Source organism: Magnetospirillum sp., from assembly GCA_027532905.1.
Taxonomy (GTDB): Bacteria; Pseudomonadota; Alphaproteobacteria; order CACIAM-22H2; family CACIAM-22H2; genus Tagaea.
Map to the genome: position 1 here is coordinate 1 of JAPZUA010000001.1, position 113,580 is coordinate 113,580.

Here is a 113,580-nt window from a genome sequence, read left to right on the forward strand (position 1 = left end):
AACTACAACGGCACCAACCTGCTCTCGGCAGGCTCGACGGCCAAGACGTTCCTGGCCGACACCAATGCGACCGTGCTCACCTTGAGCGCGCAGTCGTCGGTCGATGCGGCGTTCAACACGTTCGCCACGACCGCCAACATCGTCGCGACGGCGTCGGACGCGGCCGCAGGCCTCACCAGCCTGTCGACCTTCCAGCAGGCGGTCGCCACCTCGCTCGGCGCCAACGCGTCGGAAACGCGCTCGCTCACGCTGCAGTCGAGCTTCGTGAACGCGATCGTGGACGCAACGACGACCGGCCTCGGCGCCATCGTCGACGCGGACATCGGCAAGGCTTCGGCTTCGGTGCAGGCGCTGCAGGTTCGCCAGCAGCTCGGCATCCAGTCGCTGTCGATCGCCAACCAGCAGCCCTCGGTTCTGTTGGGGCTGTTCCGCTAACATCCCGCGTCTTCGGACGCGCTCTCGCCAAACGCATCGCGGGGACGGTCTTCGGACCGTCCCCGTTTTCTTTTTGGCCTCACCTTAAATTGTTTTCAATTTTGAATGAAGCGGCACTCCTAAACAGAGTGGCGCTCCAAGCTGCATTGAGTTATCCATTCTTTATTGTAAAATTTTAACTTAACTTATGTAAAATAAACTTTTTTATCAGATATATCAAATACTTGCGAAACCATTAAGAACACGTATAGTTAATCTGCAATCCGTTTATGGCGTGGAGACGCCACTGTCAGCCGCTGGGCAAAAACCAACGTTTGGCAACATAAACGCGAAGTTTCGACAGAAGTCGAAACGATCAACCAGAAAGGGACCTCAAAATGTCGAACTCCGTAAACACGAATATCGGCGCCTATACGGCCCTGGCTTCGTTGCGCACGACGCAAAACGCGCTCAACGTCGCATCCAAGCAGGTCCAGACGGGCTATCGCGTTGCCGACGCGGCCGACGACGCGTCGACCTTCTCGGTGGCGCAAGGCATTCGCGGCAACCTGCAAGCCTACGGCGCCATCCAAGCATCGCTTGCCAGCGGTGTCGGCATCGGCACGGTGACGCAGGCGGCGCTGACGAACATCTCGAACCTGATCGGCAACCTGCAAGCCAAGATCACGCAGCTCGCCGACGGGTCGATCAGCGCCAACCAGCGTTCGATCTACACGGCCGACTTCAACGCGCTTACAGCCCAGGTTGCAAACTTCATCAGCCAGGCAAGCTACAACGGCACGAATCTGCTCTCCGCCGGTTCGACAGCCAAGACATTCCTTGCCGACACCAATGCAACAGTGCTCACGGTCACTTCGCAATCGACCGTCGATGCGGCCTTCAACACGTTCGCGGCGACGGCCAACATCGTCGCCACCGCTTCGGATGCAGCGGCAGGCCTCAGCAGCCTGTCGACCTTCCAGCAGGCAGTGGCAACGTCGCTCGGTGCCAATGCTGCCGAAACGCGCACGCTCACGCTGCAGTCGAGCTTCGTGAACGCGATCGTGGACGCAACGACGACCGGTCTCGGCGCCATCGTCGACGCCGACATCGGCAAAGCATCGGCCGTCGTGCAGGCACAGCAGGTTCGCCAGCAGCTCGGCATCCAGTCGCTGTCGATCGCCAACCAGCAGCCTTCGGTTCTGCTGGGGCTGTTCCGCTAGTTCGCAAATAAGTCTCCCGTCGCAGACGGGGCAAAAAGCCGGCCAAGGGCCCCGCACGTCGCGGGGCCCTTTGTCTTGATGACGGAACAAAATGCGCTCTGCCGCAAAATTTTCTGCGGTACCACAGCGGTGACGCCGCAGCGTCAGGTCTGTATACTGCCGCGTAAGGAAATGTACGGAAATTCGAGGCGCGGACGTGATCGACAATTGTCCAGGCATAAAGCAGCGGCGGCACGCCGCCAGAGAAGCGAACGCCGAAGCGCAGAGCCCCGAATTGGCGGTCGGCTGAAATTGATGGCGGATCGACACCCACTGCTCGTCCAGCAGCTGCAGGAAATCGCGCGCGACGGCGCAATAAACGTCGAGCGGCTTTGCGAGATCGTCAGCCAAACTTACCGCGGTCTCGAGCAAGCGAGCACGCAAACGCGCGCGCCAGGCGAACCGCACCTCGCGGATTTTGCCGAGCTATCGTCCGATTGGTTCTGGGAAACCGATGCGTCCCACCGCCATACGTTTCTGTCGGACGGCATCCGCCGCATCGGTATCGAGCCCGCCTCACAGATCGGCAAGTCGCGCTGGGACATGTTCGACGCAGAATGGACGCGCGACCCGGCTTTCGGCGCGCATATCGAGGCCGTCGACCGGCAAGAACCCTTCGCGGACCTCGTTTTCCGTCTGAAAGCCCCTGGCGTGGCCGGCTGCTGGATTTCGATCTCGGGCAAACCGCGCTATGCGGCCGACGGCGCGTTCGAAGGCTATCGCGGCACGGCGCGCGAGATCGGCTCGCAGATCGAGGCTGACCGCCAGTTGCGCCTGTCCGTCGTGGCCCAGACGGGTCTGCTCGAGGAACTCGAGAAGACCCGCGAACGCCTCGAACTGGCGCTCGAAACGGCTGCCATGGGCTGGTGGGACTTCGACACGCGCAGCGGCGAACAATACTGGTCGCCGCGCGCGCGCCAAATCTGGGGCGTAGGCCCCGAGGCAGAACCCAATTTCGAGAATTTCGGCGCCGCCCTCCATCCCGACGACCGCGCCAAACACGGCGATTTGCTGGCCAGTCCCAAATCGGTCGGCCGACGACTCTACAGAGTCGGGCTCCCGGACGGCGAGACACGCTATGTGCGCGAGGATTTTCGCATCGATCGGCGTGCCGACGGCACGATCGAGCGGATCTTCGCGACCGTGCTCGACCTCACCGATATCGAGACGCTGCGTACCGCTGCCGAGCGCGCCAAAGTCGCCGCCGAAAAAGCGAACGTCGCCAAATCGCGTTTTCTTGCAACCATGAGCCACGAAATCCGCACGCCGATGAACGGCGTGCTCGGCATGGTCGAATTGCTGGCCGGCACGCCGCTCGATGCGCGCCAACGCAGCTATGTCGAAGTTGCAAGCCGATCAGCCAGCGAACTGCTCGGCATCATCGACGCGATTCTCGACTATTCGCGCCTCGAAGCGGGCGACATGGCGATCGAAAACGTGCCCTTCGACCCGGCCGAAATCCTGAAACAGACTGTCGCCCTGTTGGCGGTCGCGGCCGAAAGCAAGGGGCTTGCCGTCAGCGTCGCGGTGGCCCCCGATCTGCCCGCACCGCTGGCAGGCGATCCCACGCGCTTCCGCCAGGTGCTGCTCAATCTCATCGGCAACGCCGTGAAGTTCACCCAGCGCGGCCGCATCGATCTGCGGCTCGATGCCGAGGCGCCCGCAAATGCGAACCCGACACTAGTCGTCTCGGTTGCCGACACCGGCATCGGCATTGCGCAAGAAGCACTCGAACATTTGTTCGACCGGTTCAACCAGGCCGATGCCTCGATCGCGCGCCGCTTCGGCGGGTCGGGATTGGGGCTCGCAATCTCGCGCGAGTTGGCACAGCTGATGGGCGGCGACATCGTCGTGCGATCGACGCTGGGACGCGGCTCGGTGTTCGAACTGCGCTTGCCGCTTATCGTCGCAGTCCCCGAAGCGCTGCCGATTGCGGACGCTCCCGGCGCCGTGCGGGAGACCTTCCGCGAACTCGACGTACTCGTCGCCGAAGACAACGAAGTCAACCGCATCGTCGTCGGCGAATTGCTGATGCGCATGGGCCATCGCTGCACGTTCGCGCGCGACGGCGCCGAAGCGATAGCACTGGCGCGAACAAAACGTTTCGACGTCGTGCTGATGGACGCGCAAATGCCGGAGATCGACGGGATCGAAGCAACGCGCTGGATCCGCACGCTTCCAGCGCCCTACAACACCGTACCGATCGTCGCCCAGACCGCAAACGCCATGCGCGGCGACCGCGAAAAATACCTCGAAGCCGGCATGAACGACTATATCGCCAAGCCGATCCGCAGCGCGGAATTGGCTGCAGCACTGCAACGCGCGACGGGTGCGGCGTCCAAGCCCACGCACGCGCGTCCCGCAGCAAGCGCGCCGGCAAGTTCGACCGCACGCAAGGGCCTAGCCGGGATCGCTGCCGAGCTTCGCGGCGCGACGGAAAGCAGCTGATCCATGGCCGATGCAGTCGCCTACAACCCGTCGGAACTGCGAATTCTCGTCGTCGACGACAATCAACAAATGCGTTCGATCCTCAAGTCGATGCTGAACGGGTTCGGCGTGACCCAAATCGTGCCTGCAGTCGATGGGGCAGACGCGCTCGACAAACTCGCGGCCCAGACGTTCGACGTCGCGATCTGCGACTGGCTGATGTCACCGATGGACGGGATATCCTTCGTCCAGGAAGTGCGCAAACACCCGGTCGCGGTACTGCGCGCCCTGCCGATCCTAATGCTGACCGCGCAGAAGGAAATGCGCAACGTGCTCGATGCGCGCAGTGCCGGCGTCGATGCCTACGTCGTGAAGCCCGTCAGCGCCTCGCTGCTCTGGGCGCGGCTCGAGACCGTTATCCAGCGCGCCAAGCACGTTTCGCCCGCCGAACCGCGCGCTGCCGCCAAGGCCATCGTGGCCGCGACGAGCAGCCTGTCGCATCTGGCCGACGCCTATCGCGACGTGCTGCGACTGGATTGCGACGATCTGGCGCGCGGCATGGGTCTGCTGCTAACCAGCGACTGGGACAATCGCGACATCTGGAATGCGATGTTCAAAAAAGCGCACGACCTCAAAGGCCAAGCGGGATCGTTCGACTATACGCTCGCGACCGACCTTGCCGAAGTACTTTGCGAGTTGCTGCGCCCGATCCGCCAGGAGTTTTCGCGTCGCAATCTGCGCGCGGCCGAACTCAAGACCGTGCTGCAGGCCAATATCGGCGCCCTGCAGCTGATCGCGCGCGAAAACATGATCGGCGACGGCGGTGCCGAAGGCCGTGAGTTGCTCGACCAGATGGACACGAAACGCTACCGGCTTCTGTCTGCTTGGGGCATCGAGCAATGAGCGAAGAAGCGGCCCTTACGGATGCAGCGATCGCCGGCGATTTTGGTCCGCTCGAACGCCATCTCGAATCGCACGGCTTCGAAAATCTTCTGCTGCGCTGGGCGCCCGACCCGGCCAAGCTCAACGTGCCCGAACTCGCCTTCCTGCACGGCTATTGGCTCCGCTTGCCGAAGGCAGGTTCGCTTGGGCGCTACGATGCGATCGATCCGCTCGAAATGCGCCCGGCACTCGGCAACGTCATGCTGCTCGAAGCCGACGAAGCGGCCGACGACTATCGCTATCGTCTCTACGGTTCGCGGATTGCCGAGCGCGCCGGCTTCGATCTTACCGGCAAGTTCACCCGCGACGTGCCGACCCATCCGGCGCTTGGGCTGCTCTTTCGCGTCTGCTATCGCGCATGCGCGCAGCGCAAGATACCGCTTTTCACGCGCCACGTGCCGCCCGCAAGCGTCGGCGTACTCTATTGGACGCGTCTTATTCTGCCGCTGGCCGACGATATGGGGGCGGCACGCCATTTCCTGGTCGGCAACGTTCCCGGCAAGGGCCATCCGGCGTAGCGTCGCATATTCTACAAAATCCATTTGTCTATCGAGCGCGCCGCGTATCGCGCCAACGCGCACCGTGACGGCGGAGTCTGCTAGGATCGCGCATTCTCAAGCGCAATTACCGGAGGCACAATGTATCGGACCATTGCCGTTTGGACCGCGATCGCGGCGATTTCTGCAAGCCCCCTGGCCGCACAAGTTCAGAGCGAGAAGGCCACATATCGCGTGCAGCGGATCGCCGAGGGGCTCGAGAACCCATGGGCGCTCGCACTGCTGCCCGACGGCCGCTTACTCGTGACCGAGCGCCCCGGCCGCTTGCGCGTGGTCGAAAACGGCGCGCTGCAGCCGAACCCGCTGGCGGGCGTGCCTGAGGTGTGGGCGCGCGGCCAGGGCGGCCTGTTCGATCTCGCTTTGCATCCGGATTTCGCCACGAACCGCCTGCTCTATTTCAGCTACGCAGCACCCGTCGGCAGCGGCGCTTTGACTCGTCTAGCGCGCGCGCGCCTGGGGGCAGCCGGCCTCGAAAATGTCGAGACCCTGTTCGAATCGTCCCCGGCGGTTTCGTCGGCGCGGCATTTCGGCGGCCGCATCGTGTTCGGGCGCGACGGCAAGGTCTATCTCACCACCGGCGATCGCGCCGAAGACATGCGCTCGCAGGACGGCCGCGATCTCAACGGCAAGCTCGTGCGCCTGGAGCCCGACGGCAAAGTCCCAGCCGACAATCCCTATCTTGGCCGCAGCGACATGCGGCCCGAAATCTTCGCGCTCGGCCTGCGTAACACCCAGGGTTTGGCGCTCGACGCAAACGGCGCCATCTGGGGGGCCGACCATGGCGCCCAGGGCGGCGACGAACTCAATAGCCTCGTGCGCGGCCAGAATTACGGCTGGCCAATCATTACCCACAGCCGCAATTACGGCTCCGGCACGCAGATCGGCGAAGCCACCACGCGCCCCGGCTATGCCGATCCGCGCGTGATCTGGACGCCGTCGATCGCCCCCTCGGGTCTTTCGATCTATGCCGGTGCGGCATTCCCGGGCTGGCAGGGCTCGATGCTCGTCGGCGCCTTGCGCGGCCAGGGGCTCTACCGCATCGAATTGCAAGCGGATGGCAGCCATCGTCAGGAACGCCTGCTGGCAGAGCTTGGGGCGCGCATCCGCGACGTGCGGGTCGATCCGCAAGGGCGGGTTTATGTGCTGACCGACGCGCGCAACGGCATCCTCGCCCGCCTCGATCCGGGCTGAGCCCCGCCCCGTTCCAGCGCGCCCCCGCAGACAGGCTTGCCGAGCGACCCGAGATACTTTAGACTTAAAATATCTCCGTCGTGAGGCTGCCTCGATGCAACGCCCGTCTGCCGCACAGCCAGCAGCGTTTTTGGTCGGCCGTCACGCCCTCGTGACGGGCGCTTCGCGCGGCATCGGCGCGGCGATCGCACGCTGTTTGGCCGCACACGGCGCCCACGTCACACTCGTCGCGCGCAACGCCGATCCGCTTGCCGCCCTTGCCGACGAAATCGCCGGCGACGCGCTGGCTTGCGACGTGACCGATGCGGCGGCTCTTGCGCGCATGTTTGACCAAGCAGTCGCGCGCCAACCCGTCGACATCCTCGTCAACAATGCCGGCGGGGCGACGAGCGCGCGTTTTGCCGACACGAACGCCGAACTCTGGGCGCAAGCGCTGGCACTCAATCTGACGGCCGCCTTCGACGCGACCAAACTCGCCGTTCCGGCCATGGAAGCGCGCGGCTGGGGCCGCGTCGTGAATGTCGCCTCGACGGCCGGGCTCAAAGGCTATCCGTTCGTTTCTGCATATGTCGCCGCCAAACACGGGCTGGTCGGACTCACGCGCGCCCTCGGGCTCGAACTCGCGCGCACCGGCGTCACCGTCAACGCCGTATGCCCCGGCTTCACCGACACGCCGATGCTGGCCCAAGCCGCCGCCGATGTCGCAGCCCGCACCGGCGGCGACGCCGCGCGCATCAAAGACAAATACGCCGCCACCAATCCGATGGGCCGACTGATCGCACCCGACGAGGTGGCGGCTGCCGTCGCATATCTGTGCTCGCCTGCGGCCGCTGCCGTGACCGGCACGGCCCTCACCGTCGCAGGCGGCGAAATATGAGCCTCGCAGCCGAACGCACAGGCGACCGCGAACAGGGGCACGAGAATTCGCAGCATCTGCAGCTGCGCGCCTGGCTGCGGCTCCTCACCTGCGCCAATCTGGTCGAGCGGCGCGTGCGCGCCAATCTGCGTGAAAGCTTCGACATCACGCTACCGCGCTTCGACGTCCTGTCGCAATTGTCGCGCGCCCAGAGCCAAGGCAACGAAGACGGGCTCACGATGGGCGAGCTGTCGCAGCGCATGATGGTGTCGGCCGGCAATGTAACGGGCTTGGTCGAAGGCCTCGTCGCAGACCGTCTGATCGTGCGCGTGGCGCAGGCCAACGACCGCCGCTCGGCGCGCGTCAAACTCACACCCAAGGGCTTACGCGCGTTCGAGGCGATGTTGGGCCCGCACGAAAGCTGGATCGATGCGGCGTTCTCGAGCCTCGACGAGGGCGATCTCAAGCGCCTGCTAGCCTTGCTCGCCAAACTCAAGATTTCAGCCGCCGGAGCCACGCCATGAGCTTCAAAAACTTCGACGCCCACGCCTATCGCGCGACGCACTTTCTTTGGGCGGTCGAAGGCAAAGTCGCGACTGTGACACTGAACCGACCCGAGCGTAAAAATCCGCTGACTTTCGAAAGCTATGCCGAATTGCGCGACCTGTTCGTTAGCCTCGTCGATTGCCGCGAGATAAAGGCCGTCGTGATCACGGGTGCCGGCGACAATTTCTGTTCGGGCGGCGACGTGCACGAAATCATCGGCCCGCTCGTCGGCATGGAAATGCCCGACCTGCTGCGCTTCACGCGGCTGACGGGCGATCTCGTTCGCGCAATCCGCACCTGTCCGCAAACAGTCGTCGCTGCGATCGACGGCGTGTGTGCGGGTGCCGGTGCAGCCATCGCCATGGCGGCGGACCTGCGCTTCGGCACCGAGCGTGCGAAGGTCGCTTATCTGTTCGTGCGCGTCGGATTGGCGGGCTGCGACATGGGTGCTTGCAGCATCCTGCCGCGCATCATCGGCCAGGGGCGGGCAGCCGAACTCCTCTATACCGGGCGCAGCCTCGCAGGCCCCGAGGGCGAACGCTGGGGTTTTTTCAATCGCCTCTGCGCGCCCGAAACGCTGCTGGCGGAAGCACACGCCTTTGCCAAAGACCTCGCCGACGGCCCGACCTTTGCACACGCGATGACCAAGACGGCACTCGACCATCAATGGAACATGAGCGTGTCGCAAGCCATCGAAGCCGAAGCGCAAGCGCAAGCAATCTGCATGCAGACTGAAGATTTCGCGCGCGCCTATCGCGCGTTCGCCGCCAAACAAAAACCCGTCTTCGAGGGCAATTGATGGCGGACCGCTCGTACCTCGTCTGGCCGTTTTTCGATGAGCGCCACCGCGCACTTGCCGCAAGGTTGGACGCGTTCGGGCGCCATGTCGTAGAGCCGCGCGCTTCCGACCATGGCGATGCCGACGCGCTTACCAAAGAATTCGCACGCATGTTGGCGACGGCCGGTCTCCTCGACGTTGCGGTCCCGGCTGAAAAACACGATGTGCGCAGCCTGTGCTTGGCCCGCGAGCATCTCGCCTATCACTCCGGTCTCGCCGATTTTGCATTCGCCATGCAAGGCCTCGGTACGGGGCCGATCCTGCTGTTCGGCACGGACGCGCAGAAGGCAACCTATCTGCCCGCCGTGCGCGCAGGCGAAAATCTCGCGGCCTTTGCATTGTCGGAGCCGGAGGGCGGTTCGGACGTCTCGGCCCTGCGGCTCCAGGCGACACGCAGCGGCAACGGCTATGTGCTCGACGGGCGCAAGACCTGGATCTCGAACGGCGGCATTGCCGGACACTATGTCGTGTTCGCGCGCACGGGCGAGGCGCCGGGTGCCAAGGGGCTGTCGGCGTTTGTCGTCGATGCGGACCAGCGAGGGCTTGCGATCGAAGCGCGCATCGAGACGATCGCACCGCATCCGCTTGCCACGCTACGCTTCGACAAGGCGTTTGTGCCCGCCGATGCGATGCTCGGGCAGCCCGGCGACGGCTTCAAGATCGCGATGGCAACGCTCGACATCTTCCGCTCGACCGTGGCGGCCGCCGCCCTCGGTTTTGCGCGCCGCGCCCTCGACGAGGCTTTGGCCTACACGCGTACGCGCGAAGCCTTCGGCAGCAAGCTTGCCGACTTCCAACTCACGCAAGCCGCCCTTGCCGACATGGCAACCGAGATCGATGCAGCAGCCCTGCTCGTCTACCGCGCCGCTTGGACCAAGGACGTGCAAGGTGTGCGCGTCACGCGCGAAGCCTCGATGGCCAAGCTCTACGCGACCGAGATGGCGCAACGTGCGGCCGACCGCGCCGTGCAATTGCACGGCGGCCAGGGCGTGGTCGCAGGCAACGTCGTCGAGCGGCTGTATCGCGAGGTGCGGGCCCTTCGCATCTACGAAGGGACGAGCGAGATCCAGAAACTCGTGATCGCTAGCCAGACATTGGCCGCCTTCGCGGCGGAGAAAGGCGCATGAAGCTGCTCGAACCCTTGCGCGTCGGCACCATGACGCTGCCCAACCGCGTGCTCGTCCCCGCCATGGTTACGCGCCTGTCCGGCGAAGATGGCTATGTAAACGAAGGCATCGTCGAGCGCTATGTGCGTTACGCAAAGGGCCATGTCGGGCTCATCGTGGTCGAAGCCATGGCCGTGCACGAGGCGAAGTCGGGGCCGCTCTTGCGCCTGTCGCGCGACGAGTTTGTGCCAGGCCATCGCGATCTTGTGGCGCGCGTGCACGATGCGGGCCCGTCCAAGATCGTGCCGCAGATCATCCATTTCATGAAAGTGGCGCGCTCGGGCTGGCGCCAGACGATCGACCAGCTGTCGCTTCAAGAAATCGACGCGATTGTCGATGCGTTCGCCGCCGCTGCGGGCCGTGCGCGCGAAGCGGGCTACGACGGCGTGGAACTCCACTCGGCGCACGCCTACACGCTGTCCTCGTTCCTGTCGCGGCGCAACATGCGGCGCGACGAATATGACGGGCGCACGCTCGAAGGCCGCTTGCGCCTGTTTGGCCGCGTGATGGCGCGCGTGCGCGAGACGGTCGGCAAGGACTGGCCTGTCGGCGTGCGTTTCCTCGCCGAAGAAGCGATAAAAGACGGCTACGCACTTCCCGACAGCCAACGCATTGCGCTGCGGATGGCGCAGCTTGGCGTCGACTACATCTCGCTGTCGGTCGGCGGCAAGTTCGAAGACGCGGTCCACAAAGAAGGTTCGCCGCTATATCCCTACACGGGCTATTCGGGCGACCGTTGTATGCCGGGCGAAGCCTACCCGCCCTTGCCGCATGCGCATCTGGCCGCCGGCATCAAAGCCTTCATCAACAAACACGGCTACGATATCCCGGTCGCCTCGGTCGGCAAGATCAGCGATCCCGCCGACGCCGAGCGTCTGCTCGCAACCGGCCAGGCCGACATGATCGGCATGGCGCGCCAATTGCTGGCAGATCCGGACTGGGTCAAGAAAGTGGCCGACGGCCGCAGCGACGCGATTCTGCGCTGCATCTACTGCAACGTTTGCAAACAGCTCGACGAAAATTTCAAACTCGTGAGCTGCTTCCTGTGGCCCAAGGGCTTGACGCAAGCGCCCGTCGACGATCCCACGCGCGAAGCGCCGCAATGGCCGACCGAAGGGGCCACACTCACAGCGACAGTCGAAAACGGCGTGGTGCGGCTGGCCTGGAAGAAGGCGCTCGGCAAAATCGCGGGCTACGACATCCATCGCGCCGAAGCGGGCGGCGAAACGGCCATCGTCGAGGCAGTCAAGAGCACCAAACATGCCGACAAGCTCGTCTTGGGCGGCCTTGCCTACAGCTATTACGTGACCGCCTACGACGAAAACGGCCGCCACAGCGCGCCGTCGAACGTCGTCGCCGTCGATCCTGCCCTCCCCCATTTCGAAATCGCCGGACCCGCCCATGTCTGAGCCGCTTCGCCTGTCGCCCTCTGCCCATCTCGACGATTTCGCGCGCCGCAATCTGCCGCCACAATCGGCATGGCCCGAAATGTTTTTTGCGTTGCCGGAGCTTTACTACCCGCCCCGTCTCAACGCGGCGGTCGAGTTGCTCGACGCGGCCGTTGCACGCGGCTGGGGCGGGCGCGCCTGCATCCGCTTCGGTACGCACGTGTGGAGCTATGCCGATCTGCTCGCGCACGCCAACCGCATCGCGCGCGTGCTCGTCGAAGATTGCGGCCTCAAGCCCGGCAATCGCGTGCTGTTGCGCAGTGCCAACAACCCGATGATGGTTGCGTGCTGGTTTGCGGTTTTGAAAGCAGGCGGCATTGCCGTCGCCACGATGCCGCTGCTGCGCGCCAAGGAGCTGACTTACATCCTGCAGAAGGCCGAAATCGCGCTCGCTCTGTGCGACGTGCGCTTGGCCGACGAGATGGAGAAAGCCAAAGCGGCCGCCCCCATCTGCCGCGATATCGTCTATTTCAACGGCGATGCGTCGGACGGGCTCGAAAAGTGTGCGGCGGCAAAGCCCGCTTTGTTCGACAATTGCCCGACAGCCGCCGACGACGTGGCGCTGATCGCCTTCACGTCGGGCACCACGGGCCCGGCCAAGGGCACGATGCATTTCCATCGCGACGTGATGGCGATCTGCGACGCGTTTCCGCGCTACGTGCTGAAACCCACGCCGGACGACATCTTCACGGGCTCGCCGCCGCTTGCCTTCACGTTCGGGCTTGGCGGCCTTGTAACGTTCCCGATGCGCTTCGGCGCTTCGACGTTGCTGGCCGAGCGCGCCTCGCCCGACGCCGTGCCGCAGATCGTGTCGGACGGCAAGGCGACGATCCTGTTCACCGCACCCACCGCCTATCGCGCGATCGCCGACAATGCCGACGCCAAAGCATTCGCCACGTTGCGCCGCGGCGTATCGGCGGGCGAGCATCTGCCCAAAGCCACGTTTGAATCCTGGGAGCGTTTCTGCGGCGTGCGGCTCATCGACGGGCTCGGAGCCACCGAGATGCTGCATATCTTCGTGGCGGCCGCCCCTGAAGACATGATCGCGGGCGCCACAGGCCGCGCCATTCCGGGTTATGCCGCCTGCATCCTCGGCGAAGACGGCACGCCCTTGCCGCCCGGCGAGGTTGGGCGCTTAGCCGTGCGCGGTCCCACCGGCTGCCGCTATCTGGCCGACCCCGAGCGCCAGGCCAAATACGTGCAGAACGGCTGGAACCTCACGGGCGATGCCTACAAAATGGATGAGCGCGGCTATTTCTGGTACCAGGCACGCACCGACGACATGATCGTAACGGCCGGATACAATGTGTCGGGCCCCGAGGTCGAAAGCGTGCTGATCGAACACCCGAAGGTGCGCGAATGTGCGGTCGTGGGCGTGGCCGACACAGAACGCGGCACGATCGTCAAAGCCTTCGTCGTGCTGCGCGACGCCAATCAAGCCGATGCGGCGACGGTCAAAGAACTGCAGGACCACGTAAAAGCGACCATCGCCCCCTACAAATATCCGCGCGCCATCGAATTCCTCGAAACATTGCCGCGCACCGAAACCGGCAAAGTGCAGCGCTTCCGCCTGCGCGAACCTGCGAAAGCCTGACCTTGCCGCCAAACAGTCCGCCTGCGAAACTCCGCTCATAACCAAAAACAGGGAGCCTCGACATGAAATACAAAACACTCTTCGCCGCCCTGGCCCTGACGGCTTCGGCCGCGCTGGTCCAGCCGGCGAGCGCCCAGCAAGGCGTCAAGATCGGCCTCATCACGACGCAGTCCGGCCCCAATGCCGGCCTTGGCCGCGACATGGTCGACGGCTTCAACCTCGCCATTCGCCACGCGGGCGGGCGGTTGGGTGGTGTGCCGACCGAACTCATCGTCGGCGACGACCAGTTCCGTCCCGATGCCGGCAAGGCGCTGGCCGAACGCATGGTCCAGCGCGACCGCGTCGACATCGTGACGGGCGTCATCTTCTCGAACATCATGCTCGCCCTGTCGGACACGGTCCTCAAGGATCGCCGCGGCGTGTTTCTGGTGTCGGGCAATGCGGGTCCGTCGGAACTCGCGGGCAAGGACTGCAACCCGAACTTCTTCTCGGCCTCGTGGCAGAACGACAATACGCACGAAGCCATGGGCCAGCACATGACGAACGCCGGCATCAAGCGCGCCTACATCATGGCGCCGAACTATCCGGCCGGCCGCGACGCGCTCGCGGGCTTCAAGCGCTTCTTCAAGGGCGAAGTGGTGGCCGAAGTCTACACGCAGCTCGGCCAGACCGACTATGCGGCCGAACTCGCGGCCCTGCGCGCCGCACGGCCCGAAGCCACCTACATCTTCTATCCGGGCGGCATGGGTGTGGCTTACATCCGCCAATACGCGCAGCTCGGCCTCATGCAGCAGATCCCGCTGTTTGCGCCGTCGTTCTCGGCCGACCAGACGATTCTGCCCGGCGTAGGCGATGCCGCCATCGGCATGTTCTCGTCGACCTTCTGGTCCGAAAGCCTCGGCAACCCGGCCAACGAGAAGTTCGTCGCCGATTTCGAAGCGGCCTACAACCGCATCCCGAGCCCCTATGCGGCCCAGAGCTACGACGCGGCAATGATGATCGACGCCGCCCTCAAGGCGACCGGCGGCAGCCTTGCCAACAAGGACGCGTTCCGCAACGCGCTGCGCACCGCCAACTTCCAGTCCGTGCGCGGCCCCTTCAAGTTCAACACCAACCACTTCCCGATCCAGAACTACTACCTGACGCAGATCGGCAAGGACGAGAGGGGCCGCCTCGTGAACCAGATGCGCGGCATCATCTTCTCGGGCCATGCCGACGCCTATGTCGGCCAGTGCAAGATGAAGTGAGCTAAACGCCGCCCCTCGCCGTTCCAAAGACGGCGAGGGGCGCTTCTTTTCCGGAACGATTGCGCCTTGTCCCTTCTTCTTTTCCTCGAACAGACGCTCAACGGCCTGCAACTGGGCGTGACGCTGTTTTTGATGGCCGCCGGCCTTACGCTGGTATTCGGCATCATGAACATGGTCAATCTGGCGCACGGCTCGCTCTACATGATCGGTGCCTTTTTCGCCGCAAGCTTTACGCAATGGACGGGCAGCTTCTTCCTCGCATTGCCGCTCGCGATCCTGTCGACGTTCGTCGTCGGCGTGCTGGTCGAAGCGATTGCGCTGCGCACCCTTTATGCGCGCGACCATCTCGACCAGGTGCTCGCCACGTTCGGCCTCATACTTTTTTTCAACGAGCTCACCAAAATCGTCTGGGGCCCCATCTCGATTTTCATGGACGTGCCGCCGTTGCTGGCAGGCCGCGTCGAACTCATCGCGGGCGCACCCTACCCGGTCTATCGCCTGGCCGTGCTCGGCGTCGGGCTTGCGGTCGCACTCGGCCTCTGGTGGCTGATCGCGCGCACGCGCCTGGGCATGCTGATCCGCGCGGGCGCCTCGAACCGCGAAATGGTCGGCGCTTTGGGCGTGGATATCAGCCGGCTCTACATGCTCGTGTTCGGCCTCGGGGCGGCACTGGCGGCACTTGCCGGTGCGATGGCAGGTCCCATCTACGTCGTCGAGATCGGCATGGGCGACGCGATGCTGATCAAAACCTTCGTCGTGATCGTGATCGGCGGCATCGGCTCGATCCGGGGTGCGTTTGTGGCAGCCGTGATCGTCGGCCTCGTCGATACGTTCGGGCGGATCGTTCCCGCCCAGCTTGGCCTGCCGACCGCGATCGCTGAAATGGCGATCTACATTCTGATGGCCTTCGTGCTGTTCTTCAAACCCACCGGCCTGTTTGCGGCACGCGCATGACTGCTTTTAAGCTCGACCGCCGGACTTGGTTTGTAATCGTGCTGCTGGCCGCCCTCGCGGCGCTGCCGCTCGTCGCGATCGCGACCGACAGCGACTACCAGATCGCGCAGTTCCGCCGCATTCTGATCTTCGCGATCGCGGCGGTGAGCCTCGATCTCATTTTGGGTTATGGCGGCATGGTCAGCCTCGGCCATGCGGCGTTTTTCGGCGTCGGCGCCTATGTCGTCGCCATCTTGAACTGGCATGCCGCGCGCGAAGTGCCGCTGTTCGGCATGATGCTCGGCACGCACAATGTGCTGGTCACCTGGACGGCGGCGGTCGTGCTGTCGGGGGCACTTGCGTGCCTGATCGGGCTCGTGAGCCTGCGCACCACGGGCATTTATTTCATCATGATCACGCTCGCCTTCGCGCAGATGGTCTATTTCTTCTTTGTAAGCCTGCGCGCCTATGGCGGCGACGACGGGCTGCGCTTCCCCGGCGACACCGTCGTTCTGGGCTTCATCGAAACCGAAAACGACGTGGCATTCTACTATCTCGTCTTCGCCATTTTGTGCGCCGTACTCTACGCAACGCGACGCCTCGTCAATTCGCGCTTCGGGCTCGTCGTGCAAGGTTGCCGCGAAAACGAACGCCGCATGAAAGCGCTCGGCTTCGCCACGTTCCGCTACAAGCTTGCCTGCTTCGCTTTGGCGGGCGCACTCGCAGGGCTTGCGGGTGCGCTGTTCGCCGCCAACGAAAGCTATATCAGCCCGTCGATCATGCATTGGACGCGCTCGGGCGATTTGATCGTGATGGTGGTGCTGGGCGGCATGGGCACGCTGGTCGGGCCCGTGGTGGGTGCGATCGCGTTCCTGTTCCTCGAAAAGACGCTGCCCGACTACACGGAGCACTGGATGGTCGTCTTCGGTCCGATCCTGCTGCTGCTCGTGCTATTCGCGCGCCGCGGCATCTTCGGCTGGTTCCTGCCCAAGGAGGATCGCCATGGCGGCGGCCACTGAGCAGGGGACCACCGATACGCTGCTAGCCGTCGACGGGCTCGTGAAGCGCTTCGGCGGCTTGCTTGCGACCGACAACGTTTCGCTCGGCATTCGCGAAGGCGAAATCCACGCGATCATCGGCCCCAACGGAGCCGGCAAAACCACGCTGATTGCCCAGCTCGCGGGCGAGATTCTGCCCAATGCCGGATCCATCCGTTTTGCAGGATCCGATGTGACAGGCCTCACTGTCGATGCGCGCGCACGCCTCGGCATTGCGCGCTCCTACCAGATCACGCAGATCTTCAAAGGCTTCACCGCACTCGACAATGTCGCCATGGCCGTCCAGGCGCAGGACGGCCACTCGTTCCGCGCATGGGCGCCGGCTCGCGCGGACGAAACTTTGCGCAAACCTGCTACAGCGATCCTCGAGCGCGTCGGACTCGGTACCCGCAGCGACGTGCGTGCGGTCAACCTTGCGCACGGCGAACAGCGCCAGCTCGAAATCGCAATGGCGCTCGCCACGCGCCCGCGCCTGCTGCTGCTCGACGAACCGATGGCCGGCATGGGCAAGGACGAGTCCGAGCGTATGACGGCTCTGCTCGCCAAACTCAAAGGCGAAGAAACGATCCTGCTGATCGAACACGACATGGACGTCGTGTTCGCGCTTGCCGACCGCATCAGCGTGCTGGTCTACGGCCGCGTGATCGCGACCGGCAAGCCCGACGAAATCCGCGCCAACCCGGACGTGCGCGCAGCCTATTTGGGCGACGGCGATGCTTGAACTCGAAGCCATCGAAACCAGCTACGGCGCGAGCCAGGTTTTGTTCGGCGTCGGCTTCAAGGTCGATGCGGGCGAGGTCGTAACGTTGCTGGGCCGCAACGGCATGGGCAAGACCACGACCGTGCGCTCAATCATGGGCCTCGTAAAGCCGCAGGCCGGCCGCGTGCGCTTCGACGGCGGCGAACTCACGGGCCAGCCCGCCTACCGTGTGGCGCAAGCCGGAATCGGCTTGGTGCCCGAAGGCCGCCAGATTTTCCCCAATCTCACGGTGCGCGAAAATCTCGTGGCGACAGCGCGCAGCGCTGGCCGTACTGGCTGGACGCTCGACAAGGTACACGGCTATTTCCCGCGCTTGGCCGAGCGGGCGGGCAACATGGGCAATCAATTGTCGGGCGGCGAGCAGCAGATGCTCGCGATCGGCCGCGCTTTGATGACAAACCCGAAATTGCTCATTCTCGACGAGGCGACCGAAGGTCTTGCCCCGCTTGTGCGCCAAGATATCTGGCGCTGCTTGGCCGCCCTCAAAGCCGAGGGCCAAGCCATCCTGGTCATCGACAAGAATCTCGAATCGCTGCTCAAACTCGCGGACCGCCATGTCGTGATCGAAAAAGGCCGCATCGTTTGGCAGGGCTCGTCGGCTGCCTTGGCGCAGGAACCGGCGATCCAACATCGCTATTTGGGCGTGTGACGAACCGGCCCGAATTCGGGCCGCAAACGACTTGTCATAATCCGGGGCTTGACCGCCGGAGTCCGATTCCCGCATGATTCTCAAGTCGATAGTCCGGCCGATTCGGGACCTCTTGGCAACCCGGTTGACCGGATAGGGTGGGCGGCCCAATTCGCCCTTCCGGCCCCCGATACGACATCCGCGCGGGATCGCGGACCGGGCGCCGCTACGAAAGGAGGTGATCCAGTGCGCTTAGGATCGTTCAATTCCGGCTTCGGGCCGGGGCTTGCCGTGACCGCTTTGGAGAAATTCGAAGCTGGCCGCGTGCGGACGACGAACCAATCGATCGCCTCCGACGTGGCGTAAAGGGTCACTCCCTATACGGCATTCGATCCATCCCCCGCTGGGTCCCGCCCAGCGGGGGTTTCGTTTTGTGCTAGTCTCAAATCCATGACCGCATCGCAACCGCCTGCCACCGAATTGCTGCACGACACGCCCGAACCGGGCGTTCTGCGCCTTACCCTCAATCGGCCGACGGCGCGCAACGCGCTGAACACCGCCCTCTTGGGTACGGTCGCCGACGCACTCGACGCGGCCAGCACCGATCCGGCCGTACATGCCGTGGTATTGACCGGCGGGCCTGCGATTTTCGCGGCCGGCGCCGACATCAAGGAACTCGCCACCCGCGACACCGCCGGTGCCCTCGACGATGTCCGGGTCGGCCATTGGCAGCGCATAAGGCGGTTTCCCAAACCCATTGTCGCGGCCGTCAACGGCTTGGCCCTTGGCGGCGGCTGCGAACTCGCAATGAGTGCCGACATAATCGTGGCCGGAATGGGTGCAAAATTCGGCCAGCCTGAGATCAATCTCGGCCTCGTACCCGGTGCCGGCGGCACGCAGATCCTCGCACGCCTTGCCGGGCCGCAGATTGCCATGAAGCTCGTACTGGCGGGCGAAACGATCGACGCCACGGAAGCCAAACAATGCGGCCTGGTGGCCGAGACGGTCGCCGACGAGACATGCCAAACGCGGGCCGTCGCCCTTGCCGCCAAGATCGCGGCCAAGCCCGCCCTGGCCGTGCGGCTTGGCAAGGAACTTGTGCGTGCCGCTCGCGACGTGCCGCTCGAACAGGGCCTGCTGTTCGAGCGCAAAGCCTTCGCCGCCCTGATCGCTACAGCCGATTTCCGCGAAGGAGTTGCGGCCTTCCTCGAAAAACGCCCGGCGAAGTTCGCCGGAAAATAACGCTTAGCGGCGCACGGGGCTGCGTGCGGGCAGCGGCTGGCGCCGGTCCATCTCGATCAGCAAGCGCCGTGCGCGCTCGGCGTCGCTCGGCTGGAAGCCGAGAGCTATGCGAGCCGCCGCACTGCGCGCGCGCTCGAAATTATCGCCCTCGAGGATGCGCCCGGCGCGCGCGGCGTGGGCATAAGCAAGGGCCAGATCGCGCGCGACACCCGCCCCCTGCTCGTGCATCAAGGCAAGATTGAGCATGGCGTGGCCGTGGCCTTGCGCCGCAGCGCGCGAAAACCAGTCGGCGGCAATCGCTGCATCGCGCGGCACGCCCTCGCCTGCACGGTAGAGATGCCCCATCGAGAATTGGGCCTCCGCGTGTCCTGCTTCGGCCAATCCCAACCAAGCAAACCAAGCGGCCGCATGGTCGCCCTCAAGATAGGCGTTAAGGCCGGTCTCGTAGGTCGCGGCCGGCGAAGATGCTGTCGGCGCTTGCGCACCGGCAGCGACCGAAACGACAAGCAGAAAAACCGCCAGAAGACGCGCACCCATCTGGTTCCTCCGCGCGCGAGAGAGATCGCGCGCGAGATGCCGGACTAAGGGCCGACCTTGGCTCGCCGCGTTTACGCGCCCTGCCCGATCATCGACAGAAATTCGCGCCGCGTCGATGAATTGTTTCGGAACACGCCGAGCATGCGCGATGTAACCATCGATACGCCGGTCTTGTGCACGCCGCGCGTGGTCATGCACTGATGCTGCGCTTGGATCACGACGGCGACGCCCTTGGGCGCCAGCACATCTTGGATCGCATTGGCGATTTGGGCCGTGAGCTTTTCCTGGATCTGCAGGCGCTTGGCATAGGCATCCACCACGCGCGCCAGCTTGGAAATGCCGACGACGCGCTTGTTCGGCAGATAGGCGACATGCGCCTTGCCGACGATCGGCACCATGTGGTGCTCGCAATGGCTTTCGAAGCCGATGTCGCGCAGCACGACCATTTCGTCGTATCCGTCGGTTTCTTCGAACGTGCGCTGCAAGAGCTCAAGAGGGTCGATCTCATAGCCCTGGAAAAACTCTTCGTAGGCGCGCACGACGCGTGCCGGCGTGTCGATCAGTCCCTCGCGCGATACGTCGTCGCCGGTCCAGCGCAGCAATGTGCGGACGGCTGCCTCGGCTTCGGCGCGCGTCGGCCGGTCACTGGTGCTGCCTGCACTTTGGGGCTGTACGGCATCGACGAAACTGTCCATCGCAACAATCCTTCCACGCTTGGCGGCCCGATAAACCGCCCAACCAACTTCGTGCGATTTTCGTTGATTTCAAGCGGTGCAGGATTTATGTGCCAAGATATTGAAAAAAAAACGTATTTTCAAAAGAAACAGGCCGACCCCGCACTTTGCGAAGTCGGCCCGCCAAATGCGGCAGAAGCGGAAACCGGCTTAGATGCCGATCGGCCCGCCGCCGTTTTTGCTCACCATGACCACGGACGGACGCGGCGGCACGTTGGCCTGGAAGTCGGGCCAACGGGTCGGCACTTCGTCGTAGGTCGGCAGCTTGCCGAACGGCGCATAGTCGCGCGCACCGTCCGTACCCGGATGCTGCACGGCAATGGTCATCGCCTGCGTATCCGAGGTGAAGTTCATACCGCAGATTTCGGCCCCAACCGGAACACGGAAGAACATCTTCGACGTGCCTCGCAGCGGACCTTCGGTCTCCATCGACCACACGCCGTCGGCTGTCCCCGAAGCGGCCTTCCAGGCCGTACCCTGGTCGGTACCGACCCAAAGGCGGCCACGCGGATCGACGGCCATGTTGTCGGGACATGCAAACCAGCCATTTTTGCTGGTGGCCGGATTGTACATGGCATTCACGGCCGGATTGGCTGGGTTGCCGCAACGCACGAGAATTTCCCAGCGGAAGCGCGTGGCAGTCTGGTCGTTGTTCGCGTAGGTGAACTCGATCAGATGGCCCCAGTTGTTTTCCGCACGCGGGTTGGACGGATCGATCTGGGCAGCCGTGCGGTTCGCGTTGTTGGTCAGCGCCAGATAGACCTTGCCCGTACGCGCATTGGCTTCGAAGTCTTCGGGGCGGTCCATCTTGGTCGCACCGACGACGTCGGCAGCCCGGCGCGATTCGATCAGCACGTCGGCCTGGCTGTTGAAGCCGTTAGCCGCCGTGAGCGGACCCTGGCCTTGCACGAGCGGCAGCCACTCGCCCGAACCGTCGGCATTGAACTTGGCGACGTAGAGCGTGCCTTCGTCGAGCAGGTTCATGTTGGCCTGGCGGTTGTTGCGGTCGAAGCGGCCGGCCGTGACGAACTTGAACGCGTACTCGAAGCGCTCGTCGTCGCCCGAATAGACGACCACGCGGCCGTTCGGAGCAACGATCGTCTCGGCACCCTCATGCTTGCTGCGGCCCAAGGCCGTGCGCTTTACCGGCACGGAGTTCGGATCGTACGGATCGACTTCGACGATCCAGCCGAAACGGTTCGGCTCGTTCGGCTCCTTGCCGACATTGAAACGGTCGTAGTGCGTGCCCCAAGCGTACCAGCCCGACGGCACGCCGTAGCGGCGGTGGTTGGCAGTTTCGGCGTGGCCTGCGGGAAGCGTGCCGTTGAAATAGCCGTGGAAATTCTCCTCGGCCATCAGATAGGTGCCCCACGGCGACATCCCGCCGGCACAGTTGTTGATGGTCCCCATCACCGCACGGCCCGTCGTGTCGGCCGACGTCTTCAGACGGTCGTGGCCTGCGGCAGGACCTGAAATGCGCATCGGCGTCATGGCCGTGATGCGGCGGTTCATTTGGCCGCCGCGCACGTAACTCCACTTGCCATTCGAGCCCTTGCGGATCTCGACGATCGAGCCGCCATGGGCCGCCATTTCGACGTCGCAGATTTCCTTCGTCATCTTCGACATGTCGGGGCGACCGTTGGCTTGCATCACGCCGCGGAACATGAGCTCGGGGCTCGTGTATTCGTGGTTCACGCACATCAGCGCCTGGGTGGCCGTGTTGCCGCCCATCGGCAGCGGGGCCAAGCCCACATAGTCGCAATTGTAGCCAAACTGCGTGAGCTGCTTGGCGCCCGTCTGGTTGGCCGGATCGAAATCGGCCGCGATCGTGAACAACGGATCGCCCCAACGGATCAGAATGTCGGCCGTATAGCCGGGAGCGACGTGATGCTTCTCGTCGACGCCATGTTCGATCTCGGTGAAACTGAAGCTCGGCTTCGCGGCAGTCTGCGCTGCCGCACCGTCGGTCGAGCCGGCATAGGCGGCGATCGCGGTCGTCGCGAGCAGCCCGCCCATCAGATCGCGGCGCCCGAGGCGGGCGGCAATCACGTCGCCGATCGTTGTGTTGGCCGTCGGGTTCGACGGAATGTCTTCGGAGACTTCATAGAGTTCGCCCATCGTCATCCCGGCATATTCCGGGCGCGCGGCGAGGGTTGCGTAATCCTTCGAATTCATTGGGGAGGCCTCCAAGAGGGGAATCAGGACCCCGCTTGGATACCAACACCACATTGCAGAAAGATTACAGCCTTCGTGAATTTCTCGTTCACATCTTCGCGGCGACGTAAAACAGACCGGCCATACCAACGGCGGCGGCCGGCATGATCCAGAAGCCCGCGTCGCCGCGCCCCTTGTTGCGCAGATTGAACACGTGGCGCACGCTTGCCCCCACGCAGGCGATGCCCGCGAGCAGCGCCCAGTTCCATTCGTGGCCCCAGGTGCTGCCGTAGTTCTTCGACAGCATGATGAAGACGATCGGCAGCGTGAAGTAGTTGTTGTGCAGCGAGCGGAATTTTGCCTGGTTGGCGAAGCGATATTGCGGCGTGCGCCCCTCGCGCGTGGCGTCGACAAGCTCGCGTTGGTTCGGAATAATGATCAGCCACACATTGGCGGTCATGATCGTGCCGATGACCGCGCCCACGTGGATATAGGCAGCGTGCGGCGCCATCACGCGCGTGAGCAGATAGGCAAGCAGCACGAAGCCAAGGAAAGTCGCGACCGTCGCGGCGAACGAGTTGCCTTCCGCCCAGGTGGTTTTCCACATCTGATCGTAAAGGATCCAGCACAGCGCGATAACGCCGAGCGAAAAAGCAGCCGCCCCCAGCGTGCCGAATTGCGCGAAAGACGGATGCGTGAGGAACGACCCGCCCGAGCCCACATAGTAGACAAGCGACAGCAGCAGCACACCCGAGATCCAGGTGAAAGCCGCTTCCCATTTGAACCAATGCAGCTCGGCAGGCAGCGTGGGCGGGGCGACGGCGAATTTCTCGACGCGGTAGAAGCCGCCGCCATGCACGAGCCAGGTCTCGCCCTCGATACGGTCGCGCGGCACCTCGGGTGCGCGGAACTTCGATTCGAGCCAGTTGAAATAGAACGACGAGCCGATCCACGCGATGCCCGTGATCACATGGGTCCAGCGCACGATCATATCGAGCCATTCCGGCAGCAACTGCAGCATTCTGTTTGGTTCCTCTTAGGAGCCGCGATACGTGGAGTAGCTCCACGGGCTGACCAGCAGCGGCACGTGATAGTTCCCGTCCGCCTCGGCAAGCCCGACTGGAATCGGCACGATGTCGAGGAAAGCCGGATCAGGCAGGACGACGCCAAGCTCGCGAAAATAGGCGCCGATATGGAAGCGCAACTCGTAGCGTCCCGGCTTGAAGGAGTCAGGCCCCATCAACAGCTTGTCCGTGCGTCCGTCTTTGTTGGTGCGAAAATCCGCTACAAGGACAGTCGCCTCGCTCGAAATGCGCCATAATTCGATTTGTACGCCGGCGGCTGGTTTGCCGTGCATGGTGTCGAGAATATGGGTCGAAAGCTTAGCCATCGCTGATTCCGTCGGAGCTGCTGAATCGAATTCGCTGCAGCGCACAATAGATGCTCAATCTTGCATCGACAAGAGCAGCCAAAAATGCTGAATTTATTTGCAGTTCGTCTTTTTAATGTGCAAATCGACAGTCGAAAGCGAAGTAGCAAGGCGCACGATGGGCGGCACGAAGCTTGCCTAACATAAGCAGATTTTCGAACCGCGCGTAACACAGCAGGCTGGAGGCTCGATCTCGTGGCAGACATTGCGGCAAACAACATTGGCGCCAAGGACTTTGTCGATATCGATCGCGTGAGCCTCGTCTATCGCACCAAGGACGGCGACACGCTCGCCCTCAAAGACGCCGACGTGAAGATCGCCAAGGGCGAATTCGTGTCGGTGGTCGGCCCCTCGGGCTGTGGCAAATCGACCCTGCTGAAGCTCGTCTCCGGCCTCTATACCGCGACCACGGGCAACGTCATCGTCGGCGGCACGGAAGTGACCGGGCCGCTCAAGATTTGCGGCATGGCCTTCCAGAATTCGATCATGCTGCCGTGGCGCACGCTGATCGACAACGTGCTGCTGCCGCTCGAAATCGTCGAACCGCATGCCCGAACCTTTCGGCGCGACCGCGACAAGCACGTAGCCGCAGCCAAGGAACTTCTCGCGACCGTCGGCTTGTCGGGCTTCGAAGAGAAGTTTCCGTGGCAATTGTCGGGCGGCATGCAGCAGCGCGGCTCGCTGTGCCGCGCGCTGATTCACAGCCCCGAATTGCTGCTGCTCGACGAGCCCTTCGCAGCGCTCGACGCGTTCACGCGCGAAGAACTGTGGGACGTCGTCCAAGCGCTTTGGATCAAGAAGCGCCCGACCGTAATGCTGATCACGCACGATCTGCGCGAGGCCGTGTATCTCTCGGACCGCGTTTTCATGATGAGTGCGCGCCCCGGGCGCATCATCTCGACCAATCCTGTGGATTTCGCGCGCCCCCGTACGCCCGAAGACGCATTCAAACCCGAATTCGTGGACATCGTGCACCGGTTGCGCGACGAAATCTCGGCCGTTCGCGCCAAGAAATAGGCCTGCGACAGCGCCGCCTGGCGTGACCCAGCCGGTCCGCAGCACGTCCGCGTACATCGAAAGTTCATGATACTCCGGCAAACTTTTGCCGTTTTCGGCGCTTTTTGCGATGATACCGGACAATCGCGTCGCAATGGCGCTAGAGTCGGGCGATCGGCGATGGGTCGCGCGGGCAAGCGCAATCCGATGCCGAAATCGAAAACAGGCAGAACGGCGATGAAGCGGGCAGCGGAATAATGAGAACGATGCGGGTCGAGGTTGCGCTTGACGCGCTTGCCGAACGCGTGGCCGACCCCGTCGTGCGGCTGGCGCGCGACGGGCGCATCTTGTTCGCCAATGCGGCCTTTGCGCGCGATTTCGGGCCGGCGCCGACGAATGTCATGGAACTCGCCGCCAACGGTGCCAACAGCGAAGCCCTCGTCGCAACGATCCTCGCCGGCACCGAAGCCGAGTTGCCGTTGACGGATGCCTCGGGCCGGCTGTGCATGGTTACGATCGACGCGATGCTCTCGGGCGACGACGGGCATATGGTGGTGCTGCGCCCGCAGCACCCGGAAGCCTTGCGCGCCGGCGACGTGTTTCTCGCGACCGCAAGCCACGAACTGCGCACGCCGCTCAACGCGATCCTGGGCTTTGCCCAGATGCTCGAGGAGGGGTTGGCGGGTCCGATGACCGACCGCCAGCGCGAATACGCGGCCTCCATCCGGGCCGGCGGCACGCTGTTGATGGGCATTGTCGAAGATCTGCTCGAAGCCGCCCAAGACGACGGCGTGGGCGAGCGCATGGCCGACAGCGCTTTCGACCTTGCAGCGCTCGCGCGCGCGCAGCGCGATTTGATGCGCGCCGAAGCCCAAGCGCGCCGCATCGAGATTGCCAGCGCCCTGCCCGATGCCCCCGTCCCCATGCGCGGCGACGCGCGCAAGCTCGCCAAAGCCGTGCTCGATCTGCTCGCCAATGCGATCCGCTTCTCCCCCATCGGCGGCACGGTCACGATCGGCATCGGCGAAAGCACCAGGGGCGGCATCGCACTCTGGGTCGGCGACCAGGGCCCCGGCATTCCGCCCACCGACAAACGCGGCCTCGGCGCACCGCAGATCAATTCCGACAATGCCTATATGCAGCGCACGCCGGGTGCGGGCATGAGCCTTGCCATCGTGCGCCATTACGTCGAACTGCATGGCGGACAGCTCGAATTGGGGGCTGGCCCCGGTGGCGGTGCCGCTGTGACGATCCGACTGCCCGCCGACCGGCGCTTGAGTGCGGCCGAAATGCGCCGCTTCGAAAAGGCCTAACGCATATTCTCGAGCTTCGCCGTAAGCTCGGCGATCTTGGCGTCGCGCTCGGCCAACGCTGCGGCCACGTCGTCGGCCGGAATCATCATTGGGATATGCTGCGGGCAGTTGCTGTCCCACGCGGCGACGCGAAACAGCAAAGCGCGCTCCGGTGTCGCTTTGTAGCCTTGCGGCATCAGGCTTTGGAGCAATACCGCGTCCCCCTCGATAGCCTCGAGCGTGCCCCAGATTTTCACACGCCGACGATGCACGTAGTCCATCACGAAAAGATGCGCTTTGGGATTGTCGGCGAGATTGCCGAGCGTGATGTATTGCCGGTTGCCGCTATAGTCGGCAAAGCCCAGCGTGTGCGCATCGAGCGTGCGGATGAAGCCGGCGGGCCCGCCGCGATGCTGGATGTAGGGCTGGCCGTCGGCATTGACCGTCGCAAGATAGGCGGTGCGCTGCTCGGCGAGGAAGGCAGCGAGGTCGGCCGTGACTTCCGTCTGCCAGCCGCCCGCCTCCTCCATGCGCCGATAGGCCGCGCGCGATCCCTTCTGCTGCTGGATTGACTTTACGGAAGGCGTAAAGGCGATGTCGCTTGAGATCATGGCGCGGCCCTCGGACGGAACGGTTAAGCGGCGATGCTGGGCTTGACGGCCGGGAAATCGACCGGCGTTGCCGCAACTTCGTTGACGTAGTTGGTGAGCGTATTGAGCGCGACATTCGCCACGATCTCGAGGATCGCGGCATTGTCGAAGCCTGCGCCACGCACCGCCGCCAAATCGCCTTCGCCCACATGGCCGCGCGCTTCGACGATCTTTTTGGCGAACACGAGGGCCGCGTCGGTCTTGGCGTCCGAAGCATGGCCGGCGCGTGCTTTGGCAATATCGTCTGCGCCGATCTTGGCCATGTTGGCGGCAATGTAGCTGTGCGCGGCCAGGCAGTAGCCGCAGCCATTCGCTTCGGCGACCGTCAGCGCGATCGCCTCGCGGGTTTTGAGGTCGAGCGTGCCGGCACCGAGCGCGCCAGAAAAGCCGAGATAGCCGTCCAAAGCGGCCGGGGCATTGGCAAGAACGCGAAACAGGTTGGGCACCGAGCCAAATTTGCCGTTCACGGCCTTGAGGCTGGCTTGGGCAGCTGCAGGCGAGGCTTCGATTGAGGCGGTTGGCGCAATACGCGACATGGGGTCTTCTCCGATGGGTTTGCAGCAGGTCCGATACCCGCCGACACCCAGACAATGCGCTCTTGCCGTTTATGTGATAATATAGTCATTGTGACGTAGTTAATTGCAAAGGGTGCAATAATATGGATCGCTTCGAAGATCTCTCCGCTTTTGTCGCGGTGGCCGAACTCAAAAGCTTTGCGGCCGCCGCACGCCGGCTCGGCGTATCGGCATCGGCCGCAACGCGCGCAGTGGCCGCACTCGAAACGCGCCTCGGCGTGCGGCTGCTGCAACGCACGACGCGCTCGGTCACGCCGACGGACGCGGGCGAACGCTATCTGGCGCGCGCGCGCAGCGTGCTTGCCGACCTTGCCGAGGCCGACGACATGGCGCGCGCCGAGCGCGACGAACCTTCGGGCCGCCTGTCCGCGACGGCGCCGGCGATGTTCGGCCGGCTGCATGTGGGCCCGTTGATGTGCAGCTTTCTCGAACGCCATCGCAACGCGACCGGCGAATTGCACTTGTCCGACCGCATGGTAAATCTCGTCGAAGACGGCATCGACCTAGCCGTGCGCATCGGCACGCTCGCGGATTCGAGTTTCGTAGTCCGCAAGCTCGGCAGCACGCGGCGCGTCGTCGTTGCGGCACCCGCCTATCTTGCGGGACACGGTACGCCGCAAACGCCTGCCGACCTCGCCCAGCATCGCCTTGTGCGTTTCTCCGCACTCGGCGGCGCCAATGAATGGCGCTTTTCCGAGGGCGGGCGCGAGAAGCGGCTGGCGATCGTGCCGCGCTACACGACCAACAGTGCCGATGCCGCCCTCTGGCATGCCGAGCGCGGCGGCGGGTTGACGATGGTGCTTGCCTATCAGGCGGCTGAGGCCGTGCGGGCGGGCCGCCTTCGCATCGTGCTCGCAGACTGCGAACCGCCACCGCTGCCGATCCAGATCGTCTATCCTGCGAGCCCGTACGTGCCCTCGAAAGTGCGCGCCTTCATCGATCTCGCGCGCGAAACCGTCGATTGGAACTTCGTCGATTTTTGATCAGGAATCGGCGAGTGCTTGCAGGCAGTCGGCCAGCACGCGCGCACCGGCTGCAAGATCGCCGGGGCTTGCGGCTTCCGCCTCGTTGTGGCTGATGCCGCGCGCGCAAGGCACGAAGATCATGCCGGCCGGCCCCAGCGGCGCCACATGCATCGCGTCGTGCCCTGCACCGGACGGCATGTCCATATGCGGCAAGCCCAGTTGGACCGTCGCATCGCGCACGAGATCGACGATCTTGGCGTCGAAAACCGTCGGCTCGACATGCACGACCTTCTCGACCTTGGCCGCGCAAGGGCCAACGCTCGCCTGCACGACCTTGTCGATCGCGTCGCCGAGCCTGGTCAGAACCGCACTCTCGGGATGGCGGAAATCGATCGTGAAATGCACCTGGCCCGGCACCGTATTGGGCGAACCGGGCCGGCATTCGAAACGGCCGACCGTGAAGCGCACGATGTCGGCCGGATCGTGCATGTGCCGCTCCAGCGCCTGGATTGCGGCGACCGCACTTTTGAGCGCGTCTTTGCGCACGCGCAGCGGCGTGGTGCCCGCATGCGCTTCCTCGCCGAAAATGTCGATCGTGTAGCGTTGCGAGCCTTGGATGCCGGTCACAACGCCGATCGTCTTTGATTCTGCCTCCAGGCGCGGACCTTGCTCGATATGCGTCTCGATGTAGGCATGGAAGCGTCGGTCGAATTCGCCGACTGTGCGGCACGGAGCCGCAGCAAGCGTCTGGGCCAACGCATCGGCGAGTTTCACGCCGGCGCGATCTTCGACCGCCAGCATGCGCTCAAGATCGTAGTGACCGGCCCAAACGGCGGAGCCCATCGCACCAGGCTGGAAGCGGCTGCCCTCCTCGTTCATCCAGGCGACGACGCCGACGGGTCGCTTGGTGCGAATACCGGCATCGTCGAGCGCTTCGAGCGCTTCGAAACCTGCCAGCACGCCGTACATGCCATCGTACTTGCCGCCCGTAGGCTGGCTGTCCATGTGCGAGCCGGTCAGCACCGGAGCGGCGTCGTTTTCGGTGCCGGCACGGCGCACATGCAGATTGCCGATCGGATCGCTGAACACGTCGTAACCGCGCGCTTGCGCCCATTGCCCCAGAAGCAGACGGGCGGCCGCATCCTCCGGCGAAAGGGCCTGGCGATTGACCCCGCCTTTGGGCAAGCCGCCGAGACGGGCCATGTCGACATGGCGCTGCCACAGGCGGGTTTCGTCGATTTTGTCAGACGCGCGCATTGCTGCTCCGTTCCAGATGCCGAACCTCTTCCATGCCCTGACGCGCCTGCGGATGCAAGCGTGCGCGCATTGCTACGCCGCCGCGCGCGGGCGCGGCTTGAGTCCGCCTTTTTGGCAGATGAAATCGGCGATTTCGGCGACGGCCTTGCCGGCCTTGATCTGCGCGAAAATGAACGGGCGGTCACCGCGCATTTTGCGCGCATCGCGGTCCATCACCTCAAGCGACGCGCCCACATAAGGCGCCAGATCGATCTTGTTGATGATCAGCAGATCCGAGCGCGTGATGCCGGGCCCGCCTTTGCGCGGGATCTTGTCGCCGGCCGACACGTCGATCACGTAGAGCGTAATGTCGGCAAGCTCCGGCGAGAATGTGGCCGCCAGATTGTCGCCGCCGCTTTCGACGAACAGCAATTCGAGCCCGGGGAATTTGGCGGTCATCTCGGCGCAAGCGGCCAGATTCATCGAGGCGTCCTCGCGAATGGCCGTGTGCGGGCAGCCGCCGGTTTCCACGCCCATGATGCGCGACGGATCGAGCGCGCCCGAGCGCGTGAGGAACTGCGCGTCTTCTTTGGTGTAGATGTCGTTGGTGATGGCGGCTACGTCGAGCACGTCGCGCAAGTGCTTGCACAGCGCATCGACCAATGCCGTCTTGCCCGAGCCGACCGGCCCGCCGATACCGACGCGAAGGGGTCCTGTCATGATCTGAACAACCTCGAATATTGGGTTTCATGGCGAAAGGAGAGCGCGTCGAGCGCAGGAGCCGCTGTTCCTGCGTCCTCGAGCATGCGCGTTTGGGCGGCTGCGGCGGCCTTGGCAACCGCGGGCTCGACGGCCGCGAGAACGCGCTGGCCGTCGGTTTGGCCAAGCGGGATGGCGCGAACCGCCGCCGACACGAGATTGGCCGCGAATGCGTGCAGATAGGCTGCCAACGCAGACGTCGCATCGATTTTGGCGATTGCCGCGGCGCACGCGACAGCGACCGGATAGGCGGGGCGGATTTCGGCCGCAGCAAGCCGTTCGCGCCAGACCGTGATCTCGACGGGCCAGGCATCGCCGATCGCGCGCATGAAGCTTTCGCCCTGCTGGATCGACTCAAGCGCCAATTCGCCGGTCCCGCGCATTGCGGCCGCCCATTCGGCGACTTCGAGAAAGGACGCATCATCTCCGTCCGCCACAGCCCGATGCGCGCACACGAAAAAAACGCCATCGGCGCGCGGACTGCCCTGCTCGAGCAGGTCTTCGATCCACGCTTGAAGCGAGATGCGGTCGGCAACGAGCCCTTCGTCGATCGCCGCTTCGAGCGCGTGGCTATAGGCGAAGGCACCGACCGGAAAAGACGGCGACAGCCACGCCAGCAGCTTCAGCAAGCCGTCAGCTGCCATGGGCGTGGCTCGCGTAAGCGCCGGGCTCGGGATCGAACGGGGCTTCGTGCGCGCGCACCGTCGCACCGAGCCCTGTGGCCATCTCGGCGATCACATGGTCGGCGGCAAGCCGTAGCGTGCCGCCGGCTAGGATCTGTACGGCCAAATGCCGGTTGCCGACATGCCAAGCAAGCCGCGCCAAGTGGCTCGCGTCCGCGCATGCGATGTCGATGACGGATTCGGGGGCAGCACGCACTTCGACATAGCGTCCGTCGTCGAGGGCAAGCCCATCGCCCTGTTTGAGATGCGTCGCGTGAACGAGATCGAGCAGGAATTCGAATCCCTCGTCGGCGCGCATCGTCAGGCGGCGGCGATGGCGCGCGTCGGAGGCGAGCGTGACATGGCCCGCCTTGCGCGCCGTATCCCAAGTCCCCGCCGGTTCGACCGCCAAAGCGCGCATCAGAACAAGAAGTAGCGCTGGGCCAGCGGCAGCGAGGTCGCGGGCTCGCACGTGATGCGCTTGCCGTCGGCGCGCACCTCGTAGGTCTCGGGATCGACCTCGACCTCGGGCGTGGCGTCGTTGTGGCGCATGTTCTTCTTGCCGATCTTGCGCGTGTTGGAAACCGGCAGAACATGGCGGCCGAGACCGAGCTTGCGGCCGATATCGTCGTCGTGCGCGAGTTTCGAAACGAAGGTTAGGTTCGACGACGCCAGCGCCTTGCCGAACGAGGCGAACATCGGCCGGTAATGCACGGGCTGCGGCGTCGGGATCGAGGCGTTGGGATCGCCCATGGGGGCAGCCGCGATCGAACCGCATTTGAGGATCATTTCGGGTTTGGCACCGAAGAACGCGGGTTGCCAGATCACGAGATCGGCGTATTTGCCCTTCTCGACCGAACCCACATAGCGCGAAATACCCTGCGCGATGGCCGGATTGATCGTGTATTTGGCGAGATAGCGCTTGGCGCGCTGGTTGTCGTTGTCGCCGGTTTCGCCTTCGAGACGGCCGCGCTGCTGCTTCATCTTGTGCGCCGTCTGCCAGGTGCGCGTGATCACCTCGCCGATGCGGCCCATGGCTTGGCTGTCCGAACTCATCATCGAGATCGCACCCAGATCGTGCAGAATGTCTTCGGCCGCGATGGTTTCGCGCCGGATGCGGCTTTCGGCAAAGGCAACGTCTTCGGGGATGCGCGGATCGAGATGGTGGCACACCATCAGCATGTCGAGATGCTCGTCGATCGTGTTGACAGTGAAGGGCCGCGTGGGATTGGTCGAGGACGGCAGCACGTTGGGCAGCCCCACGACCTTGATGATGTCCGGCGCATGGCCCCCGCCCGCACCTTCCGTGTGGAAGGCGTGGATCGTGCGGCCCTTGAACGCGGCGATCGTGTCTTCGACGAAGCCGCTTTCGTTGAGCGTGTCGGTGTGGATCGCGACTTGGATGTCGTATTTCTCAGCGAGTTTCAGGCACGCGTCGATGGCGTTGGGCGTGGTGCCCCAATCTTCGTGCAGCTTCATGCCGCACGCACCTGCGCGCACCATCTCCACCATCGGCGCTTGCGCCGAGGCGTTGCCCTTGCCGAAAAACCCGAGATTGATCGGCAGGCCTTCGGCCGCTTCGAGCATGCGATGCATGTGCCACGGCCCCGGCGTGCAGGTCGTGGCCGAAGTACCGGCCGCTGGCCCCGTGCCGCCGCCGAGCATCGTTGTGATGCCCGAATAGAGCGCGTCTTCGACCTGCTGCGGGCAGATGAAATGGATGTGCGAGTCGATGCCGCCGGCCGTAACGATGCGCCCCTCGCCCGCAATCACTTCGGTGCCGGGGCCAATCACGATATCCACGCCGGGCTGGATATCCGGATTTCCGGCCTTGCCGAGAGCCGCGATCTTGCCGTCCTTGAGACCGATGTCGCATTTGACGATGCCCCACCAATCGAGCACCACGGCATTCGTGATGACGGTGTCGACGGCTCCTTCGCGGCGGCTGCGCTGGCTCTGCCCCATGCCGTCGCGGATGACCTTGCCGCCGCCGAACTTCACTTCCTCGCCGTAGGTCGTAAGATCCTTCTCGACCTCGATCACGAGATCGGTATCGGCCAGGCGAATACGATCGCCCGTCGTGGGGCCGTACATGCCGGCATAGGCGGCGCGCGAAATCCGGAACGACATGCTATTTCCCCCGCTTCTTGGATTTGCTGCGCACAAGCGGACCGTTCACGGCACCGCGGAACCCGTGAACGATGCGCGCGCCCGCATAGGCCACGAGGGCCACTTCGCGCGTTTGCCCGGGTTCGAAGCGCACGGCCGTACCGGCCGGAATGTCGAGGCGCATGCCGTAGGCGGCTTGGCGGTCGAACTGCAAAGCGGGATTGGTTTCGAAGAAATGGTAGTGCGAGCCGACCTGAATTGGGCGGTCGCCCGAATTCGCGACTTTCATCGCGACCGACGGGCGCCCTGCATTGAGTTCGATCTCGCCGGACGCCACCAGAATCTCACCGGGTTTCATGGGGCCTCCGTCAACGGATCGGGTTGTGGACGGTGACAAGCTTGGTGCCGTCGGGGAAGGTCGCCTCGACCTGGATTTCGTGGATCATTTCGGCGATCCCCTCCATCACCTGCTCGCGCGTCACGACCTTGCCGCCGTCGCGCATGAGATCGGCGACGCTGCGCCCGTCGCGCGCACCCTCGACGACGAAATCGGCGATCAGCGCCACCGCCTCGGGATGGTTGAGCTTCACGCCGCGCTCCAATCGCCGGCGTGCCACCTGCGCCGCCATGGCGACCAGCAGCTTGTCCTTTTCGCGCGGACTGAGATTCATCGCATTCCCCCTTCACGTTCCGTCCGAAATTCTAGCATCACACGTGCCAAAGGCGAGACAGCCGTTGCGGCAAGCCGAACAGTCGCGCGCGCAGCGCCCCCCACAGCGCCACATAGCGCGCGCGCAAGGCGGCGATATCGGCGTCGAGCAGGCGAACGACCAGCAAATCGCCGACCAAACCGCAAGATACACCGGGCTGATCGCGAGCGGTCGCAAGGGCTGCTGCAGGATCGGCGCAGAGGCACACGAGCGTCGCCACGGCCCGCGCACCGCCGAACAAAGCCGGTCGGTCGAGTAGCGCGTCGTCGACGGGGTCGGCGATCAGCGCATCGGCCCACAGCAATCGCCCGTCCCGCCGGATCTGCCAGCGGTCAAAAAGCGCTCCGCCTGTCATCGTCTCGCCGCGCGCGCGGCGACCAAATACGACGATCTCGCCGCCCAAGAACTGCGCTGCCGGCGCCAAATCGACCGACAAACGGCGCGAAAGCCGCGCTTGGTCGAACAGGATCGTCTCCTGCGGAAACCATTCGAGCCTGCCGCCCGCACCGACCGTCAAGCGGTTCGCGACATTGGCCACAGGCCCCCAGCTGCGATAGATCTTCTCAGCCGCCTGCCCCACGACCAATGCAGATGCCCCCGGGCCGACTTCGATCGTTGTTTGCAGTTCGTCGCCGCCGACCACGCCGCCGCCGGTATTGACCAACACGACAACGGGCTGCGGTTCTTCAAGCGGTGCCGGAAACAGCAATTTGAGCGGATCGCGCTGCTCGAGATCGCGCAATCTTGTCGCACCGTCGGTCCCGCGAAGGAACGAAGCAAGACAACGCCCCGAAACCTTGGGACGCCCCAGCCCGATCATGCTATGCCCTTCGTCCATTCCAACAGCTTAGGGGGTTGCCGATGACCGAACAATCGTGTCGCGATCTGCGCGTGCTCGTGACTGCCGGTGCGGCCGGCATCGGCCGCGAAATTGCGGACGCCTTTGCCGGCGTCGGCGCCCGCGTTGCGGTTTGCGACATCGACGAGGCAGCCCTTGCCCGTTTTCGCGCCGAATTGCCCGGCCACGAAGCGTTCGAATGTGACGTTTCCGACGAGGACGACGTCGACGATCTGTTCGACGACGTGATCGATACGCTGGGCGGGCTCGACGTGCTCGTCAACAATGCCGGCATTGCGGGCCCGACCGGCCCGGTCGAATCCCTGTCGCCCGACGATTGGCGGCATACAATGGAAATCAACATCGACGGCCAATTTTTGTGCGTGCGGCGCGCCGTACCGCTGCTGCGCGCGGCCGGTGGCGGCAGCATCATCAACATGTCGTCGGCGGCAGGGCGTTTCGGCTTTCCGCATCGCACGCCCTATGCCGCCAGCAAATGGGCCGTGATCGGCTTCACCAAGAGCCTCGCGATCGAACTCGGGCCCGACAATATCCGGGTCAACGCCATCTTGCCCGGTGCGGTCGACGGGCCGCGTATCCGCCGCGTCATTCAGGCCAAAGCCGCTTCGACCGGCGTTGCGGTCGAAGAGCTCGAGCGGATCTACACGCAACAAGCCTCGCTCGGCCGCATGGTCGATCCGCAGGACATCGCGCGCATGGCGCTGTTTTTGGCGGGTTCGGGCGGGCGCAATATTTCGGGCCAAGCGCTCGCGATCGACGGCGACACGCAAGCGCTGGTCTGAACGACCGGCTATTTCTTGGCGCCTTCGCCGACCTTGGCGACGTCGTGCACAAGCGCCAGCGCGGCGGGGGCTGCCGCTTCGGCCGCACTCGCATCGTCGAGGCGCTGCAGATGGCCGTCGACCTGCGCTTCGGGTTCGACGGTCAGCGTTTCGTAGCGAATGTCGCCGGTGACGCGCGCCGTGCGGCCGAGTTCGACCGCACTGGCGCGGATTGGCCCCACGACCCTGCCCAATACCCGAACGCGCTTGGCCGTGACCTCGCCGCGCACTTCCCCGGTGACGCCGATCGTCAGCGAATAGGTGTGCAGCGCGCCCTCGACGGTGCCGTCGAGCTGGATATCGCCGTCGCAGGCAATGTTGCCCTTGACCGAGAAACCCTGCGCGATGATCGAGGGCACGTTCGAACTAGTCGCTTTGGCAGGCCGCGCTTCGGCGACCGGTTTGCTATTCGATTTTCCGAACATGGCGGGCTGCCTCCAAAAAGCGGACGGGATCGACGGCGCGGCCATCGACGAGAACTTCGTAGTGAACGTGCGGCCCCGTGCTGCGGCCGGTTGAGCCGAGCAGGCCGACCGTTTGCCGCCGCTCCACGCGCTGGCCGACGCGCACGTCGATCCGCGTCAGATGACCATAGCGCGTCGAAAGACCGAATTCATGCTGGATTTCGACCATATTGCCGTACTCGCCGCTCCAACCGGCGGTAACCACGCGCCCCGGTGCTGTCGCCAGAACCGGCGTGCGCGGCGGTGCTTGCAGATCGATGCCGCTATGCATGGCGAGTTGCCCGTTGAAGGGGTCGCGCCGCATCCCGAACGGGCTCATGACGGCAAAATCGTCGAGCGGCGCATGGACCGGCAGGCCGCGCAACGCCGTCCGCAAATCGCGCAGGCGCTCGAGATCGGAGCCCAGCGAGGCGAGTTTGAGGCTGGCGTTCGGCAGGGATTCGTCGCCGACCGCGTTTACGAATGGACCGCCCGCGTTGGCCACGCGTGCGGCGACCACGCGATCCGGCTGCAGGCCCGTACCGCGCAAGATGCGCATGATTTCGTCGATCTGCGCCTTGGTCGAGCCGGCGATTTCGCTCAGTGCCGCATCCTGCGCCTTGGCGGCGTCCTGGTTTGCCGCGCGCACGCCGTTGAGAGAGCCAACGACCGTGCGGTGCTCCATCGCCAAACGCCGCGCCTCGACCGCCAAGCGGCCGCGCTCGGCCATCGCTTCGATGCGCAACCGCTCGATCACTGCCGCACGTTCAGCCGCACTGGCGGCATCCGGAACTCGGGCCCCCAGGCGCGTTTCGACTTGCTGCAGCCGCTCCATCAATCCTGTGTGGGTCGCAAGCGCGCGTTCGCGCTCGCTCTCCGCAGTTGCAAGGCCGCGCTCGATTTCGACCATTCGCGCACTCAGCATGTTGCGCTGCTCGATCAGGCTTGCGACTGTTTCGGCGGCTTCGGCACGGCCGCGCTCGGTCGCGCGCACCAAGGCTTGCCCCAACTCCTCCATCCGCGCGCGATGGTCTTCCTGCAAACGCGCCACATCGAGACTGCGCGTCTCGATTTCGATCAACGCGGCACGATAGGCGCTCGAAGCGGCAACGCCACCGACGATCGCCACCAGAACCGCCGCAGCGACAGATTGCTGGGCGAAGCTCGAAATCCGAACGAGGCGCACAGCGCCGTCGGACCGCAACAGCACTTCGCGCGGGCGGAAAAGACGCGCCATGCGCGCGCGCAATCTCGCATTCCATCCACGTTGAGAACCGTTAAACAGCATACATTCGATCCGCACCTTAAACACGAAGCGGCGATGATGCCGATTCAGCAGGCGCGGTTCAAGCAAGGTTTCGCAATTTTCGTCCAAAAATGAGGCACGAAATTGAGGCGATTTGATCACTTGAAAAGCAGGTCGCAAGCACATGATTCTGAATGATTCCAGAGGCGCGAAAGGCATGTGCCTGTGGATAAGCTGCAAGACTTTCGGGTTACAATTTCACGCGCGTCGTCCCGATGCGGCTTGCCGACCACGCCACACACGCAATGCACACGATCATGAGGGTCGCCAGCGCGTTAATCTGCGGCGACAGACCAAGACGCACGCTCGCATAGATCAGCATCGGCAACGTCGTCGCGCCTGGGCCCGAAACGAAACTCGCGACCACCAGATCGTCGAGCGAGAGCGTGAATGCAAGCAGCCAGCCCGCCGCGACGGCCGGCGCCAGCAGCGGCAGCGTCACGCGAACAAATGCGCGCCACGGTTTTGCACCCAAATCGCGCGCCGCCTCCTCGAGGGCGGGATCGATGCCGCGCAGCCGTGCTTCGACGATGACGGCCACGAATGCCGAGCCGTAGCACGCATGGGCAAAGGCGATCACAAGGAAACCGCGTTCGGCGGGCCACCCGACCAGACTGTCGAGCGTGGCAAACGCCATCAGCATCGCCAATCCCAGTATGACTTCGGGCAACACCATGGGGGCAAGCAGCAGCAAGGCAAACAAGGCGCGGCCGGGGAAACGACCGAGGCGGCCAAGAACGTAGCCCGCCAAGGTGCCGATCGTCGCCGCGAGACTCGCCGACGCGGCCGCAACGGCGAAACTGAGGCCGGCCGCTTCGAGCATGCGGACATTGCCGAACAATTCGCCGTACCATTTAGTCGAGAAGCCCGCCCAAACCGTGACCAAGCGGCTCTCGTTGAAGCTGAACGCCGCCATGATAACGATCGGCAAATACAGAAACGCAAAACCCGCTGCGAGCATCGTCGGAAGCGTCGCGGCGGTCGGACGGCGCATCATCGCGTGGCCGAACGCAGCCGGTCGAACAGCAGCAACGGCACGGCCAGCAAAGCCGCAAGCGTCGTCGCCAACGCGCAGGCCATCGGCCAATCGCGGTTCTGGAAAAACTCGAACCACAGAACACGGCCGATCATCGGAGAGTCCGGCCCGCCAAGCAGATCGGGGATAACGAATTCGCCGCTCGCAGGGATAAACACTAGCAGCGCCCCTGCCGCCACACCCGGCAGCGACAGCGGAAACGTCACGCGCCAAAAGGCGCGCCGAGGCCCTGCCCCGAGATCGTGGGCCGCCTCGAGCAAGCTTGCATCGAGTTTCTCGAGCGTGGCGTAGAGCGGCAGGACCATAAACGGCAGATAGGCGTAGACGATGCCAAGGTGCACCGCAAACTCGTTGGCGATCAATTGCAGCGGCGCCTCGATCAGCCCGAATTCGGCCAGAACCGTATTGACGAGGCCGGTCGGGCGCAGCAACCCCATCCACGCATAGACGCGGATCAGAAACGACGTCCAGAACGGCAGCATGACGAGGAACAGCAGCAAAGCGCGGTGCTGCGGGCGCGCACGCACGATCGCCAAAGCCATCGGATAGCCGACCAAAAGGCATATCAAGGTCGAAGTGCCGGCGATGCGCGCGGCATTGGCAAGCGCGCCCCAATAGAGATCGTCCGAGAGAAGCAGGCGATAACTGGCAAGCGAAAAGCCCCACTCGAACGGCGGGGCCCCTTGCGTGGCCTCGCCGAAACCGATCGCCACGATCAGCGCAAACGGCATTGCGATCGCCGCCAGAAGCCATGCGTAGACCGGAACGATGAAAACGGCGCGGTTCATTGCGGCAGATAGCGCTCGGCGTCGGGCGGCCAACCGAACGCGACCTCGACACCGTTGTCGGGCACCGGCGCTTGGCCGGGTTGGCTCACGATCACGCGGCCGAGCGCACTGTCGAGAAACACCAAGCGCCGCTCGCCGAGATAGGCGCATTCGCGCACGCGGCCCCTATGCGGGCCGTGACCCAGCGCCATGCGCTCCGGCCGCACGGCCGTGAAGCCGTGCCCGCCCGGCCCCGCAAACAGGTTTATGCGCCCGACAAACTCGGCCACGAATCGCGTCGCCGGGCGTTCGTAGAGCTCGCTTGGAGCTGCGATCTGCACGATGCGGCCGGCCTCCATCACGCCGATCCGGTCGGAGATCGCCATCGCCTCGTCCTGGTCGTGGGTGACGAAGACGAACGCGATGCCCAAACGCGCCTGAAGCTCGACAAGCTCGAGCCGCGTTTCTTCGCGCAGTTTGGCGTCGAGCGCCGACAGGGGTTCGTCGAGGAGCAGCACTTTGGGATGTCGCGCAAGTGCGCGCGCGATCGCCACGCGCTGGCGCTGGCCGCCGGAAAGGGCCGCAGGCTTTCGCGCTGCGAACCCGCCAAGGCGCACAAGCTCGAGCATCTCATCGACACGCTTGGCGCGCGCGCGCTTGTCCATCGGCAATGTTTCGAGCCCGAACCCGACATTGGCCGCGACGGTCAAGTGCGGAAACAATGCGTAGTTTTGGAATACCGTGTTGACGGGGCGCTCCCATGCGGGCATCGCCGTCACTTCCACGCCGTCGAGCCAGATGCGGCCCGCATCGGGCTGCTCGAATCCGCCGATGCAGCGCAGCAAGCTCGTCTTGCCGCAACCCGAGGGGCCGAGCAGGCAGAATATCTCGCCGGCCGCGATCTCAAGGTCGATTCCGGCGACCGCCGAAACCGTCCCGTAGCGCTTGGCGATGCCTTCGAGCCGGATCACGAACGCAGGCCCTACCGCCCCGTCGTCACGCGCGTCCAAGCGCGCGTGCGCAGCCGCTCGTAGTCGCGGGCTGCAGGCGTGACGGTGTAGAGTTTTGCGCGGATTTCGGGCGGAACGAACACGGTCGGATCGTCGCGCAAGTCCGGCCGTACCAAGGCGCGCGCCGCCGGCACGGCCGTCGGGTAGCCAACCGCGTCGCTGTTGAGGGCGGCGATCTCCGGGCGCAGCATGAAATCGACGAAACGATGCGCTGCATCGACATTGCGCGCATCGGCCGGGATCGCCCATACGTCGTGCGACAGCAATGCGCCCTCCTGCGGCACTGCGAACTCGATCCGCACATTGGCGCGCTTGCTTTCGGCGGCTCTTGCGGCTGCCTGCTTGATGTCGCCCGAATAGCCGAAAGCCAAGCACGCGTCGCCGTTGGCGAGATCGTTGATGTATTCCGACCCGTGCCATTTGCGCACGAACGGGCGAATGCGCATCAACGCTTCGGTCGCGCGCGTCAGATGTTCGGGCTCCTTGGAGTCCGGCGGCAGGCCGAGATACGCAAGGGCCGCCGGGAACACGTCCGTCGGCGAATCCAACACCACGATGCCGCAGGCTTGGAACCGGCGCGCAACGTCCGGATCGAAAATCATTCGCAGCGAGAAGACCGGCGCATCGGCCATAATGCGCGCAACCCGTTCGGCGTTGTAGCCGATGCCGGTCATGCTCGACATGTGCGGCACAGCGAAGCGATTGCCGGGATCGGCGCGCTCGAGTTCGCGCATCACCTGCGGATCGAGATTGGCGAAATTCGGCAGCTTCGCGCGGTCGAATTCGCGATAGAGCCGTGCGGGCAGCTGCTGCGCCAGAAACGGCGAAGCGGTTGGCACGACGAGATCGTAGCCCGAGCGGCCCGCGCGCAGTTTGGCGTCGAGCGTCTCGTTCGAATCGTAGGTGTCGTAGCGCACGCGTATGCCGGTCTCGCGCTGGAAACGCTCGATCGCCTGCGGCGAAACGTAGTCGTTCCAATTGTAGATATTGAGTACGGCTTGCGCTTGCGCCGGACCGCCCGCCAGGCCGAAAAGCACCGCCATTGCCGCCAAAAAACGTCCTGCCATCGCACCCACTCCGGATCGCCAGATTTGTGCAAGATTAGAGCCTCGTCGGCCCCTTCCCTGTCAATCGTCGGGACAAGGCCGACGTAGAAATTTGGCCTCGCATTCGCTACTTTTGTTATCGTTGCAATGTCCGGGCCTGGGCCGAATTGGCTTCGAGTCGCGGGCGCTTTGTCCCACGCAGGTTTTCATGACTCTCAGTCTCGACATTGCCAGTCTGCGCGCGGCCTATGCGGCCGGCCGCACGCCGCAAGAGGTGATCGGCGAAATCTACGACCGGATCGCGGCACGCACCGGCGACAAGACATGGATCCATCTCGTGCCGCGCGCGCAAGCGCTGGCCGCAGCAGCAGCGCTCAAGCATATCCCGCGCGATGCACCGCTCTGGGGCATTCCGTTTGCGATCAAGGACAATATCGACTTGGCGGGCGCTCCGACGACGGCAGCCTGCCCGGACTTCAGCTACGTGCCGGCCGAATCCGCTGTCGTCGTCGCGAAACTGGTTTCGGCGGGCGCGATCGCGATCGGCAAGACTAACCTCGACCAGTTCGCGACAGGCCTTGTCGGCGTGCGCTCGCCCTATGGCGTGCCGGAAAATCCGTTCGACAAGCGTTATATTCCGGGGGGCTCGTCGTCGGGTTCGGCTGTGGCAGTCGCGGCGGGCCTCGTGTCGTTTGCGCTCGGCACGGACACGGCGGGCTCGGGCCGCGTTCCGGCCGGATTCAACAACCTTGTCGGCTTGAAGCCGACGAAGGGGCTATTCTCCACGCGCGGCCTCGTGCCCGCCTGTCGCACGCTCGACGTCATTTCGATTTTCGCCCTCACGGTCGAAGATGCGCGTATTGCAGGCCAAGTCGCCGCCGCCTTCGATGCCGAAGATCCCTATTCGCGCGAGGCGGCGGCACCTTCCGTGCTCGACCGGCAAAAAGCACCTGCGGCGTTTCGCTTCGGCGTGCCGCAGGGCGCGGCTCTCGCGTTTTTCGGCGACGCGCAAGCCAAAGCGGTCTTTGCCGACGCGTGCGCGCGGCTCAAAAAACTCGGCGGCATCGAAGTTCCGTTCGATTTTTCGGCACTCAAAGAAACGGCCTCCCTGCTGTACGACGGTCCTTGGGTCGCCGAACGTTATGCCGCGATCGAATCCTACATGCGCGAAAAGCCGGAAGCCCTGCATCCGACTACGCGCGCCGTGATTGCCAATGCCACCCGCTTCGACGCTGTGGCAACATTCAAAGCACTCTACCGTCTTGAAGCGCTGAAGCGTCGAGCTGCAGCTCTGTGGCGGGATTTCGACGTGATCGCCGTACCGACAAGCGGGACGATCTTCACGCTCGAGCAGCTTGCGGCAGAGCCGGTGCGCCACAATACCGAGCTTGGCTACTACACAAATTTCGTCAATCTGCTCGACATGTCGGCACTCGCCGTTCCGGCCGCCATGCGCGCCGACGGCTTGCCAAGCGGCGTCACGCTGATCGGTCCCGCCTTCGCCGACGGCAAGCTTGCAGCCCTTGGTGCGGCCTTCCATCGCGACACGGGCCTGCCGATGGGGGCGACCGGCGTGCCGCAGCCCGCAGTAGAGGCCGCCGCACCTGCGAAAGACGCTGGCGAAACCGTACGGCTCGCGGTCGTCGGCGCGCATCTGACGGGCATGCCGCTCAACAGCCAGCTTACGCATCGCAGCGCCAAACTCGTGCGCGTTGCTGCGACCGCAAAGAGCTATCGGCTCTACTCCCTTGCCAACACAACCCCGCCCAAGCCCGGTTTGGTGCGCGTCGATCGCGCGGGCGAAGCCATCGCCCTCGAGATCTGGGAAATGTCGCTGGCTGCGTTCGGCAGCTTCGTGGCCGAGGTACCGGCGCCGATGGCGATCGGCACGCTCGAGCTCGACGACGGCACATGGTGCAAGGGTTTTGTGTGCGAGCCGGGCGCCCTGGCCGACGCGGAGGACATCACCGCGCATCGCGGCTGGCGCGCCTATCTGCAACATCGCAATGCACAACGCGCGGCCCAGCAATGAATCTCGACGCCTATACCCGCCACGAACGCGTCCACATCCTTGGCGTCGAAGACGGGCGGCTGCGCGGCACCGTGTTTTCGGCCAAAGACAATTTCGACGTCGCCGGCAAGCGCACGGGTGCCGGCAATCCAACCTGGCTGCAGACCCACAACAAGGCCACGCGCAGCGCACCCGCCCTGCAGCTGCTGATCGATGCCGGCGCCACGTTGCTCGGCAAAACAACGATGGACGAGATCGCCTACGGCCTCACCGGACGCAACGCGCACTACGGCACGCCGCTCAATCCGGCCGCCCCCGAGCGCGTGCCCGGCGGTTCGTCGTCGGGTTCCGCGTCGGCCGTTGCCGGGCGTGCTTGCGACTTCGCACTGGGTACCGACACGGGCGGCTCGGTCCGCGTGCCGGCGAGCTATTGCGGCCTCTTCGGCGTGCGGCCCACGCACGGGGCAATCCCTATCGAAGGCGTGGTGCCGCTTGCACCCAGCTTCGACACGGTCGGCTGGTTCGCGCGCGACGCCGATCTGCTCGAGCGCGTCGGCCGCGCCCTGCTCGATGCCAAAACGCCCCCGCCCGAGCCCACACGTCTGCTTGTGGCAAGCGACACCATGCGCCTCATCGATCCAGCCGTGCATGCGGCTCTATTGCCCTGGATCGGACGGGCAAAGTCGTTCTTCGAAGAGACGGCCGACATCGACGTCGCGGGCGCGGACCTGTCCGCGTGGTCGGACACGTTCCGCATGCTGTCGGGTGCGGAAGCTTGGGCGTGCCATGGCGAGTGGATCGAACAAGTCGAACCGCGCCTGGCACCCGACGTCGCCGCCCGCTTCAAATTCGCAAAATCGATAGACGCTGCGACCGTTGCCGCCCACCAGAAGCGGCGTGCGGAAATCTGCACGCACATGGATGCGCTGCTCGCACCGGGCACTATTCTGTGCATGCCCACGGCCGCAACGCCCGCCCCTTTGCGCGACGCCGACGAAGCGACGTTCGATCGGGTGCGCCAGCGCACTCTGCTGCTCACCTGCATTGCCGGACTCGTGGGCTTGCCGCAAATCTCGCTGCCCGCTGGCTTTGCCGACGATGCGCCCGTCGGCATCTCCTTCCTCGCCGCGCGCGGGCAAGACACGATGCTGCTCAATTTCGTCAAACTTCTGACCATTCCCCACGCCGCGGAGCCGGACGACGATGCCAAAAGCCAAGCCTAAAGCGCGCACCCCCGTCTACGACCGCGATCTCGTCGGCTACGGGCGCAATCCGCCGCATGCGGCGTGGCCCAACAAGGCGCGCATCGCGGTTTCGTTCGTCGTGAACTATGAGGAAGGCGGCGAACGCACGATTCTGCACGGCGACAAGGAATCGGAAGTCTTTCTGCACGAGGTCGTGGGCTTGACGCCGCGCCCGCGCAAGCGCGACGAGTCGGTCGAGAGCGTTTACGAATATGGCAGCCGTGCGGGTTTCTGGCGCATCCTGCGCGAATTCGAGCGTCGTCAACTTCCCTTCACGTCGTGGGCCGTCGGCATGGCGCTGCTGCGCCATCCGGACGCCGCACGCGCCATGGTCGAAGGCGGCCACGAGGTGGCAAGCCATGGCTGGCGCTGGATCGACTACCAGAACATGCCGATCGCCGAGGAGCGCAAGCACTTCAAACTCGCGATCGACGCGATCAAGAAGACGACGGGTGCCGCCCCCGTCGGCTGGTACACCGGCCGCCTGTCGCCCAACACGCGCCGCCTCGCGGTCGAGCACGGCATGCTCTACGACGGCGACGCCTACAACGACGACCTGCCCTACTGGACGAATGTCGCGGGCAAGGGCCATCTCGTGGTGCCCTACACGCTCGACGTCAACGACATGAAGTTCGGTACGGCGCAAGGCTTCAACACCGGCGACGATTGGTTCGCCTATGCGCGCGACGCATTCGACACGCTCTACGCCGAGGGCGACGAGACGCCCAAGATGATGTCGATCGGCCTGCATCTGCGGCTGATCGGCCGGCCCGGCCGCATGCGTGCCCTGCAGCGTTTCATGGATCACATCGCCAAACACGACCGCGTTTGGGTCTGCCGGCGCATGGACATCGCGCGCCACTGGATCAAGACGCACCCGTACAAGGGCTGAAGGCTCGTGGCCGAATTCGCCGTCTATTCGCGCTTCGTCGTAACGCTGCTCGCCATCCTGACGCCGTTTGCGGCGATCCCGGTGTTCCTGGCGCTGACGGCGGGCCAAGACCAGGCGTTTCGCAAGCGCACGGCCGACATGGCAGCCACCACCGTGTTTGCCGTGCTCGTCGTTTCGGCCGTCACGGGCGATCTCTTGTTGCGCGTGATGGGGACGAGCCTCGACGCGTTTCGCGTCGGCGGCGGCATCGTTCTGTTCACGATGAGTCTGTCGATGCTGAATGCCAAAGTCTCGGCCGTGCAGCAAACGCAAGAAGAAGCCGACGAGGCTGGCGGCAAGTCCGTGCTCGGCGTCGTGCCGATCGGGATTCCGCTGCTGGTCGGACCCGGTTCGATTTCCTCGACCATCATCGAAACCAAGCGCTCGCCCGAGCTTGCGCATCTCGCCCTCGTGATCGGCTGCATTGCGCTGGTCTGCGTGGCGGTCTGGGGCACGCTGCGCCTGGCCGATCCGATCGGCAAGCGACTGGGCCGCACCGGCCTCAACATCCTCAACCGCATTTTCGGGTTGCTGCTGGCGGCCATCGCCGTGCAGATCATTTCGGCCGGCTTGATCGGTCTCTTCCCTGTGCTCGCGGGCTTGCCCGTCTAGCGCAAAAGGTTAAGCTGCCCCGTCTTTCGCTCTGCCGTCGATGGAGTATCCAATGGCGACGCCCCGGCCCTATACGACACAAAATTTTATTGTCCAGAAACCGCAGGCGGGAACCGCAATCGGCGGCGTGATCTCGGGCCAAGCGCGCGCGGCGATGGAGGTGGGTGCGCAAGTGCTGCAGAACGGCGGCAACGCGGTCGACGCCGCCGTATCGGCCGCCTTCGCGTTGGCAGCAGTCGAGCCGTGGAACAGCGGTCTTGGCGGTATCGGGTATCTCTCGTACCGCGACGCGGCGACCGGCAAGACCCAGATCGTCGATTTCGGACCGCTTGCACCGGCCGGGCTCGATCCGTCCCATTTCCCGCTGACGGGACGCAAAGCGGGCGACTTGTTCGGCTGGCCCGAAGTCTTCGACAACCGCAATGTCCACGGGCCCCTCTCCGTCGCGATCCCGGGCCAAGTCGACGGATTGGCGCTCGCCCTCGAAAAATTCGGCACGATCCCGTGGGAGACAGCGCTCGAACCGGCCGTGCGCTTGGCTGAGCGCGGCCTGCCGGTCGATTTCTGGACCACGCTCAAAATCGCCAATGCCGCACCCGAGATCGCGCGCTATCCGAGCACGGCCGACATCTATCTCGACGACGGCTTGCCACCCAGCCGCGAAACCGGCACGAATGTGCCCTTCCTGCCGATGGGCGAATTGGCATCAACGCTGCGGCGCCTGCAGCTCAAAGGCCCACGCGATTTTTACGACGGCGTCTTGGCGGCCGACATCGCCGACGATCTGCAGCGCTTGGGCGGCGTCCTCACGCGCGACGATCTTGCGGGCTATCGCGCCCGCATCGTCGAACCCACTTTGTACACGTATCGCAGCGCCGAGGTCGCGGCAGGCCCTGTCGGTACGGCGGGCCCGACGCTGGCGCGCGTGCTCGACCTGCTCTCGCCGCAGCTCTTCCGCCCGTTCGGCGCCGATGCGGCAAGCTTCGTGGCCTATGCCGAGGCCTTGCGCCAAGCCTATGCCGAGCGGCTGGCAGATACGCCTGCGGGAACGGGGCCGGTCACGAGCACCACGCATCTCAACGTCGTCGACCGTGCCGGCAATATGGTGGCACTCACGCAGACGCTGCTTTCCTCGTTCGGGAGCCGCCTCGTGCTGCCGCGCACGGGTATCTTGCTCAACAACGGCGTCATGTGGTTCGACCCGCGACCGGGGCGCGCCAATTCGCTTGCCCCTGGAAAGCGGCCGCTCACCAACATGTGCCCGACGATCGTATCGCGCGGCGGGCGCGCCTGGTTTGCGCTCGGCGCGTCAGGCGGGCGGCGCATCCTGCCGGCCGTGGCGCAGATCCTGTCATTTGTGATCGACCACGGCATGACGCTCGAAGAAGCGTTCCACACGCCGCGCATCGACGTGTCGGGCAACCCGCATGTCGACTACGATCCGAGGCTGGCCTTCGACGTGCGCCGCGCTCTTGCCGAGCGCTACGAATTGCGCGCGAGCGAGCACACGATTTCGCCGTCAAACTATGCTTGCCCGTCGGCCGTGATGCTCGATCCATCGACGGGCGCGCGCACCGGCATGGCCGACGTGATGAGCCCGTGGTCGATCGCCCTCGTCGCATGAGGCCCGCCATGGACCAAGATCGTCTCTGGAAAACGCTGGCCTCGCGCGAGGTCTACAAGGCCGAGCCCTGGGTACGCGTGCTCGACGAAACGCTCGAATTGCCGAACGGCAAGATCGTGCCGAGCTACCATCGCATTCTGCTGCCCGACTATTCGATGGTCTTCCCCATCCTCGAAGACGGTCGCGTGCTGATGATCCGCAGCTATCGCCAGGGCCCTGGCGCGATCGTGCTGGGCTTTCCGGGCGGCGGCATCGATGCGGGCGAAACGCCGGAGGCCGCGGCGCAGCGCGAACTGCGCGAGGAAACCGGCTACGCGGCGGAACGCTTTGTATCGCTCGGGGCAGGCCTCACCGGCGCAAATGTGCGCGGCGCCAAATGCCACATGTACATGGCATTGGGTTGCCGCAAAGTCGTCGAACCCAATTCGGGCGACCTTGAGGAACAGGAATTGCTAAGCCTGTCGCGCGACGAATTGGCGGCCTATTTGCAAGAGAACCGGTTCGTCATTCTGGCCTACGCGGCGATCGCCGCGCGCGCCCTGTTGGAGTGGAAAGACCGATGAAACCGCGCAATCCGCTTGGCACTTCGTCCGCAAATCTCTGGCGCGCCGACGCCAGATCCGTCGATACCGTCCGCCCGCCGGTTAAGCCGCGGCCGCTGACCTTCGATGCGATGCCGCAGAAACTGACGATCGATCTGGCGCGCACCGCCATCATCGTGATCGACATGCAGAACGATTTCTGCCACCCCGACGGTTGGCTTGCGCATATCGGCGTCGATGTCGCACCTGCGCGCAAACCAATCGCACCTTTGGCGAAGTTGCTGCCGCGCTTGCGCCGCGCGGCTGTACCCGTCGTTTGGGTCAATTGGGGCAATCGGCCCGACCGGCTCAATCTCAGCCCCTCGCTCGAGCATGTCTACAAGCCGACCGGCAAAGGAATCGGCCTCGGCGACCGGCTGCCCAAACGCAAGGCCAATGTCCTCGAGAAGGACAGCTGGGCCGCTGCCGTCGTCGATGAGCTTGCGCCAAAAACCGGCGACATACGCATCGACAAATTCCGCATGTCGGGCTTTTGGGATACGCCGCTCGACTCCATTCTGCGCAATCTTCGCGTCGACACGCTGCTGTTCGGCGGCGTCAATGCCGACCAGTGCGTTTTGTGCACGCTGCAGGATGCCAATTTTCTCGGCTACGATTGCGTCATGCTCGAGGATTGCAGTGCCACGACCAGCCCCGGCTTTTGCTGGGATGCGACGCTCTACAATGTACGCCAATGTTTCGGCTTCACGACACCGAGCAAGGCGTTGCTCAAAGGGCTCGGACGATGACGCCACTTGTCTTCAAAAACATTGCCGATTGCGCGGCCTATCGGATTGCGCCCGGTGACAGCAACTATTTCGCGCTGATTTTCGATCCGGCGGGCGAAGGGGCCGATCTTGTCGCCGTCGTCGAAATCTTTGCACCCGGCGGCAAAACGCCGCCCAATTCGCACAGTCGCGCACACGAAATGTTTTTCGTGCTCGAAGGAACCGGGCGCGCCCTGTGCGGAGCCAAGGTGCAGCCCGTCAAAAAGGGCGACGCGATGTTGCTTCGACCGGGGGCCGAGCATGTCGTGGAGAATACCGGTCCCGGCAAGCTCTATACTTTGACGGTCATGGTGCCGAACCAGGATTTCGCAGAGCTCATTCGCAACGGTACGCGCGTCGAACTCGATGCCGAAGATCGCCGCGTGATTTGCGGCGCCTGACGGGTTCGGAGCGCTACTGGACGGCCTGCCCGTCGGCCACGCGCTTGACGATGCTTAAGCCCACGAACGACAGCAGCGACAACGCGGCACACAGGAGCAATGGTGCCACCGGACCGCCGGCTTCGAGAATCGCGGCCAGCACGAAGGGGGCTGTCGCAAACACCAGATTGAGCGGCAGATTCATGCGGCCCATCAGACCCGCATAACCTTCGCGGCCAAACACGACGAGCGGGGCAATAATGCGCACGACGGTGTTCGCACCCGCCCCCAGACCGAAACCCACGACCGTTACCGCCAGCATCACGAACGACCCACCGACCAGCCACGGCAAAGCGCAGCTTGCCGCGATCAAGGCTTGGCTGAAAAGACCGATCTTGAGAATCGGAAAGCGCAGCCCAAACAGAATATCGAGCAGTCGCGAGGCCATCTGCGCAGGCCCAAGCACAGCACCGACCGCCACCGCCAAAGACAGCGGCAAACCGTAGGCCGTTCCGATCGCGACCAGTTGCAGCGGCAGCCCCCAGGTGACGAACCCAATGCAGGAAAACGACAGCGCCATCGCCCAGAAGGCGGCCCGACGTGCGCCAGGTGCGCGAATGCCGGCGGATGCCGCAGGCGCATTGGGCGCGCTGTCTGCGGATGGCGGCTGCGGTGCGATCATCGCGTGGAGCGGCAAGCACAGCAGTATCTGGCACGCCGCAAACAGAACGCAGATCGCGCGCCAACCGATCTGCGGCTCGAGCCACGCCATCAGCGGCAAGAACACGACCGTCGTGCCGCCGCCGAGCAGCGTCATGGCGCCAACGGCCCGCCGCGCCGAACCCGGGATCAACCATGCCGCCGCCACAAACGGGATCGGCGTCAACGCCATCGGCATCGCAAGCCCCAACAGCATCCAACAGACGGCATACCCGATCGGACCGGTCGACAGCCCGAGCCCGAACAAAGCAAGCGCAAGCAATAGTGACCCAGCCATCAACAGCGAATGCGGACCGTGCCGATCAGCGAATCGCCCGTAGACGGGACCAACAAAGGCGCCAACGACCAGCATGATGGTGACGCCGGCGAACGCAAAGCTGACCGACATGTCGAGATCGCGCGCCATCTGGGCGCCCAACATTGCGGGCAGAAAGTAGGTCGATCCCCAGCCGACGATTTGGGTCGCCGCAAGCGCCAAAATGGCGTGCCGACCTTGCAAAACGATCATCGCGTAACGAGGGGCCGTTGATCGATCCGGCGAACAAGACATTTCGACATTGTCGTTCACCTTAGCGTGCCTGCAGCTTCGACATCAAAGCAAAGCGTTGCTGCAGCGCACGCGCTTGCTCGGACACGGGCGCGACCCCTACAGTAAACCATGCGATTCGCTGCAAAACCGATTGCCCAGGACACGCGATGACGAATGCGGCCGTGCAACCGACGCCCTTCGGTCGGGCTTGGATCCGGCCGGTCATTGCCGAAGTCGACGGGCGCGTCACCGGCGGGCTTTTCGTGTCGAGCAAGGCCGGGCGCGGCAAACCGGCCCTCGTCGTTATTCCAGGCTCGTTCCGACCGGCGCAGATGCTGCTGCCCGCAGCACGCCTTCTGTGCGACGACTACGACATTCTGATCGTCGATATGCCCGGCTTCGGCGCGAGCCCGATCTACGAACCGGCCAGCATCGGTTCGTTTGCCGGACGCGCGGCGGATCTGCTGCGCAGCGTACTGGGCGAACGCGAGACGATTCTGCTCGGCGAGTCGATCGGCGCCATCGTTGCGATGGCCCTCGCACCCGCTCTCGACAGCCGCTTGCGTGCGGCCGTCTATCTCGACCCGCCGGTCTCCGCGACCTCCCTCAGATCTGCACGCGACTATCTGCGGCGCGGGACCGCAGGGGTTGCGATGGACGAATTCTTCACGGGCTATGTCGAGGGGCCTGGGATGCTCGGCGACGGCAACGCGCAGGGCTATTGGCCAATGCTTGCGGCAGCCGCGACGCACGCACCGACCCTGATCATGTCGGGCGGCCGTGCTGCATGGCTCGGCGCGGTGTCGCCCGGTGCGCTCTTCACGCCCGACGACGAGACGAAGGCACGCGCACTGCAGATCGATACTTTGGCCGTGCAGCGTATCCCCACGGCAGGCCACCTGCTCTATCAGGAAAATCCCGGCGAGTGCGCCACGGCCACCGTGCGCTTCCTGCGCGCTGCCCTATCGGGCCTGCGCCATCTGGCGGGCCAGCTTGTTGCAGCACCAAGCGACACAAGCGTTCGCGACGCGCTGCTTGCGGCCCTCGGCGGTTTCGATCCCGCGAGCTTGCTGTCGCATCGCGATGCTCTGCTGGCCGTCGTTCGCGCGCGGCCCGACGACGTGCAGCTGATGAATGCGATCTTGCGCACCGTCTACAAGCTGCTCGATACGGAAGGGCTTGGGACGATGCGCTATGTGGCGGCGCACGCAACCGAAGAAAACACGAAGCTGTGGACCTGCCTGCACACGGCCGTTTCGCTGTCGTGCCTCGGCGATCCGGACGGCGCGCTCGACACACTGCGCACCTTCTCATTCGGCGCCGATATGCCGACGCGCGTGGCCGGCCTCATCCTGATCATCGAGCTCTATTCCGAGCACGCGACGGATTCGAGCGTTGCACGCGCCAAAGAAGCCCAACTGGCCGTGCTGCGCCGGCATCTGCCGAAGCCCTTGGTGCAGCCTGCGGTGCGACGCGCAAGTGCTGTACCGCGCATCGGCATGGCCAGCGGGTCGTTCGGCATGCGCAACTATATGAGCCTGCTGCTGCCTTTCCTGCGCGAAGCCGCGAAACTGCCGCTGTCGATCGAATTGCTGCCGCTCGTCGCGGGCGATCTCGAGATCGTGCGCAAGGCCTTGCCGGCCGAAACGCCGATCCGCGACATCGAAGAGATCACGATCGCGAACGTCGATTCCCCCGACGCTTGGCATCGCATGAACCAGACGCTTGCCGATCTCGACTACGATCTGCTGATCGATCTCGACGAATCCTTGGTGCCATATTTGCCGGCCTGCGTCGTCGGGCGCCCTGGCGCCAAGCAAGCGACATGGTTCAACATGTCGGGCCCTAGCCACGATCCGTGCTTCGACGCTGCGATTGGGCCTGACAGCATCTATCCGCTGTCGCTCGATGCCGAGTTTCCGGGCAAGGTCGCACGCTTGCCGGGCGACCTTTACGTGTTCGAGCCGGAAGTCTGGGTCGAACATGGTCTTGCATTGCCCGAGGCCGGGCCGCCGCCTTCGCTCCGCAACGGCTACACGACGTTCGGCTCGCTCTCGCATCTCTACAAAATTACGCAGCCTTGCATCGCCTTGTGGGCCAAGGTCCTGCACGCGATGCCGGACGCAAAGCTCTATCTCGGCAACGGCGACCTTTTGGAGATGCATGTAGTCGACCACGTCCGCAACAGTTTTCGTGAATGCGGCATCGCGCCCGAGCGCCTGATCTTCGCCTACCATTTCGGCTGGCCGCGCTATCTTGCGGGCTACCAGAATATCGACGTGGTGCTCGGCACGTTTCCGGTCGCCGGCGGTACGACCCTGTTCGAGGCCGCACATATGGGCATGCCCACATTGAGCCGCGTGGGTGCGACGAGCCTTGGCCGCATCGGCCGATGGCTCGAGGCGGCAACCGGCCGTGCGGGCATTGCGCACGACAGCGACGAATCTTTTGTTGCCGAGGCCGTGCGCCTTGCCCATGCGGTCGAGGAAAGAGCGGCCTTACGCGCCAATGAAACCAAACGCCTTGCCGCCAAATCCAAACTTGACGGCGCACGCATGGCGACGGCGTTTCTCGACATTGTGCACCAGCGTTTCATGCGCAGCTGAGCCGCATCGCTATCGGTGCGGCTTGACGATCACGCCCTGGCCGGTCGGGAGTCCCAAGATCGGCACGCCGTGCGCTTTGGCAAACGCATCGAATGCGGCCTTCTGGTTCACGTGCGGCAGCCAGTTGTAGTCGTCGAGCAGAATCACGCCGCCGGGCGACAATTTCGGCCAGAAATGCGTGACGGCGGCGATCTCGGGCAGCGCCATATTCATGTCGATCGACAGATACGCCACTTTCTCGGCCGTCACCGTCGCCAACGTATCGGGCACGCGGCCGGGAACGATCTTCACGTTCGCAACGGGTTCGAATTTCTGGCGGATGCGCGCGAGATCGTCCATGCCGCGATAGGTTTGATTGTAGTCTGCAAGGCCGAGTTTTTTCTCGGCGTCGGACAGCTGGTCCTCGGGCATGCCGTCGAACGTGTCGAGCAGCCACATCGTGCGCCCGGTTTGCGTGGGCCAGTTGGTCCACACGGCAATGGCGCCCGAAAGAATGCCGGTATGCACGCCGCATTCGACGAAGTCGCCCTCGGCGCACAGAGCCTGCTCGGCCGCCCATAGGGCGACCCATACGCGCCATTCGATATGCAGATCGAGCCTGCGGTCGTTGCCGACCATCATGCCGAAATTGTAGGCCGCCTTGAAACGCTGGCTGTTGAGAAAGTCGCTGTTGTGGAACGTGACCAGACCGTCGGCCTGGAATTGCGGTCCGAGTGGGGCAGACATGGGATCGCCTTTTTCTCGAGGGATTTTCAGGCCGGAAGGGGCCAAGGTTTTGCGCGTTCGAACGCATAAGCGGCGCGCAGGACGGTGCGGTCCTCGTAGAGGCGCCCGACCAATTGCAACGCCATCGGCAGTCCATTCGAATGCAGGCCGAGCGGCACGCTGGCGGCAGGCTGACGCGTCATGTTGAAAGGGTAAGTAAACGGCGTCCAGTCGATCCAATAGGACTGGTCCGGCGTGGCGACATCCTGCCCCGCAGCAAAGGCCGTGATCGGCAATTGCGGTGTGAGCAGCAGATCGTAGGTTTCGTGGAACTTCGCCATCGCCTCGCCCGCTCGCACGCGCATTGCATCGGCGGCAAGATAGTCTGACGCCGACAGGCCGAGCCCCGCCTTGGTCGAAGCCACCAACCCCGGATCACAGTGGGCCCACTGCTCGGGCGGGTAGGCCTGCAAGGCGCGCGCAATGCCGCCCGTCCAGAGCCGATAGAACGCGTCGCGCAGATCGCCCAGATTGGGCTCCGCCAATTCGACGAATGCGCCAAGGTCGGCCAACAAAGCCGCAGCCTTCGCGACCGCCGCGGCTATCTCGCCATCGACTTTGGCGCCGCCGAGCGTGGGGCTGAAACCGATGCGCAGGCCCCTAATCCCTTTGTCGCGTTCGCCCGTCCACGAACCCGGATCATTGGGCAGCGAATAGACGTCGCGCGAATCGCGCGCTGCCATGGCTTCCAACATAAGCGCGGCATCGTCGACGCTGCGGGCCATGGGGCCGATATGCGCGAGCAACCCGACCGGCGAGGCGGGATAAGCCGGCACGCGCCCGAAAGTCGGCTTGATGCCAAAGATGCCGCAGAAGCCGGCCGGCATGCGGATCGAGCCGCCGCCATCTGTGCCCACATGCAGCGCCCCCATACCCAAAGCAGCCGCAACGGCCGCCCCCGCCGAGGAGCCGCCAGCCGTCTTGCTCGGATCCCACGGATTGCGGGTGATGCCGGTCAACGGCGAATCGCCGATCCCTTTCCAGCCGAATTCCGGCGTGGTGGTTTTACCCAAAAACACCGCCCCACCTGCGCGCAGGCGCTCGACCGAGGGCGCATCGGCGTCGGCTGCGGGCGTGCCAACAAGCAATTTCGAGCCGCGCAAGGTCGGCCAACCCTTGACCCAGATGAGGTCCTTGATCGAGGTCGGCACGCCGTCGATGGGGCCGTATTGCGTGCCCGCAAGCCAACGCGCCGCACTCGCGCGCGCCTGCGCCAACGCGGCCTCGGCATCGACGAGGCAGAACGCATTGTAGACGGGGTTGAGCCGCTCGATCTTGGCAAGGCAGGCCGTTGCCACCTCGACCGGCGAGAAGGCCCGGCTGGCGTAGCCGGAGACAAGCGCTTGCGCCGACAGCAGCGTCAAATCGACCATGAAAAACTCCCTCAACTCGGTCTATGCTGGCATGGATAGGTCGACTGCGCAAAAAGGTTCGGACATGCGTCTGGTATTGGCAATGCTCAAACACGAGACCAACACTTTTTCGCCAGTGGCGACGGATATCGCCCGCTTTGCGGCGTGGGGCCTGCACTACGGCGACGACGTCGTCGCCAAATACGAGAATACGGCGATGCCGATCGCCGCATACCTGAAGCTTGCGCGCGCCGCAGGTGCGGAAATCGTAACGCCGATCGCGGCCGAGGCGATGCCGAGCGGCCCGCTGACGGAAGAGACTTACGAAGCGCTGGTCGCACCCATCTTGGCGGCGATCGAGGCGGGCTGCGACGCAGCACTTCTCGATCTGCACGGTGCTATGGTGTGCGAACATACCGACGACGGCGAAGGCACGCTGCTCGCGCGCATTCGTGCCCTGCGGCCCGATTTGCCGATCGCGGTGACATGCGACCTGCACGCCAACCTGTCGGACGCGATGGTACGCAATTGCACCGCGCTCATTGGCTACAAGACATATCCGCATGTCGATATGTACGCCGTTGCCGAGCAAGTCGGCCGCGTTGTGCTCGATGCCATGGCCGGGCGCTGCAAGCCGGTCATGGCCTGGGGGCGCTTGCCGCTGCTGTCGCAAACGCTGCGGCAAGGAACCGCCGATATGCCGATGAAGGGCATTCAAGCTCTGGCGACGGCGCTCGAACGCGAGCCCCACATTCTTTGCGCAACCGCTTTCGGCGGCTTCCCGATGGCCGATATCCCGATCGCCGGCAATTCCGCGATCGTCGTCGCCGACGGCAACAATGCGGCCGCCGAATCCGCCGCCCAACGCCTGCTCGACGAAAGCTGGGCCGCACGTTCCGAGTTCACGCATGTCCACGAACCGCTGAAGGCAGCCGTGACGCGGGCAAAGGCGGTCAATGCGGCACCGATCGTGCTGCTCGACCATGCCGACAATGTCGGCTCGGGCGGCACGTCGGACGTCATGACCGTCATCGCCGAAATCCTGCGCCAGGATCTGCAGGATGTCGCGGTTGCGACCGTCTGGGATCCGGCTGCCGTTGCGACGATGGCAAAGGCCGGTTTGGGCGCCCAAGTGACGCTTGCGCTCGGCGGCCATAGCGACATGCCGTCGATCGGACTCGCCGGAAAGGGCCTGACCGTGACCGGCCGCGTGCGCCATCTCGCCGACGGGCGGTGGCGCGTTGCAGGGCCGATGTATACTGGGGTGGAGGTCAATACCGGCCCGACCGCCGTGCTTGAAATCGGCACGGTACGGATCGTCGTGGTGTCCCAGCACCACGAACCTTGGGACACTGGGATTTTCTCCGCAAACGGCATCGACCCGGCGGCGCAACGGTTTTTGCTGCTGAAATCGCGCATCCACTACCGGGCGGGCTTTGCCCCCCTTGCCCGCGCGACCTTCACGCTCGACGGCGAAGGGGTAACGACCTCGGACAACGGCAAACTCACGTATAATCGGCTCGCGCGGCCCATCTATCCGCTGGATCCTGGCCCGTTTCCGGCACCGCGCGCACATATCGTTTGAACCATGACAAGTCTGTGGCATGCTTTGCGCAGACAATCGCCGCACGTCCGGCTCTTGCCACGAGGAGAATTGCCGATGTCGAGCTTGCTCAAGAATATCGTCGCCGCCAGCGTCCTCGCCCTCGGGGTCGGGGTCGCTGTCGATGCGAACGCTCAGCAGAAGGTTCTGCGCTTCATCCCGCATTCGAACTTGCCCGCGATCGATCCGGTCGCGACGACCGGCTACGTCGTGCGCAACCACGGCTATCTCGTCTACGACACGCTTTTCGCAACCGACGCAAACTTCAAAATCCAGCCGCAGATGGTCGAAAAATGGTCGACCAGCCCGGACGGGCTGCGCTGGGAATTCACGCTGCGCGAGGGCATGAAATTCCACGACGGCACGCCGGTGCGCGGCGCCGACGCCGCCGCTTCGATCCGGCGCTGGTCGGCGCGCGATTCCTTCGGCCAGACGATGGCGGGTGCGATCGCCGGCTACGATATCGTCAACGATCTGACATTCGCCATCCGTCTGACGCGGCCCTTCCCGCTGATGATCGACGCGCTCGGTAAGCTTTCGAGCCAGGTTCCCTTCATCATGCCGGAGCGGATCGCCAATACCGATCCGGCAACGCCGATCCAGGACGCGACAGGCTCCGGCCCGTTCCGCTTCGTGCGCGACCAGTGGGTTCCGGGGCAACGCGCCGTCTACGAACGCTTCGCAGACTACAAGCCGCGCAACGAACCGCCGTCGTGGGCGGCCGGCGGCAAAGTCGTCAAGGTCGACCGCGTCGAATGGCGCATCATTCCGGACGGTGCCGTCGCCGCCGCCGCATTGGCGCAAGGCGAAGTCGATTGGTACGAACAGCCGCTGTTCGACCTGCTGCCGCAACTTGCGCGCAACCGCGACATCGAAGTCGCCCAGATCGATCCGATGGGCTCGGTTGCGATGCTGCGCTTCAACCATCTGCAGCCGCCCTTCGACAATCTGAAGGTTCGCCAGGCCGTTCAGATGGCCGTCAATCAGAGCGACTATCTGCAGGCCATCGTCGGCAACAAGGAATACTACAGGGAGTGCAAATCGCACTTCCCCTGCGGCACGCCTTTGTCGAGCGATACCGGCGCTGCGGCCCAAGCGGGCAATTTCGACCGCGCACGCGCCATGCTGCGCGACAGCGGCTACAAGGGCGAGAAAGTCGTGATTATCTCGCCGACCGACATCCCGACCAACCATGTCCAGAGCCTCGTCACCGAAGATCTTCTGAAGCGGCTCGGCATGAACGTGGAATTGGTCGCGACCGATTGGGGTTCGGTGCTGGCGCGCCGCAACAACCGCACCCCCGCCGATCAAGGCGGCTGGTCGATCTTCCATACCTGGTGGGTCGGCCCCGACCTGGTAAATCCGGCACTGCATGCACCGCTGCGGGGCCACGGGGCAGCCGCCTGGGCCGGCTGGCCGACCGATCCAACCGGCGAAGCGCTGCGCGACCGTTGGCTTGCGGCGTCCGCCCAAGCCGACCAAGTCGCTTTGGCCCGCCAGATCCAGGCGAACGCCTTCGAACAGGTACCCTACGTTACGGTGGGCCAGTTCCAGCAACCCACTGCGTTCCGCCGGAACGTGACCGGCATCGTCATCTCGCCGGTACCGTTCTTCTGGAACGTCGACAAGCGCTAACCGCAATCTGATCGGCAACAAGGCGCGTGTTCGCCTATATCGTGCGTCGCATTCTGGCCACCATCCCCGTCATGGGGGTGGTGGCCCTTTTCGTTTTCTCGCTCCTCTATTTTTCGCCGGGCGATCCTGCCGCGATCATCGCAGGCGACATGTCGACTGCGGACGACATCGCGCGTATCCGGCGCTCGCTTGGCCTCGACCTTCCCTACCACGTGCGCTTCGGCACTTGGGTTTGGGCCATCCTTCAAGGCGATCTTGGAACCTCGATCTTCTCGAACCTTCCCGTTGCGACCCTGATCGGCCAGCGGCTCGAAGCGACAATCTCGCTGTCGATCGTTACCCTGCTTTTTGCCGTCAGCGTCGCGATCCCGATGGGCGTCCTGGCTGCCTGGAAGGCAGGTGGCTGGATCGACCGTGTCGTCATGCTGTTTGCCGTGCTCGGCTTCTCCGTCCCCGTCTTCGTGATCGGCTACGTGCTGATCTTCACCTTCGCGATCGAACTCGACTGGTTGCCGGTGCAAGGCTTCACCTCAATCCGCGAAGGGCTTGGACCGTTCCTGCGCAACATCATTTTGCCGACTATCGCCCTCGGCACCATCTACATCGCGTTGATCGCACGCATGACGCGCGCCGCCATGCTCGACGTGATGGCGCAAGACTATATCCGCACAGCCAACGCCAAGGGCCTGCGCACCGACCGCGTGCTGCTGGGCCATGCGCTGCGCAACGCGGCAGTCCCCATCGTGACCGTGGTCGGCATCGGCGTGGCCCTGCTGATCGGTGGCGTGGTCGTAACGGAGAGCGTCTTCGCGATCCCGGGCCTCGGCCGGATGACGGTGGACGCCATTCTGCGGCGCGACTATCCGGTCATCCAAGGCGTGATCCTGATGTTCTCGTTTGTCTACGTAATCATCAACCTGCTGGTCGATTTGAGCTACACGCTCTTCGATCCGCGCATCCGGTATTGAGGGTGCTTCCATGACCCTCACACTCGTCGCCCCCGCAACGTCCGATCAGGCCACCGGCAAGCGTCGTCCCTGGTGGCGGCGCCATCTGTCGATCGTGATCGGCGGCCTGTTGCTGGCGCTGATGGTCGCGGTCGCCTTGGCGGCACCGTTCCTCGGCACCGTCGATCCGGCAGCCTTGTCGCCGATCCGCCGCCTGCGCATGCCGTCCGAACAGTATTGGTTCGGCACCGATGCATTGGGCCGCGACGTCTACAGCCGTGTCGTCTACGGCGCGCGCGCCTCGCTGTTCGTCGGTTTTGCCGTCGCGTTTGTGGCCGTTCTGGCCGGGCTTCTGTTCGGCCTGCTTGCCGGCTTCAACCGCTGGATCGACGCGATCCTGATGCGGATCATGGACGGGCTCATGTCGATCCCGTCGGTGCTGCTCGCGATCGCGTTGATGGCGCTCACGCGCGCGAGCCTCGAAAACGTGATCGCGGCGATCGCTATCGCGGAAATTCCGCGCGTCACGCGGCTTGTGCGCAGCATCGTCTTGGGCTTGCGCGAACAGCCTTTTGTCGAAGCTGCGATCGCGGTCGGTACATCCACGCCGCTGATCCTCTGGCGTCATATTCTGCCCAATACATTCGCCCCCTTGATCGTGCAGGCGACCTACATTGCGGCGTCCGCGATCATCACCGAGGCGATTTTGTCCTTCATTGGCGCCGGGCTCCCGCCATCGATCCCGACTTGGGGCAACATCATTGCCGAGGGGCGCGCCATCTTCCAAGTGCGCCCGCATCTGATCCTCATTCCGGCGGGATTCCTGTCGGTCACGGTGCTGGCGATCAATCTGCTCGGCGACGGCATGCGCGATGCGCTTGATCCGCGCCTTGCGCGGCAATTGTAGGCGCGCACGCATGGCCGACGCCCAACCCCTGCTCGAGATCGAAAATCTCCGCACGCATTTCTACACCGCCGACGGCGTGGTGCGCGCGGTCGACGGCGTGTCCTACTGCGTGCATGCGGGCGAAACGCTTGCAGTCGTCGGCGAAAGCGGCTGCGGCAAGTCGGTCACGGCCATGTCGATCCTGCGTCTGCTCCCCTCGCCGCCTGCGCGCATCGTCTCGGGCGCCATCCGCTTCGAGGGGCGCGATCTGCTGGCCTGCAGCGAAGCCGAGATGCGCCGCATTCGCGGCAACGACATCTCGATGATCTTCCAGGAGCCGATGACGAGCCTCAATCCCGTGCTTACCGTCGGCCGACAAATCGCCGAAACGCTGGAACTCCACCAAGGGCTCGACCGTGCCGCCGCACGCCAACGCGCGATCGAGATGCTCGATCTCGTGCGCATGCCCGAGCCCGCACGGCGCGCCGCCGCCTATCCGCACCAGCTTTCCGGCGGCATGCGCCAACGCGTGATGATCGCGATGGCGCTTGCGTGCGATCCCAAGCTGCTGATCGCCGACGAACCGACCACGGCCCTCGACGTCACGATCCAAGCTCAAATCCTCGAGTTGATGCTCGATCTCAAACGTAAGATCGGGGCGGCCGTGATTCTCATCACGCACGATTTGGGCGTCGTCGCCGAAACGGCCCAACGCGTCGTGGTCATGTATGCGGGCCGCAAAGTCGAAGAAGCCCCCGTCGAGATGCTGTTCGCGCGCCCGCGCCATCCCTATACGCGCGGGCTGATGGGCTCGATCCCGCATTTGGGCGCTGCATCGCAGGCCGACGGGCCGCGCCAACGCCTCGCGGAGATCCCCGGTATTGTGCCGCGCCTGACCGAAGCGATCCCCGGCTGCGCCTTCGCCGAACGCTGCAGCTTTGCCCAAGAGCGCTGCCGCCGCGAAGCCCCGCCGCTCGAAGAGCACGCGCCCGGCCATTTCTCGGCCTGCTGGTTCGCCGATCGCGTTGCGGAGGCGGCAGCATGACCGCTCCTTTGCTCGAAATCGTCGATCTCAAAAAGCATTACGAGATCCGCAAAGGCCTGTTGGGCCGCGTGTCGGCCAAGGTCTACGCCGTCGACGGCGTTTCGTTCCATGTCGATGCAGGCGAAACGCTTGGATTGGTGGGGGAAAGCGGCTGCGGCAAATCGACCGTCGGAAAATCGATCCTGAAGCTTGTTGAACCGACGGCGGGCACGATCCGCCTTGCCGGTACTGCCATCGAAAGTCTGAGCCGCAGTGCGATGCGGCCGCATCGCCGGGACATGCAGGTCGTCTTCCAGGATCCCTATTCCTCCTTAAGCCCGCGCCTGACGGCAGGCGACATCGTCGCCGAACCGCTGACCAATTTCGGATTGGCGACGGGCAAGGCGGCACGCGAACGCACGGCATGGCTCTTCGAGAAGGTAGGGCTGCGCGCCGACCAGATGGCCCGCTATCCCCACGAATTCTCCGGCGGCCAACGCCAGCGTCTGGGCATCGCGCGCGCGCTTGCCGTGCAGCCCAAACTGATCGTGGCGGACGAGCCGGTCTCTGCCCTCGACGTTTCGGTGCAGGCACAAGTCGTCAATCTGCTGATGGATCTGCAGGCCGAATTCGGCCTCTCCTATCTGTTCGTCGCGCACGACCTTGCGGTCGTCGAACATATTAGCCACCGCGTGGCAGTGATGTATCTGGGCAAGATCGTCGAGATCGCCGACCGGCGGACGATCTTCACGCGACCGCTGCATCCCTACACCGAAGCACTGCTGTCGGCCGCCCCGACCCCCGATCCGCGCGCGCGAAAAACGCGGATCGTGCTTTCAGGCGACGTACCTTCGCCGATCAATCCGCCCTCGGGCTGCCGCTTCCATACGCGCTGCCCCGTCGCCGAAGCGCGTTGCCGCACGATCGAGCCGCCGATCCTCGAAATAGCGCCGGGCCATCAAGTGGCGTGCCATCTTCACACGCCCGCATCGAGTTAACGCTTCAGGAAAGCCTCGAACCACGCGGCATGGCCGATGAGTTCGCCGTCTTCGTTGTGCGGCCCGATCAACTGGATGGCGAGCGGCAACCCGTCGTCGCTTTTGCCGGCCGGCAGTGCGATCGCCGGGTTCCCCAGCAGCGTCCACATGCGGTTGAAGACGGGATCGCCCGTCCGCTCGATGCCGCGCGGGGCGGGCCCTGGGGCGGCCGGAGCCAGGATCACGTCGACGTCGCGCCAGAGCTGCGCCAGCCGATGGCGGCATTTGGTGGCAAGGGCTTTGGCGGCCGTCTCCTCGCGAATGCCGACCCGGTCGCCCGTCTCCAGCATGTCGCGCAATGCTTCCGAAAGTTCGCCCGGATGTTCGGCCCGCTCGCGCGCAAGCGCCACGGACGCCTCGCGCGACATGATGGCGAGCTGCGCGTCGTTGAGATCCGCCCAGTAATCCTCGCCCTCGAAATCGCGCACGGAGACGCCCGCCCCTTCGAGGCGCGCCACCAGCAGCTCGAACAAGCGGCGCGTGGAACCGTCGGCCGACTCCCAAAAGGGCGTATAGCAAACGGCAACGCGTGGGGCCGGCCGGCCGGCATCGCCCAAGCCGGCGATGGGGCGGGCCGCCACGAGTGCGCGGCGCACGAGATCGAGATCGGCAACAGCACGACAGAACACGCCGAGCGTGTCGAGCGACGGCGACAAAGGCTTGATGCCCGCCATGTCGATCCAGCCATAGGTGCCCTTGTAGCCGACCACGCCGCAAAAGGCGGCAGGTCGGATCACGGAACCCGCCGTCTGCGTTCCCAAGGCGAGCGGCACCTGGAAATCGGCGACGGCCGCCGCCGAGCCCGACGAGGAGCCGCCCGGCGTATAGCCGTGTCGTGCCGGATTGTGGGTCGGTCCCGGCGTGAAATAGGCGAACTCCGTGGTCACCGTCTTGCCCATTGGAATGGCGCCGGCCGCGATCAGCCGGCGCACGCACAACGCGTCGTTTTTGGGCCGATGGTTGCGGTAGATGGGCGAACCGTAGCCCGTCGGCATCGAGGCGGTATCGATCAGATCTTTGATCCCGATCGGGATGCCGTGCAACGGCTGCGTCCGCGCGACCCGGTCGAGGGCCGCCGCCCGGCCGCGCGCATCGCGCTTTTCGACATGGCGCCACGCGCGAACCTCGGGCTCGCGCGCGGCAACGCGCGCAAGACAGGCGGCAACCAGCGTCGAAGAATCAAGTTTGCCCGAATCGCACGCATTGCGCATTTCGAGGGCCCCGAGCATTTCGGGGTGCGTCGTCAAATGGGGTTTTGTCATCTGGCTTGCATCATAGCAAGCCAGGACCCCGGCTCAAGCGGTACCGGCGGATGCGGTGTTCAGGCGTCGGCCGTTTCGTCGAGCGCGTAGCCGGCCGAACGGACGGTGCGGATCAGATCGATTTCGCCCTCGCCGTTGATCGCCTTGCGCAAGCGGCGGATATGTACGTCGACCGTTCGAGGTTCCACGTAGATGTCGCGCCCCCAAACCGCATCGAGCAGCTGCTCGCGGCTGTAGACGCGACCCGGCCGCTCGAGCAGGAAGCGCAGCAGGCGAAACTCGGTCGGTCCCAGATGCACCGAGCGCCCCCCGCGGATCACGCGATGCGACGCGAGGTCCATGCTGAGATCGCCGTAGGTCAGCATGTCGTGCGCCGACGAGGGCTTCGCGCGGCGCAGCACCGCGCGCACGCGCGCAATGAGTTCCGACGGGCTGAAGGGCTTGGCGACATAGTCGTCCGCACCGACCTCAAGGCCGCGAACCCGGTCGCTCTCCTCGCCGCGCGCGGTCAGCATGATGATCGGCAGATCGCGCGTGTCGGCCTTGCGCCGCAGCTGGCGGCAAACCTCGAGGCCGGAAATATGCGGCAGCATCCAGTCGAGGATCATCAGATCCGGGCGCCCCTCGGCCACGGCCACCAATGCCGCTTCGCCGTCGCCGGCCGTGGTGACGCGAAACCCTTCCTTGTCGAAATTGTAGCGCAGAAGTTCGATCAGCGCAGGCTCGTCCTCGACGATGAGAAGATGCGGTTTCACGTGCGGTTGCTCCGTCACTCGGCCGGTTTGGAGGCGCCGACGACGGCGAAATTGCCGCCATCGCCCTTGGGACGCTCGGCGCGCAACGGCACGCCGGTGACCAGAAAGTGGATTGTCTCGGCGATGTTCGTCGTGTGGTCGCCGATGCGCTCGATGTTCTTGGCGATGAACAGCAGATGCGTCGATCCGGTGATATTGCGCGGATCTTCCATCATGTAGGTCAACAGTTCGCGGAACAGCGAGCCGTACATCTCGTCGAGCTCTTCGTCGCGATTCCAGACGGCAACGGCCTTGGCGACGTCGCGCGCCGCAAACGCGTCGAGCACGTCCTTCAGCATTTCGCGAACCATGGCCCCCATCCGCGGGATCGCATGGACCGGGCGCAAGGGAGCGACCTGGTTGAGGGCGATCGCGCGTTTGGCGACGTTCTTGGCGTAGTCGGCGGCACGTTCGAGGTCGGCCGCAATGCGCAGTGCGCCGAGCGCAAAGCGCAGATCCGTCGCAACCGGCTGGCGCAGCGCCATCACGCGCAGCACCTGGTCGTCGATGTCGCGCTCGAGTTCGTCCACGCGTGCGTCGGCCGAGATTACGCTCGTCGCAAGATCGCCGTCGCGCTGCGCAACCGCCTGTATCGAGGTCGCAATCTGCGCTTCGACGAGGCCGCCCATGCGGGCCAGGAGGTTGGAAAGGCGCTTCAGCTCCTCGTCGAAAGATTTGACGATATGTTCGTTTGGCATCGAGAACTCCTCAGCCGTAGCGGCCAGTGATGTAGCCTTGCGTGCGCTCGTCGCGCGGATTCGTGAAAATATTGGCCGTATCGTCTTCCTCGACCAGCGTGCCGAGATGGAAGAAAGCCGTGCGTTGGGAAACGCGCGCGGCTTGCTGCATATTGTGGGTGACGATGACGATCGTGAACTTTTCCTTGAGCTCGTCGATGAGTTCTTCGACATGCGCCGTTGCGATCGGGTCGAGTGCGGAGCACGGCTCGTCCATCAGGATCACTTCCGGCGAGACGGCGATTGCGCGCGCGATGCACAGGCGTTGCTGCTGGCCGCCCGACAGACCCGTGCCCGAATCCAGCAACCGGTCCTTAACTTCGTCCCACAGTCCCGCGCCGCGCAGCGAGTGCTCGACGATCTCGTCGAACTCCTGCTTGGTGGTTGCAAGTCCATGAATCCTGGGGCCGTAGACGATGTTATCGTAGATCGACTTCGGGAACGGATTGGCCTTCTGGAATACCATGCCCACGCGTGCGCGCAGCTGCACAACGTCGATCGCCTTGTCGTAGATATCGAGGTTGTCGAGCTTGATCTCGCCTGCAACCCGGCACGAATCGATCGTGTCGTTCATGCGGTTGAGGCAGCGCAGAAACGTCGATTTTCCGCATCCCGACGGACCGATGAAGGCGGTCACCTGATGCTCGCGAATGTCGATATTGACCTTCTTGAGCGCGTGCTTCTCGCCGTAGAACACATCGACGCCACGAGCCACGACTTTGGCTTTGTGACCATCGGCCGCAGCAGCTATGGGCATCTGTTTTGCTTCAACAGTCTGTGTGTTGGTCATTTTCTACCACCGCCGTTCGAATTTTCTGCGCAGCCAAATGGCGAGCGCATTCATGCACAGAAGGAAGATCAGAAGCGTCATGATCGCCGCCGACGTCTTCTCCACAAAGCCGCGTTCCGGATTGTCCGCCCACATGAAAATCTGGACCGGCAGCACCGTCGATGGCGAAAGCGGCCCACCTGGGATATCCACGACAAAGGCCACCATACCGATCATCAGCAGGGGGGCAGTCTCGCCTAGCGCGTGCGCCATCGCAAGGATCGTTCCCGTCATAATGCCCGGCATCGCCAGCGGCAGAATGTGATGGAAGATCGCCTGCATTTTGGAAGCGCCAAGGCCAAGCGCCGCCTCGCGGATCGACGGCGGCACTGAGCGAAGCGACGCGCGGGCCGAAATGATGATGATCGGCAGACTCATCAGCGCAAGCACAACACCGCCGACAACGGGGGCAGATCGCGGCATGCCAAAAACCTGGAGGAAAACCGCCAGTCCCAGGAGGCCGAACACGATCGAGGGAACTGCAGCCAAGTTGTTGATGTTGACTTCGATGAGATCGGTAAATTTGTTTTTAGGCGCATACTCTTCGAGATAGATCGCAGCACCTACCCCAATGGGGAATGCCAACAACAGCGCGATCGCCAGTGTCATGAACGAGCCGACGACCCCGCCCCAAATCCCAACAAGTTCGGGCTGGCGGCTGTCTGCGGCCGTAAAGAGACGGTCATTGAACTTGAGGGCAACGCGCCCCTCGGCCGCCAGCGTGTCAAGCCACCCAAGCTGCAAGTCGTTGATGCGGCGCGAACTCTCCGCCACGTTTCGCTCCGAATGGCCTTTCCAGATCATATCGACGTCGGAACTGGCGAGCAGCCAAACATCACGCTTCTGCCCAAGTAGGGTGGGGTCGGCGGTGATCATTTCCGTCAGTTTGATCTGTGCCCCGTCGGACATAAGCGCTTCAAGATTGCGCAACGGCAGGCGGCCGCGTACTTCAGGGAATTTGGCCTGCAGTGCGGACCGAAGAACAGCCGGCCAATTACCAAGACGATAGGCCGCCACATCCCCTTTGCCGTCTGGGTCGATATGTTCTTTGGAGAACTCGACCTCGAGGCGAATGTTCGTCTGGACGACGGCCGTCGCGCCGTTCGACAGAATCGTCCACAGCAAAAGCGCCAGGGACGCGACGGCAAACGTCAATGCCGCAATTCCGTACATCTTGAAGCGCCACTCGGCTGCATAGCGCTTTTTGAGACGCGCCGTTGCGTCGGCACTAGTATGGAAAGACGTCATTCGTACTGCTCCCGATACTTGCGTACGATACGCATTGCGACGATGTTGAGGGTAAGCGTGACGCTGAACAGCACCAACCCGAGCGCGAATGCAGAAAGGGTCTTCGGGCTATCAAACTCCTGGTCGCCAACAAGCAATGCCGCAATGTGAACTGTAACGGTTGTGACCGCGTTCAACGGATTGGCCGTGAGATTGGCCGCAAGCCCTGCCGCCATCACGACGATCATGGTTTCGCCCAACGCCCGGCTGAAAGCGAGAATCACGGAGGCCGCAATCCCAGGGAGGGCTGCAGGCAACACGACACGCCGGATCGTCTCGGATTTTGTGGCACCCAGTCCGAGGGACGCGTCGCGCAATGCCTGCGGGACCGCGTTGATCACGTCGTCCGACAGCGACGAAACGAACGGAACGATCATGATACCCATGACCAGACCCGCCGCCAGACCGGATGTCGAGGCGACTTCGAGTCCGAAAACTGCTCCGGCTTCGCGCACAAAAGGTGCAACCGTCAATGCGGCAAAGAATCCGTAGACGACGGTCGGAATACCCGCAAGAACTTCGAGCGTCGGCTTCATGATCGAACGCACGCGGCGCGGCGCATAGTCGGCCATGTAGATCGCAGACAACAAACCGATCGGAACGGCAACAAACATCGAAATCGTCGCGATAAGCAACGTGCCGGTGAAAAGCGGTACGGCACCGAAAGCACCCGACGATCCGACCTGATCGGCGCGGATTGCGGTCTGCGGGCTCCAGGTCAAGCCGAACAGAAAATCCGTCGCAGGCACCACCGCGAAGAACCGCGCCGCCTCAAACACCAACGACAAGACAATACCGATCGTCGTAACGACGGCAATGATCGAACTTATGATAAGAATGATGCGGATGATCTGCTCGACTTGATTGCGCGCACGCATTGTCGCCGTGATCTTGCTGCGCGCAAGGACAAGACCGCCGATACCGGCAGCCAGCACTGTGAGCCACATGGCAGCCTGCGCAATCCCGCGAAGACCGATATAGTGCGCAACCGCTGCCTTCATCGCCGGGGACGCGTCGGACGCAGTGACGTTCCCGTAGGCCATGTTGCGAATGTCTGTAATTGCGAGGTTCAACTGATCGACGGGCAGGCTGCGAATTTCAGCCGGCAGGGCCGCTGTAACGAGCGTGCGAATTAGAAGGTCCTGCGACGATATCCACACCGCCAGGATCACCAGCGCCGGAAGGCCGCACCAGAGCGCGACATAGTAGCCGTAGAAGGATACAAGCGAGTGCAGACGCACGGTGCCCGTCGCTTGCTGCCTGATCGCGGCCGATGTGCCGAAACGATATGCGGCAAAGCTGAGCGCGAGGACGACGAGAATGAGAACAAAGCTGTTCATTGCTTTTGGACCGTGCGATCAAAAGAGATGCAGCCGGACGGGGCCTATTGGACCCGTCCGGCTGCCGAAGATTACAGCGACAGCGGCGTCAGAGCCGTTGTTGCCGCACGGACCCTGGCCTGCTCGGGAGCGGGAAGAACAATCAGCCCCTTCTTCTCGAGATAGCCGCCGTCGCCCATCGCTCGCGCGCTGGAATACTCGGCGAGAAACTCGCGAATGCCGGGGACGACGCCGATATGGGCGCGCTTGGCATAGATGAACATGTCGCGGGCGATCGGGTACTTGCTGTCCGCGATGTTTTCCGGCGTCGGATCGTAGCCGCCGATCTTTTTGCCTTCGATCTTGTCGGGGTTCTCTTCGAGGAAGGAGTAACCGAACACGCCGATCGCACCCACGCGCCCCGTCGCGAGACGCTGCACGATCAGATTGTCGTTTTCGCCGCCTTCGATGTATTTGCCGTCTTCGCGAATCTGCTGACAGGCGCGACCGCGGGCAGCGCTGTCCGTGATCAGCGTGGCGACTTCAGGCACCTGCGCGCAACCGCCGGCCAATGCGAGTTCGTTGAACGAGTCGCGCGTGCCCGAGGTCGGCGGCGGCCCGATCACTTCGATTTCCCAAGCCGGCAAGGCGGGGTCGATCTGGTTCCAACGCTGGTAAGGGTTGTTGACCATTTGGCCGTTCACCGGCACCTGGCGCGCAAGCGCAAGGAAGACGTGACGGAGCGTCAGATCCATCTTCTGCGAACCTTTCTTGGTCGCCAGAACGATGCCGTCGTAGCCGATCTTGACTTCGATGATGTCGGTCACGCCATTCGTCTTGCAGCTCTCGAATTCGCCCTTTGTCATGCGGCGCGACGCATTGGTGATGTCCGGATGCTGAACGCCGACGCCGGCGCAGAACAGACGCATGCCGCCGCCGGTACCCGTCGATTCAACGATCGGTGCCTTGAAGCTGCTCGTGCGCTGAAACTGTTCGGCGACCGCCGTCGTGAACGGGAACACCGTCGACGATCCGACAATGCGGATCTGGTCGCGCGCCTGCTGCGCCTGCGCCGTGGGCATACCGACGGCGACAATAGCGGCAGCCATTGCGACGCCGGCGAGAATGTTGATTTTGCGGTTCAATAGAACCTCCTTATTGATGGTTGTCGGGTTATCCCCCGAGGCGCACCTTAGGCATCGGTGCGGACGAAAATATTGAGGTTTAATTGCAGTATTATGACAGGGCCTTAAGCTTTATAAGTATCTGAAAATGAACGAAATAAAAAACGGGGCTGGTTTCCCAGCCCCGTTTGCCTTGGCGCCGTTCGGGCCAAAATGCGCCCGACTCCGCCTCTTACATCTCGGCGTACTTGCCGTCTTTCCAGATGTAGAAGACGTAGTTCGGCTTGGTGAGGTCGCCCTTGTTGTCGTAGGTGAGGTTGCCGATCACGGTCTGGAACGACTTGCCGTGCATCTGGGCCACCAACGCATCGACGCCCAAGCCGTTCGCACGCTTGGCCGCCTCGGCGAACACCTGCACGCCGGCGTACGAGAGCAGCGTGTAGCCTTCGGGATCGTAGCCTTGCGCCACGAACTTCTGCACGACCTGGGCAGCCCCCGGCGATTTGCGCGGATCGCTGTCGAAGGTCATGATCACGCCGTCCGAAGCACGACCGGCGATCGAGGCGAATTCCGTCGAGACGATGCCGTCGCCCGACACGAGCTGTGCGCCCAAGCCCTGGTCGCGCGCCTGGCGAACCAGCAAGGCCGCTTCCGTATGCAAACCGCCGAAATAGATGGCTTCGACCGACTGGCTCTTCATACGCGTGATGAGCGCCGTGAAGTCCTTGTCGCCGGTCGCAATGCCGTCGTAGATGCGCTCGGTGAGGCCGGCCGCATTCATTGCCTTCTTGGTTTCGTCCGCCAGTCCCTGGCCGTAGGTGGTCTTGTCGTGAATTACGGCGACGGACTTGCCTTTGAACTTGTCGGCAAGCCACGCGCCGGCGATCGCACCCTGCTGGTCGTCGCGACCGCAGGTGCGGAACACGTTTTTGAAGCGCGGGCCGCGGTCGGTCAGGCGCGGGTTAGTCGAGGCCGGCGTGATCTGCAACACACCTTCTTCGGCGTAAACTTCCGACGCCGGGATCGAGCAGGACGAGTTGAAGTGGCCGAGCACGAACGGCACCTTGCGGCCGGCAAGGCGGTTGGCAGCCGCACGCGCTTGGTTGGGATCCGAGGCGTCGTCTTCGATCGCCAAAGCAAGCGGCCGGCCGAGTACGCCGCCCGCCGCCGTGATGTCGGCGACGGCCATGGCAGCCCCGCGGCGCAGCTGTTCGCCGAACGCCGCATTGGGGCCTGTAATCGGCCCGGCAACGCCGATCGTGAGCGGACCCGACTGAGCGCGCAGGATCGTCGGTGCGGCGAGCGTCAGTGCGGCAGCGCCCATGCCGGTTTTCAGTAGGTCTCTACGCTTGATGGTCATGGTGTTCTCCCCACCTGTTGAAAAATCCCTGGAAACAGTCAGTGTCCGCGCCGGTCCGGGATCCCGGCGTCGGAAGTGCCGGCGGCCGCAGGGCGGTCGCGCCAGCCGAAAAGCCCGTCAGGTTCGTAGAGCCACGGATATTGGCGGGTCATCGCGCGCGCGCGCGTGAGTCCGAAGGCAACGAGCGCCAACGCCAAAATTACAACCGCATCGAACGCAAACGGCAACGGTGCGGCAAGCGTACCGCCGAACAGCGCATAGGCCAAGAAGCGGTTCGCAAACGCCATCAAAAGCGCATAAGGCACCGCATGCCAAGCCGGGCGCCAAGTCTGGGCGAGCGCTTGGCCCATCAGAAAGCCCGCACCGCCGAACAGCAAGAGCGTGAGCGCGAGAAATTCGCCGATGCTGGCACCCAACAACGCTTCCATTGCCGCCCGTTCCTCTCGCCTTGCCCCGCGTCTAGCTTTTGCCGCCGGCCAAATAGGCCTGCTGGATATCGGGATTGGCCAGCAGCTCCGGCCCCGTCCCGCTCAACCGGATCGCACCGTTCACGAGCACGTAGCCGCGATGGGCCAGACGCAAAGCGTGATAGGCATTCTGTTCGACCAGCAGCACCGTCACCGCCTCGGAGCGGTTGATTTCACGGATCGTCGCAAAAATCTGCGCCACCAGCAATGGCGCTAGTCCCAAAGAGGGTTCGTCAAGCAGCAGCAGCCGCGGCCGGCTCATGAGCGCGCGCCCGATCGCCAGCATCTGCTGCTCGCCACCCGACATGGTGCCGGCACGCTGGCTGCTGCGCTCGGCAAGCCGCGGAAACAGCCGAAACACGCGCGCGATGTCCGCCTCGAAATTCGCAGGCGCGCCGGCATAGGCCCCGAGTTGCAGATTTTCGAGCACGCTCATGCGGGGAAAGATACGGCGCCCTTCCGGCGACTGGGCGATGCCGAGGCGCACCATCTGGTGCAGCGGCGTTTGCGTGATGTCGTTGCCGTCGTAGACGATCTGGCCTTCGCTCGCGCGCGGATCACCGCAGATCGTCATCAGCAGCGTCGACTTGCCGGCCCCGTTGGCGCCGATGAGCGCCACGATCTCACCCTCGTGCACGTCGAGCGACACGCCGCGCAGCGCTTCGACCGGGCCGTAATGCGTCTTGACGTTTTTCACGCTGAGCAGCGGCGGCTTGCTCATGGTGCGGCGGCCGCTTCTTCGTCCGTGCCGAGATAGGCGCGGATCACGTCCGGGTTGGTACGGATTTCGTCGGGCCGGCCCTGGGCGATTTTGCGCCCATGGTCGAGCACGATGATCTGGTCGGAAATTTCCATGACGACGCTCATGTCGTGCTCGATGAGCAGAATTGCGATCTTCTCGTCGTCGCGAATACTGCGCACGAGGGCCGCAAGCTCGGACGACTCAGCCGGGTTGAGGCCGGCGGCCGGCTCGTCGAGACAAAGAATGCGCGGCCCCGTGCACATTGCACGCGCAATCTCCAAGCGGCGCTGGGCGCCGTAGGGAAGGCTGCCCGCTTCGTCGTCGGCGACGTGCACGAGATTGCAGCGCGCGAGCCAGCCGCGTGCGCGTTCGATGGCCGCCTCTTCGGCAAGCCGAAAGCTTTTGGCGCCGACGAGCCCGGCAAGCGAGAACAGCGAGGCGCGCTGCAGGGTCTTGTGCTGGGCCACGAGCAGATTCTCGAGCACGGTCATCTTCGGAAACAGGCGGATATTCTGGAACGTGCGCGCAATGCCGGCATCGCGCGCGATGCGGAAGCCTTCCATGCGCTCAAGCAGCCATTCTTGGCCGTCGGCGGCCACGCACATGCGCCCCACGTCGGGCTTGTAGAAGCCGGTCAGGCAGTTGAAGACCGTCGTCTTGCCGGCACCGTTTGGGCCGATGATGGCGGTGATGCGCCGGTCTTCGGCGGCAAAGCTCACATCGTCGATGGCGACCAGGCCGCCGAATCGGATCGTCAGATGCTCGACCGTCAGCAGGCTCACGCGCGTGCCCCCAGCCTGGCACTCGGCGAGCGGTGCGAGACCAGCCCTTGCGGGCGCCACAGCATGATCAGCACCATCGCCATGCCGAAAAGCACCATGCGGTACTGCGAAAAATCGCGAAGGAACTCAGGCACGAGAATCAGGAAGGCAGCGGCGATGACCACGCCGATCTGGCTGCCCATGCCGCCCAATACGACGATGGCGAGGATCACCGCACTTTCGATGAAGGAAAAACTCTCCGGGCTGATGAAGCCCTGGCGGGTGGCGAAGAAAGCACCCGCGAAACCGCCGAACATGGCGCCCAGCGCGAAAGCCGAGAGTTTGATCATCGTCGGATTGATGCCAAGTGCCCGGCACGCGATCTCGTCTTCGCGCAACGCTTCCCAGGCCCGGCCGAGCGGCAGGCGGCGCATGCGCAAGGTGAAAAGATTGGTGAGCATCGCCAGGATCAGGATCAGATAGTAGAGAAAGACGATGCGGTGCATCGGGCTGAACTCGAGCCCAAAAAGCTGGTGGAACGTCGTCTGCCCGTCTTCGGCCGTCCGCGCAAAAGGAAAGCCGAAAAAATCGGGCCGCGGGATCGACGAAATGCCGTTGGGTCCGCCCGAGAAGTCTTTCCAATTAAGCAGAATGATGCGGATCATCTCGCCGAACCCCAGCGTGACGATGGCCAGGTAGTCGCCGCGCAGCCGCAAGACCGGAAAGCCCAGCATCACGCCGAAGGCTGCCGCCAAGAGCCCCGCCACCGGCAGGCACAGCCAAAACGACCAGCCGAAATTGATCGACAGCAGCGCGTAGCTGTAGGCACCCACGGCGTAGAACGCGACATAGCCGAGATCGAGAAGACCCGCGAGCCCGACCACGATGTTGAGGCCCCAGCCGAGCATGATGTAGATCAGCACCGTAATCGCAATTTCGACCACGTAGCGGTCGGCGAAGGGGACCAGCGGCAGCAGCAACGCCCCGACCAGCATCGCACCGCCCGCAAAGCGCGACAGCCCGCCGGGCAAGTTCGATAGGGCCGCACCGACCGATTTGAAATCGGGCAACAGGCGACGCTTTGTGCCCGAAAACGCGATCGCCAGACGGCCGAAGAACACAGCCGACACGCCCCACGCGACCCAGTCGAAGCGCGTGTCGATCGTGAGGCCACGCAACCCGTCGACCAGCCGGAACCCGACAAGCGGGATCGCCAGAAGAAGGGCGACCAGGGCCGCGGACGCCGCTTCGCGAAATGCCTCGGCGGGTTTGACCTGGGCCACCGGCTAGACCTTTTCGATGTCGGGCCGCCCGAGCAGGCCCGTGGGTCGGAAAATCAGCACGACGACGAGGATGCCGAACACGGCGACGTCTTTATAGGCGATCGGGAAATAGGCCGACCAAAAAGCCTCGATGAGACCGATCAGCAGGCCGCCCAGCATTGCCCCCGGCAGCGACCCGATGCCGCCGAGCACGGCCGCCGTAAACGCCTTGAGGCCGGCAAGGAAGCCGATGAAAAAATCGACGGCCCCGTAATAGAGCGTAAAGATGAGCCCCGCGATCGCGGCCAGGGCCGCCCCCATCACGAAGGTGAGCGAGATCGTGCGGTCGACATCGACCCCAAGCAGGGCTGCCATTTTGCGATCCTGCTCGCAGGCACGCTGGGCGCGACCGAGCGACGTGCGCTGGATCAGATAGGTAAAGCCCGCCATCAGCGCCACGGTCGCGACGATGATGCCGATCTGCAGATAGGTGATCTGGACGACGAAGTTGCCTTCTTGCGCCAGCACGAACCCGCCGCGCACCACGGGCTGGATCGGCTTCATCTTCGCGCCCTGCAGCATGTGCACGTAGTTCTGCAGGAAGATCGACACGCCGATCGCCGAAATGAGCGGTGCAAGGCGAAACGAACCGCGCAACGGCCGGTAGGCGATGCGTTCGATGGCCCAGCCATAGACCGAGGTGAAGATCAGCGCCACCGCCAACACGATGATGATCGCGAGGATCGGACTCGCGAATCCGAAGGGTCCGAGGATCGTGAAGGCGATGATCGAAATGAACGCGCCGATCATATAGACCTCGCCGTGGGCGAAGTTGATCATGCCGATGATGCCGTAGACCATCGTGTAGCCGATCGCGATCAGCCCGTAGATGGCGCCGAGCGTCAGGCCGTTGATCAGCTGCTGGACCAGATACTCCAAGGACCCGCCCTGCTTTCGCGCGCCGGCTTCGCGCCAGCATTGACGCCTTTTTGCGCGCGCCTTCGACCGTCGTCAATTGGTATTAAAATTAGACATGCAAGACGCAAAATCCGAACGAAACGGCACAGACAGGAATTTAGAGCAGAAACACTTGCATTGGCAATCGCGTCAACGATAATTGATCCATGGATATATCATCACTGCCGTCCGCCGCGTCCGCGTCGCTCGTACTGCCGACGCCTGCGATACTCGTCGTCGAGGATTCCGAAGCGACTGCTGCACTTTACGTTGAGTATTTGCGGAGTGCGAACTACCGCGTCCGAACCGCAAGCACGCTTGCCGCCGCCCAGAAACTGCTGGCGGTCGAAGTGTTCGGCGCCGTGGTGCTCGACCTCAATCTGCCCGACGGCAACGGGCTCGACATGCTGCGCGACATCCGCCGGCAGGGGCTGCCGACCGAAACGATGGTCGTGACGGCCACCGGCACGCTGGCCGTGGCGGTCGAAGCGATGCGCGAGGGCGCCTTCGACTTCATCGTCAAACCCTTTGCCCGCGACCGCCTGCTCGTGACCGTGCGCAACGCGCTCGAGCGGCTGCGCTTGCGCGCCGTCGTCGATACGTACGAATCCGATTTTGCCAGAAATCGGTATTTCGGGCTTGTTGGCGCTTCGCTTGCGATGCAGCGCGTCTACCGGATCATCGACAGCGCGGCGCCGAGCCAGGCGCCGATCTACATCAGCGGCGAAAGCGGGACCGGCAAGCAGCTCTGCGCCGAGGCGATCCATCGCCGCTCGCCGCGCGCCGAGGGCCCGTTCGTGGCCGTGTCGTGCTCGGCGCAGCCGCGCGACGTGCTCGAGCGCGCGCTTTTCGGCGCCGAAGGTTCGGGTCCCGGCGCCCCGGGACAAGGCGCCATCGCCCAGGCCCATGGCGGCACCTTGCTGCTGCGCGAAGTCGGCGACATGGACCCCGCCGTGCAGGCGCGCTTGCTGCAGTTCCTGGCGACCGGCAGCCTCTCTTCCGGCGAAAGCCCGGACGTACGCATCGTCTGCAGTTCGACACGCGATCCGCGTGCCGATGCGCGGCTCGGGCGCATCCGCGAGGATCTGTTTTTCCGGCTCCATGTGATCCCGATCCAGATGCCGCCGGTGCGCGAACGCGAAGACGACGGCGTGCTTCTGGCCCACCACACGCTGCTGCGGTTCGCGCAGGAAGAAGGCAAAGCCTTTCGCGAGATCGCCGCCGACGCGGCCTACGCGATCCGCCGCTATGCGTGGCCGGGCAATGTGCGCGAGATCGAAAACGCGATGCGCTCGGTCGTGGTGCTGCATGCCGGCGAAACGGTTCGCTTGGACATGCTGCCCGCCCATGTGGCGCATGCGGGCCCGAGCGGCATCAGCGACGGCCTCGATGTCGGCTCGGCGGGGTCGGTGCCGCCGCAAGGTGCGTCCGACGCCAAACCCAGCATCCGCCCGCTGTGGATCGTCGAGCGCGAGATCATCGAAGCCGCGATCGCCGATTGCGACGGCAATATTCCGCGCGCCGCCGCGTTCTTGGAAATCAGCCCGTCGACGATCTACCGCAAAAAACAGGCCTGGGACGTGGTCGACCGCAAAGCGTAAGGCACGACCGCCTTCTCGCTATTTCCCAGCCAAGCCTCTGATCCGATTGCAGAAAAACCTATGCAACGGGGCGATGGCCGCTATACGCGCCGTTAACCTTGATTAATTTTTAGCACGGCCTTATTTTTGACGCGTTGGGATGCCCAATTGGGGTCCTGAAACAACCAAGATCAAGCCTCAAGGAGGGTGGTCTATGTCGTACGCAGCTACTTCGGCCGATTTGCCGGCCCTTTCGATCCCGCAGAATTCGCCGCGTGCCGAGCTCGGCCGCTACATGGCCGAGATCCAGCGCTTTCCGCTGCTCGAGCCCGAGGAAGAACGCGCCCTTGGCCGCGCCTGGCGCGACAACCAAGACGTCGCCGCTGCCCACCGCCTCGTCACCAGCCATCTGCGGCTTGTGGTCAAGATGGCGTGGAAATATCGCGGCTACGGCCTGCCGCTCCCGGACCTGATTGCCGAGGGCAATATCGGCCTCATGCATGCGGTCAAACGCTTCGACCCCGAGCGGGGCGTGCGCCTGTCGACCTACGCCATGTGGTGGATCAAGGCGTCGATCCAGGAGTTCGTGCTGTCGTCGTGGTCGATGGTCACGATCGGCACGGCCGTGGCGCGCAAGAAGCTCCTGTTCAGCCTCACCTCGGTCAAGCGCAAGCTCGGCATCGACACCGACACGCGCCTGAGCCAGGCCGACATTTCCAAGATCGCGAAGGCGACGAGCCTCGGCGAAAACGACGTCGTCGAGATCGAAGTCGCCGCGCGCGGCGCCATCGTTCCGCTCGACGCGCCCGTGCAGACCGGCAAGGGCGACATGCTGCCGAGCGAAATCGCCGATCCGAATGCCGACGTCGAAGCCGACGTGCTGGCGAGCGACGAAAAACGCTGGCAGCGCGGCCTCGTGGACCAAGCGCTCGAAACGCTCGACGTGCGCGAACGCGAGATCGTGCGCGCCCGCAACCTGCGCGAAGAGCCCGAAACGCTCGAAGACCTGTCCAAGCGCTTCGGCGTGAGCCGCGAACGCGTGCGCCAGCTCGAAGAGCGCGCGATCGCCAAGCTGCAAGCCCGTACACGCGAGCTTGCGCGCTCGGCCGAGACGGCCCCCCGCCTCGCCGCCTACGCCTGAGGCCTCCACGACACCCAAGCCAGCCCGCCCATTTGCGGGTTCGGCTGGGCGTCTGGCGCGCGTCTTCTGCGCAACATAGACGCGACATCTGCGCGACACCCACGCGACATGGACGCGACATTTTTGGCGTCCATACGCGACATTTTTCTAAGGTTTAGCCGTTAAGCGGTTGATTTTCCGTATCTAGAGAATCGCCCTATGCGACAGTCGCGCAGAAAACTTCGCGCACCTGCGGCCCCCGTACGGCCCCCGTACGGCCCCCGCCGGGTCGCAATTAAAACCATATTCACAATGTCAAACAGCGCTGCCAGGGCGAAACCCCAGCTTGCATATAGTCTATCACAAAAATAGGAACAAAGGAAGAATTCAACTCGCACTAGGGCTCACAGCATCTCGAGCGGTGCTTTCCCCTTCGGCGGCGGGAAGGCCGCATCGAGGGCGGCAAGGTCGGCTTCGTCGAGGCGCAAGCTCATCGCCGCGATGTTTTCGGCGAGATGCGCTTCGCCCGTCGCTTTGGGGATCACGATCGTGGTCAGGTCGCGCGCGGCCCAGGCGAGCATGATTTGGGCCTGGCTTGCGTTGTGGCGACGCGCCACGTCGGCAAGTGCGGATTTGCGCGGGATGCGCGCTTGGTCGAGCGGCGAATAAGCCATGATCGGCATTTTTCGCTTGGCGCACGCGGCGGCGAGACCGCCTTCAATGCCGCGCCGCGACAGATTGTAGAGCACCTGGTTCGTCGCACATGCCTTGCTGCCCGCGATGCGACCCAGCGCTTCGATCTCATCGATGTCGAAATTGCTCACACCCCAGCTGCGGATCTTTCCAGCGCGCTTCAATTGCTCGAAGCCCGCCACCGTTTCCTCGAGCGGATGGCGGCCCGGCCAATGCAGCAGGTAGAGATCGATACGGTCGGTGGCCAGCCGCTTCAGCGAGCGCTCGCACGCCGCAACCGTACCGGCGCGGCTTGCGTTGTGCGGATAGACTTTGGAGACGACGAACACATCGTCGCGCCGCCCGGCCAGTGCTGCCGCGACGATCGTCTCGGCTTCGCCCTCGCCGTACATCTCGGCCGTGTCGATAAGCTTCACGCCGGCGTCGAGCCCGGCTTGCAGCGCCGCGATTTCGGCGGCACGCGTGCTGCCCTGCTCGCCCATGCGCCACGTGCCCATGCCGAAAGCCGGGCAATCGACGCCGTCGGCCAAACGAACAGTGCGCGCGAGCGGTGCGGCGGAGGCCATCCCGATCAGTAGATCAGATCGTCTTCGCCGCCGGCCCCGCTCTTCGAGAGGACGATTTCGTCCTTCGCGGCGAGTTCTTTGGCGACGTTGACCATCGCGGTCTGCGCTTCGGCCACGTCCTTGCCGCGCACGGGGCCCAACGCTTCCATTTCTTCTTTGAGCATCTTGCCCGCACGTTCGGACATGTTGGACAAGAACAGGTCGCGGACCTGCTCGTTGGCCCCCTTCATGGCGATGGCGAGCTTCGACTTGTCGACCGCGCGCAGCAGCGTCTGCACGCCGCCGGGATCGAGGCGGCCCAAATCCTCGAACTTGAACATGAGGGCTTTGATCTTGTCGGCACTGTCGCGGTTGCGCTCTTCGAGAGCGGTCGTGAAGCGCGCTTCGGTCTGGCGCTCGAGCGAGTTGAAGATTTCGGCCATCAGCTCGTGCGTGTCTTTGCGGCTCGTCTTGGCGAGGTTCGACATGAACTCGTTGCGCAGCACGCGTTCGACGTCGTCGAGCACTTCTTTCTGCACCGTCTCCATGCGCAGCATGCGCATGATGACTTCCATCGCGAACGCTTCGGGCAAAGTGCCGAGCACGCGTGCGGCATGGTCGGGGCGGATTTTGGCGAGCACCACGGCCACGGTCTGCGGGTACTCGTTTTTGAGATAGTTGGCGAGCACGGCTTCGTTGACGTTGCCGAGCTTGTCCCACATCGTGCGGCCGGCGGGGCCGCGGATGTCTTCCATGATGTTGGAGACGCGGTTCTTGTCGAGAACCTTGCCGAGCAGGCGTTCGGTCGAATCGAACGAACCGACCAGCGAACCGGTCGCGGCGATCTGGTCGGCGAATTCGACGATCAGACGCTCGATGATCGAGGAATTGACCGTGCCGAGCGTGGACATGGTCTGCGATAGTTCTTTGATCTCGTCGTCGCTCATCAGCGCGAAGAGCTTGGTCGCGACCTCTTCGCCCAGCGACAGCAGCAGAATCGACGCCTTTTCGGCCCCGGTCAGTGTCCGGTAATCGTCGCGAATGCGCATCTGGCGGGTTCTCCAACCGTCAGGAACGGGCCGCAAGCGATGCCGACGCGACCCAACTTTCCCATTTTAGCGCAGCCGAGGCGTTTCTTGCAAAGCCAGCCGCGCGAAGTGCGGCGCAAAATGCATTGAACGGCGCCTGGGCACGCCGCCGAGCCGCAGGCCGAGATCTATCGGTTAGAAGGGGATCGGCGCGAGAGTAGCACCCAGGGTCTAGACTAGAGAAATGTATCAGATTTCACAACAAATTCAGCATCTTTCAGTACCTGTTAAACGGCCGTTGGCATTCGACGCTAGTACGCTTGTCTATGCTGTGTCGAGAATATCCAAAGTTTTGCCGCCAGGATTCTAGCGAATTGCGTGATCGAGCTTATTTGATAGGAAAAATCATATTTTTGTACTGTCGGGGTTTCCACCCAGCCTTAAGTAATTCTCGTAAAGTCGATCCGATTGCTCGCTCAAGTCTTTGAATAAAGCAGAAAGCTCTATTGCAGAATCGCGAAGTTCTGCGCTTAATTCATCTAATTCTTGAGACATAGTCATACATAGCGTCGCGCCGTGGCCGATCAATAGGGAGTTTGTTGATGCTATTTGCCTTATTTGACCGGCAGTCGGCCGATCAGAATCAACGAGTTTAACAGCGCCGGAATCGGCAAAGTTACGGGCAGCCTCCATTGCCATTTTCTGCTGTTCCAGCATAGCAATGAACAATGTCAACTGAATCGCGACAGTAGGAGCTTTGCTTTGCCATTCTGCGCGCATCTGAGGATCGATCCATCGTTGGGGTAAAAAAACATTGCCGCCATACTTGATAGCCTGCCTGATATCATTATTTTTGATTGCCTGAGTTAGTGAGCGCGCACTGATTATACTCGCGTTAACAGAAATCAAAAAAAATCTAGCATATGCAGTCAATTGCTTCTTGGCTTCAACTTTGCGATCGACTTCCTGTTTTTCAAGTTGCCTCTCAACAGCTCGTACTGCGGCGTAAGCCGCAATCAATCCGCCTATTAACCCAAGGCTGCCACCAAAAACATTTCCCCAAAAACCTAGCCAAGCGTCGGGTTCATAGTTCCTTCCGTCCCCAAGCACGCGCAAGGCAATCATGTTTATCGCTACCGAAATTGAGACAACAATTAGAAACAATCCTAACCCAGCTTGCAGTAGGCCAACCGCTACTCGTTTCCAAATACTAATTTTTGAGCCTCCTGCCATAAACATACCCTTAAGTTTTTTGAGCGCCTGCCAAGCCGCTAACGCGAAGACGCAATGCGCGTCATTCTCCGAGTACCTCGCATTATTCTACCTTAGGCAAAGCCATTCAAGTCCTCCAGTGCCCCATAGCGATTCGCATCAAAGACGTTGCTATCTAACAGCTCCAGCTTTTGCCGGTTGTCGGCCTCTCTCTCGGTGCGAGCAGGAGAGGGCCGCGCTTCGCGGTGCCGTTTGTGCAAGACTCAGCTTCGCTTCGCGCGGGTCGCGCGCTACACGGCCGGGGCGGCGCAAAAAATCATGGCGGGCTCGGCCGCTTGGCCGACGCGCAGAAACTGTCTCACCTTGAGGCCTCGCCCGAAAAGTCGGACAAAACAGAGGCGCAAGCTATTGATTTGATTAAGGCCAAGTCGCGAATGGTGCCCAGGGTCGGAATCGAACCAACGACACTGCAATTTTCAATCGCATGCTCTACCAACTGAGCTACCTGGGCACCGGGTAATGCGACAGACCCGCGCTTATAGAAGGGCAACGCCGCCCTGTCAATGCTTGGCCTTGACCCCTTTTTTCGGGGAATTCAACCGTTTTTCCAGCTGCTTAGCCTCGATTTGCGCCGCTTCGAGGAGTTCGCATTTTGTGGCCGCTTCGAGCTTGTCGAAGCGGGTGCCGACCAAGGCGCCGTGCAGCGCATAGAGCAGGATCGTCGAAACGTCCGGCATGCGCCGCTTGATCTGGACATAGGCTTTGACCGCCCCGACGCGCTTTAGGTCGGCGGGCGTATGGATGCCGATTTCGGCAAGCCAAGCACCCGTTTTAGGCCCGAGATTGAGCAAGCCTGCCGCTTTGCGCGGGCTCGCTTTGGCTGAGGGCGGCTTGCGGGCAGCGGCCGCCCGAAACGCCGCATCGGCGGCTGCGCGCGCCCAGGGGCGCATCTCGGCGCGGTCTTCCATCGCCGATTCGGGCGGCTGGAAATAGCTCATCGCGTGGCGCTTGCCGCGCGCTTCGTAGGTGAAAGGCGGCAACCCTTCGGCTTCGAACCGCGGACGGGTCTCGGCATCGACCTTCAGATACAGCACCTCGTCGGCGATGAGTGCGAACATGCAGCCCTGCACATAGAGCCCCCAGCCGCCGAACATGCGCCGGGCCGCGACGGCGCCGAGGTCGCCGAGCAATTCGATGCAGTGTTCGACGAAATCCGGCAGTGCGGGCGTGCTCATGGCCCGTCGGGTGCTTCGGGTCCGTCCGGCCCTTCGTCGGTCGGGATGCGGTAGCCGCCGTCGAGCCAGCGGCGCAGATCTTCGTCTTTGCAGCGCTTCGAGCAGAAGGGGGCAAGAGTTGCAAGCGGCGGCCGCGCGCAGATCGGGCATTTGGCCTTGCGCGGCTTGCGCTTGAGTTCGACGATTTGCGACATCGCCCCGCCCCCGCCCTTTTTCTCAATCCACCAAGCCGCCGCGTGCCCGCGCACGCGTCATTTCGACAATACCGCCGGGCGTGAAACCCAGCACGTCCACGCGCCGCCGATCGGATTGCGTGGCGTGCTTGGCGGCCTCGAGCGTGCGCGTGCGCTCGCCGGGTTTGGCCATGCGCAGGAAATCGACCGCGACGAGCCCGCCCAGATCGCGCAGCCGCAACTGCCGCCCGATCTCGCGCGCTGCGGCGAGATTGACCTCGAGCGGCGATTGGCGCGAATTGCCTTGGTTCACGTCGATCGCCACAAGCGCTGCCGTCGGCTCGATCGCGAGCCACGCCCCGCCGGCAAGATCGACGCGTGTAGCCTCGGCGGAAGCGAGAATGTCGCCGATACCGTAGCGCTCGAACAATTTGGGATCGGCCACGCGCGCCACGAACCCGGCAACGTCGGCGAAAAGCTCGGCAAGACCCTCGCGCGCGGCGCGCAAGGCTTCGGGCGTGTCGCAAAAAATGGCGGGCGTATCTTGCGGGGCAAGCGTGCGCAGCAATGCTGCGAACGGATCGTCGGCCAGCAGCATGCGCGGTTGCGAGCCAAGCTCGCCTGCGAGGGTGGCGGCCGTCGCGCGCAGTTTGGCAAGTTCGGCTTCGACGCGCTCGGCGGCGACGTAAGCCGCCGCGAGGCGCAGATTGAGGCCTTCGCCTTCCTGCACCAAGCGCGCGGCCATCTCGCCCAGCGCTTCGCGCTTGGGCCCGACGAGGCGCTTGGAGATCGCTCCCCCCTTGCCGCCCGGTGTGAGCACGCAGAAACGGCCGGCGAGGGCGAGATTGCGCGAGGCCTTGGCAAGTTTATCGCCAAAGGGCGGCTCGACGATCTGGATGCGCAGCAAAGCCCCCTGTTCGGGTGCGCGGCCCGGCACGTCCATCAATGCGCGCGCGCCGCCCTCGAGATCGAGGATGGCGCCGAGCTGCGGCACCAACCGCGCCACACGCGCCACATGGATGGTGCCGACGGCCAAGCGCCGGTCGAACGGCTCGCTCGCCACGTCGCGCAACGCACCCTGCACGAGGGCGACAGCGCGATAGGCGTGTTCACGGGTTTCGACGAAGATTTCGTCTGTGGGCGCTCTCATAATAGGGCGCGTCCTTTGAGCATTTGCGCCGTCTCGAAAAGATCGAGCCCGACGACGTTGGTGTAGGAGCCCGACAGAAACCGCACGAACGCGGCGGCCGAGCCTTGGATCGCGTAGCCGCCGGCTTTGCCGTCCCACTCGCCGCTTGCGAGATACGCGTCGATCTCCGTCTGAGTCAGGCGCTTGAAGGCGAGCGTGGTGGCCGACAGGCGCAGCGCCGGTTTGGCACCGGGAAGGATCAGGCAAATGCCGCCGAACACAAAATGGCGACGGCCGGAAAGAAGGGCCAGGCACGAAGCGGCCTGCGCTTGGGTTTCGGCCTTGGGCAGAATGCGCCGGCCGACGGCAACGACAGTGTCGGCGGCAAGTACGGCCGCATCGGGATGGTTCGCCGCAACGGCAGCGGCCTTGGCAGCGGCAAGGCGCGTTGCCAGCACGCGCGGGCTTTCGCCCTTGCGCGGTGTTTCGTCGATATCGGCCGGCGCAACGGCGAAAGGCACAACGCCGATCTGCGCCAGCAAAGCCAGACGGCGCGGGCTTGCCGACGCAAGGACGAGCGGCGGCGCCAAGTGGCTCCTACTTGAAGCGGAACGTGATCCGACCCTTGGTCAGATCGTAGGGCGTCATCTCGACATTGACGCGGTCGCCGGCGAGCACGCGGATGCGGTTCTTGCGCATCTTGCCCGACGTGTGCGCCAGAACCTCGTGGTTGTTGTCGAGTTTCACGCGAAACATCGCATTGGGCAGCAGCTCCTGCACAACGCCCGAAAATTCGATAAGTCCTTCTTTTGCCATAGGCCTCCGTCGGAACGATCCGCTGGGCGCGCGAGGCACGCGAAAAACGCGCGCTGGCACGCCAAAAGTCGCGGGAAATTGGCGCTTTAAGGGGCCGGGGTCAAGCCCTTATCCGTCGGGCGCGTCGGCATCCTCGCGCGCGAGGTCCGGAAAACGCCGCAGGATGCGGGTTTTGAGCTGGTCGCGCAGCTGCCGATAGCCCTCCATCCGCGCCTCGCGGCTGCCCTCTTCGATCAGCGCCGGGTCGAAAGTGGGCCAATATTCGACGTCGCAGGCCATGATGCGCGTGAGTTCGAGGGCTTTGTGGTGCGCCTCGGGGCTCAAGGTCACGATCATGTCGAACGAGCTGTCGACGAGCTCGTCGAAGGTCTTGGCCTTGTGGCGGTGGATGTCGATGCCGATCTCGTCGAGGGCGGCGATCACGAACGGATCGACGGGCTCGCGCTTGACGCCGGCCGAGTCGACATAGACGCGCGTACCCAGCAGCCGCTTGGCCAGCCCCTCGGCCATGGGCGAACGCACGGCGTTCAGCGTGCAGCAGAACAGCAGGCTTCCGATTTTCGGCGTCGGGGGAGCCGACATCGGCCCGTCACGCGCGAATGTGCAGCACGCAGATCAGCGTGAACAGCCGCCGCGCGGTGTTGAGATCGAGCACGATCTTGCCTTCCAGCCGCTCGCGCAGCAGTTCGGATCCTTCGTTGTGCACCGCGCGCCGGCCCATATCGAGGGCCTCGATCTGGGTCGGCGACAGGCGCTTGATCGCGTCGTAGTAGCTTTCGCAGACCGTGAAATAGTCTTTGATCACGCTGCGGAACGGCGTCAACGCCAGCACGATCTTTTCGACCGCATCGCCCTGCTCGGCGCGCACGTCGAAGGCCAAGCGCTGCTCTTCGATCGAGAGTTTGAGGTGGTAGGGCCCGGCCTCGACGCCGAGGAGCTCGAAGCGGTTGTCCTCGAGCAGGTCGAAGATCGCGACCGTGCGCTCGTGCTCGATGTCGGCATTGCGCCTTACGCGCAATTGCTCGTCGAGATCGATCTTGGAAATGCGGTTGCGGCGGTCGGAAGAGCCATCCATCCCTACCCCCTCTTTGCAGCGGCGCGAAGTGCGATCGATGCCGCGTGGCTTGCCAGCCCCTCGGCTTCGGCAAGGGCCGTGCCGGCGGGGGCGAGGCGGCGCAAGCCCGCCGCATCGGCGCCCATCAAGGTCGTGCGCTTGACGAACGCATCCACACCCAAGCCCGACGAGAAGCGCGCCGCGCGCGAGGTCGGCAGCACATGGTTGGGGCCGGCGAGATAGTCGCCCAACGCCTCGGGCGCAAAACGCCCCAAGAAAATCGCACCGACATGGCGCACGCGGGCGGCCAAACGCTCAGGGGCGGCCACGGCAAGCTGCAGATGCTCCGGTGCGAGCCGGTCGATCAGCGCAACGCTGTCGTCGAGCTTGCCGACGCGGATCGTCGCCCCGTGCTTGCGCCACGAGGCGGCGGCGATCTTGCGGCGCGGATGCGTCTTGAGCTCGTTGAGCACTGCCGCATTCACGGCCGCGATGAAGCGGGCATCGTCGGAAATCAGGATCGACTGGGCCGCTTCATCGTGTTCGGCCTGGGCCAGAAGATCGACCGCGATCCAGCGCGGGTCGTTTTTGCCGTCGGCAACGACGACAACTTCGGAAGGCCCCGCGATTAGATCGATGCCGACCGTGCCGAAGACGAGGCGCTTGGCGGCGGCGACATAGGCATTGCCGGGGCCGGTGATCTTGTCGACCGCCGCGATCGTCTTGGTGCCGTAGGCAAGGGCGGCCACGGCCTGCGCCCCGCCGACCCGGTAGATTTCGTCCACGCCCGCGATTTTGCACGCGGCGAGAACAAGCGGATTGAGCTTGCCGTCAGGCGTGGGGACGACGACGACCAGCCGCGGTACGCCCGCCACCTTCGCCGGAACGGCATTCATCAGCACCGACGACGGGTACGCCGCCTGCCCGCCCGGCACATAGAGCCCGACCGCGTCGATCGGCGTCCAGCGCCAGCCGAGCAGCAGGCCTGCTTTGTCTTTCCACACCGCATCGGTCGGATGCTGTTTGGCGTGGTAGGCGGCAATGCGGCTTGCGGCAAGCTCGAGCGCCTTAACGGTCGCAGGCGCGCAAGCTTTGAGGGCGGCCGAAATTTCGGCGGGGCGCACGCGCAGATCGGCGGCTTTGATCGCCATGCGGTCAAAGCGGTTCGTGTATTCGACAAGGGCCGCATCGCCGCGCTTTTTCACGTCGGCCACGATCTTGGCCGCGATCGCGTCGGCCGATTGCGAATGCGCGTCGCGCGAGGCCAGCAGGCGCTTGAACTTCGCGTCGAAGCCGGGCGTGGTTGCGTCGAGATCAAGCGGCACGGGTCGCCTCCGCGATGCGGTCGATCAGCGGCTGCACGTCGCCGTGGCGCGTTTTGAGCGCAGCCCGGTTCACGATCAGCTTCGTGGTGACGTCGGCGATGTGCTCGACCTCGACGAGGCCGTTGGCTTTGAGCGTGGCGCCCGACGACACGAGATCGACGATGCGGCGCGCAAGCCCCAAGGCCGGGGCGAGTTCGATCGCCCCGTTCATCTTGATGCATTCGGCCTGCACGCCGCGACGCGCGAAATATTTGCGCGTGACGTTCGGATATTTCGTGGCGACGCGCACATGGCTCCATTTGCGCGGATCGTCGCGGCCCGCAAGATCGGCAGGCTCGGCCACCGACAAGCGGCATTTGCCGATGCCCAGATCGAGCGGTGCATAGATCTCCGAATAGTCGAATTCGACGATCACGTCGTTGCCCGCAACGCCGAGATGCGCGGCCCCGAACGCGACGAGGGTAGCGACGTCGAAGGCGCGCGCGCGCACGATGTCGAGATGCGGGTCGTTGGTCTGGAAGCGCAGCAGGCGCGTGTCGGGATTGTCGAACTCGGGCTCGGGCCGGATGCCGGCGGCATAAAGCAGCGGCATCACTTCTTTGAGGATGCGTCCGTTCGACAGGGCAAGAATGAGTTTGTCGTTGGCTGGCACGGGCAGAAGAACTCCGATCGAGGCGTAAACGCAAATGCGCGCACGAGGGCGCGTCGTTTTACCCGACCGGATGTCGCGGGCGCCACTGGGTCGGCCACGGATCGCCGATATCCTGCATGAGGCACGCGATGTGCGGCCCTTCGAGGCGGATCGCCGCGTCGCCCGCAAACACCATGACGATGGCACCCGGATGCGCTTCGATCGTCAGCAGTTCGAGCACGCGCCCGCGCTCGCGCTGGTCGAGGCCGCGGCGACGCACATTGTCGATGCCGGCGAAATGCACGCCGCAATTGACGCGCTCGTAGGAATTGCACGGCGCAAACGCCGGATCGACAGGCTCGGGCTCGGGCTCGACCTCCCAGGTATCCTGGCAGTTTTCCCAGCGAAAGCGGTTGGCCACGAGCACGAATTCGCGCTGGCCCGCGTCGAACTTCATGTCGCCGATCGGGATCAGCGCATCCTGCAGGCAAGCAGCGATGATGCGGAAATCTTCCGCGTCCGTCGCCTTCAAGCGCAGGCCCTGGGCGGCGGCTGTCATGCGCCCTCCTTGAGCCGCTCGATATCGGCCCCGCAGGCGGAGAGCTTTTCTTCGAGCCGCTCGTAGCCGCGGTCGAGATGGTAGACGCGCGCCACCGTGGTTTCGCCCCGAGCCGCGAGGCCTGCGATCACGAGCGAGACCGAGGCGCGCAGATCGGTCGCCATCACTTGGGCGCCCGTGAGATTCGGCACGCCGCGCACCATGGCCGAGCCGCCATGCAGATTGATGTTGGCCCCCATGCGCCGCAATTCCGGCACATGCATGAAGCGGTTTTCGAAGATCGTTTCGGTCACCATCGACGCCCCTTCGGCCGACGCCAGCAGCGCCATCATCTGGGCCTGCAGGTCGGTCGGAAATCCAGGGTAAGGTTCGGTCATCACGTCCACGCCCGTCAAGGCGCCGTTTGTGCGGCTGACCCGGAAGCCGCGCTCGGTCGGCGCAAACGACACGCCCGCCTGGCCCAGAATGTCGGCCGCCGCCTGGATGAGGTCGAGGCGCCCGCCGACCAGTTCCACGTCGCCGCCGGTTGCGGCCGTCGCCATCACATAGGTGCCGAGTTCGATCCGGTCGGGCAGGATGGTGTGGCGGGCGGCATGGAGCTTGGCCCCCCCGTCGATGGTCAGCGTGTCGGTATCGATGCCAGAGATCGTGGCCCCCATCGCCACGAGGCAGCGCGCAAGGTCGCCAACCTCGGGCTCGCGTGCGGCATTGACCAGCACCGTGCGGCCCTTGGCGAGGGTTGCCGCCATCATCAGATTTTCGGTGGCCCCCACCGAGATGAACGGGAACACGATGCGCGCCCCCACAAGCCCGCCCGGGGCGGCCGCTTCGACGTAGCCTTCCTTGAGTTCGATCTTGGCGCCGAGCTGCTCGAGCCCTTTGAGATGCAGATCGACCGGACGCGCGCCGATGGCGCAGCCGCCGGGCAGCGACACGCGCGCCTTGCCTTCGCGCGCCACAAGCGGCCCCAGCACCAGGATCGAGGCGCGCATCTTGCGCACGAGATCGTAGGCCGCCGTCGTGCTGGTGATGTTTTTGGCGCTCAGCGCCAGGGCGCGCCCGGCATGGCCGCCATTGGGCGCATGGCCGTCGAGGGCGATTTCCACGCCCAAGGTCGCCAGCAGATTGGCGAGCGTCGAGATGTCCGCCAGATGCGGGATATTGACCAAAGTCAGCGTCTCGTCGGTCAGCAGGCTTGCCGCCATCAGCGGCAGGGCCGCGTTTTTGGCGCCGCCGATCGGGATCGTGCCTTTGAGCGGCCGACCGCCGCGAATGCGTATCTTGTCCATCACCCTCCCTTACCCCGGTCGGACGGCAAAATCCAGAAGAGACAAAGGAATAGGCCGGGCACCAAGCCGTGTGCTATCGCCGCCCCCATGTGGATCGGTATTGCTGCGGGGCTGGGTGCCGGGGCCATGTGGGGCTTGAGCTTTATCGCCCCCCTGGCGGTCGCCCCCTATACGGCCTTCGACGTGACGGCGGGGCGCTACGTCGTTTACGGCCTCGCGTCGGCGGCCATTCTGCTGGCCGCCCGCCGCGATGTGCTGCGGACCTTTTCGCGCAACGATTGGCGCACGGCCCTGTGGCTCGGGCTGCTCGGCTACGTGGTCTATTACCTGCTCGTGGCCTTCGCGGTCCAATTGGCGGGCGCCGCCCTGCCCGCTTTGGTCGTCGGCTGCCTGCCGATCCTGCTTGCGATCTATGCCAATTTCCGCGCGCCGGCGATCGCGTGGCGCGCACTACTGGCACCGCTTGCCGCGATCGCGGCGGGCTTGGCGCTCGTCAATCTCGAAGCGGCGTTGCAAGCGCCCACGATCGACAGCCGATTGGCGCTGGCGGCGGGCCTCGCACTTGCAATGGGCGCCACGCTCGTGTGGATGTGGTACGCGATCGTCAATGCAGATGCGCTGAAGCGCCTGCCGAGGATGGATGCCGTCGCGTGGGCAGGCTTGACCGGGCTCGGCGCCGGTGCCGGCATGGTGCTGCTCGGGCTGCCGGGCGTTGCGATGGGTCTGTCGAAAATCCCCGAGCTTGGGCTGCTGCGCGCCGAAGCGATTCCGCTGATCGTGTGGTCGCTCGCAACAGGGCTGCTCAGTTCATGGTTCGCGACGTATCTGTGGTCGCTTGCCGCCCAGCGCCTGCCCTTGGCGCTGTCCGCGCAATTGATCGTCTCCGAAACGCTGTTCGCATTGCTGTTCGGCTTCATCCATGCCGAACGTTTTCCGAGTGCCTTCGAGGGGGCGGGTGCAATCCTGCTCGTCGCGGGCGTGATGCTCGGTACCTACCGCTTCTATCGCGTGCGCTAGAAACCTGCCCCCGGTTCGGCGAGATAGGCTTGCTCGTCGGCCGTGCTCGTGCGGCCCAAAAATGCATTGCGATGGGCAAAGCGGCCGAAGCGCACGATCACGTCGCGGTGCGCTATCGCGGACTTGAGCGCGCGCGCGCGCCACGGCGCTTCCGGCAGGCTTTCGACGAGCCGCACGCATTCGTTTTGGGCGCCGAGATCCTCGGCATGCGTGAACGGCAGATAGACGAACAGGCGCATGACGGGCGGCAAAGTTTGGTCGAAACCGCGCGCGACGATGCGGCGTGCCAGCGACAGCGCCGCTTCGTCGCTGGCAAACGCAAGCGGCGTGCCGCGATGGATGTTGCGCGGCATCTGATCGAGCAGCAGGATCAGCGCCAACGCACCCTCGGGCGTGTCGCCAAGCCGCGCCAACGCACCTTGTGCAGCCTCGGCCGCCAAGGCGCCAAACCGTTCGCGGCATTCTTGGTCGAACGCCGCGTCTGCCTTGAACCACGAATCGCGGAACGCGTCGCGCAGCGGATCGTTCGGGTCCCCGAACCAGAAATCGAGCACGGCCGCGACGGTTGCTTCGTCGGCCAACGCAGCACGGCCGCGCAGCTGCAGCTTGCGGCGCTTCAAATTGGCGCGCAGCGCTTCGCCCTCGGCAGCCTTGCGCCGCGCTTCGGCCGCCAGCGCATGCGGGCCTTTGATGTCGCGGTTCACAGCTCAACCAAAGGCAATTTCAAAAACCGATTGCCCTTGGCCGACGCCGGCGGCATCTGCCCGCCGCGAATATTGATCTGGATTGCGGGCAGCAGCAGATTGGGCGTGTCGAGCGTGCGGTCGCGCGCTTCGCGCAAAGCCACGTACGCACCCTCGTCCACGCCGTCTTTCACATGGATGTTGCCCGCCCGCTGTTCGGCGACGGTCGAACAATAGGCAAGTGCGCGTCCGCCGGGTTGGTAATCGTGTGCGGTGTAGATCAGCGTGTCGCCGGGCAGATCGAGCAGCTTGCGGATCGAGCGATAGAGCGTTTGCGCCGAGCCGCCTGGAAAGTCGGTGCGGGCCGTCCCTGAGTCCGGCATGAACAGCACGTCGCCGACAAAGGCATGGATGCGGCCCGATTTGCCGGTCACAAGCAAGCCAGTGCAGGCGGGCGTGTGGCCGGGCGTATCGCGCGACATGGCGCGCAGGCCGCCGATTTCGAGCACGTCGCCGTCGCGCAGCAGCCGGTCGAACTGGCTGCCGTCGCAGCGGAACTCAGGCTCGAATTCGAACTTTGCAGCCCAGTGTTTCTGCACCTCGGTCACGCCCGCACCGATTGCCGTGCGCCCGCCGATGCGCTGCTGCAAGACGGCCGAACCGCTCAGATGGTCCGCATGCGGATGCGTATCGACGATCCAGTCGACATTCTTGCCCGCGACCGCTTGCACCAGCCGATCGACCGAAGCCGATCCCAGGCGCGCCGATTTCGCGTCGAAATCCAGCACCGGATCGACGACAAGGACATGGTTGCTGGAAGGGTCCGCAACCACGTAGCTGAGGCTCGACGTGGCTTCGTCGAAGAAGGCGGTCACATGCGGTTCATGCGTGTCCATCGAGCGGCCTCGCGCGAACGGGAAACTACGGATTGCGGCCGAGGCCGCGCAGCTCTTCGACGAGCCGACGCTCCTCGTCGTCGAGCACCTGACGATACGCCTCGTAGAGCGCCGGGGGAATGTTGTCGAACGTGCCGCGCCGGTTTTCGCGCAAACGCGCCAAGCGCCGTTCGAGCCGGAACACGCGCGTTGCGGCGTCGTCGCTCGTCCCCTCTTCGAGGCGGCTCACAAGCGGGGCAAGCCTTGCGCGCAGTTCGGCGCGCTGTTCGGGCTCGAGTGCTCGGTCGAGCAATGTCTCGATCTGGCTTACGAGTTTTTCGAACTCGGCGCGCACATCCACTTGTGCTGGGACGGGTGCCGGCGCTTGCGCAGCCGCAACGCCGCTGCCCAGGAGAGCCCCAAGGGCAAGCGCCCTCAGCGCTGTTTGATATGGTGGTAGACGTGCCATAGGAACAAGGCACCGGCCGAACGATGCGGGCGCCACGCCTCGCCGAGCTTGCGCAGCTTCTTTTCGTCGGGCCGGTCGCGTAGGTTTTTCAGAACGCGCATCGCCTCCTGCAAGGCGAGATCGTTGGCAGGCCACACGTCCGTGCGCTGCAGCGCAAACAGCAGATAGATTTCGGCACTCCAGCGCCCGAGACCCTTGAGGCGCGTGATCGCGGCGATCGCGTCTTCGTCGGGTGCAGCGTGCAAAACGTCGAAATCGAGATCGCCGGACACGACCGCTTCGGCAAGCCCGCGCGCATAAAGCGCTTTCTGGCGCGACAGGCCGAAGCTGCGCAACGCGTCGGCGTCGAATTCGAGCAGGCGTTCGGCGCGGATTTCGCCCAAGCCCGCTTCCAGACGCTTCCAGATGCCGCTGGCCGCCGCGATCGACACTTGCTGCGACACGATGGCGCGCAAAAATCCTTCGAAACCTTGCGTGCGGATGCGCGGCGCGGGCTTGCCGATGCGCCCAAGCCATTCGGCCACGTCTTCGTCCTGCTTGGCGAGGGCGCCAAGCGAACGCGACAAGACGCGTTTGGCGCGGGCTTCGGTCGAGGCTTGGAGCTGCGGCGGCAAGGAAAGGCGCGCTTTGCGTCAGGCCGACGGCAAATGCGCCAGCGACTGCGTCAAGGTCGAGAGGCGCGACAGGAGATAGTCGGCCGTCGCCGGATCGGCATCTTCGACCTTGGTCAGCACGCGCTCGATCATCTTGCGCCGATAGCGCTCGCGATCGGACGGGCCGCCGTCGTAGCTGGTCTCTTGCGCCACTTCCAAAGCGGCGCGCACGGCCGGATACAGGCCCTGCGGCATGAAGGCGCGTTCGTAGACGTATTTGAGGCCGCCGACCGGATCGTAGATCAGCTGGCGCGCGCGGTCGATCGGCACGTTGGCGCGCCGCGCCAAGCCGTGCTCGAACAGGAACATGTCGCCCATGCACAGGGCGCGCACGACAATGCCCGGATCGAGGCGCCCGCTTTGATGCAGATGCGTGGCAAGTCGCGCGACGTCTTCTTCCTGCGAGGCGAGCGACGAGCCGACGGTCGCGATTTCGCGCGCCTGGAGCGCAAGGTCGGAGGCCATCTCGCTCGACACGTCCTCGCGCTCGAGCAGCTTGTCGCGGATCGACTCCGACGCCATGCTGTAGAGCTTTTCGAGCACGCGCAGCGGCACGTATTTGCGCGCCGCGAGTTTTTCCTGCACCTCGCCCGAAGCGCCGTGCTTCTCGACGAGTTTTTCTGCCGTCGCCTCGGAAAGGGCGGCACCTTCGTTGGCGGCAAGCTTGGCGGCGACCTTGTCGTTGCCGTGCTGGACCAGGGTTGCCGCGACGGCGTCGGACACTTCTTTGCGGCTGGCGATCGCGACCTGCTTGTTCGAGCCTTGCGTCGCCGCAATCTCGATCAGATCTTCATCGCTGAATGCTTTGCCTTCGAGCAGCAAGGGCAACGCCACCGAATCGATGTCGCGTGCCAGCGTCATCGCGAGCCCTGCGGGCAGCAAACTTGCGTCCTTAAGATGGTCCGACAGAGCCTGACGCACGGCGACGGCGGCATCCTTAGCGAGCAGGCGCAAGACCTGCTCAGCCTCGGCGCGCGCTTCGGGCGTCAGCGCCGTGGCTTTCCAAGTCGACGCAACTTTGCTCGCCGTTGCCGCACGCGCAGCGCTCGACGGGTCGGCCGCAAGTCGCTCAAGATCCTGTTGGGAGAGTTCGGCCATTTGCTGCGTTTGTTCTCCGTTACGAGCCACCATTATCTACCTGCGAAGAATTCAGCGCAACCCCTTGGCCCGCCGCGCGCGAGGTTTGACAGTCCGCGGACGCACTCCTATTAAAGAACAGGCGGTAAATGTCGATCCGCAGGGCAAAAAAGGCGCAAAGAAGATGCCAATGGACGGGACGGGACCGCACGAAATCGAGCTTTCGCCGAAGGTCTCGGACGAGGTCAAGTGCACGACCTGCTACATGTGCGCCTGCCGCTGCGGCATCCGCGTGCATCTGCGCGACGGCCGCATTCGCTACATCGAGGGCAACAAGGACCACCCGGTCAATCGCGGCGTTCTGTGCGCCAAGGGTTCGGCCGGAATCATGAACCATTACAGCCCGGCACGGCTGTCGAAACCATTGCTGCGCATGGGCGAACGCGGGGCCGGCGACTTCAAAGAAATCGAATGGGACGAAGCGCTGGCGCTCGCCGAAAAATGGCTCGGCGACATCCGTGCCAGCGACCCCAAAAAGCTCGCCTTTTTCACCGGCCGCGACCAGAGCCAGTCCTTGACCGGCTGGTGGGCCAACCAATTCGGCACGCCGAATTTCGCGGCGCATGGTGGTTTCTGCTCGGTCAATATGGCGGCGGCCGGGCTCTATTCGATCGGCGGCTCGTTCTGGGAGTTTGGCGAACCCGATTGGGAACGGGCCGAATATTTCCTGCTGTTCGGCGTGGCCGAAGACCACGACAGCAACCCGATCAAGGCGGGCCTCGCCACGCTCAAGCAGCGCGGCGCCAAATTCGTCGCCATCAATCCGGTCAAGACCGGCTATCAGGCGATCGCCGACGAGTGGATCGGCATTGCCCCAGGTACCGACGGGCTGTTCGTGCTCGCACTCGTGCACGAACTGCTGCAAGCCGACCGCATCGATCTCGATTTCCTCGCGCGCTACACGAACGCGCCGTGGCTCGTGGCACGCGACGACGGGCTGTTCGTGCGCGACGCAGCCGGCAATCCGCTGTGCTGGGACACGGGCAAAAACGCAGCCGTCAGCGCGCTGGGCGCCGATTTCAATCCGCGCCTTGTGGGCGAGGTGACGCTCGCCGACGGGCGCAAGGCCGTCCCTGCGTTCGAGCTCATGGCGCTTCGCTATCTGTCGCCGGACTATGCGCCCGAAGCGGTCGCCGAACGCTGCGGCGTGTCCGTCGCGACGATCAAGCGCATTGCGGCCGAACTGGCGCATGCGGCGTTCGAAAAACAGATTGTGCTCGACCAGCCCTGGACCGATTGGGCCGGCCGGCGCCACGAAAAGACGATCGGCCGCCCGGTCGCCATGCACGCGATGCGTGGCATCTCGGCGCATTCGAACGGCTTCCAGACGTGCCGCGCGTTGCATCTGCTGCAGATGCTGCTGGGGGCGGTCGACACACCCGGCTCGTGGCGCTACAAAGCTCCCTTCCCGCGCCCCTGCCCGCCCGGCCCCAAACCCACCGGCAAACCGGCCCAAGTCAATCCGGGCAAGCCGATGGGCGGCATGCCGCTCGGCTTTCCGCTCGGGCCTGAAGATCTGCTGCTCGACGACGACGGGCAGCCCATGCGCATCGACAAAGCCTACTCGTGGGAAGCGCCCATCGCGGCGCACGGGCTCATGCACATGGCGATCCGCAACGCGTGGGCGGGCGATCCCTACAAAATCGACACGCTGTTCATGTATATGGCCAACATGGCGTGGAACTCGTCGATGAATTCGGCCGGGACGGCCGCCATGCTGACCGACAAGAACGCCGACGGCAGCTACAAGATCCCGCACATCATCTATTCCGACGCGTTCTATTCCGAACAGGTCGCCTATTCCGACCTGATCCTGCCCGATACGACCTATCTCGAGCGCTGGGACTGCATTTCGCTGCTCGACCGGCCGATCGGCTCGGCCGAAGGCCCGGCCGACGCGATCCGCCAGCCGGTCGTCGCCCCCGACCGCGACGTGCGCGCCTTCCAAAGCGTGCTGATCGATCTCGGCGCGCGTCTCAAACTGCCGGGCTTCACGAATGCCGACGGCACGCCCAAATTTCCGGGCGGCTATCCCGACTACATCGTCAACCACGAGCGCAAACCCGGCGTGGGCCCGCTTGCGGGTTTCCGCGGGGCGGACGGCGACAAGGCCGGCGTGGGCGCGCCCAATCCCAAGCAGCTCGAGCGCTACATCGAAAACGGCGCTTTCTGGCGCCACCATCTCGAGCCCGACCAGCTCTATTACAAACACGCCAACAAGGGCTATCTCGAGGCCGCGACCAAGCTCGGCCTCATCGACAAGCCCGAGCAGATCGTGCTGCAGATCTATTCCGAGCCGCTGCAGCGCTTCCGCAATGCCGCACGCGGCATCGGCGCGATCCAGGCACCGCCCGAACATAAGGCACGCCTCGAAACCTATTTCGATCCGCTGCCTTTCTGGTACCCGACCTTCGAAGCAACGCAGATCGCGGAGGCGGAATTTCCGCTCCATGCGGTGACCCAGCGCCCGATGCCGATGTACCATTCGTGGGGATCGCAGAATGCGTGGCTGCGCCAAATCCTCAACCGCAACCGCCTCTACATGCATCGCCAGACGGCGGCCGATCTCGGCCTTGCCGACGACGATTGGGCGTGGATCACCTCGCATCACGGCCGCATCAAGGCGCAGATCCGCACGATGGAGGGGGTGAACCCCAACACCGTGTGGACCTGGAACGCGATCGGCAAGCGGGCGGGCACCTGGGGCCTCGACGCCGACGCGCCGGAATCGAACCAGGCGTTTTTGCTCAACCATCTGATCGGCGAATTGCTACCGGCCAAAAACGGCTATCGCTATTCCAACTCCGATCCCGTCACGGGCCAGGCGGCTTGGTACGATCTGCGCGTGCGCGTGGAAAAAGCCGATGCGGCCGAGGCCGGCATCACGAGCCCGCGCCTGCCCGACATCGCAACCCCGCCGCATATGCCGGACCACCCGACCGTGCTGCGCTACGGCAGCGAATGGAAGCCCAAATGACCAGCTACGCCGAACCCGCAGCGGGTGCGAAAAAACTCGGCCTCGTGATCGATCTCGACACGTGCGTGGGCTGCCACGCCTGTGCGGTCAACTGCAAGGAATGGAACAGCGGCGGCCATTCGGCCCCGATGACCGATCTCGACCCCTACGGGGCCAACGCCGACGGCGTGTGGTTCAACCGCATCCATACGTTCGAGGCGGGCGAAAGCCCCGAGAGCCGCACCGTCCATTTCCCCAAATCGTGCCTGCATTGCGAGAAGCCCGCTTGCGTCGAAGTGTGCCCGACGGGGGCGAGCTACAAGCGCGAAGAAGACGGCATTGTGCTCGTCAATGCGGACACCTGCATCGGCTGCAAGCTGTGCTCGTGGGCGTGCCCCTACGGGGCGCGCGAGTTCGACGCCGACGAAGGCGTGATGAAAAAATGCACCTTGTGCATTGACCGCATCTACAACGAAAACCTGGCTGCCGAAGAACGCGTGCCGGCCTGCGTATCGACATGCCCGGCGAGTGCGCGCCATTTCGGCGATTTGGGCGATCCGCACTCGGACGTGTCGAAACTCGTCGAAGCGCGCGGCGGCTACGCGCTGATGCCCGAAATGGGCTATGCGCCCGTCAACCGCTACCTGCCGCCGCGTGCGTCCAAGACGGCCGCCGGCTGCACGGGTGCGGCCGCCGAACTTGCCAAACCCGCCGAGACGGCCGGCCTCCATCCATTGCTGCGCTGGATGGACAAAGTCCTTTCCCGCTGAAAGTCCATCCGCGATGCATCCCGCTTTTTCGGTCATCTTTTTCACCACCGCCTCGGGTGCGGGCTACGGCCTGTTCGCATTGCTGGGGATCGGCAACGCGTTGGGCTTGGTGCCCGCCGACCGCGTCTTCGGCCTGTGCAGCCTCGGACTTGCGACGGCGTTGATCACGGCGGGGCTGTTTTCGTCGACGGCGCATCTCGGCCATCCCGAACGCGCGTGGCGCGCTTTGAGCCAATGGCGCAGCTCGTGGCTGAGTCGCGAAGGTATCGCCGCCTTGGCGACCTATATGCCGCTTGCGGTCTTCGGCATCGGCTGGGCAATTCTCGGCAATGTCGACGGGCTCGTGGCCCTCGCAGGTTTGCTGGGTGCCGTGCTCGCCGGCGCGACGGTCTATGCGACGGCGATGATCTACCGCTCCTTGAAACCGATCCACCAATGGCACAATCGCTACGTCGTGCCCGGCTATCTCGCGATGGCGCTCGCGAGCGGGGCGGCCCTGCTGAATGCGTTTGTGCATATCTGGGGGCACCCGCAATTGGCGGTCGGCGTCGTAAGTGCGGTCGCCATCGTCGTGGCTCTGTTCGCCAAGCAGCGCTATTGGCATTTCATCGACACGACAAAATCGGCCTCGACGCCGGAGACCGCGACGGGCCTGGGGGCCATCGGCAAGGTGCGCCTTTTCGAAGCGCCGCACACGGAAGAGAATTATCTGCTCAAAGAGATGGGCTACAAAATCGCCCGCAAACACGCCGCCAAGCTGCGCGCCATCGCCCTCAATGCAGGCTTCCGTATTCCCTTGGCGCTGACTTTGCTCGCAACCGCTTTGCCCGGCACGCTCGCGATCGCCGCGAGCAGCGTCGCTGCCGTTTTGCTATTGGCAGGTCTCGCGGTAGAACGCTGGCTGTTCTTCGCCGAGGCCAAGCATAGCGTGATGCTCTACTACGGCGCTCAAACCGCCTAGCCGCTCAAACAGCTTGGCAATCGAGCCGGCGGCGGATGGCGCAATCCGCCCGCCCGTGCGCCATGCAGAACGTGCCGACAAAATCGTGGATCGAGGCGGCCGCGTGTTTGGCCCCTTCGTTCGCGGCATCGAGGCGCGCGGCAGCAGCTTCGGCTTCGCGGCGCAGCTTGGCTTCGTCGAGTGTGAGCAGCTTGCCGTCTTCGAACACGACCTTGCCGCCGATCATCACGCGCCTTATTGCCGAGCCCGATTCCGCGAACACCATTTGCGTGAGTGGGCTGCGCAGCGGCACGTATTGCGGCTGGTCGAGTGCAAGGAACACGATGTCGGCCGCATAGCCGGGTGCTGTTTTGCCGATCTTGTCGAAGCCCAGAAGGGCCGCACTGCCTTGCGTGGCGGCCACGAACGCCTCGCGCGCCGTGACCCATTGGCGATAATCCGGCCCCTGCAGGCGCGAGAGATATGCCGCCAACCGTACGGCCTCGAAGATGTTCTGGCCGTCGCCGGTGTTCGTCCCGTCGGTGCCGATCGCAAGCTCGATGCCGGCATCGAGCATTTCGCGGATCGAAGCAACGCCCGACCCCAAACGCAGATTGCTCGACGGATTGTGCGCAATGCGCCCGCCGCGCTTGGCGACGAGGTCCATCTCGCTGCGGTCGATCCAAATGCCGTGCGCGCCGCTGAAATGTGGCCCCAGCAATCCCAAAGAATCGAGATGCTGCGTCATGCCGGTGCCGTATTTCTGGCGCGCCAATACCGCCTGAACCTTCGTTTCTGCCAGATGCGTTTGCAGCTGCAGCCCGTAGTCCCGCGCATAGACGCCGCAGGCCGACAAAAACGCGTCCGAACAATGCAGCGGGATTGTCGGCGCAATGCCCGGCTTCACGAAGGCACGATCGAACGGCCAATCCGCATAGATGGGCTTCAGATTGGCAAGGCTGGTTTCGAACGGGGCCAGTGCAAGCTTCTCGAAGGGCCCGCGCAAGGCGGCCGGGATCGCTTCGAGCAGACCCGGCAAAGCCTGATAAAGCGTGCGGTCGGCCATCATGGGGGCCACGACCGCGCGCATGCCGGCATCCCAATAGGCCTGCGCCGTCGCGCGCATGCCCTCGGCCGAAGGGGCCGGGAATTCGACGAACAGATCGAAACTCGCCGTACAGCCGCGCCGGATCATTTCGGCGGCCGACAAGGCCGCGGTCAGATACTTGTCGTCGCGCGTGCGCTGGCCGTTGATGGCCCCCGACGCGTTCAAGAACAGCTCAAGCGGCACTTGGTCGCCGACGGCACCGCGCCCCAAAGCGCCGTGCGCGTGTGTGTGCGCGTTGACGAGACCGGGAACGAGCAAGCGGTCGGCAGCATCGAGCCGGTCGGCCGCGACGGCGTCGAACGAACCCGACGGGCCAATGTCGAGAACGAAACCGGCGGACACGAGAATGTCCGCCGGCTCGGCCTTGTCCTTGTCGATGTCGAGAAGGCGCCCGCCTTTGACGACGAGCGATCGGGTTTGGGTCAACTCAGTTTCCCATATAGACGAGCTCGCGTTCGCCGCGGGCGGGGAGGAATTCGCGCGAGAAGACTTCGCGCACCTCGGGCGTGCGCGTCAAGCCGTAGCCCGACACGACCATGCCGATCGAACGCGCCAAACGCTCGTCCTTCACGTCGCCCGCGCCGATCTCCTTGCTCTCGGCCGAGACCATGAGCTTTTCGTAGGCGAATTTGAGGCGGCGGGTTTCGACGTTCATGTCGACGAGCGCGTCGAAGCGCCGCACCGAGGCCATCGCCCCCGGAATGTCGCGGCCCACTTCGAGCGTGGCCTGGTTCACGGCGCGAACGAGGCCCGCCACGGCCTTCGGGTTCTCGCGCATCAGCTTTTGCGAGACCATCATGCCGTTCGAGTAGAGATCCATGCCGTAGTCGGCGAAAGAGAACCAGGTGTAGTCCTTGTCCGGATCCTGGTTGAGGCCGACGAGGTTGAAGTAGCTCGTGATGTTGAAGACCATGGCCGCGTCCATGTGGCCCTGGATCAGCATCGGCTCCTGCAGGTTGGGCGCCATATTCGTGAACTTGATCTTCGAAAGATCGAGCTTGTTCACGGACGCGAACACCGGCATCAGCCGCGTGGTCGGCGTGCCTTGGGCACCGCCCAGCGTCTTGCCCTCAAAATCCTTGATCGACTTGATCCCGGCCGGATTGCGCGCGACGATCGCGAAGGGCGGCTGGTTCCACATCTGGTAGACCATGATCGGCTGCTGGCCCGGATTGGCCGCCGCGTTTTGGATGATCGCGTTGATGTCGCCGAAGCCGGCATCGTAGGCGCCGCCCATGATCCGCGTGACGGTCGCCCCCGAGCCTTCGCCCTGGTCGATCGTCACGTTGAGCCCTTCGCGCGCGAAATAGCCCTTGTCGCGCGCGACGAAAAACGCCGCGTCGCTGCCCTGAGTTTTCCAGCCGAGCGTGAATTTGATCGTGGTCGGCGCTTGCGCTTGCGCACCCGCAGCACCTGCAACGAGGGCTGCCGCGAAAGCCACGGCTTTCAAGGTGTTGAACATGGGGGTTTGCTCCGGGTAAGGGCCGAAGAGAAGTCTCCGGCGGGGTCCATTGCGGAGGTTCAATTCCCGTGCCAAAACATTTGACGCCTCGCCCGATCTGCCCTTTAATCGATCCTATGAACTTCCAGGGCGCCACGCTTCGACTTATTTGAGCCGCTTCCCCCTTCCTTCGCGAAGGGGCGCAAAGCGGTGTCTGTCGTGCGGTTTCGCCCCTTCTGCCTGGAAGTCCCCAATGCCCATCATCCGTCTTGCCGAGCGACTTAGGCGCTTTTTCGCGCCTTCGTTCCCCCCGACCCTTTTTTGCCCATCCAACCAGCGAGACGAACAATGAATTTCCGCAAATACAAAGCCTTCGCGCCGATCGATTTGCCCAACCGCCAATGGCCGAGCCGGGTCATCGACAAAGCGCCGCTCTGGTGCTCGGTCGATCTGCGCGACGGCAACCAAGCCCTCGTCGAGCCGATGGGCCCTGAGCGCAAGCGCCGCATGTTCGATTTGCTGGTGCGCCTGGGCTTCAAGGAAATCGAAGTGGGTTTCCCGGCCGCCTCGCAGACCGACTTCGATTTCGTGCGCTCGATCGTCGAGGAAGGGGCGATCCCCGCCGACGTCACGATCCAAGTGCTGACGCAAGCCCGCGACGAATTGATCGCGCGCACGTTCGAGGCGATCAAGGGTGCGAAGCGCGCGGTCGTGCATCTCTACAATTCGACCTCGACCACGCAGCGCCGCGTCGTGTTCGGGCTCGACCGGCCGGGCATCGTCGATATCGCGGTCAAGGGTACCCGCACCGTAAAACGCCTTGTGGCAACCGTGCCCGAGACAGAGATCGTGCTGCAATACAGCCCCGAAAGCTTCACCCAGACCGAAATGGATTTCGCCAAGGAGATCTGCGAAGCGGCGATGGACGTGTGGCAGCCTTCGCCGTCCGCCAAGATGATCTTCAACCTGCCGGCCACGGTCGAAGCGGCGACGCCGAACATCTATGCCGACCAGATCGAATGGTTTTCGCGCAACGTCAAAAAGCGCGACAGCTGGATCCTGTCCGTGCATCCGCACAACGACCGCGGCACGGGCGTGGCCGCCGCCGAACTCGCCGTGATGGCGGGCGCCGACCGCGTCGAGGGCACCTTGTTCGGCAACGGCGAGCGCACCGGCAATGTCGATATCGTGACGCTGGCGCTCAATCTGTTCAGCCAGGGGGTCGATCCGGCTCTCGATCTGTCGGACGTGAACGAGATCGTGCGCACGGTCGAATACTGCAACCAATTGCCCGTGCATCCGCGCCATCCTTACGGCGGCGAGCTTGTGTTCACGGCGTTTTCGGGCTCGCACCAAGACGCGATCAAGAAAGGCCTTACAGCCCAAGCCAAATCCAACACCGGCCTGTGGGACGTGCCCTATCTGCCGATCGATCCCAACGATGTGGGCCGCTCCTACGAGGCCGTGATCCGCGTCAATTCGCAGTCCGGCAAAGGCGGGGTCGCCTATCTGCTCGAGAGCGACTACGGGCTCGAATTGCCGCGCCGCCTGCAGATCGAGTTTGCGGGCGTGGTGCAGCGCGTGGCCGATGCGACCGGCAAGGAATTGTCGGCCAAAGACATCTACGCCGCCTTCGCCGACGAATATCTCGAGGGCGGTTCGATCGCGTTTGCCGACCACACGACGTTGCCGACCGGCACTGCCGGAACCGAACGGCGGATCGAAGCCAACGTCGCCATCGACGGCGTCAAACAGAAGCTGACCGGCGAAGGCAACGGCCCGATCGCGGCCTATGTCGATGCGCTCAATCGCATTGGCGTTGCGGTGGACGTGGTCGATTATCGCGAACACGCGATTAAGGGTGGCCAAGGGGCCAAAGCCCAGGCAGCTGCCTATGTTGAAGCCAAGATCGGCGAGCGCACGCTGTTCGGGGTGGGCGTGGATGCGAACATCGTCGCGGCGTCGTTGAAGGCGGTCACGTCGGCGGTGAACCGCGCAAAGCGGCGGTAGGTCTTCGGGGCCAGGCTAGCGCCGCACGCCGGGCACGCCGCGCCCGGCGACGAGGCGGCGCAGCTTGCCCTCCTCCACCATCTGTTCGAGAACGGCAAACACGACCATCGGCGAGGCGCCGACCACGTCGGCGATCTGGCCGAGCGAGAAGGTGCCTTTGCCCTTCACGGCTGCGCGCACAACCGGATCGATCGTCTGCGAAGGCGTCATTGGGGCCGGCGGCGGGGCTGCAAGCGCTTGGGTCATCGAGGTCAGTTTGCCAAAAACCGGCCCGCGAACCAAGCGAGTTGCACACACCGGCCGTCTGTGGCATCAAGCGACCGATTGCGGGTGGCGCGCTGCCGTAGCTCAGTGGTAGAGCGCATCCTTGGTAAGGCTGAGGTCGGGAGTTCAATCCTCCCCGGCAGCACCACCCGCAATCCCGGTTTTCCGCCGTTTTGGGCGCTTTCGCGCGCCGCGCGCCGGGGATAGTCCCGCCTGCCCCATCTCTCATTGGCAAAGGGCAACCCGTGGAAATCGCCGTCCTTTGGATCTTCGCCCTTGCCTGCGTGGCGTTGGCGGCAACACCCGGCCCCGACATGCTGCTGATCGCCGCGCGCAGTGCGAGCCACGGGCGGGCAGCGGGATTTGCCACATTGGCCGGCATCCAGATCGGAACCTACGGCCACGCGCTCGCAACCGCCCTGGGCCTTGCCCAACTTTTTGCCGTCTATCCGCTTGCCTACGACATCGTGCGCTATGCCGGAGCGGCTTATCTCGCGTTTCTTGCGGTGCGTATCCTCACCGCACCGCAAGCCCCCATGGCGCCATCGGCGGCCTCGGCCGAGGCCACAACAGCCGCCGCGATCGCACCCATGTTCCGCCAGGGCCTCTGGAACAACGTGCTCAATCCCAAAATGGCGCTGTTTGTGGTGGCCCTCTTCCCGCAATTCGTCGATCCCGCAGGCCCCTCGATCGTGCTGCAGATGCTGCTGCTGGCCACGATCCTCAATGCGATCGGCCTCGTCGTGAACGGGGCGGTCATAGTCGTCTCGGCCCGTGCCGGCCGCGCCATTGCCGGCAGCAAGCGCGCGGTCACCGCCATGCGCTGGTTCCTCGCGTGCGTCTTTGCGGGCCTCGCCCTGCGCCTCGTGCTCGACGAGCGGCGCTGACGCTTCAGCCCAATCTTGCGGGAAGCCAGCTCGAGGGATCGGCCTCGTGCTGCGTGCCGACGGCGAGATCTTTGACCTTGTGCGCAGCCCCCGCCTCCGCGGGCAGAAACCATACGTAAGGAATGCCTTTGTCGGTCGCGTATTTGAACTGCGCGTCGATCTTGCGGTCCTCGTGGTACATCTCGACCTTGAGGCCGCGGCTGCGCAAGGCCTGTGCGGTTGCCGCCACATCGGCATAGGCCCCGCCGCGCGGGAAGAGGACGAGCACGTCGCTGGGGCTTTTGCGCGGGGCGGCGATGCGGCCCTCTTTCTGCATCTTCCAGAAAATGCGCGTGAGGCCGATCGAAATGCCGATGCCCGGCAGGCGCCGATTTATGAGCGACCCCACGAGATTGTCATAGCGCCCGCCGCCGCACACGGTCGGGAAATCCGGAAACTCGACGAGTTTGGTTTCGTAGACCGAGCCTGTGTAGTAGGCGAGACCGCGCGCGATCGAAAGATCGGCGACGAAAGCACCGGACGGAAAACGCTTCAGCGCATCGAGCACGAAGCCGAGCTCGTGCAGGCCCTGCTCGAGCGTCGCCGACTTCACGCCGAGTTTTTCGACGGCGGCCAGCACGCCCGCATCGCTGCCTTTGATCTCGCTCAAGGCCAGCACCTTCGCGACCGTGGCGTCGTCGAGGGCCAGTTCGCTTGCGAGCATGGCGCCAACGCCCGCCGTACCGATCTTGTCGAGCTTGTCGACGATGCGCATCGTATTGGCGGCATCCGCAATGCCGAGGCCCTCGTAGTAGCCCTGCAGGATTTTGCGGTTGTTGATCTTGGTGGCCGTGGGGCCCACGCCGATGCGGTCGAGCGCTTCGAACATGATGGCCGGCATTTCGGCGTCGAAATGCAGCGGGATGTCGCGCACGTCGACCACGTCGACGTCGCATTGGTAGAATTCGCGGAAGCGCCCGTCCTGCGGGCGCTCGCCGCGCCAGGCCTTCTGCATCTGGTAGCGTTTGAACGGGAAGACGAGCTCGTTCATGTTGGCGGCGACGTAGCGCGCCATCGGCACGGTCATGTCGTAGTGCAGCGCGTGCTCGGCGACCTCGCCAGGCTCCGCTGCAAGGCGCCGGATCGCGTAGATTTCCTTGTCGGTGTCGCCCTGCTTCAGCAGCACTTCGACGGGCTCGACCGCGCGCGTTTCGATGGGCGCGTAGCCGTAGCTCTCGAACAGCGCGCGGATCGTGTCGAGCCATTTGAGCTCGACCATGCGCAGTTCGGGCAGCCATTCGGGAAAGCCGCTGATGGCTTTGAGTTTCTGTTTTTCGATCACGTTCGGACTTTCAAAGGACGAGGCGCGCTAGGACATAGCCCAGACGCGCGCCTGGGGCAAACGGCAGCGCTCAGCGCGGCGTCGGGCGGTCGAATCCCGTTGGGTCGCCGCCCGGCGGGCCGCCCGGTAGACCGCCGAGCCCGCCAGGACCGCCGGGACCGAGGCCGCGCTTGAGAACCAAGTGCGCGAACGCCGATGCCGTGCTTGCGGCCAGAATCGCCGCTGCCGCAATCCAGTTGCGCATGCCCGCCCCTCCGCTAAAGTCCGTCTCCCATGACCCAAACTACCGACATCGTGATTGCCGGCGGCGGCGCCATTGGCGCTTCGATCGCCTACCATCTCGTCGCATCGGGCCTTGGCGCCCGCGTGACCGTGCTCGAGCCCGACCCCACCTATGCGCGCGCGGCAAGTGCGCTCTCGGCCGCATCGATCCGGCAACAATTTTCGTCGCCCGTCAATATCCGCGCATCGCTGTTCGGCATCGATTTTCTGCGCCGGGCCGCCGACATTCTGGCGGTCGACGGCGAGCGGCAGGAAATCGGCCTACGCGAAGGCGGCTATCTATTTTTGGCGACGGAAGCCGGCCAAACGGTGCTTGCCGAAAACCACGCGCTGCAAACAAAGCTCGGTGCAGACATCGCGCGTTTCGACGCCGTTTGCCTGCGGCAACGCTTCCCGTGGCTTTCGATCGAAGGGCTCGAAGCCGGATGCTGGGGCCGCAGCGGCGAAGGCTGGTTCGACGGCTACAGCCTCCTGCAGGCCTTTCGCAAAAAAGCGCGCGCACTCGGTGCCGAATTCCGCAAAGCGGCGGTCGCCTCGCTCGACATGGCGGGCGGCGCCTGCCGCGGCGTGACACTCGACGACGGATCGCGGATCGCGTGCGGGCAGTTGGCGCTCGCGGCGGGTACGGGTGCGCGCGCCCTCGTGCGCCAGACCGGTTTCGACATTCCGGTGCACGCTAAAAAGCGCATGATCTTTACGTTCGAATGCCGCGAGAAGCTTGCCGACTTTCCGCTGCTGATCGATCCCACGGGCGTCTATTGTCGGCCCGAGGGCGCTGGCTATCTGTGCGGCAGCGCGCCCCCTGCCGACGCTGATCCCGATGCAGATGCGGATTTCGAGGTCGACTACCAGTTTTTCGACGACCAAGTATGGCCCGTGCTGGCCACGCGCGTGCCCGCCTTCGAGGCAATCAAGCGCGGGCGCGCATGGGCGGGCCATTACGACATGAACGGCTTCGACCACAACGCGCTGGTGGGTGCCGTGCCGGGCACGTCGAACGTATGGCTCGCGAACGGTTTTTCGGGCCACGGGCTGCAGCAAAGCCCGGCCGTGGGGCGCTATCTTGCCGACCGCATGCAAGGCGCCGCACCAACCGCGGTCGATCTCGGCGATCTGTCGCCGCAGCGCTTGGTCGAAAAACGCCCGCTCGTGGAAAAGAACGTGGTCTGAAACGCCGCACGCCTGCGCTATATTCGGGGCAAATAATCGGGGGAAGCCAAAATGACCGCAGTACCACGCACGATCCGCCTCAACGCATCCGACAATCTCGTGGTCGCCGTGGACGCGATCCCCGAGGGTGCCACGATCCACGGGGCGGTTGCCCGCGCCCGCATCCAAAAGGGCCACAAAATGGCGATCGCGGCGATCGCGCAAGGCGAGTCCGTGCGCAAATTCGGCCAGACGATCGGCTTTGCGCACGGCGCCATCGCGGCGGGCGACCATATCCATACGCACAATTGCGACTTCAAGGCATTCGCGCGCGACTACCATTTTGCCGAAGACGCCAAGCCCTACGCGCCGCTGCCGCTCGCCGAGCGCGCGACGTTCCAAGGCTATCGCCGCGCCGACGGGCGGGCGGGGACGCGCAACTATATCGGCATCCTCACTTCCGTGAATTGTTCGGCCTCCGTCGCACGCTTCATGGCCGAGGCCGTGACGCGCTCGGGCATCCTTGCCGATTATCCGAACGTCGACGGCGTTGTGTCGTTCGTGCACGGAACCGGTTGCGGCATGGCCTCCAAGGGCGAAGGGTTCGACGTGCTCAAGCGCACGCAATGGGGCTATGCGACCAACCCCAACGTGGGCGGCGTGCTGCTCGTGGGCTTGGGCTGCGAAGTGTTCCAGATCGACGAGATGAAACGCGCCTACGGCATCGTCGATGGCGATCTCTTCCAGTCCATGACGATCCAGGACAGCGGGGGGACCCGCAAAACGATCGAAGCCGGCGTGGAACGCATCAAAGCGATGCTGCCGCTCGTGAACCGCGCAACGCGCGAAACGATCCCGGCGAGCGAACTCATGCTGGCCCTTCAGTGCGGCGGCTCGGACGGCTATTCGGGCATTACGGCCAACCCCGCCTTGGGGGCCGCCGTCGATCTGCTCGTGGCACATGGCGGCACGGCCATTTTGTCGGAAACGCCCGAGATCTACGGGGCCGAACATCTGCTCACACGGCGTGCAGCCACGCGCGAGATCGGCGAGAAGCTCATCGACATCATCCATTGGTGGGAGGCGTACACCAAGCGCAACGACGGCTCGATGGACAACAACCCCTCGCCCGGCAACAAGGCGGGCGGACTTACGACGATCCTCGAAAAGTCGCTGGGCGCTGCGGCCAAGGGCGGGACGACGACGTTGCGCGGCGTCTATCGTTATGCCGAGCGCGTGGACACCAAGGGCTTCGTGTTCATGGACACGCCGGGCTACGACCCGACCTCGGCCACGGGCCAGGTGGCGGGCGGGGCCAATGTGCTGTGCTTCACGACCGGGCGCGGCTCGGCCTACGGGTGCAAGCCCACGCCGTCGATCAAGCTTGCGACCAACAGCGACATCTACCGCCGCATGATCGAGGACATGGACATCAATTGCGGCGACATCGTCGACGGCGTTTCGGTCGAAGACAAGGGCCGCGAGATTTTCGAGCACATCTTGCGCGTGGCGTCGGGCGAGCGCAGCAAGTCCGAACAGCTCGGCTACGGCGACAACGAATTCGTGCCGTGGCAAATCGGCGCCACGATGTAGGGGCATGGCGTTCGATCCCGAAAAACTGGCGCGCCTGCGGCGCGACTATGCGGATGCCGCCGGCGGCGACATCAAGCACCCGGAATTCGCGCGGGTTGCCGCCAAGATTTTCAAGAGCCCCGACCAGCGCAAATGGCCGTTCGCGGAACCCGCGACATTCCTCGACGCGCCCTATCGAGCACTTGCGAGCGAGGCCGACCTCGCCGGGCTCGATGCGGCCCTCGTCGGCGTGCCGATGGATCTGGGTGTCACCAACCGCGCGGGTGCGCGCCTTGGGCCCCGTGCGGTGCGCGGGGTCGAGCGCATCGGCCCTTACGAGCATGTGCTGGGCCGCGCCCCCTTGAGCGAATTGCGCGTGGCCGATATTGGCGACGTGCCGATGCGCAGCCGCTTTTCGCTGGCCGACTGCCATGCCGACATCGAAGCGCATTTCACGAAGCTCGTCGCCGCCGGCATCGTGCCGCTCGCCGTGGGCGGCGACCATTCGATCACCTGGCCCATCTTGCGGGCCCTCGGCCGCGACCGGCCCGTCGGCATGGTGCATTTCGACGCGCATTGCGACACGAGCGGCGCTTACGAAGGCTCGAAATTCCACCACGGCGCGCCGTTCCGCATGGCGGTACTCGACGGCGTGCTCGATCCCGAACGCACGATCCAGATCGGCATTCGCGGCGGGGCGGAATATCTGTGGGAGTTTTCGTACGACAGCGGCATGACCGTGATCCATGCCGAAGACGTCGACCGAATGGGCGTCGCCGGCGTGGTCGCCAAGGCGCGCGACGTGGTCGGCGACGGCCCCGTCTATGTCACGTTCGACGTCGACGGGCTCGACCCGTCTTTCGCACCGGGCACGGGCACGCCCGAATCGGGCGGGCTTTCGATGCGCGAAGCGCTTGCCATGCTGCGGGGCCTAGCCGGCCTCGACATCGTGGGGGCCGACGTCGTCGAGGTCGCGCCGCAATACGATCCTTCGACCGTGACGGCACAAAACGCCGCCCAAGTGTTGTTCACCGAGCTCTGCCTTGTTTCGATCGCGCGCGAGCTGCGCGGCAGCTACCAGCGATAAGCTAAGCCCAAATTGACGAAGGGGGCCGTGTCGCGCTTCGAGATCGGGCTGTCGGCCGCATCGCCCACCAGGAAGCGCACGCCGCCGCCGCCGCGCAGCATCCAGTTCTGCGTCAGCGAATAGCTCGCCATCAGCGAGAGATCGACGTTCTTGACGCCGGATTTGGCCTCGAACTGCGATTTGCCGGCGGCGGTCCCGAGGCGTGCCCGCGACAGCGCACTTTGCGCTGCCGTCACACCAAAATAGGCGTCCATGTAGTTTTCGTCTGCCCACACCGCTGCAATGCCGGGCATCAGGCGCAGCTTGTCGTTGATCGGATAGCCCATGCTGGCACCGATGCGCAGCGTGGTGCCGTCGCTGCCGCCGAGGGCGCGCGCCAGTGCTGCGTCGAGGCGGAACGGCCCCGTGCGGTATTCGGCGAGCAGGCGCGCTTGGGCGGCCGCGTCCACGTCGCCGAGCCCGTCGAGCTCGCTGCGATCCAAGCTTTCGTCGCGGCCGAATTCGTAGCCGATGGCACCGCCGATGCTGAAGCCGTCGGCGCGGTAGGCCCATGCACCCAGCCCATTCATCGTGCTCAAGAACACGCGATCGCGCCACACCACGTCGATCAGCGGCAGCGGCATCACCTTGTATTTGTCCGCACCTTCGTAGGCGGGCGCGTAGCCGACGAGCGCGCCGGTCGTTACCTGCCAGTCGCCCTTGGGCGGCTCGGGCCGCGTTTGGGCAACAGCCGCACCCGAAAGGGCGGCCGCAAGACCCAACGACGCGAACGCCAGCGATGCAAAGGAAAGACGGGTGAGACGCGAGAACATGTTTTGCGACCTTTAAATGCGGCAGGGCGACGGAACACCACCCACCCCTTCTATTTAGCTCGCGGGCCGGCAAACACCAAGTGACGATGCGTAACTTTTTGTATCGCAAAAACGAATATTCTGGCGACAAAACAACATCTTCGCCCCGTTGAAAGGGGCCGCGCACGGCACGCCGAGTAACTTCGGCGGCGGCAGCGGCGAAACAACGGCACAACAAACGTTTCGGAGAAGACAAGATGGACCGCCTCTCACGAGCCCTCAACGTCGCCTTGCCCTGGCTCCTCGCGCTTTGGATTGCCTACATCTTCGTCTGGTATCTGCAGTACAAGTTCTTCGGCCACGAGGGCAGCGTGTGGCTGTTCACCGTCCTCACCGACTGGTTGGGATTCTCAGGCTTCGAAAAGATCATGCGCATCGGCGTCGGCACGGTCGAGTTGGGGGCCGCCATCCTGTGCCTCTACCGGCGCACGCAACTGGTCGGCGGCTTGGCGGCGACCGGCGTGATGACCGGTGCGATCTTCTTCCACGTGGTTTCGCCGCTGGGCATCGACCCCTACGACGACGGCGCTGTGCTCTTCAAAGAAGCGCTGCTCGTGTGGGCGGCAGGCCTCGGCTTGGCCTATCTGCGCCGCGCCGACCTGCCCGACCTGTTGCGTCTTGCGAACATGGGTCCGCGCGCGGCATGACGACAACGACGACGGGGACGGCCAAAAAACCACGCGACATACGTCTCGACTTTTTCCGCGGTCTGTCGCTGGCGGCGATCTACGTCGCCCATGTGCCAGGCGACTGGCTCGCCCAGATCATCTGGGCGCGCTTCGGGCTTTCGGACGCCGCACACGTGTTCGTGTTCATCTCGGGCTATGCCGCGGCGATCGCCTTCGGCGGCACGTTCGTGCGCGACGGGTTCGCGGCCGGCGTCAAACGCATCGTCCGGCGCTGCGTGCAGCTCTATGGCGCGCATCTCGCCTTGTTCGTATGCGGGGCCGCGTTGTGCGCGGGTGCTGCAATGTTCGGCGTCGACTATGCGGCGTTCCTGGGAATTGGCGCGTTCTTCGCCGACCCGGCGGGCACGCTCGCCCTGCTCGTGCGCCTAGCCTACGTGCCCACGTATTTCGACATTCTGCCGCTCTACATAGTGGTGCTGGCCGCCGTCCCGCTCGCGATGGCCCTAGCGCGAATCGATCCACGATGGGCGCTCGGCTTGTCGGCAAGCCTGTGGCTTGCGGTACAGATCTTCGAAATAAATTTCGAATCGAACGCGCCGGAGGGTCGCGGCTGGGGCTTCAACCCGATGGCCTGGCAGCTGCTGTTTTTCACAGGATATGCCGCCTCGCGCGGCTGGCTGCCGAAACTGCGGCGCAGCAACCTGCTGCTGGCGGCGTCGATCGTGTGGCTCGCATTGGGGGTGGGTGCTGTCTCGCCCATCGTCTACCAACACAATGCGATGCTGGGGCTGCTGCACGATTGGTTCTACGCGCACGCCAACAAGCCCAATCTCGACATCCGCCAATACGCGCATTTCCTGGCGCTCGCGATCGTCGCCTTGCGCATCGTCGATGCGTGGCCGGGCTTGCTCGCACACGCCTACGCGATGCCGTTCGCGACGATGGGCTGCCAGGCGTTGACGGTGTTTTTCACCGGCATGGTGCTCGCACACGCGGGCGGCATCGCTTTTGCGCTGATCGGTACAGGCCTTGTGGCGCAGATCGCGGTCAACGCGGTCGGGATCGGCGGCATGTACGCCGCCGCGCGCATCGCCGCGCGGCTCAAAGGCCGCGGGCGCGTTCCGGCAACCGCCACAGCGGTAGCTTAGAGCGCGGCGGACATCGGGCGCATATCGACGGGCGCGTCAACGCGGATGGCCTTCGCGGTCATACCGGCGGCAAGAGCGGCGTCATGGGTCACCAGCAACATCGCCAAGCGTCGATCCTCGACCACCTCGCGCAGTAGCACCATGACCTCCTGCTGGATGATCGGATCGAGCCGCGACGTCGGCTCGTCGGCGAACAGGAAAATCGGATTCACGAGCAGCGCGCGCGCCAGCGCAATGCGTTGCAACTCGCCGCCGGACACCTGGTCGGGATAACGCGCGAGCAGGTCCGGACCGATACGCAGACGCGCCAAAACGCGCGACGGCGCATCGAGCGGCAGCCCGTGCAGCCGACAGACGTCCTCCAAGGCGACGCCGAGCGTCGATCGCACTGCAAATGCAGAAACCGGATCCTGGTAGAGCTTCTGGAAACGGTGCGCGCCGGCTCCGCTCGCGCGGAGAACGCGGCCGATCTGCGGCTTGAGCAGGCCGAGCAGCGCGTTGCCGAGGCTGGTTTTGCCGCAACCGCTGCGACCCGTCGCTGCAACGATCTCGCCCGGACAGACGGCAACGTCCAGCCCCTCG

General features: G+C 64.2%; 113 protein-coding genes and 2 tRNA genes (1 of these 115 only partly in view). 51 read left to right on the top strand and 64 right to left on the bottom strand.

Features of this window, described 5'->3' with window-relative positions:
- From O9320_00005 to O9320_00090, 18 genes are all read left to right on the top strand, one after another.
- Window positions 1–435 (top strand): flagellin (locus O9320_00005; GenBank protein MCZ8309202.1); only part of this gene is annotated, 435 nt, incomplete at its 5' end.
- A gap of 377 nt (window positions 436–812) precedes the next feature.
- A complete protein-coding gene (locus tag O9320_00010; GenBank protein ID MCZ8309203.1) occupies window positions 813–1,637 on the top strand; it encodes a flagellin in 825 nt (274 codons plus the stop codon).
- A gap of 294 nt (window positions 1,638–1,931) precedes the next feature.
- On the top strand, window positions 1,932–4,124 hold the full coding sequence (locus O9320_00015; protein MCZ8309204.1) for an ATP-binding protein: 2,193 nt from the start codon (window positions 1,932–1,934) through the stop codon (window positions 4,122–4,124).
- A gap of 3 nt (window positions 4,125–4,127) precedes the next feature.
- On the top strand, window positions 4,128–5,006 hold the full coding sequence (locus tag O9320_00020) for a response regulator (GenBank protein ID MCZ8309205.1): 879 nt from the start codon (window positions 4,128–4,130) through the stop codon (window positions 5,004–5,006).
- Window positions 5,003–5,563 (top strand): PAS domain-containing protein, encoded by a 561-nt coding sequence (locus tag O9320_00025; protein ID MCZ8309206.1) that lies wholly within the window; start codon window positions 5,003–5,005, stop codon window positions 5,561–5,563. Before O9320_00020 ends, O9320_00025 begins: the two co-directional genes overlap by 4 nt.
- 120 nt (window positions 5,564–5,683) lie before the next feature.
- Entirely contained in the window at window positions 5,684–6,793 is a 1,110-nt protein-coding gene (locus tag O9320_00030; protein MCZ8309207.1) for a PQQ-dependent sugar dehydrogenase, read from the top strand.
- Between the two features lie 94 nt (window positions 6,794–6,887).
- Window positions 6,888–7,670 (top strand): SDR family NAD(P)-dependent oxidoreductase, encoded by a 783-nt coding sequence (locus O9320_00035; protein MCZ8309208.1) that lies wholly within the window; start codon window positions 6,888–6,890, stop codon window positions 7,668–7,670.
- Window positions 7,667–8,173, top strand: coding sequence for a MarR family transcriptional regulator (locus O9320_00040; protein MCZ8309209.1), 507 nt, complete (start codon window positions 7,667–7,669; stop codon window positions 8,171–8,173). Before O9320_00035 ends, O9320_00040 begins: the two co-directional genes overlap by 4 nt.
- Entirely contained in the window at window positions 8,170–8,994 is an 825-nt protein-coding gene (locus O9320_00045) for an enoyl-CoA hydratase family protein (GenBank protein MCZ8309210.1), read from the top strand. Before O9320_00040 ends, O9320_00045 begins: the two co-directional genes overlap by 4 nt.
- Window positions 8,994–10,160, top strand: a complete 1,167-nt coding sequence (locus tag O9320_00050) for an acyl-CoA dehydrogenase family protein (GenBank protein MCZ8309211.1) — start codon at window positions 8,994–8,996, stop codon at window positions 10,158–10,160. Before O9320_00045 ends, O9320_00050 begins: the two co-directional genes overlap by 1 nt.
- On the top strand, window positions 10,157–11,608 hold the full coding sequence (locus O9320_00055; protein MCZ8309212.1) for an NADH:flavin oxidoreductase: 1,452 nt from the start codon (window positions 10,157–10,159) through the stop codon (window positions 11,606–11,608). The genes O9320_00050 and O9320_00055 overlap by 4 nt, the downstream gene beginning before the upstream one ends.
- Window positions 11,601–13,241 (top strand): AMP-binding protein, encoded by a 1,641-nt coding sequence (locus O9320_00060; protein ID MCZ8309213.1) that lies wholly within the window; start codon window positions 11,601–11,603, stop codon window positions 13,239–13,241. Before O9320_00055 ends, O9320_00060 begins: the two co-directional genes overlap by 8 nt.
- Window positions 13,242–13,303: 62 nt before the next feature.
- Window positions 13,304–14,488: an ABC transporter substrate-binding protein gene (locus O9320_00065; protein ID MCZ8309214.1), complete on the top strand. Its 1,185-nt coding sequence runs from the start codon at window positions 13,304–13,306 to the stop codon at window positions 14,486–14,488.
- Window positions 14,489–14,554: 66 nt separating this feature from the next.
- Window positions 14,555–15,442 (top strand): branched-chain amino acid ABC transporter permease, encoded by an 888-nt coding sequence (locus tag O9320_00070; protein ID MCZ8309215.1) that lies wholly within the window; start codon window positions 14,555–14,557, stop codon window positions 15,440–15,442.
- Complete coding sequence (locus tag O9320_00075) at window positions 15,439–16,440, top strand: branched-chain amino acid ABC transporter permease (GenBank protein MCZ8309216.1); 1,002 nt, start codon at window positions 15,439–15,441, stop codon at window positions 16,438–16,440. The genes O9320_00070 and O9320_00075 overlap by 4 nt, the downstream gene beginning before the upstream one ends.
- Complete coding sequence (locus O9320_00080; GenBank protein ID MCZ8309217.1) at window positions 16,424–17,200, top strand: ABC transporter ATP-binding protein; 777 nt, start codon at window positions 16,424–16,426, stop codon at window positions 17,198–17,200. The genes O9320_00075 and O9320_00080 overlap by 17 nt, the downstream gene beginning before the upstream one ends.
- Window positions 17,193–17,888 carry an ABC transporter ATP-binding protein gene (locus O9320_00085; protein MCZ8309218.1) on the top strand — a complete coding sequence of 232 codons (696 nt, stop codon included), beginning with the start codon at window positions 17,193–17,195 and terminating at the stop codon, window positions 17,886–17,888. The genes O9320_00080 and O9320_00085 overlap by 8 nt, the downstream gene beginning before the upstream one ends.
- 429 nt (window positions 17,889–18,317) lie before the next feature.
- Entirely contained in the window at window positions 18,318–19,109 is a 792-nt protein-coding gene (locus O9320_00090) for an enoyl-CoA hydratase-related protein (GenBank protein MCZ8309219.1), read from the top strand.
- Between the two features lie 3 nt (window positions 19,110–19,112).
- Here the strand turns inward: O9320_00090 and O9320_00095 are convergent, their stop codons facing one another.
- The 5 genes from O9320_00095 to uraH form a co-directional block, all read right to left on the bottom strand.
- On the bottom strand, window positions 19,113–19,646 hold the full coding sequence (locus O9320_00095) for a tetratricopeptide repeat protein (protein ID MCZ8309220.1): 534 nt from the start codon (window positions 19,644–19,646) through the stop codon (window positions 19,113–19,115).
- A gap of 71 nt (window positions 19,647–19,717) precedes the next feature.
- Entirely contained in the window at window positions 19,718–20,341 is a 624-nt protein-coding gene (gene folE, locus O9320_00100) for a GTP cyclohydrolase I FolE (protein MCZ8309221.1), read from the bottom strand.
- Window positions 20,342–20,530: 189 nt separating this feature from the next.
- Window positions 20,531–22,555 carry a PhoX family phosphatase gene (locus tag O9320_00105; GenBank protein MCZ8309222.1) on the bottom strand — a complete coding sequence of 675 codons (2,025 nt, stop codon included), beginning with the start codon at window positions 22,553–22,555 and terminating at the stop codon, window positions 20,531–20,533.
- 88 nt (window positions 22,556–22,643) lie between these two features.
- Window positions 22,644–23,555: a urate hydroxylase PuuD gene (locus tag O9320_00110; GenBank protein MCZ8309223.1), complete on the bottom strand. Its 912-nt coding sequence runs from the start codon at window positions 23,553–23,555 to the stop codon at window positions 22,644–22,646.
- 15 nt (window positions 23,556–23,570) lie between these two features.
- Window positions 23,571–23,924, bottom strand: coding sequence for a hydroxyisourate hydrolase (uraH, locus tag O9320_00115; GenBank protein MCZ8309224.1), 354 nt, complete (start codon window positions 23,922–23,924; stop codon window positions 23,571–23,573).
- Window positions 23,925–24,158: 234 nt separating this feature from the next.
- Between uraH and O9320_00120 the strand changes: the two genes are divergently transcribed.
- On the top strand, window positions 24,159–24,980 hold the full coding sequence (locus O9320_00120; GenBank protein MCZ8309225.1) for an ABC transporter ATP-binding protein: 822 nt from the start codon (window positions 24,159–24,161) through the stop codon (window positions 24,978–24,980).
- Window positions 24,981–25,216: 236 nt separating this feature from the next.
- The gene (locus tag O9320_00125) at window positions 25,217–26,272 is read left to right on the top strand and encodes a HAMP domain-containing sensor histidine kinase (GenBank protein ID MCZ8309226.1); all 1,056 of its coding nucleotides are present in this window, start codon (window positions 25,217–25,219) and stop codon (window positions 26,270–26,272) included.
- On the opposite strand, the gene O9320_00130 is transcribed toward O9320_00125, so the two are convergent.
- Window positions 26,269–26,862 (bottom strand): pyridoxamine 5'-phosphate oxidase family protein, encoded by a 594-nt coding sequence (locus O9320_00130; GenBank protein ID MCZ8309227.1) that lies wholly within the window; start codon window positions 26,860–26,862, stop codon window positions 26,269–26,271. The genes O9320_00125 and O9320_00130 overlap by 4 nt on opposite strands.
- A gap of 23 nt (window positions 26,863–26,885) precedes the next feature.
- Window positions 26,886–27,437 carry a carboxymuconolactone decarboxylase family protein gene (locus O9320_00135; protein MCZ8309228.1) on the bottom strand — a complete coding sequence of 184 codons (552 nt, stop codon included), beginning with the start codon at window positions 27,435–27,437 and terminating at the stop codon, window positions 26,886–26,888.
- 122 nt (window positions 27,438–27,559) lie between these two features.
- Here O9320_00135 and O9320_00140 point away from each other — a divergent pair, with 122 nt between their 5' ends.
- Window positions 27,560–28,459: a LysR family transcriptional regulator gene (locus O9320_00140; GenBank protein ID MCZ8309229.1), complete on the top strand. Its 900-nt coding sequence runs from the start codon at window positions 27,560–27,562 to the stop codon at window positions 28,457–28,459.
- On the opposite strand, the gene O9320_00145 is transcribed toward O9320_00140, so the two are convergent.
- From O9320_00145 to O9320_00180, 8 genes are all read right to left on the bottom strand, one after another.
- Entirely contained in the window at window positions 28,460–29,698 is a 1,239-nt protein-coding gene (locus tag O9320_00145; protein ID MCZ8309230.1) for a M20 family metallo-hydrolase, read from the bottom strand. It abuts the gene before it with no gap.
- Between the two features lie 72 nt (window positions 29,699–29,770).
- Window positions 29,771–30,397, bottom strand: a complete 627-nt coding sequence (gene ureG, locus O9320_00150; GenBank protein MCZ8309231.1) for an urease accessory protein UreG — start codon at window positions 30,395–30,397, stop codon at window positions 29,771–29,773.
- Window positions 30,394–31,080, bottom strand: coding sequence for an urease accessory protein UreF (locus O9320_00155; protein MCZ8309232.1), 687 nt, complete (start codon window positions 31,078–31,080; stop codon window positions 30,394–30,396). The genes ureG and O9320_00155 overlap by 4 nt, the downstream gene beginning before the upstream one ends.
- A complete protein-coding gene (locus O9320_00160; GenBank protein ID MCZ8309233.1) occupies window positions 31,070–31,519 on the bottom strand; it encodes an urease accessory protein UreE in 450 nt (149 codons plus the stop codon). The genes O9320_00155 and O9320_00160 overlap by 11 nt, the downstream gene beginning before the upstream one ends.
- Entirely contained in the window at window positions 31,519–33,228 is a 1,710-nt protein-coding gene (gene ureC, locus O9320_00165) for an urease subunit alpha (protein MCZ8309234.1), read from the bottom strand. The genes O9320_00160 and ureC overlap by 1 nt, the downstream gene beginning before the upstream one ends.
- 1 nt (window position 33,229) lies before the next feature.
- Entirely contained in the window at window positions 33,230–33,565 is a 336-nt protein-coding gene (locus O9320_00170) for an urease subunit beta (GenBank protein MCZ8309235.1), read from the bottom strand.
- 10 nt (window positions 33,566–33,575) lie between these two features.
- Window positions 33,576–33,878 (bottom strand): urease subunit gamma, encoded by a 303-nt coding sequence (locus tag O9320_00175; GenBank protein MCZ8309236.1) that lies wholly within the window; start codon window positions 33,876–33,878, stop codon window positions 33,576–33,578.
- A 37-nt stretch (window positions 33,879–33,915) separates the two neighbouring features.
- Entirely contained in the window at window positions 33,916–34,737 is an 822-nt protein-coding gene (locus O9320_00180; GenBank protein ID MCZ8309237.1) for an urease accessory protein UreD, read from the bottom strand.
- Between the two features lie 41 nt (window positions 34,738–34,778).
- Here O9320_00180 and O9320_00185 point away from each other — a divergent pair, with 41 nt between their 5' ends.
- Window positions 34,779–35,558, top strand: a complete 780-nt coding sequence (locus tag O9320_00185) for an SDR family oxidoreductase (GenBank protein ID MCZ8309238.1) — start codon at window positions 34,779–34,781, stop codon at window positions 35,556–35,558.
- 8 nt (window positions 35,559–35,566) lie between these two features.
- On the opposite strand, the gene O9320_00190 is transcribed toward O9320_00185, so the two are convergent.
- The 6 genes from O9320_00190 to O9320_00215 form a co-directional block, all read right to left on the bottom strand.
- Window positions 35,567–36,022, bottom strand: a complete 456-nt coding sequence (locus O9320_00190; GenBank protein MCZ8309239.1) for a polymer-forming cytoskeletal protein — start codon at window positions 36,020–36,022, stop codon at window positions 35,567–35,569.
- Window positions 36,003–37,277 (bottom strand): peptidoglycan DD-metalloendopeptidase family protein, encoded by a 1,275-nt coding sequence (locus tag O9320_00195; protein ID MCZ8309240.1) that lies wholly within the window; start codon window positions 37,275–37,277, stop codon window positions 36,003–36,005. Before O9320_00195 ends, O9320_00190 begins: the two co-directional genes overlap by 20 nt.
- A 259-nt stretch (window positions 37,278–37,536) precedes the next feature.
- On the bottom strand, window positions 37,537–38,343 hold the full coding sequence (locus O9320_00200; protein ID MCZ8309241.1) for an ABC transporter permease subunit: 807 nt from the start codon (window positions 38,341–38,343) through the stop codon (window positions 37,537–37,539).
- Complete coding sequence (locus O9320_00205) at window positions 38,340–39,170, bottom strand: ABC transporter permease (GenBank protein ID MCZ8309242.1); 831 nt, start codon at window positions 39,168–39,170, stop codon at window positions 38,340–38,342. Before O9320_00205 ends, O9320_00200 begins: the two co-directional genes overlap by 4 nt.
- Window positions 39,167–40,159 carry an ABC transporter ATP-binding protein gene (locus O9320_00210; protein ID MCZ8309243.1) on the bottom strand — a complete coding sequence of 331 codons (993 nt, stop codon included), beginning with the start codon at window positions 40,157–40,159 and terminating at the stop codon, window positions 39,167–39,169. Before O9320_00210 ends, O9320_00205 begins: the two co-directional genes overlap by 4 nt.
- The gene (locus O9320_00215) at window positions 40,132–41,226 is read right to left on the bottom strand and encodes a polyamine ABC transporter substrate-binding protein (protein ID MCZ8309244.1); all 1,095 of its coding nucleotides are present in this window, start codon (window positions 41,224–41,226) and stop codon (window positions 40,132–40,134) included. The genes O9320_00210 and O9320_00215 overlap by 28 nt, the downstream gene beginning before the upstream one ends.
- Before the next feature lie 187 nt (window positions 41,227–41,413).
- Between O9320_00215 and atzF the strand changes: the two genes are divergently transcribed.
- The 8 genes from atzF to O9320_00255 are packed head-to-tail and all read left to right on the top strand — an operon-like array spanning window position 41,414 to window position 49,376.
- Window positions 41,414–43,237: an allophanate hydrolase gene (atzF, locus tag O9320_00220; GenBank protein MCZ8309245.1), complete on the top strand. Its 1,824-nt coding sequence runs from the start codon at window positions 41,414–41,416 to the stop codon at window positions 43,235–43,237.
- The gene (locus O9320_00225) at window positions 43,234–44,439 is read left to right on the top strand and encodes an amidase (protein ID MCZ8309246.1); all 1,206 of its coding nucleotides are present in this window, start codon (window positions 43,234–43,236) and stop codon (window positions 44,437–44,439) included. The genes atzF and O9320_00225 overlap by 4 nt, the downstream gene beginning before the upstream one ends.
- Window positions 44,420–45,352, top strand: a complete 933-nt coding sequence (gene puuE, locus O9320_00230) for an allantoinase PuuE (GenBank protein ID MCZ8309247.1) — start codon at window positions 44,420–44,422, stop codon at window positions 45,350–45,352. The genes O9320_00225 and puuE overlap by 20 nt, the downstream gene beginning before the upstream one ends.
- 6 nt (window positions 45,353–45,358) lie before the next feature.
- Window positions 45,359–46,003, top strand: coding sequence for an NAAT family transporter (locus O9320_00235; GenBank protein MCZ8309248.1), 645 nt, complete (start codon window positions 45,359–45,361; stop codon window positions 46,001–46,003).
- Window positions 46,004–46,055: 52 nt separating this feature from the next.
- Window positions 46,056–47,627: a gamma-glutamyltransferase gene (locus O9320_00240; GenBank protein ID MCZ8309249.1), complete on the top strand. Its 1,572-nt coding sequence runs from the start codon at window positions 46,056–46,058 to the stop codon at window positions 47,625–47,627.
- Window positions 47,628–47,635: 8 nt separating this feature from the next.
- Complete coding sequence (locus O9320_00245; GenBank protein MCZ8309250.1) at window positions 47,636–48,190, top strand: NUDIX hydrolase; 555 nt, start codon at window positions 47,636–47,638, stop codon at window positions 48,188–48,190.
- On the top strand, window positions 48,187–48,957 hold the full coding sequence (locus O9320_00250; GenBank protein ID MCZ8309251.1) for a cysteine hydrolase family protein: 771 nt from the start codon (window positions 48,187–48,189) through the stop codon (window positions 48,955–48,957). Before O9320_00245 ends, O9320_00250 begins: the two co-directional genes overlap by 4 nt.
- Window positions 48,954–49,376 carry a cupin domain-containing protein gene (locus O9320_00255; protein MCZ8309252.1) on the top strand — a complete coding sequence of 141 codons (423 nt, stop codon included), beginning with the start codon at window positions 48,954–48,956 and terminating at the stop codon, window positions 49,374–49,376. The genes O9320_00250 and O9320_00255 overlap by 4 nt, the downstream gene beginning before the upstream one ends.
- A 13-nt stretch (window positions 49,377–49,389) precedes the next feature.
- Here the strand turns inward: O9320_00255 and O9320_00260 are convergent, their stop codons facing one another.
- Window positions 49,390–50,583: an MFS transporter gene (locus O9320_00260; protein MCZ8309253.1), complete on the bottom strand. Its 1,194-nt coding sequence runs from the start codon at window positions 50,581–50,583 to the stop codon at window positions 49,390–49,392.
- A 203-nt stretch (window positions 50,584–50,786) separates the two neighbouring features.
- Here O9320_00260 and O9320_00265 point away from each other — a divergent pair, with 203 nt between their 5' ends.
- Window positions 50,787–53,210 (top strand): alpha/beta fold hydrolase, encoded by a 2,424-nt coding sequence (locus tag O9320_00265; GenBank protein ID MCZ8309254.1) that lies wholly within the window; start codon window positions 50,787–50,789, stop codon window positions 53,208–53,210.
- 9 nt (window positions 53,211–53,219) lie between these two features.
- On the opposite strand, the gene O9320_00270 is transcribed toward O9320_00265, so the two are convergent.
- Entirely contained in the window at window positions 53,220–53,936 is a 717-nt protein-coding gene (locus O9320_00270) for a class I SAM-dependent methyltransferase (protein ID MCZ8309255.1), read from the bottom strand.
- 26 nt (window positions 53,937–53,962) lie between these two features.
- Window positions 53,963–55,348, bottom strand: a complete 1,386-nt coding sequence (locus tag O9320_00275) for an amidase (GenBank protein MCZ8309256.1) — start codon at window positions 55,346–55,348, stop codon at window positions 53,963–53,965.
- A 64-nt stretch (window positions 55,349–55,412) separates the two neighbouring features.
- On the opposite strand from O9320_00275, the gene O9320_00280 reads away from it, so the two are divergent.
- From O9320_00280 to O9320_00305, 6 genes are all read left to right on the top strand, one after another.
- A complete protein-coding gene (locus O9320_00280; GenBank protein MCZ8309257.1) occupies window positions 55,413–56,912 on the top strand; it encodes a M81 family metallopeptidase in 1,500 nt (499 codons plus the stop codon).
- A gap of 75 nt (window positions 56,913–56,987) precedes the next feature.
- Window positions 56,988–58,565 (top strand): ABC transporter substrate-binding protein, encoded by a 1,578-nt coding sequence (locus O9320_00285; GenBank protein ID MCZ8309258.1) that lies wholly within the window; start codon window positions 56,988–56,990, stop codon window positions 58,563–58,565.
- Window positions 58,566–58,591: 26 nt separating this feature from the next.
- Entirely contained in the window at window positions 58,592–59,533 is a 942-nt protein-coding gene (locus tag O9320_00290) for an ABC transporter permease (protein MCZ8309259.1), read from the top strand.
- Between the two features lie 10 nt (window positions 59,534–59,543).
- Window positions 59,544–60,419, top strand: coding sequence for an ABC transporter permease (locus O9320_00295; GenBank protein MCZ8309260.1), 876 nt, complete (start codon window positions 59,544–59,546; stop codon window positions 60,417–60,419).
- Between the two features lie 10 nt (window positions 60,420–60,429).
- On the top strand, window positions 60,430–61,443 hold the full coding sequence (locus O9320_00300) for an ABC transporter ATP-binding protein (GenBank protein MCZ8309261.1): 1,014 nt from the start codon (window positions 60,430–60,432) through the stop codon (window positions 61,441–61,443).
- The gene (locus tag O9320_00305; protein MCZ8309262.1) at window positions 61,440–62,420 is read left to right on the top strand and encodes a dipeptide ABC transporter ATP-binding protein; all 981 of its coding nucleotides are present in this window, start codon (window positions 61,440–61,442) and stop codon (window positions 62,418–62,420) included. Before O9320_00300 ends, O9320_00305 begins: the two co-directional genes overlap by 4 nt.
- Here O9320_00305 and O9320_00310 read toward each other — a convergent pair.
- From O9320_00310 to O9320_00370, 13 genes are all read right to left on the bottom strand, one after another.
- Window positions 62,417–63,721: an amidase gene (locus O9320_00310; GenBank protein MCZ8309263.1), complete on the bottom strand. Its 1,305-nt coding sequence runs from the start codon at window positions 63,719–63,721 to the stop codon at window positions 62,417–62,419. The two genes, O9320_00305 and O9320_00310, sit on opposite strands and share 4 nt — an antisense overlap.
- Before the next feature lie 59 nt (window positions 63,722–63,780).
- A complete protein-coding gene (phoB, locus tag O9320_00315) occupies window positions 63,781–64,476 on the bottom strand; it encodes a phosphate regulon transcriptional regulator PhoB (GenBank protein ID MCZ8309264.1) in 696 nt (231 codons plus the stop codon).
- A 14-nt stretch (window positions 64,477–64,490) separates the two neighbouring features.
- Window positions 64,491–65,213, bottom strand: a complete 723-nt coding sequence (gene phoU / locus O9320_00320) for a phosphate signaling complex protein PhoU (protein ID MCZ8309265.1) — start codon at window positions 65,211–65,213, stop codon at window positions 64,491–64,493.
- Between the two features lie 10 nt (window positions 65,214–65,223).
- Complete coding sequence (gene pstB / locus O9320_00325; protein ID MCZ8309266.1) at window positions 65,224–66,009, bottom strand: phosphate ABC transporter ATP-binding protein PstB; 786 nt, start codon at window positions 66,007–66,009, stop codon at window positions 65,224–65,226.
- A gap of 36 nt (window positions 66,010–66,045) precedes the next feature.
- Window positions 66,046–67,329 (bottom strand): phosphate ABC transporter permease PstA, encoded by a 1,284-nt coding sequence (gene pstA, locus O9320_00330; GenBank protein ID MCZ8309267.1) that lies wholly within the window; start codon window positions 67,327–67,329, stop codon window positions 66,046–66,048.
- On the bottom strand, window positions 67,326–68,708 hold the full coding sequence (gene pstC, locus O9320_00335) for a phosphate ABC transporter permease subunit PstC (GenBank protein ID MCZ8309268.1): 1,383 nt from the start codon (window positions 68,706–68,708) through the stop codon (window positions 67,326–67,328). Before pstC ends, pstA begins: the two co-directional genes overlap by 4 nt.
- A gap of 71 nt (window positions 68,709–68,779) precedes the next feature.
- On the bottom strand, window positions 68,780–69,832 hold the full coding sequence (locus tag O9320_00340; GenBank protein MCZ8309269.1) for a substrate-binding domain-containing protein: 1,053 nt from the start codon (window positions 69,830–69,832) through the stop codon (window positions 68,780–68,782).
- 211 nt (window positions 69,833–70,043) lie between these two features.
- A complete protein-coding gene (locus O9320_00345) occupies window positions 70,044–71,171 on the bottom strand; it encodes a branched-chain amino acid ABC transporter substrate-binding protein (protein MCZ8309270.1) in 1,128 nt (375 codons plus the stop codon).
- A gap of 38 nt (window positions 71,172–71,209) precedes the next feature.
- Entirely contained in the window at window positions 71,210–71,599 is a 390-nt protein-coding gene (locus O9320_00350; protein ID MCZ8309271.1) for a hypothetical protein, read from the bottom strand.
- Window positions 71,600–71,630: 31 nt separating this feature from the next.
- On the bottom strand, window positions 71,631–72,344 hold the full coding sequence (locus tag O9320_00355; GenBank protein ID MCZ8309272.1) for an ABC transporter ATP-binding protein: 714 nt from the start codon (window positions 72,342–72,344) through the stop codon (window positions 71,631–71,633).
- An 11-nt stretch (window positions 72,345–72,355) separates the two neighbouring features.
- Window positions 72,356–73,162, bottom strand: coding sequence for an ATP-binding cassette domain-containing protein (locus tag O9320_00360; protein MCZ8309273.1), 807 nt, complete (start codon window positions 73,160–73,162; stop codon window positions 72,356–72,358).
- The gene (gene livM / locus O9320_00365) at window positions 73,159–74,424 is read right to left on the bottom strand and encodes a high-affinity branched-chain amino acid ABC transporter permease LivM (protein ID MCZ8309274.1); all 1,266 of its coding nucleotides are present in this window, start codon (window positions 74,422–74,424) and stop codon (window positions 73,159–73,161) included. The genes O9320_00360 and livM overlap by 4 nt, the downstream gene beginning before the upstream one ends.
- A 3-nt stretch (window positions 74,425–74,427) precedes the next feature.
- Window positions 74,428–75,342 carry a branched-chain amino acid ABC transporter permease LivH gene (locus O9320_00370; protein ID MCZ8309275.1) on the bottom strand — a complete coding sequence of 305 codons (915 nt, stop codon included), beginning with the start codon at window positions 75,340–75,342 and terminating at the stop codon, window positions 74,428–74,430.
- A gap of 185 nt (window positions 75,343–75,527) precedes the next feature.
- Here O9320_00370 and O9320_00375 point away from each other — a divergent pair, with 185 nt between their 5' ends.
- Window positions 75,528–76,961, top strand: a complete 1,434-nt coding sequence (locus O9320_00375; protein MCZ8309276.1) for a sigma-54 dependent transcriptional regulator — start codon at window positions 75,528–75,530, stop codon at window positions 76,959–76,961.
- A gap of 193 nt (window positions 76,962–77,154) precedes the next feature.
- Window positions 77,155–78,081: an RNA polymerase factor sigma-32 gene (locus tag O9320_00380; protein MCZ8309277.1), complete on the top strand. Its 927-nt coding sequence runs from the start codon at window positions 77,155–77,157 to the stop codon at window positions 78,079–78,081.
- Between the two features lie 383 nt (window positions 78,082–78,464).
- Here the strand turns inward: O9320_00380 and O9320_00385 are convergent, their stop codons facing one another.
- The 15 genes from O9320_00385 to murA form a co-directional block, all read right to left on the bottom strand.
- Window positions 78,465–79,319, bottom strand: a complete 855-nt coding sequence (locus O9320_00385; GenBank protein MCZ8309278.1) for an aldo/keto reductase — start codon at window positions 79,317–79,319, stop codon at window positions 78,465–78,467.
- Between the two features lie 5 nt (window positions 79,320–79,324).
- Window positions 79,325–80,347, bottom strand: a complete 1,023-nt coding sequence (fliG, locus tag O9320_00390; GenBank protein ID MCZ8309279.1) for a flagellar motor switch protein FliG — start codon at window positions 80,345–80,347, stop codon at window positions 79,325–79,327.
- A gap of 384 nt (window positions 80,348–80,731) precedes the next feature.
- Window positions 80,732–81,565: a hypothetical protein gene (locus tag O9320_00395; GenBank protein ID MCZ8309280.1), complete on the bottom strand. Its 834-nt coding sequence runs from the start codon at window positions 81,563–81,565 to the stop codon at window positions 80,732–80,734.
- A gap of 408 nt (window positions 81,566–81,973) precedes the next feature.
- Window positions 81,974–82,049: transfer RNA gene (locus O9320_00400), tRNA-Phe, on the bottom strand.
- Window positions 82,050–82,098: 49 nt separating this feature from the next.
- On the bottom strand, window positions 82,099–82,773 hold the full coding sequence (locus O9320_00405; GenBank protein ID MCZ8309281.1) for a TfoX/Sxy family DNA transformation protein: 675 nt from the start codon (window positions 82,771–82,773) through the stop codon (window positions 82,099–82,101).
- On the bottom strand, window positions 82,770–82,967 hold the full coding sequence (gene yacG / locus O9320_00410) for a DNA gyrase inhibitor YacG (protein ID MCZ8309282.1): 198 nt from the start codon (window positions 82,965–82,967) through the stop codon (window positions 82,770–82,772). The genes O9320_00405 and yacG overlap by 4 nt, the downstream gene beginning before the upstream one ends.
- A 22-nt stretch (window positions 82,968–82,989) precedes the next feature.
- Entirely contained in the window at window positions 82,990–84,096 is a 1,107-nt protein-coding gene (locus tag O9320_00415; protein MCZ8309283.1) for a ribonuclease E/G, read from the bottom strand.
- Window positions 84,093–84,665 (bottom strand): Maf family nucleotide pyrophosphatase, encoded by a 573-nt coding sequence (locus O9320_00420; GenBank protein MCZ8309284.1) that lies wholly within the window; start codon window positions 84,663–84,665, stop codon window positions 84,093–84,095. The genes O9320_00415 and O9320_00420 overlap by 4 nt, the downstream gene beginning before the upstream one ends.
- 7 nt (window positions 84,666–84,672) lie before the next feature.
- The gene (gene infA / locus O9320_00425; protein ID MCZ8309285.1) at window positions 84,673–84,891 is read right to left on the bottom strand and encodes a translation initiation factor IF-1; all 219 of its coding nucleotides are present in this window, start codon (window positions 84,889–84,891) and stop codon (window positions 84,673–84,675) included.
- A gap of 108 nt (window positions 84,892–84,999) precedes the next feature.
- A complete protein-coding gene (locus tag O9320_00430) occupies window positions 85,000–85,473 on the bottom strand; it encodes an arsenate reductase ArsC (GenBank protein MCZ8309286.1) in 474 nt (157 codons plus the stop codon).
- A 7-nt stretch (window positions 85,474–85,480) separates the two neighbouring features.
- Window positions 85,481–85,966, bottom strand: a complete 486-nt coding sequence (locus O9320_00435; protein ID MCZ8309287.1) for a UPF0262 family protein — start codon at window positions 85,964–85,966, stop codon at window positions 85,481–85,483.
- 2 nt (window positions 85,967–85,968) lie between these two features.
- Entirely contained in the window at window positions 85,969–87,270 is a 1,302-nt protein-coding gene (hisD, locus tag O9320_00440; protein MCZ8309288.1) for a histidinol dehydrogenase, read from the bottom strand.
- The gene (hisG, locus tag O9320_00445) at window positions 87,260–87,922 is read right to left on the bottom strand and encodes an ATP phosphoribosyltransferase (GenBank protein MCZ8309289.1); all 663 of its coding nucleotides are present in this window, start codon (window positions 87,920–87,922) and stop codon (window positions 87,260–87,262) included. The genes hisD and hisG overlap by 11 nt, the downstream gene beginning before the upstream one ends.
- A gap of 58 nt (window positions 87,923–87,980) precedes the next feature.
- Window positions 87,981–88,460: a DUF2948 family protein gene (locus O9320_00450; protein MCZ8309290.1), complete on the bottom strand. Its 480-nt coding sequence runs from the start codon at window positions 88,458–88,460 to the stop codon at window positions 87,981–87,983.
- Window positions 88,457–89,749: a UDP-N-acetylglucosamine 1-carboxyvinyltransferase gene (gene murA, locus O9320_00455; protein ID MCZ8309291.1), complete on the bottom strand. Its 1,293-nt coding sequence runs from the start codon at window positions 89,747–89,749 to the stop codon at window positions 88,457–88,459. Before murA ends, O9320_00450 begins: the two co-directional genes overlap by 4 nt.
- A gap of 87 nt (window positions 89,750–89,836) precedes the next feature.
- Between murA and O9320_00460 the strand changes: the two genes are divergently transcribed.
- A complete protein-coding gene (locus O9320_00460; GenBank protein ID MCZ8309292.1) occupies window positions 89,837–90,766 on the top strand; it encodes an EamA family transporter in 930 nt (309 codons plus the stop codon).
- On the opposite strand, the gene O9320_00465 is transcribed toward O9320_00460, so the two are convergent.
- Genes O9320_00465 through O9320_00485 form a run of 5 tightly spaced genes read right to left on the bottom strand, consistent with a single transcriptional unit; the run spans window position 90,763 to window position 94,544 of the window.
- Window positions 90,763–91,470 (bottom strand): DUF924 domain-containing protein, encoded by a 708-nt coding sequence (locus O9320_00465; GenBank protein ID MCZ8309293.1) that lies wholly within the window; start codon window positions 91,468–91,470, stop codon window positions 90,763–90,765. The genes O9320_00460 and O9320_00465 overlap by 4 nt on opposite strands.
- Complete coding sequence (locus O9320_00470; GenBank protein ID MCZ8309294.1) at window positions 91,467–92,345, bottom strand: MBL fold metallo-hydrolase; 879 nt, start codon at window positions 92,343–92,345, stop codon at window positions 91,467–91,469. The genes O9320_00465 and O9320_00470 overlap by 4 nt, the downstream gene beginning before the upstream one ends.
- 25 nt (window positions 92,346–92,370) lie before the next feature.
- Window positions 92,371–92,793: a hypothetical protein gene (locus O9320_00475; GenBank protein ID MCZ8309295.1), complete on the bottom strand. Its 423-nt coding sequence runs from the start codon at window positions 92,791–92,793 to the stop codon at window positions 92,371–92,373.
- Window positions 92,760–93,407 carry a DNA-3-methyladenine glycosylase 2 family protein gene (locus O9320_00480; GenBank protein ID MCZ8309296.1) on the bottom strand — a complete coding sequence of 216 codons (648 nt, stop codon included), beginning with the start codon at window positions 93,405–93,407 and terminating at the stop codon, window positions 92,760–92,762. Before O9320_00480 ends, O9320_00475 begins: the two co-directional genes overlap by 34 nt.
- A gap of 18 nt (window positions 93,408–93,425) precedes the next feature.
- A complete protein-coding gene (locus tag O9320_00485) occupies window positions 93,426–94,544 on the bottom strand; it encodes a DUF2336 domain-containing protein (protein MCZ8309297.1) in 1,119 nt (372 codons plus the stop codon).
- A 169-nt stretch (window positions 94,545–94,713) separates the two neighbouring features.
- Here O9320_00485 and O9320_00490 point away from each other — a divergent pair, with 169 nt between their 5' ends.
- From O9320_00490 to O9320_00500, 3 genes are read left to right on the top strand one after another with little or no spacing between them, the layout of a single operon-like run.
- Window positions 94,714–97,560 carry a molybdopterin oxidoreductase family protein gene (locus O9320_00490; GenBank protein ID MCZ8309298.1) on the top strand — a complete coding sequence of 949 codons (2,847 nt, stop codon included), beginning with the start codon at window positions 94,714–94,716 and terminating at the stop codon, window positions 97,558–97,560.
- Complete coding sequence (locus tag O9320_00495; protein ID MCZ8309299.1) at window positions 97,557–98,309, top strand: 4Fe-4S dicluster domain-containing protein; 753 nt, start codon at window positions 97,557–97,559, stop codon at window positions 98,307–98,309. The genes O9320_00490 and O9320_00495 overlap by 4 nt, the downstream gene beginning before the upstream one ends.
- Before the next feature lie 13 nt (window positions 98,310–98,322).
- A complete protein-coding gene (locus tag O9320_00500) occupies window positions 98,323–99,270 on the top strand; it encodes a dimethyl sulfoxide reductase anchor subunit (protein ID MCZ8309300.1) in 948 nt (315 codons plus the stop codon).
- Window positions 99,271–99,274: 4 nt separating this feature from the next.
- On the opposite strand, the gene O9320_00505 is transcribed toward O9320_00500, so the two are convergent.
- Both O9320_00505 and O9320_00510 read right to left on the bottom strand, forming a co-directional pair.
- The gene (locus O9320_00505) at window positions 99,275–100,783 is read right to left on the bottom strand and encodes an amidohydrolase family protein (protein ID MCZ8309301.1); all 1,509 of its coding nucleotides are present in this window, start codon (window positions 100,781–100,783) and stop codon (window positions 99,275–99,277) included.
- Between the two features lies 1 nt (window position 100,784).
- Window positions 100,785–101,819, bottom strand: a complete 1,035-nt coding sequence (locus O9320_00510; protein ID MCZ8309302.1) for an ABC transporter substrate-binding protein — start codon at window positions 101,817–101,819, stop codon at window positions 100,785–100,787.
- A gap of 327 nt (window positions 101,820–102,146) precedes the next feature.
- Here O9320_00510 and leuA point away from each other — a divergent pair, with 327 nt between their 5' ends.
- Entirely contained in the window at window positions 102,147–103,808 is a 1,662-nt protein-coding gene (leuA, locus tag O9320_00515) for a 2-isopropylmalate synthase (GenBank protein MCZ8309303.1), read from the top strand.
- Between the two features lie 15 nt (window positions 103,809–103,823).
- On the opposite strand, the gene O9320_00520 is transcribed toward leuA, so the two are convergent.
- Entirely contained in the window at window positions 103,824–104,054 is a 231-nt protein-coding gene (locus O9320_00520) for a FeoC-like transcriptional regulator (GenBank protein ID MCZ8309304.1), read from the bottom strand.
- 91 nt (window positions 104,055–104,145) lie between these two features.
- Here O9320_00520 and O9320_00525 point away from each other — a divergent pair.
- Window positions 104,146–104,220, top strand: a tRNA-Thr gene (locus O9320_00525).
- Between the two features lie 97 nt (window positions 104,221–104,317).
- Window positions 104,318–104,959, top strand: a complete 642-nt coding sequence (locus O9320_00530; GenBank protein ID MCZ8309305.1) for a LysE family translocator — start codon at window positions 104,318–104,320, stop codon at window positions 104,957–104,959.
- Window positions 104,960–104,963: 4 nt separating this feature from the next.
- Here O9320_00530 and hisS read toward each other — a convergent pair whose 3' ends face one another.
- Both hisS and O9320_00540 read right to left on the bottom strand, forming a co-directional pair.
- Window positions 104,964–106,280 carry a histidine--tRNA ligase gene (hisS, locus tag O9320_00535; protein MCZ8309306.1) on the bottom strand — a complete coding sequence of 439 codons (1,317 nt, stop codon included), beginning with the start codon at window positions 106,278–106,280 and terminating at the stop codon, window positions 104,964–104,966.
- A gap of 70 nt (window positions 106,281–106,350) precedes the next feature.
- A complete protein-coding gene (locus O9320_00540) occupies window positions 106,351–106,524 on the bottom strand; it encodes a hypothetical protein (protein ID MCZ8309307.1) in 174 nt (57 codons plus the stop codon).
- Between the two features lie 29 nt (window positions 106,525–106,553).
- Here O9320_00540 and O9320_00545 point away from each other — a divergent pair, with 29 nt between their 5' ends.
- The 3 genes from O9320_00545 to speB are packed head-to-tail and all read left to right on the top strand — an operon-like array spanning window position 106,554 to window position 110,370.
- The gene (locus tag O9320_00545) at window positions 106,554–107,732 is read left to right on the top strand and encodes an FAD-binding oxidoreductase (protein MCZ8309308.1); all 1,179 of its coding nucleotides are present in this window, start codon (window positions 106,554–106,556) and stop codon (window positions 107,730–107,732) included.
- A gap of 51 nt (window positions 107,733–107,783) precedes the next feature.
- Window positions 107,784–109,304 (top strand): altronate dehydratase family protein, encoded by a 1,521-nt coding sequence (locus tag O9320_00550; GenBank protein ID MCZ8309309.1) that lies wholly within the window; start codon window positions 107,784–107,786, stop codon window positions 109,302–109,304.
- Between the two features lie 4 nt (window positions 109,305–109,308).
- Complete coding sequence (speB, locus tag O9320_00555) at window positions 109,309–110,370, top strand: agmatinase (GenBank protein MCZ8309310.1); 1,062 nt, start codon at window positions 109,309–109,311, stop codon at window positions 110,368–110,370.
- On the opposite strand, the gene O9320_00560 is transcribed toward speB, so the two are convergent.
- Complete coding sequence (locus O9320_00560) at window positions 110,358–111,182, bottom strand: MipA/OmpV family protein (GenBank protein ID MCZ8309311.1); 825 nt, start codon at window positions 111,180–111,182, stop codon at window positions 110,358–110,360. The genes speB and O9320_00560 overlap by 13 nt on opposite strands.
- A 236-nt stretch (window positions 111,183–111,418) precedes the next feature.
- Here O9320_00560 and O9320_00565 point away from each other — a divergent pair, with 236 nt between their 5' ends.
- Window positions 111,419–111,868: a hypothetical protein gene (locus O9320_00565; GenBank protein MCZ8309312.1), complete on the top strand. Its 450-nt coding sequence runs from the start codon at window positions 111,419–111,421 to the stop codon at window positions 111,866–111,868.
- Window positions 111,865–112,998, top strand: a complete 1,134-nt coding sequence (locus tag O9320_00570; GenBank protein ID MCZ8309313.1) for an OpgC domain-containing protein — start codon at window positions 111,865–111,867, stop codon at window positions 112,996–112,998. The genes O9320_00565 and O9320_00570 overlap by 4 nt, the downstream gene beginning before the upstream one ends.
- Here O9320_00570 and O9320_00575 read toward each other — a convergent pair.
- Window positions 112,995–113,580, bottom strand: the end of a protein-coding gene (locus tag O9320_00575) for an ATP-binding cassette domain-containing protein (GenBank protein ID MCZ8309314.1). The gene runs 848 nt beyond the window's last position; the window shows 586 of its 1,434 coding nt (coding positions 849–1,434); its start codon lies off the right edge, out of view — the gene reads right to left on this strand; it ends in the stop codon at window positions 112,995–112,997. The genes O9320_00570 and O9320_00575 overlap by 4 nt on opposite strands.

What these genes read in the sequence shown, in the direction of transcription:
- O9320_00270 (MCZ8309255.1), bottom strand. Translation starts at nt 53,936, where the DNA reads ATGTCTGCCCCACTCGGACCGCAATTCCAGGCCGACGGTCTGGTCACG.
- O9320_00295 (MCZ8309260.1), top strand. Translation starts at nt 59,544, where the DNA reads ATGACCCTCACACTCGTCGCCCCCGCAACGTCCGATCAGGCCACCGGC.
- O9320_00300 (MCZ8309261.1), top strand. Translation starts at nt 60,430, where the DNA reads ATGGCCGACGCCCAACCCCTGCTCGAGATCGAAAATCTCCGCACGCAT.
- O9320_00080 (MCZ8309217.1), top strand. Translation starts at nt 16,424, where the DNA reads ATGGCGGCGGCCACTGAGCAGGGGACCACCGATACGCTGCTAGCCGTC.
- O9320_00310 (MCZ8309263.1), bottom strand. Translation starts at nt 63,721, where the DNA reads ATGACAAAACCCCATTTGACGACGCACCCCGAAATGCTCGGGGCCCTC.
- O9320_00345 (MCZ8309270.1), bottom strand. Translation starts at nt 71,171, where the DNA reads ATGACCATCAAGCGTAGAGACCTACTGAAAACCGGCATGGGCGCTGCC.
- O9320_00540 (MCZ8309307.1), bottom strand. Translation starts at nt 106,524, where the DNA reads ATGCGCAACTGGATTGCGGCAGCGGCGATTCTGGCCGCAAGCACGGCA.
- O9320_00475 (MCZ8309295.1), bottom strand. Translation starts at nt 92,793, where the DNA reads ATGGCACGTCTACCACCATATCAAACAGCGCTGAGGGCGCTTGCCCTT.
- O9320_00135 (MCZ8309228.1), bottom strand. Translation starts at nt 27,437, where the DNA reads ATGTCGCGTATTGCGCCAACCGCCTCAATCGAAGCCTCGCCTGCAGCT.
- O9320_00520 (MCZ8309304.1), bottom strand. Translation starts at nt 104,054, where the DNA reads ATGACCCAAGCGCTTGCAGCCCCGCCGCCGGCCCCAATGACGCCTTCG.
- O9320_00130 (MCZ8309227.1), bottom strand. Translation starts at nt 26,862, where the DNA reads ATGATCTCAAGCGACATCGCCTTTACGCCTTCCGTAAAGTCAATCCAG.
- O9320_00055 (MCZ8309212.1), top strand. Translation starts at nt 10,157, where the DNA reads ATGAAGCTGCTCGAACCCTTGCGCGTCGGCACCATGACGCTGCCCAAC.
- O9320_00255 (MCZ8309252.1), top strand. Translation starts at nt 48,954, where the DNA reads ATGACGCCACTTGTCTTCAAAAACATTGCCGATTGCGCGGCCTATCGG.
- O9320_00190 (MCZ8309239.1), bottom strand. Translation starts at nt 36,022, where the DNA reads ATGTTCGGAAAATCGAATAGCAAACCGGTCGCCGAAGCGCGGCCTGCC.
- O9320_00260 (MCZ8309253.1), bottom strand. Translation starts at nt 50,583, where the DNA reads ATGATCGTTTTGCAAGGTCGGCACGCCATTTTGGCGCTTGCGGCGACC.
- ureG (MCZ8309231.1), bottom strand. Translation starts at nt 30,397, where the DNA reads ATGACAGGACCCCTTCGCGTCGGTATCGGCGGGCCGGTCGGCTCGGGC.
- O9320_00205 (MCZ8309242.1), bottom strand. Translation starts at nt 39,170, where the DNA reads ATGAACCGCGCCGTTTTCATCGTTCCGGTCTACGCATGGCTTCTGGCG.
- O9320_00305 (MCZ8309262.1), top strand. Translation starts at nt 61,440, where the DNA reads ATGACCGCTCCTTTGCTCGAAATCGTCGATCTCAAAAAGCATTACGAG.
- O9320_00385 (MCZ8309278.1), bottom strand. Translation starts at nt 79,319, where the DNA reads ATGGCCTCCGCCGCACCGCTCGCGCGCACTGTTCGTTTGGCCGACGGC.
- O9320_00450 (MCZ8309290.1), bottom strand. Translation starts at nt 88,460, where the DNA reads ATGACAGCCGCCGCCCAGGGCCTGCGCTTGAAGGCGACGGACGCGGAA.
- O9320_00015 (MCZ8309204.1), top strand. Translation starts at nt 1,932, where the DNA reads ATGGCGGATCGACACCCACTGCTCGTCCAGCAGCTGCAGGAAATCGCG.
- O9320_00090 (MCZ8309219.1), top strand. Translation starts at nt 18,318, where the DNA reads ATGACCGCATCGCAACCGCCTGCCACCGAATTGCTGCACGACACGCCC.
- O9320_00430 (MCZ8309286.1), bottom strand. Translation starts at nt 85,473, where the DNA reads ATGTCGGCTCCCCCGACGCCGAAAATCGGAAGCCTGCTGTTCTGCTGC.
- O9320_00180 (MCZ8309237.1), bottom strand. Translation starts at nt 34,737, where the DNA reads ATGATCGGGCTGGGGCGTCCCAAGGTTTCGGGGCGTTGTCTTGCTTCG.
- O9320_00485 (MCZ8309297.1), bottom strand. Translation starts at nt 94,544, where the DNA reads ATGGCCGAACTCTCCCAACAGGATCTTGAGCGACTTGCGGCCGACCCG.
- O9320_00010 (MCZ8309203.1), top strand. Translation starts at nt 813, where the DNA reads ATGTCGAACTCCGTAAACACGAATATCGGCGCCTATACGGCCCTGGCT.
- O9320_00395 (MCZ8309280.1), bottom strand. Translation starts at nt 81,565, where the DNA reads ATGTTTATGGCAGGAGGCTCAAAAATTAGTATTTGGAAACGAGTAGCG.
- O9320_00170 (MCZ8309235.1), bottom strand. Translation starts at nt 33,565, where the DNA reads ATGAAACCCGGTGAGATTCTGGTGGCGTCCGGCGAGATCGAACTCAAT.
- O9320_00285 (MCZ8309258.1), top strand. Translation starts at nt 56,988, where the DNA reads ATGTCGAGCTTGCTCAAGAATATCGTCGCCGCCAGCGTCCTCGCCCTC.
- infA (MCZ8309285.1), bottom strand. Translation starts at nt 84,891, where the DNA reads ATGGCAAAAGAAGGACTTATCGAATTTTCGGGCGTTGTGCAGGAGCTG.
- O9320_00550 (MCZ8309309.1), top strand. Translation starts at nt 107,784, where the DNA reads ATGACCGCAGTACCACGCACGATCCGCCTCAACGCATCCGACAATCTC.
- O9320_00050 (MCZ8309211.1), top strand. Translation starts at nt 8,994, where the DNA reads ATGGCGGACCGCTCGTACCTCGTCTGGCCGTTTTTCGATGAGCGCCAC.
- pstA (MCZ8309267.1), bottom strand. Translation starts at nt 67,329, where the DNA reads ATGACGTCTTTCCATACTAGTGCCGACGCAACGGCGCGTCTCAAAAAG.
- O9320_00095 (MCZ8309220.1), bottom strand. Translation starts at nt 19,646, where the DNA reads ATGGGTGCGCGTCTTCTGGCGGTTTTTCTGCTTGTCGTTTCGGTCGCT.
- fliG (MCZ8309279.1), bottom strand. Translation starts at nt 80,347, where the DNA reads ATGCGCATTCGCGACGATTACCGGACACTGACCGGGGCCGAAAAGGCG.
- O9320_00200 (MCZ8309241.1), bottom strand. Translation starts at nt 38,343, where the DNA reads ATGATGCGCCGTCCGACCGCCGCGACGCTTCCGACGATGCTCGCAGCG.
- O9320_00380 (MCZ8309277.1), top strand. Translation starts at nt 77,155, where the DNA reads ATGTCGTACGCAGCTACTTCGGCCGATTTGCCGGCCCTTTCGATCCCG.
- O9320_00215 (MCZ8309244.1), bottom strand. Translation starts at nt 41,226, where the DNA reads ATGGCAGGACGTTTTTTGGCGGCAATGGCGGTGCTTTTCGGCCTGGCG.
- O9320_00240 (MCZ8309249.1), top strand. Translation starts at nt 46,056, where the DNA reads ATGGCGACGCCCCGGCCCTATACGACACAAAATTTTATTGTCCAGAAA.
- O9320_00225 (MCZ8309246.1), top strand. Translation starts at nt 43,234, where the DNA reads ATGAATCTCGACGCCTATACCCGCCACGAACGCGTCCACATCCTTGGC.
- puuE (MCZ8309247.1), top strand. Translation starts at nt 44,420, where the DNA reads ATGCCAAAAGCCAAGCCTAAAGCGCGCACCCCCGTCTACGACCGCGAT.
- murA (MCZ8309291.1), bottom strand. Translation starts at nt 89,749, where the DNA reads ATGGACAAGATACGCATTCGCGGCGGTCGGCCGCTCAAAGGCACGATC.
- uraH (MCZ8309224.1), bottom strand. Translation starts at nt 23,924, where the DNA reads ATGGCTAAGCTTTCGACCCATATTCTCGACACCATGCACGGCAAACCA.
- O9320_00510 (MCZ8309302.1), bottom strand. Translation starts at nt 101,819, where the DNA reads ATGTTCAACACCTTGAAAGCCGTGGCTTTCGCGGCAGCCCTCGTTGCA.
- pstC (MCZ8309268.1), bottom strand. Translation starts at nt 68,708, where the DNA reads ATGAACAGCTTTGTTCTCATTCTCGTCGTCCTCGCGCTCAGCTTTGCC.
- O9320_00560 (MCZ8309311.1), bottom strand. Translation starts at nt 111,182, where the DNA reads ATGTTCTCGCGTCTCACCCGTCTTTCCTTTGCATCGCTGGCGTTCGCG.
- O9320_00195 (MCZ8309240.1), bottom strand. Translation starts at nt 37,277, where the DNA reads ATGGCGCGTCTTTTCCGCCCGCGCGAAGTGCTGTTGCGGTCCGACGGC.
- O9320_00035 (MCZ8309208.1), top strand. Translation starts at nt 6,888, where the DNA reads ATGCAACGCCCGTCTGCCGCACAGCCAGCAGCGTTTTTGGTCGGCCGT.
- atzF (MCZ8309245.1), top strand. Translation starts at nt 41,414, where the DNA reads ATGACTCTCAGTCTCGACATTGCCAGTCTGCGCGCGGCCTATGCGGCC.
- O9320_00500 (MCZ8309300.1), top strand. Translation starts at nt 98,323, where the DNA reads ATGCATCCCGCTTTTTCGGTCATCTTTTTCACCACCGCCTCGGGTGCG.
- O9320_00405 (MCZ8309281.1), bottom strand. Translation starts at nt 82,773, where the DNA reads ATGAGCACGCCCGCACTGCCGGATTTCGTCGAACACTGCATCGAATTG.
- O9320_00140 (MCZ8309229.1), top strand. Translation starts at nt 27,560, where the DNA reads ATGGATCGCTTCGAAGATCTCTCCGCTTTTGTCGCGGTGGCCGAACTC.
- O9320_00020 (MCZ8309205.1), top strand. Translation starts at nt 4,128, where the DNA reads ATGGCCGATGCAGTCGCCTACAACCCGTCGGAACTGCGAATTCTCGTC.
- O9320_00075 (MCZ8309216.1), top strand. Translation starts at nt 15,439, where the DNA reads ATGACTGCTTTTAAGCTCGACCGCCGGACTTGGTTTGTAATCGTGCTG.
- O9320_00185 (MCZ8309238.1), top strand. Translation starts at nt 34,779, where the DNA reads ATGACCGAACAATCGTGTCGCGATCTGCGCGTGCTCGTGACTGCCGGT.
- O9320_00155 (MCZ8309232.1), bottom strand. Translation starts at nt 31,080, where the DNA reads ATGGCAGCTGACGGCTTGCTGAAGCTGCTGGCGTGGCTGTCGCCGTCT.
- O9320_00435 (MCZ8309287.1), bottom strand. Translation starts at nt 85,966, where the DNA reads ATGGATGGCTCTTCCGACCGCCGCAACCGCATTTCCAAGATCGATCTC.
- O9320_00145 (MCZ8309230.1), bottom strand. Translation starts at nt 29,698, where the DNA reads ATGCGCGCGTCTGACAAAATCGACGAAACCCGCCTGTGGCAGCGCCAT.
- O9320_00045 (MCZ8309210.1), top strand. Translation starts at nt 8,170, where the DNA reads ATGAGCTTCAAAAACTTCGACGCCCACGCCTATCGCGCGACGCACTTT.
- phoU (MCZ8309265.1), bottom strand. Translation starts at nt 65,213, where the DNA reads ATGCCAAACGAACATATCGTCAAATCTTTCGACGAGGAGCTGAAGCGC.
- O9320_00060 (MCZ8309213.1), top strand. Translation starts at nt 11,601, where the DNA reads ATGTCTGAGCCGCTTCGCCTGTCGCCCTCTGCCCATCTCGACGATTTC.
- yacG (MCZ8309282.1), bottom strand. Translation starts at nt 82,967, where the DNA reads ATGTCGCAAATCGTCGAACTCAAGCGCAAGCCGCGCAAGGCCAAATGC.
- O9320_00490 (MCZ8309298.1), top strand. Translation starts at nt 94,714, where the DNA reads ATGGACGGGACGGGACCGCACGAAATCGAGCTTTCGCCGAAGGTCTCG.
- O9320_00495 (MCZ8309299.1), top strand. Translation starts at nt 97,557, where the DNA reads ATGACCAGCTACGCCGAACCCGCAGCGGGTGCGAAAAAACTCGGCCTC.
- O9320_00565 (MCZ8309312.1), top strand. Translation starts at nt 111,419, where the DNA reads ATGGACCGCCTCTCACGAGCCCTCAACGTCGCCTTGCCCTGGCTCCTC.
- pstB (MCZ8309266.1), bottom strand. Translation starts at nt 66,009, where the DNA reads ATGCCCATAGCTGCTGCGGCCGATGGTCACAAAGCCAAAGTCGTGGCT.
- O9320_00350 (MCZ8309271.1), bottom strand. Translation starts at nt 71,599, where the DNA reads ATGGAAGCGTTGTTGGGTGCCAGCATCGGCGAATTTCTCGCGCTCACG.
- O9320_00160 (MCZ8309233.1), bottom strand. Translation starts at nt 31,519, where the DNA reads ATGCGCGCTTTGGCGGTCGAACCGGCGGGGACTTGGGATACGGCGCGC.
- O9320_00125 (MCZ8309226.1), top strand. Translation starts at nt 25,217, where the DNA reads ATGAGAACGATGCGGGTCGAGGTTGCGCTTGACGCGCTTGCCGAACGC.
- O9320_00275 (MCZ8309256.1), bottom strand. Translation starts at nt 55,348, where the DNA reads ATGGTCGATTTGACGCTGCTGTCGGCGCAAGCGCTTGTCTCCGGCTAC.
- O9320_00415 (MCZ8309283.1), bottom strand. Translation starts at nt 84,096, where the DNA reads ATGAGAGCGCCCACAGACGAAATCTTCGTCGAAACCCGTGAACACGCC.
- O9320_00065 (MCZ8309214.1), top strand. Translation starts at nt 13,304, where the DNA reads ATGAAATACAAAACACTCTTCGCCGCCCTGGCCCTGACGGCTTCGGCC.
- O9320_00375 (MCZ8309276.1), top strand. Translation starts at nt 75,528, where the DNA reads ATGGATATATCATCACTGCCGTCCGCCGCGTCCGCGTCGCTCGTACTG.
- O9320_00085 (MCZ8309218.1), top strand. Translation starts at nt 17,193, where the DNA reads ATGCTTGAACTCGAAGCCATCGAAACCAGCTACGGCGCGAGCCAGGTT.
- O9320_00570 (MCZ8309313.1), top strand. Translation starts at nt 111,865, where the DNA reads ATGACGACAACGACGACGGGGACGGCCAAAAAACCACGCGACATACGT.
- O9320_00105 (MCZ8309222.1), bottom strand. Translation starts at nt 22,555, where the DNA reads ATGAATTCGAAGGATTACGCAACCCTCGCCGCGCGCCCGGAATATGCC.
- O9320_00460 (MCZ8309292.1), top strand. Translation starts at nt 89,837, where the DNA reads ATGTGGATCGGTATTGCTGCGGGGCTGGGTGCCGGGGCCATGTGGGGC.
- O9320_00110 (MCZ8309223.1), bottom strand. Translation starts at nt 23,555, where the DNA reads ATGCTGCAGTTGCTGCCGGAATGGCTCGATATGATCGTGCGCTGGACC.
- O9320_00175 (MCZ8309236.1), bottom strand. Translation starts at nt 33,878, where the DNA reads ATGAATCTCAGTCCGCGCGAAAAGGACAAGCTGCTGGTCGCCATGGCG.
- O9320_00470 (MCZ8309294.1), bottom strand. Translation starts at nt 92,345, where the DNA reads ATGGACACGCATGAACCGCATGTGACCGCCTTCTTCGACGAAGCCACG.
- O9320_00280 (MCZ8309257.1), top strand. Translation starts at nt 55,413, where the DNA reads ATGCGTCTGGTATTGGCAATGCTCAAACACGAGACCAACACTTTTTCG.
- O9320_00025 (MCZ8309206.1), top strand. Translation starts at nt 5,003, where the DNA reads ATGAGCGAAGAAGCGGCCCTTACGGATGCAGCGATCGCCGGCGATTTT.
- folE (MCZ8309221.1), bottom strand. Translation starts at nt 20,341, where the DNA reads ATGGACAGTTTCGTCGATGCCGTACAGCCCCAAAGTGCAGGCAGCACC.
- O9320_00250 (MCZ8309251.1), top strand. Translation starts at nt 48,187, where the DNA reads ATGAAACCGCGCAATCCGCTTGGCACTTCGTCCGCAAATCTCTGGCGC.
- O9320_00030 (MCZ8309207.1), top strand. Translation starts at nt 5,684, where the DNA reads ATGTATCGGACCATTGCCGTTTGGACCGCGATCGCGGCGATTTCTGCA.
- O9320_00545 (MCZ8309308.1), top strand. Translation starts at nt 106,554, where the DNA reads ATGACCCAAACTACCGACATCGTGATTGCCGGCGGCGGCGCCATTGGC.
- O9320_00040 (MCZ8309209.1), top strand. Translation starts at nt 7,667, where the DNA reads ATGAGCCTCGCAGCCGAACGCACAGGCGACCGCGAACAGGGGCACGAG.
- leuA (MCZ8309303.1), top strand. Translation starts at nt 102,147, where the DNA reads ATGAATTTCCGCAAATACAAAGCCTTCGCGCCGATCGATTTGCCCAAC.
- O9320_00245 (MCZ8309250.1), top strand. Translation starts at nt 47,636, where the DNA reads ATGGACCAAGATCGTCTCTGGAAAACGCTGGCCTCGCGCGAGGTCTAC.
- ureC (MCZ8309234.1), bottom strand. Translation starts at nt 33,228, where the DNA reads ATGTCGTTCCGGATTTCGCGCGCCGCCTATGCCGGCATGTACGGCCCC.
- speB (MCZ8309310.1), top strand. Translation starts at nt 109,309, where the DNA reads ATGGCGTTCGATCCCGAAAAACTGGCGCGCCTGCGGCGCGACTATGCG.